Source organism: Sphingobium sp. SCG-1, from assembly GCF_002953135.1.
In the GTDB taxonomy this organism is placed as follows: domain Bacteria; phylum Pseudomonadota; class Alphaproteobacteria; order Sphingomonadales; family Sphingomonadaceae; genus Sphingobium.
In genome coordinates, this window is record NZ_CP026372.1 from 3,568,181 (window position 1) to 3,683,523 (window position 115,343).

At 62.1% G+C, this 115,343-nt stretch carries 103 protein-coding genes, 2 tRNA genes and 1 riboswitch (2 of these 106 running past the window's edge); of the genes, 57 read left to right on the forward strand and 48 right to left on the reverse strand.

The window, feature by feature from the left end; all coding sequences use genetic code 11:
• Together C1T17_RS16570 and C1T17_RS16575 are read right to left on the reverse strand one after the other, a co-directional pair.
• Positions 1–61: the beginning of a hypothetical protein gene (locus C1T17_RS16570; protein ID WP_104954390.1), read on the reverse strand. The gene continues 245 nt to the left of window position 1, outside the view; only the first 61 of its 306 coding nucleotides appear in the window; it begins with the start codon at positions 59–61; its stop codon lies beyond the left edge, outside the window.
• Positions 62–173: 112 nt separating this feature from the next.
• Positions 174–584: a hypothetical protein gene (locus C1T17_RS16575; protein WP_189338387.1), complete on the reverse strand. Its 411-nt coding sequence runs from the start codon at positions 582–584 to the stop codon at positions 174–176.
• Between the two features lie 246 nt (positions 585–830).
• Between C1T17_RS16575 and C1T17_RS16580 the strand changes: the two genes are divergently transcribed.
• The 12 genes from C1T17_RS16580 to C1T17_RS16635 all read left to right on the forward strand — a co-directional run bounded on the left by C1T17_RS16580 (position 831) and on the right by C1T17_RS16635 (position 30,226).
• A complete protein-coding gene (locus C1T17_RS16580; protein WP_317617058.1) occupies positions 831–3,977 on the forward strand; it encodes a CHAT domain-containing protein in 3,147 nt (1,048 codons plus the stop codon).
• A 6-nt stretch (positions 3,978–3,983) separates the two neighbouring features.
• Positions 3,984–5,987, forward strand: coding sequence for an adenylate/guanylate cyclase domain-containing protein (locus tag C1T17_RS16585; protein ID WP_189338388.1), 2,004 nt, complete (start codon positions 3,984–3,986; stop codon positions 5,985–5,987).
• Positions 5,974–6,735 carry a hypothetical protein gene (locus C1T17_RS16590; RefSeq protein WP_223262655.1) on the forward strand — a complete coding sequence of 254 codons (762 nt, stop codon included), beginning with the start codon at positions 5,974–5,976 and terminating at the stop codon, positions 6,733–6,735. The genes C1T17_RS16585 and C1T17_RS16590 overlap by 14 nt, the downstream gene beginning before the upstream one ends.
• 302 nt (positions 6,736–7,037) lie before the next feature.
• Entirely contained in the window at positions 7,038–8,792 is a 1,755-nt protein-coding gene (locus C1T17_RS16595; RefSeq protein ID WP_223262656.1) for a ShlB/FhaC/HecB family hemolysin secretion/activation protein, read from the forward strand.
• A complete protein-coding gene (locus tag C1T17_RS16600) occupies positions 8,792–15,685 on the forward strand; it encodes a hypothetical protein (protein WP_145959025.1) in 6,894 nt (2,297 codons plus the stop codon). The genes C1T17_RS16595 and C1T17_RS16600 overlap by 1 nt, the downstream gene beginning before the upstream one ends.
• A gap of 20 nt (positions 15,686–15,705) precedes the next feature.
• Positions 15,706–17,349 (forward strand): acetolactate synthase large subunit, encoded by a 1,644-nt coding sequence (locus C1T17_RS16605; protein ID WP_104955309.1) that lies wholly within the window; start codon positions 15,706–15,708, stop codon positions 17,347–17,349.
• Positions 17,350–17,393: 44 nt separating this feature from the next.
• Positions 17,394–18,827, forward strand: coding sequence for an aldehyde dehydrogenase family protein (locus C1T17_RS16610; protein WP_104954392.1), 1,434 nt, complete (start codon positions 17,394–17,396; stop codon positions 18,825–18,827).
• A 126-nt stretch (positions 18,828–18,953) separates the two neighbouring features.
• Positions 18,954–20,387: a cytochrome c family protein gene (locus C1T17_RS16615; RefSeq protein ID WP_223262657.1), complete on the forward strand. Its 1,434-nt coding sequence runs from the start codon at positions 18,954–18,956 to the stop codon at positions 20,385–20,387.
• Position 20,388: 1 nt separating this feature from the next.
• Positions 20,389–22,353 carry a heme-binding protein gene (locus C1T17_RS16620; protein WP_104954393.1) on the forward strand — a complete coding sequence of 655 codons (1,965 nt, stop codon included), beginning with the start codon at positions 20,389–20,391 and terminating at the stop codon, positions 22,351–22,353.
• A gap of 9 nt (positions 22,354–22,362) precedes the next feature.
• Positions 22,363–24,216, forward strand: a complete 1,854-nt coding sequence (locus C1T17_RS16625; protein WP_411269196.1) for a hypothetical protein — start codon at positions 22,363–22,365, stop codon at positions 24,214–24,216.
• Positions 24,216–28,253 carry an LVIVD repeat-containing protein gene (locus tag C1T17_RS16630; protein WP_104954395.1) on the forward strand — a complete coding sequence of 1,346 codons (4,038 nt, stop codon included), beginning with the start codon at positions 24,216–24,218 and terminating at the stop codon, positions 28,251–28,253. Before C1T17_RS16625 ends, C1T17_RS16630 begins: the two co-directional genes overlap by 1 nt.
• Positions 28,254–28,354: 101 nt before the next feature.
• A complete protein-coding gene (locus C1T17_RS16635) occupies positions 28,355–30,226 on the forward strand; it encodes a CHASE3 domain-containing protein (RefSeq protein ID WP_104954396.1) in 1,872 nt (623 codons plus the stop codon).
• Between the two features lie 157 nt (positions 30,227–30,383).
• On the opposite strand, the gene pnp is transcribed toward C1T17_RS16635, so the two are convergent.
• The 11 genes from pnp to rimP form a co-directional block, all read right to left on the reverse strand.
• The gene (gene pnp / locus C1T17_RS16640; protein WP_104954397.1) at positions 30,384–32,693 is read right to left on the reverse strand and encodes a polyribonucleotide nucleotidyltransferase; all 2,310 of its coding nucleotides are present in this window, start codon (positions 32,691–32,693) and stop codon (positions 30,384–30,386) included.
• Between the two features lie 215 nt (positions 32,694–32,908).
• On the reverse strand, positions 32,909–33,178 hold the full coding sequence (rpsO, locus tag C1T17_RS16645; protein ID WP_104954398.1) for a 30S ribosomal protein S15: 270 nt from the start codon (positions 33,176–33,178) through the stop codon (positions 32,909–32,911).
• The gene (gene truB / locus C1T17_RS16650; protein ID WP_104955311.1) at positions 33,175–34,086 is read right to left on the reverse strand and encodes a tRNA pseudouridine(55) synthase TruB; all 912 of its coding nucleotides are present in this window, start codon (positions 34,084–34,086) and stop codon (positions 33,175–33,177) included. Before truB ends, rpsO begins: the two co-directional genes overlap by 4 nt.
• 2 nt (positions 34,087–34,088) lie before the next feature.
• Positions 34,089–34,631: a GNAT family N-acetyltransferase gene (locus C1T17_RS16655; protein WP_189338389.1), complete on the reverse strand. Its 543-nt coding sequence runs from the start codon at positions 34,629–34,631 to the stop codon at positions 34,089–34,091.
• 3 nt (positions 34,632–34,634) lie between these two features.
• Entirely contained in the window at positions 34,635–35,216 is a 582-nt protein-coding gene (locus C1T17_RS16660; RefSeq protein ID WP_104954399.1) for a thymidine kinase, read from the reverse strand.
• A 4-nt stretch (positions 35,217–35,220) separates the two neighbouring features.
• A complete protein-coding gene (locus C1T17_RS16665) occupies positions 35,221–36,111 on the reverse strand; it encodes an alpha/beta hydrolase family protein (RefSeq protein ID WP_104954400.1) in 891 nt (296 codons plus the stop codon).
• Positions 36,112–36,184: 73 nt separating this feature from the next.
• Positions 36,185–36,583, reverse strand: coding sequence for a 30S ribosome-binding factor RbfA (gene rbfA, locus C1T17_RS16670; RefSeq protein ID WP_104955313.1), 399 nt, complete (start codon positions 36,581–36,583; stop codon positions 36,185–36,187).
• A 52-nt stretch (positions 36,584–36,635) separates the two neighbouring features.
• Positions 36,636–39,221, reverse strand: coding sequence for a translation initiation factor IF-2 (gene infB, locus C1T17_RS16675; protein ID WP_104954401.1), 2,586 nt, complete (start codon positions 39,219–39,221; stop codon positions 36,636–36,638).
• A 9-nt stretch (positions 39,222–39,230) separates the two neighbouring features.
• The gene (locus C1T17_RS16680) at positions 39,231–39,971 is read right to left on the reverse strand and encodes a DUF448 domain-containing protein (RefSeq protein ID WP_104954402.1); all 741 of its coding nucleotides are present in this window, start codon (positions 39,969–39,971) and stop codon (positions 39,231–39,233) included.
• A gap of 51 nt (positions 39,972–40,022) precedes the next feature.
• The gene (nusA, locus tag C1T17_RS16685; RefSeq protein WP_104954403.1) at positions 40,023–41,630 is read right to left on the reverse strand and encodes a transcription termination factor NusA; all 1,608 of its coding nucleotides are present in this window, start codon (positions 41,628–41,630) and stop codon (positions 40,023–40,025) included.
• Between the two features lie 8 nt (positions 41,631–41,638).
• Positions 41,639–42,163: a ribosome maturation protein RimP gene (gene rimP / locus C1T17_RS16690; RefSeq protein WP_104954404.1), complete on the reverse strand. Its 525-nt coding sequence runs from the start codon at positions 42,161–42,163 to the stop codon at positions 41,639–41,641.
• A gap of 187 nt (positions 42,164–42,350) precedes the next feature.
• On the opposite strand from rimP, the gene C1T17_RS16695 reads away from it, so the two are divergent.
• Complete coding sequence (locus C1T17_RS16695; RefSeq protein ID WP_104954405.1) at positions 42,351–43,487, forward strand: PQQ-dependent sugar dehydrogenase; 1,137 nt, start codon at positions 42,351–42,353, stop codon at positions 43,485–43,487.
• Here the strand turns inward: C1T17_RS16695 and C1T17_RS16700 are convergent.
• The 4 genes from C1T17_RS16700 to C1T17_RS16715 form a co-directional block, all read right to left on the reverse strand.
• Positions 43,484–44,206: an extensin family protein gene (locus tag C1T17_RS16700; RefSeq protein ID WP_223262658.1), complete on the reverse strand. Its 723-nt coding sequence runs from the start codon at positions 44,204–44,206 to the stop codon at positions 43,484–43,486. The two genes, C1T17_RS16695 and C1T17_RS16700, sit on opposite strands and share 4 nt — an antisense overlap.
• 2 nt (positions 44,207–44,208) lie before the next feature.
• Positions 44,209–44,982: an NUDIX hydrolase gene (locus C1T17_RS16705; RefSeq protein WP_104955315.1), complete on the reverse strand. Its 774-nt coding sequence runs from the start codon at positions 44,980–44,982 to the stop codon at positions 44,209–44,211.
• A 93-nt stretch (positions 44,983–45,075) separates the two neighbouring features.
• Positions 45,076–45,151 (reverse strand) — tRNA-Ala (locus C1T17_RS16710).
• Between the two features lie 120 nt (positions 45,152–45,271).
• A complete protein-coding gene (locus C1T17_RS16715) occupies positions 45,272–45,610 on the reverse strand; it encodes a TIGR02300 family protein (protein WP_104954406.1) in 339 nt (112 codons plus the stop codon).
• 149 nt (positions 45,611–45,759) lie between these two features.
• Here C1T17_RS16715 and aroA point away from each other — a divergent pair, with 149 nt between their 5' ends.
• The 6 genes from aroA to C1T17_RS16745 all read left to right on the forward strand — a co-directional run bounded on the left by aroA (position 45,760) and on the right by C1T17_RS16745 (position 50,655).
• Positions 45,760–47,112, forward strand: a complete 1,353-nt coding sequence (aroA, locus tag C1T17_RS16720; protein WP_104954407.1) for a 3-phosphoshikimate 1-carboxyvinyltransferase — start codon at positions 45,760–45,762, stop codon at positions 47,110–47,112.
• Positions 47,113–47,117: 5 nt separating this feature from the next.
• A complete protein-coding gene (locus C1T17_RS16725) occupies positions 47,118–47,369 on the forward strand; it encodes a CBU_0592 family membrane protein (RefSeq protein WP_411269244.1) in 252 nt (83 codons plus the stop codon).
• Complete coding sequence (locus tag C1T17_RS16730; RefSeq protein ID WP_104954408.1) at positions 47,366–48,001, forward strand: (d)CMP kinase; 636 nt, start codon at positions 47,366–47,368, stop codon at positions 47,999–48,001. The genes C1T17_RS16725 and C1T17_RS16730 overlap by 4 nt, the downstream gene beginning before the upstream one ends.
• A 173-nt stretch (positions 48,002–48,174) precedes the next feature.
• Complete coding sequence (gene rpsA / locus C1T17_RS16735) at positions 48,175–49,893, forward strand: 30S ribosomal protein S1 (protein WP_104954409.1); 1,719 nt, start codon at positions 48,175–48,177, stop codon at positions 49,891–49,893.
• Between the two features lie 246 nt (positions 49,894–50,139).
• The gene (locus tag C1T17_RS16740; RefSeq protein WP_104954410.1) at positions 50,140–50,421 is read left to right on the forward strand and encodes an integration host factor subunit beta; all 282 of its coding nucleotides are present in this window, start codon (positions 50,140–50,142) and stop codon (positions 50,419–50,421) included.
• Between the two features lie 150 nt (positions 50,422–50,571).
• Positions 50,572–50,655: transfer RNA gene (locus C1T17_RS16745), tRNA-Leu, on the forward strand.
• 9 nt (positions 50,656–50,664) lie between these two features.
• Here C1T17_RS16745 and C1T17_RS16750 read toward each other — a convergent pair.
• Positions 50,665–50,967 (reverse strand): plasmid stabilization protein, encoded by a 303-nt coding sequence (locus C1T17_RS16750; RefSeq protein ID WP_104955317.1) that lies wholly within the window; start codon positions 50,965–50,967, stop codon positions 50,665–50,667.
• A gap of 143 nt (positions 50,968–51,110) precedes the next feature.
• Here C1T17_RS16750 and C1T17_RS16755 point away from each other — a divergent pair, with 143 nt between their 5' ends.
• The 3 genes from C1T17_RS16755 (at position 51,111) to C1T17_RS16765 (ending at position 54,030) form a co-directional block, all read left to right on the forward strand.
• Positions 51,111–52,040, forward strand: a complete 930-nt coding sequence (locus C1T17_RS16755; RefSeq protein ID WP_104954411.1) for a DUF808 domain-containing protein — start codon at positions 51,111–51,113, stop codon at positions 52,038–52,040.
• A gap of 78 nt (positions 52,041–52,118) precedes the next feature.
• Positions 52,119–53,588 carry an ABC transporter substrate-binding protein gene (locus C1T17_RS16760; protein WP_104954412.1) on the forward strand — a complete coding sequence of 490 codons (1,470 nt, stop codon included), beginning with the start codon at positions 52,119–52,121 and terminating at the stop codon, positions 53,586–53,588.
• 19 nt (positions 53,589–53,607) lie between these two features.
• Positions 53,608–54,030 (forward strand): DUF4112 domain-containing protein, encoded by a 423-nt coding sequence (locus C1T17_RS16765; protein ID WP_104955318.1) that lies wholly within the window; start codon positions 53,608–53,610, stop codon positions 54,028–54,030.
• A 19-nt stretch (positions 54,031–54,049) separates the two neighbouring features.
• Here the strand turns inward: C1T17_RS16765 and C1T17_RS16770 are convergent, their stop codons facing one another.
• The 13 genes from C1T17_RS16770 to C1T17_RS16825 all read right to left on the reverse strand — a co-directional run bounded on the left by C1T17_RS16770 (position 54,050) and on the right by C1T17_RS16825 (position 63,861).
• Positions 54,050–54,769, reverse strand: a complete 720-nt coding sequence (locus tag C1T17_RS16770) for a ribonuclease T2 family protein (protein WP_104955319.1) — start codon at positions 54,767–54,769, stop codon at positions 54,050–54,052.
• Positions 54,762–55,607 carry a carboxylating nicotinate-nucleotide diphosphorylase gene (nadC, locus tag C1T17_RS16775; protein WP_104954413.1) on the reverse strand — a complete coding sequence of 282 codons (846 nt, stop codon included), beginning with the start codon at positions 55,605–55,607 and terminating at the stop codon, positions 54,762–54,764. Before nadC ends, C1T17_RS16770 begins: the two co-directional genes overlap by 8 nt.
• Complete coding sequence (gene nadA / locus C1T17_RS16780; protein WP_104954414.1) at positions 55,604–56,599, reverse strand: quinolinate synthase NadA; 996 nt, start codon at positions 56,597–56,599, stop codon at positions 55,604–55,606. The genes nadC and nadA overlap by 4 nt, the downstream gene beginning before the upstream one ends.
• 92 nt (positions 56,600–56,691) lie before the next feature.
• On the reverse strand, positions 56,692–57,573 hold the full coding sequence (locus C1T17_RS16785) for an MBL fold metallo-hydrolase (RefSeq protein WP_104954415.1): 882 nt from the start codon (positions 57,571–57,573) through the stop codon (positions 56,692–56,694).
• Between the two features lie 64 nt (positions 57,574–57,637).
• A complete protein-coding gene (locus tag C1T17_RS16790) occupies positions 57,638–59,173 on the reverse strand; it encodes a M56 family metallopeptidase (RefSeq protein ID WP_104954416.1) in 1,536 nt (511 codons plus the stop codon).
• The gene (locus tag C1T17_RS16795; RefSeq protein WP_104954417.1) at positions 59,170–59,538 is read right to left on the reverse strand and encodes a BlaI/MecI/CopY family transcriptional regulator; all 369 of its coding nucleotides are present in this window, start codon (positions 59,536–59,538) and stop codon (positions 59,170–59,172) included. The genes C1T17_RS16790 and C1T17_RS16795 overlap by 4 nt, the downstream gene beginning before the upstream one ends.
• A gap of 334 nt (positions 59,539–59,872) precedes the next feature.
• Positions 59,873–60,208: a Grx4 family monothiol glutaredoxin gene (gene grxD / locus C1T17_RS16800; RefSeq protein ID WP_104954418.1), complete on the reverse strand. Its 336-nt coding sequence runs from the start codon at positions 60,206–60,208 to the stop codon at positions 59,873–59,875.
• Between the two features lie 36 nt (positions 60,209–60,244).
• A complete protein-coding gene (locus C1T17_RS16805; protein WP_104954419.1) occupies positions 60,245–60,478 on the reverse strand; it encodes a BolA family protein in 234 nt (77 codons plus the stop codon).
• A 10-nt stretch (positions 60,479–60,488) separates the two neighbouring features.
• The gene (locus C1T17_RS16810; RefSeq protein ID WP_104954420.1) at positions 60,489–60,812 is read right to left on the reverse strand and encodes a DUF1476 domain-containing protein; all 324 of its coding nucleotides are present in this window, start codon (positions 60,810–60,812) and stop codon (positions 60,489–60,491) included.
• Between the two features lie 72 nt (positions 60,813–60,884).
• Positions 60,885–61,493: a 3-isopropylmalate dehydratase small subunit gene (gene leuD / locus C1T17_RS16815; protein ID WP_104954421.1), complete on the reverse strand. Its 609-nt coding sequence runs from the start codon at positions 61,491–61,493 to the stop codon at positions 60,885–60,887.
• Positions 61,493–61,624: a hypothetical protein gene (locus tag C1T17_RS21935; protein ID WP_262982710.1), complete on the reverse strand. Its 132-nt coding sequence runs from the start codon at positions 61,622–61,624 to the stop codon at positions 61,493–61,495. The genes leuD and C1T17_RS21935 overlap by 1 nt, the downstream gene beginning before the upstream one ends.
• Before the next feature lie 27 nt (positions 61,625–61,651).
• A complete protein-coding gene (gene leuC, locus C1T17_RS16820; RefSeq protein WP_104954422.1) occupies positions 61,652–63,100 on the reverse strand; it encodes a 3-isopropylmalate dehydratase large subunit in 1,449 nt (482 codons plus the stop codon).
• A gap of 74 nt (positions 63,101–63,174) precedes the next feature.
• Positions 63,175–63,861, reverse strand: a complete 687-nt coding sequence (locus C1T17_RS16825; RefSeq protein ID WP_104954423.1) for a glutathione S-transferase family protein — start codon at positions 63,859–63,861, stop codon at positions 63,175–63,177.
• A gap of 563 nt (positions 63,862–64,424) precedes the next feature.
• Between C1T17_RS16825 and C1T17_RS16830 the strand changes: the two genes are divergently transcribed.
• Complete coding sequence (locus C1T17_RS16830; protein WP_411269245.1) at positions 64,425–64,817, forward strand: hypothetical protein; 393 nt, start codon at positions 64,425–64,427, stop codon at positions 64,815–64,817.
• On the opposite strand, the gene C1T17_RS16835 is transcribed toward C1T17_RS16830, so the two are convergent.
• The 4 genes from C1T17_RS16835 to crtY form a co-directional block, all read right to left on the reverse strand.
• Positions 64,699–65,559 (reverse strand): phytoene/squalene synthase family protein, encoded by an 861-nt coding sequence (locus tag C1T17_RS16835; RefSeq protein ID WP_411269246.1) that lies wholly within the window; start codon positions 65,557–65,559, stop codon positions 64,699–64,701. The two genes, C1T17_RS16830 and C1T17_RS16835, sit on opposite strands and share 119 nt — an antisense overlap.
• 68 nt (positions 65,560–65,627) lie before the next feature.
• Positions 65,628–66,209, reverse strand: a complete 582-nt coding sequence (locus C1T17_RS16840) for a TIGR00730 family Rossman fold protein (RefSeq protein ID WP_104954425.1) — start codon at positions 66,207–66,209, stop codon at positions 65,628–65,630.
• Positions 66,210–66,238: 29 nt separating this feature from the next.
• Positions 66,239–67,723, reverse strand: coding sequence for a phytoene desaturase (locus C1T17_RS16845; protein ID WP_104955320.1), 1,485 nt, complete (start codon positions 67,721–67,723; stop codon positions 66,239–66,241).
• A 2-nt stretch (positions 67,724–67,725) separates the two neighbouring features.
• Entirely contained in the window at positions 67,726–68,889 is a 1,164-nt protein-coding gene (gene crtY, locus C1T17_RS16850; protein ID WP_104955321.1) for a lycopene beta-cyclase CrtY, read from the reverse strand.
• Positions 68,890–69,144: 255 nt separating this feature from the next.
• Here crtY and dmeF point away from each other — a divergent pair, with 255 nt between their 5' ends.
• From dmeF to C1T17_RS16890, 8 genes are all read left to right on the forward strand, one after another.
• Complete coding sequence (dmeF, locus tag C1T17_RS16855) at positions 69,145–70,107, forward strand: CDF family Co(II)/Ni(II) efflux transporter DmeF (protein WP_104954426.1); 963 nt, start codon at positions 69,145–69,147, stop codon at positions 70,105–70,107.
• Positions 70,108–70,268: 161 nt separating this feature from the next.
• Entirely contained in the window at positions 70,269–71,288 is a 1,020-nt protein-coding gene (locus C1T17_RS16860; protein ID WP_189338390.1) for a PAS domain S-box protein, read from the forward strand.
• Positions 71,289–71,344: 56 nt separating this feature from the next.
• Complete coding sequence (locus tag C1T17_RS16865) at positions 71,345–72,073, forward strand: sterol desaturase family protein (RefSeq protein WP_411269197.1); 729 nt, start codon at positions 71,345–71,347, stop codon at positions 72,071–72,073.
• Complete coding sequence (locus tag C1T17_RS16870; protein ID WP_104954428.1) at positions 72,070–72,522, forward strand: DUF2141 domain-containing protein; 453 nt, start codon at positions 72,070–72,072, stop codon at positions 72,520–72,522. Before C1T17_RS16865 ends, C1T17_RS16870 begins: the two co-directional genes overlap by 4 nt.
• A 109-nt stretch (positions 72,523–72,631) precedes the next feature.
• The gene (locus C1T17_RS16875) at positions 72,632–73,483 is read left to right on the forward strand and encodes a MipA/OmpV family protein (RefSeq protein WP_104954429.1); all 852 of its coding nucleotides are present in this window, start codon (positions 72,632–72,634) and stop codon (positions 73,481–73,483) included.
• A 215-nt stretch (positions 73,484–73,698) separates the two neighbouring features.
• Entirely contained in the window at positions 73,699–73,938 is a 240-nt protein-coding gene (locus C1T17_RS16880; RefSeq protein WP_104954430.1) for a hypothetical protein, read from the forward strand.
• 52 nt (positions 73,939–73,990) lie between these two features.
• Positions 73,991–74,098, forward strand: a riboswitch (TPP riboswitch).
• Positions 74,099–74,139: 41 nt separating this feature from the next.
• Complete coding sequence (gene thiC / locus C1T17_RS16885) at positions 74,140–76,020, forward strand: phosphomethylpyrimidine synthase ThiC (protein ID WP_104955323.1); 1,881 nt, start codon at positions 74,140–74,142, stop codon at positions 76,018–76,020.
• Between the two features lie 22 nt (positions 76,021–76,042).
• On the forward strand, positions 76,043–77,020 hold the full coding sequence (locus C1T17_RS16890; RefSeq protein WP_189338391.1) for a DUF4062 domain-containing protein: 978 nt from the start codon (positions 76,043–76,045) through the stop codon (positions 77,018–77,020).
• 4 nt (positions 77,021–77,024) lie between these two features.
• Here C1T17_RS16890 and C1T17_RS16895 read toward each other — a convergent pair whose 3' ends face one another.
• Both C1T17_RS16895 and C1T17_RS16900 read right to left on the reverse strand, forming a co-directional pair.
• Complete coding sequence (locus C1T17_RS16895) at positions 77,025–77,312, reverse strand: type II toxin-antitoxin system RelE/ParE family toxin (RefSeq protein ID WP_104954432.1); 288 nt, start codon at positions 77,310–77,312, stop codon at positions 77,025–77,027.
• Positions 77,309–77,551 (reverse strand): type II toxin-antitoxin system ParD family antitoxin, encoded by a 243-nt coding sequence (locus C1T17_RS16900; protein ID WP_104954433.1) that lies wholly within the window; start codon positions 77,549–77,551, stop codon positions 77,309–77,311. The genes C1T17_RS16895 and C1T17_RS16900 overlap by 4 nt, the downstream gene beginning before the upstream one ends.
• A 121-nt stretch (positions 77,552–77,672) precedes the next feature.
• Between C1T17_RS16900 and C1T17_RS16905 the strand changes: the two genes are divergently transcribed.
• The 6 genes from C1T17_RS16905 (at position 77,673) to ruvB (ending at position 81,706) form a co-directional block, all read left to right on the forward strand.
• Positions 77,673–78,425, forward strand: coding sequence for a hypothetical protein (locus C1T17_RS16905; RefSeq protein WP_145959027.1), 753 nt, complete (start codon positions 77,673–77,675; stop codon positions 78,423–78,425).
• A 97-nt stretch (positions 78,426–78,522) separates the two neighbouring features.
• Positions 78,523–78,699, forward strand: a complete 177-nt coding sequence (locus tag C1T17_RS16910; protein WP_223262659.1) for a hypothetical protein — start codon at positions 78,523–78,525, stop codon at positions 78,697–78,699.
• A gap of 95 nt (positions 78,700–78,794) precedes the next feature.
• Complete coding sequence (locus C1T17_RS16915) at positions 78,795–79,538, forward strand: YebC/PmpR family DNA-binding transcriptional regulator (RefSeq protein ID WP_104954436.1); 744 nt, start codon at positions 78,795–78,797, stop codon at positions 79,536–79,538.
• Positions 79,535–80,023: a crossover junction endodeoxyribonuclease RuvC gene (gene ruvC, locus C1T17_RS16920; RefSeq protein WP_104954437.1), complete on the forward strand. Its 489-nt coding sequence runs from the start codon at positions 79,535–79,537 to the stop codon at positions 80,021–80,023. The genes C1T17_RS16915 and ruvC overlap by 4 nt, the downstream gene beginning before the upstream one ends.
• A 47-nt stretch (positions 80,024–80,070) precedes the next feature.
• Positions 80,071–80,676: a Holliday junction branch migration protein RuvA gene (gene ruvA / locus C1T17_RS16925; protein WP_104954438.1), complete on the forward strand. Its 606-nt coding sequence runs from the start codon at positions 80,071–80,073 to the stop codon at positions 80,674–80,676.
• A 7-nt stretch (positions 80,677–80,683) separates the two neighbouring features.
• Entirely contained in the window at positions 80,684–81,706 is a 1,023-nt protein-coding gene (gene ruvB / locus C1T17_RS16930; protein ID WP_104954439.1) for a Holliday junction branch migration DNA helicase RuvB, read from the forward strand.
• A gap of 12 nt (positions 81,707–81,718) precedes the next feature.
• On the opposite strand, the gene C1T17_RS16935 is transcribed toward ruvB, so the two are convergent.
• Together C1T17_RS16935 and C1T17_RS16940 are read right to left on the reverse strand one after the other, a co-directional pair.
• Complete coding sequence (locus tag C1T17_RS16935; RefSeq protein WP_104954440.1) at positions 81,719–81,934, reverse strand: hypothetical protein; 216 nt, start codon at positions 81,932–81,934, stop codon at positions 81,719–81,721.
• 62 nt (positions 81,935–81,996) lie between these two features.
• Positions 81,997–82,374 (reverse strand): PRC-barrel domain-containing protein, encoded by a 378-nt coding sequence (locus C1T17_RS16940; RefSeq protein WP_223262660.1) that lies wholly within the window; start codon positions 82,372–82,374, stop codon positions 81,997–81,999.
• A gap of 197 nt (positions 82,375–82,571) precedes the next feature.
• On the opposite strand from C1T17_RS16940, the gene C1T17_RS16945 reads away from it, so the two are divergent.
• From C1T17_RS16945 to C1T17_RS16975, 7 genes are all read left to right on the forward strand, one after another.
• Entirely contained in the window at positions 82,572–83,063 is a 492-nt protein-coding gene (locus C1T17_RS16945; protein WP_104954441.1) for a YbgC/FadM family acyl-CoA thioesterase, read from the forward strand.
• Complete coding sequence (gene tolQ / locus C1T17_RS16950) at positions 83,060–83,761, forward strand: protein TolQ (RefSeq protein ID WP_104954442.1); 702 nt, start codon at positions 83,060–83,062, stop codon at positions 83,759–83,761. The genes C1T17_RS16945 and tolQ overlap by 4 nt, the downstream gene beginning before the upstream one ends.
• Entirely contained in the window at positions 83,761–84,231 is a 471-nt protein-coding gene (locus C1T17_RS16955) for an ExbD/TolR family protein (protein ID WP_104954443.1), read from the forward strand. Before tolQ ends, C1T17_RS16955 begins: the two co-directional genes overlap by 1 nt.
• Before the next feature lie 13 nt (positions 84,232–84,244).
• Positions 84,245–85,213, forward strand: a complete 969-nt coding sequence (locus tag C1T17_RS16960) for a cell envelope biogenesis protein TolA (protein ID WP_104954444.1) — start codon at positions 84,245–84,247, stop codon at positions 85,211–85,213.
• Positions 85,210–86,553 (forward strand): Tol-Pal system beta propeller repeat protein TolB, encoded by a 1,344-nt coding sequence (gene tolB / locus C1T17_RS16965; protein WP_104954445.1) that lies wholly within the window; start codon positions 85,210–85,212, stop codon positions 86,551–86,553. Before C1T17_RS16960 ends, tolB begins: the two co-directional genes overlap by 4 nt.
• 126 nt (positions 86,554–86,679) lie before the next feature.
• A complete protein-coding gene (gene pal / locus C1T17_RS16970) occupies positions 86,680–87,192 on the forward strand; it encodes a peptidoglycan-associated lipoprotein Pal (protein WP_223262661.1) in 513 nt (170 codons plus the stop codon).
• Between the two features lie 229 nt (positions 87,193–87,421).
• Entirely contained in the window at positions 87,422–88,075 is a 654-nt protein-coding gene (locus C1T17_RS16975; RefSeq protein WP_104954446.1) for a hypothetical protein, read from the forward strand.
• Positions 88,076–88,139: 64 nt separating this feature from the next.
• On the opposite strand, the gene C1T17_RS16980 is transcribed toward C1T17_RS16975, so the two are convergent.
• Complete coding sequence (locus tag C1T17_RS16980) at positions 88,140–88,442, reverse strand: hypothetical protein (RefSeq protein WP_104954447.1); 303 nt, start codon at positions 88,440–88,442, stop codon at positions 88,140–88,142.
• 28 nt (positions 88,443–88,470) lie between these two features.
• Entirely contained in the window at positions 88,471–91,389 is a 2,919-nt protein-coding gene (locus C1T17_RS16985) for a M16 family metallopeptidase (RefSeq protein WP_104954448.1), read from the reverse strand.
• 251 nt (positions 91,390–91,640) lie between these two features.
• Here C1T17_RS16985 and C1T17_RS16995 point away from each other — a divergent pair, with 251 nt between their 5' ends.
• Positions 91,641–93,299, forward strand: a complete 1,659-nt coding sequence (locus tag C1T17_RS16995; protein ID WP_104954450.1) for a M28 family metallopeptidase — start codon at positions 91,641–91,643, stop codon at positions 93,297–93,299.
• A gap of 154 nt (positions 93,300–93,453) precedes the next feature.
• A complete protein-coding gene (clpB, locus tag C1T17_RS17000; protein WP_104954451.1) occupies positions 93,454–96,033 on the forward strand; it encodes an ATP-dependent chaperone ClpB in 2,580 nt (859 codons plus the stop codon).
• Positions 96,034–96,089: 56 nt separating this feature from the next.
• On the opposite strand, the gene C1T17_RS17005 is transcribed toward clpB, so the two are convergent.
• On the reverse strand, positions 96,090–99,014 hold the full coding sequence (locus tag C1T17_RS17005; RefSeq protein WP_104954452.1) for a TonB-dependent receptor domain-containing protein: 2,925 nt from the start codon (positions 99,012–99,014) through the stop codon (positions 96,090–96,092).
• A gap of 336 nt (positions 99,015–99,350) precedes the next feature.
• Here C1T17_RS17005 and C1T17_RS17010 point away from each other — a divergent pair, with 336 nt between their 5' ends.
• The gene (locus C1T17_RS17010) at positions 99,351–99,905 is read left to right on the forward strand and encodes a hypothetical protein (protein WP_223262662.1); all 555 of its coding nucleotides are present in this window, start codon (positions 99,351–99,353) and stop codon (positions 99,903–99,905) included.
• An 8-nt stretch (positions 99,906–99,913) separates the two neighbouring features.
• On the opposite strand, the gene C1T17_RS17015 is transcribed toward C1T17_RS17010, so the two are convergent.
• From C1T17_RS17015 to xseA, 3 genes are read right to left on the reverse strand one after another with little or no spacing between them, the layout of a single operon-like run.
• Entirely contained in the window at positions 99,914–100,825 is a 912-nt protein-coding gene (locus C1T17_RS17015; RefSeq protein WP_223262663.1) for a M23 family metallopeptidase, read from the reverse strand.
• Positions 100,822–101,046 (reverse strand): DUF2093 domain-containing protein, encoded by a 225-nt coding sequence (locus tag C1T17_RS17020; protein ID WP_104954453.1) that lies wholly within the window; start codon positions 101,044–101,046, stop codon positions 100,822–100,824. The genes C1T17_RS17015 and C1T17_RS17020 overlap by 4 nt, the downstream gene beginning before the upstream one ends.
• A 15-nt stretch (positions 101,047–101,061) precedes the next feature.
• Positions 101,062–102,567 carry an exodeoxyribonuclease VII large subunit gene (xseA, locus tag C1T17_RS17025; protein WP_104955328.1) on the reverse strand — a complete coding sequence of 502 codons (1,506 nt, stop codon included), beginning with the start codon at positions 102,565–102,567 and terminating at the stop codon, positions 101,062–101,064.
• A 7-nt stretch (positions 102,568–102,574) separates the two neighbouring features.
• Here xseA and purD point away from each other — a divergent pair, with 7 nt between their 5' ends.
• Both purD and C1T17_RS17035 read left to right on the forward strand, forming a co-directional pair.
• A complete protein-coding gene (gene purD / locus C1T17_RS17030) occupies positions 102,575–103,855 on the forward strand; it encodes a phosphoribosylamine--glycine ligase (RefSeq protein ID WP_104954454.1) in 1,281 nt (426 codons plus the stop codon).
• Between the two features lie 46 nt (positions 103,856–103,901).
• Positions 103,902–104,441: a hypothetical protein gene (locus C1T17_RS17035; protein WP_104954455.1), complete on the forward strand. Its 540-nt coding sequence runs from the start codon at positions 103,902–103,904 to the stop codon at positions 104,439–104,441.
• Here C1T17_RS17035 and C1T17_RS17040 read toward each other — a convergent pair whose 3' ends face one another.
• Entirely contained in the window at positions 104,442–105,557 is a 1,116-nt protein-coding gene (locus C1T17_RS17040) for a serine hydrolase domain-containing protein (RefSeq protein WP_223262664.1), read from the reverse strand.
• Between the two features lie 38 nt (positions 105,558–105,595).
• Between C1T17_RS17040 and C1T17_RS17045 the strand changes: the two genes are divergently transcribed.
• A complete protein-coding gene (locus tag C1T17_RS17045) occupies positions 105,596–105,907 on the forward strand; it encodes a hypothetical protein (protein ID WP_104954457.1) in 312 nt (103 codons plus the stop codon).
• Between the two features lie 121 nt (positions 105,908–106,028).
• On the opposite strand, the gene mnmA is transcribed toward C1T17_RS17045, so the two are convergent.
• The gene (mnmA, locus tag C1T17_RS17050; RefSeq protein ID WP_104954458.1) at positions 106,029–107,138 is read right to left on the reverse strand and encodes a tRNA 2-thiouridine(34) synthase MnmA; all 1,110 of its coding nucleotides are present in this window, start codon (positions 107,136–107,138) and stop codon (positions 106,029–106,031) included.
• 126 nt (positions 107,139–107,264) lie between these two features.
• Here mnmA and C1T17_RS17055 point away from each other — a divergent pair, with 126 nt between their 5' ends.
• The 7 genes from C1T17_RS17055 to C1T17_RS17085 all read left to right on the forward strand — a co-directional run bounded on the left by C1T17_RS17055 (position 107,265) and on the right by C1T17_RS17085 (position 115,093).
• Positions 107,265–107,573 carry a hypothetical protein gene (locus C1T17_RS17055; protein WP_189338392.1) on the forward strand — a complete coding sequence of 103 codons (309 nt, stop codon included), beginning with the start codon at positions 107,265–107,267 and terminating at the stop codon, positions 107,571–107,573.
• Positions 107,574–107,695: 122 nt separating this feature from the next.
• Positions 107,696–107,995 (forward strand): DUF1153 domain-containing protein, encoded by a 300-nt coding sequence (locus C1T17_RS17060; protein WP_104954459.1) that lies wholly within the window; start codon positions 107,696–107,698, stop codon positions 107,993–107,995.
• Between the two features lie 186 nt (positions 107,996–108,181).
• A complete protein-coding gene (locus tag C1T17_RS17065) occupies positions 108,182–108,439 on the forward strand; it encodes a GlsB/YeaQ/YmgE family stress response membrane protein (RefSeq protein WP_104954460.1) in 258 nt (85 codons plus the stop codon).
• Positions 108,440–108,777: 338 nt separating this feature from the next.
• Complete coding sequence (locus C1T17_RS17070) at positions 108,778–109,962, forward strand: efflux RND transporter periplasmic adaptor subunit (protein ID WP_104954461.1); 1,185 nt, start codon at positions 108,778–108,780, stop codon at positions 109,960–109,962.
• A 71-nt stretch (positions 109,963–110,033) separates the two neighbouring features.
• Positions 110,034–113,246, forward strand: a complete 3,213-nt coding sequence (locus C1T17_RS17075; RefSeq protein WP_104954462.1) for an efflux RND transporter permease subunit — start codon at positions 110,034–110,036, stop codon at positions 113,244–113,246.
• Positions 113,247–113,297: 51 nt separating this feature from the next.
• Positions 113,298–114,560 carry a DUF445 domain-containing protein gene (locus C1T17_RS17080; RefSeq protein WP_104954463.1) on the forward strand — a complete coding sequence of 421 codons (1,263 nt, stop codon included), beginning with the start codon at positions 113,298–113,300 and terminating at the stop codon, positions 114,558–114,560.
• Positions 114,561–114,649: 89 nt separating this feature from the next.
• Positions 114,650–115,093 (forward strand): response regulator, encoded by a 444-nt coding sequence (locus C1T17_RS17085; RefSeq protein ID WP_104954464.1) that lies wholly within the window; start codon positions 114,650–114,652, stop codon positions 115,091–115,093.
• On the opposite strand, the gene C1T17_RS17090 is transcribed toward C1T17_RS17085, so the two are convergent.
• Positions 115,038–115,343, reverse strand: partial view of a PAS domain-containing protein gene (locus C1T17_RS17090; protein ID WP_104954465.1) — the 3' portion only. Its footprint extends 1,218 nt past the window's final position; 306 of the gene's 1,524 nt are visible here — the last part of the coding sequence; its start codon lies off the right edge, out of view; the stop codon is at positions 115,038–115,040. The two genes, C1T17_RS17085 and C1T17_RS17090, sit on opposite strands and share 56 nt — an antisense overlap.

Here is a 115,343-nt window from a genome sequence, read left to right on the forward strand (position 1 = left end):
ATGTCGCCTGCACACATTTCTGCAGGGCAATGGCTTCGAATAATGTCCGGTTCGTATCCATACGCCCAATGTGTTCGCCGAACGATGGAAGTCCAGCCCTTTTTGTGCGCCGCAAGGTAAATGCGTCAGTATGGCGCACATTTTTAAGGCAGACTCACGACATCAAGGCCTAATCAGCCCCCGCTGGCCGGCTTAACCTTACGGTAAGGCACGAAATCCCCCAGACTCACCGAACCGCGTTCCATCCGTGCAGTCGTGTCATAGAGCCGCACGATATCCACATTGCACAACTGCGAGATGGAAGTGCGCGTCACAAGCGCCGCGCTGGAATCAAGGAAGTTCGCGCCGGACGGCCGGTTTACATATAAGGTGTTGTTCGTGGTTTCATAGATGATCGCAGTGCGATCGATGATGCGGCTGGAGCGGATGTCCCGCAGATTGATGCAGTTGACGGGCTTGCCCGCAACCCGTCCTTCCAGTGCCTTGGCCAGCTTCTGCTCGCCGCTTTCGCTGGGTTTCGCCTGAGCGGGAACACCTGCCGCCAACAGTGCCGAAGTCAGCATGAGAGTAGGGATGATACGCATGTCTACGCCTTTCCGAACGGACGGATATGATGCGACTATATAGGTGGCGCGTCATGAATACACCATGACCGGAACTTGTTCTCGCCGCCGCATCTCGTCTCCTGTGTACCTTCGGGGTAAAACCTTACGTGTTTCACCTTGCAGCGGGCGGCAAAGCAACGCTATTACCGCGCCAATTAATAAAAGACGGCGTCGCTTCACGGGCCTTTCGCAGATCATGTCTGGCGGAAGTTAGGGAGATTTGCGGTGCGGGGGTTTCGATATTCTTTGGCGGCGGGGGCCGCACTGACGCTGGCCCTGCCCGCAGGGCTAAGCGCGCAGGCGAGTGGGCCGGCGGGCCGGCCCAGCCTGATGGATAGCTTCCGTATCGGCAGCGGTGGTGGCGGTGCCTTGTGCCAGGCGCAAAGCCGGAGCAGCGATCCCACCGGCAACGGCATGTTCGATCGCGCCTGGACCGTCGCGTGCCGCGACTCGGCGCAGCCAGTGGGGCGGCTCTATGCGTTGCGGCTGGCCGCTGGCGATAGCGACGCGGCGTTGCTCGACAGGTTGGCAAAGTCGCGCGGTGCAGAGCTGTCATGCGGCGATGAAGGCGGCGCGACGCTTCCCGACATCGGGCCGGTGCTGGTGCGCAATTGCCGGATCGCGGGAAACGGCGCGGCGTATAGCATTACGCGCGTGACCAAGGGCAAGACGACCTACGTCGCGCAGGGCTTCACGAGCTACGCCAGCGCCCTGGATCTCGCGCTCCGCACGATCGTTGCCGACCGGATCGTCGACGGCAAGGTGGAGATAGCGACGCTCGGCAGTGAGGATGTCGCCGCTTTTGCGCGATTGCAGGCCGCCAGCCTCGACCCGCAGACTGTGCTCGCAGAAGGGTATCGCCGCAACAATTCCGGCAATTATGCGGAAGCCGCCGAGTTCTTCGACAGCCTGGAGGACCGGCTGGCCAATACGCCGGACGCGGCGAAGTTGAGTGCGCCGGAGCGGGCGGCGCGTGCACATGAGTATATCATCAACCGCGCGCTGCAATTGTCCAACATGGGCGAATTTACACAAGCCGACGCCCTCTTCGCGCAGGCACACCGCATCCCCACGGGCGACCGCCTGCAATTGAGCCTGCGCCGAAATTTCGAGGCTATGCACCGGCTCAACCAGCGTAATTACGCCGGCGCGCTGGTGCTGCTCGATCAGCCGTTGTCACCGCTTGCCGGACAAGTAGTGGACGATGCGAACGGCGTATCGCTTAGCCCGGAAGTATCGGCAGAAATCAACAGCGGCATCCCGACAAGCCAGGCACTCGGCACGGCGCAGTCGGCGAAGCTGACGCCGCAGGAACGCGGAGCGATCATCGACGCGCAGACTCAGCAGTTGCGCGGCACATTGCAGCGGCTGACGGGCAAGCCGGAACTGGCGCGCGTGACGCTGAATGAGGCGCTCACCGATGCGATGGCGATTCGCGACGGCCGAGTGACGTCGATCACCCGACTGCGTGCGCAATTGCTGGCGGAGATCGCGCTTACCTACGAAGCGGAAGGGAATTTCGGTCAGGCCGAGGCGCTGCTCAATCAGGCGGTAACGCTGCTTGCGGCGCAATATCCCGAGACAGTGGCGCTGAACGGCGCGCGAGCGAGGCTAGGCGCGTTTCTCGTGCGGCGCGGGCGGACGGATAACGCGATTACGTTGTACCGGCGGATCATTGCGTCGACGACAGAGAACCGCAACGCGCTGACAGGGCTTTCCAATCAGTTGCAGCCTTGGTTCGCCTTGCTGGCGCAGCAGATACCGACGCGGCCCGAATTGACCGCCGACCTGTTCCTCGCAACGCAGACCCTGGTGCGGCCGGGCGCGGCCGACACGTTGGAAGTTCTGACGCGCGAATTGTCGGCGGGCACGGGCGATGCGGCACGGCTGTTCCGGCAGTCGGTGTCGCTCTCGCGCGATGTGGAGCGGGCGCGGATCACGCTCGCGCAGTTGTCGCCCGGCAAGCCCGGCGACGCGGCGACCGCTGCACAGATCGAGGCACAGAAGCGCGACATCGCCGCGTTGGGCGAGCAGCAGGCAACGACGCTGGCGGCGCTGGCCGCCTATCCGCAATATCGCGCCGTGGCGAAAGACGTGCTTACGCTTGGCGACATGCAGGCGGCGCTGAAGCCCGGCGAAGCCTATGTGAAGATGGCGCAATTGGGCGACGCGCTCTACGCAGTCTGGATCGATGGGCAGGGCGCGACCGGCTATCGGTCGGCCATCGGTGCGGCAGCGTTGCAGGAGAAGGTTGCGGCGATCCGCGAGACGATCTCCACGACCGTCAATGGCGTGCAGGCGACCTACCCCCTCGACGTGACGCTGGCGCGGAGCCTGTATCTCGATTTGTTCGGCCCGGTGCAGGATCGGCTGGCATCGGCTAAGCATCTTATCTTCGAGCCAGACGGGGCGATGCTGCAATTGCCGGTCAATCTGCTGATCGCCAGCCAGCCCGGCGTTGATGCATATGAGAAGCACGTCGCGGCGAAGCCCGACAGCGAATTCGATTTCCGGGGAATCGACTGGCTGGGACGGACGCACAGCATCAGCACGGCGCTGTCGGCGAGAGCCTTCCGCGATGCGCGCAATGCGCCTGCGTCGGCGGCCGCCCGCGATTATATCGGCTTTGGCGAGAACGCGCCCGTGTCCGCCTTGCGCAAGGCGGCGCTGACACGCGGCACGACCGGTGAGCAGGGCATCAACTGCAACTGGCCCGCCGCCGAGTGGAACCGACCGATCCCCGCCACCGAGTTGCGCGAAGCCGCGAAGCGGATCGGGTTGCAGGGGTCGGAAGTGCTGACAGGCCCGGCATTCACCGACGACGCAATCATGGCGCAGGGCAATCTCAACGACTTCCGCATCCTGCATTTCGCAACGCACGGGCTGGTAACGGCCCCGCGTGCGCAATGCCCTGCCCGCCCTGCCCTGCTGACCAGCTTCGGCAATAGCGCGAAGTCGGACGGCCTGCTACAATTCGGCGAAATCTTCGACTTGAAACTCGACGCCGACGTAGTGATCCTATCGGCCTGCGACACGGCGGGCAAGGCGAGCCGCGAAGCCACGCAGTCGGCGGGCCTGAGCGGCGGCGGCGGTGCGCTCGACGGGCTGGTGCGCGCCTTCATCGGTGCGGGCGGACGATCGGTCATCGCGAGCCACTGGCCCGCGCCGGAAGAGTTCAAGGCGACGGAGCGGCTGATAAATGGCCTCTTCTCCGCACCGCGCGGAATGGGCATGGCGGAGGCGCTGCGTACCGCCGAAGTGGCTTTGATGGATGATGCCGACACCTCCCATCCCTTCTATTGGTCGGGTTTTGCGATCATCGGCGATGGCGCGCGTCCGCTGGCCGCGCCTGCGGCTATGGCGCAACGCTGAGACGCCGTGGCAGAAGCCTCCAAAGGTGCCAGATCGTGGCTGCGCCGGGTGGCGCGGATCGTCAAGGATGCGGGCCAGTGGCGGCTAATCTCTACTGCGGTCGTGCTGCTGGCGGCGTTACTGTGCGCGCGGTTTAGCTGGGATTATGTGCCAGTTGTCGGTGATGCGGAACGGGCGCTCTACGATCAGCGCGTCTCGCTGTTCGCGCCGCGTGTCGATCAAGACCCTCGCATCGTGCTGGTCGTTTATAATGACGAGACGCTGATCGCGACGAAAAAGCGCTCGCCGCTCGACCGCGCGACTTTGGCACGGGCGCTGCGCACGCTCGACGCGCTGGGGCCGAAATCGATCGGCATCGATATCCTGATCGACCAGCCGCAGGACGAAGACCCCGAACTCGTTGCCGCGATGCGCGCGATGAAGACGCCGACCTGGCTGGGTTATGCCGGTACCGACAGCAATGCCGAGCAGATCATCTACGATCAGCAACAGTTTCTCGACGGCTTCGTGAAGCGAGTACGCACCAATGCCATGCGGCCCGCGAGCATCCGGCTGGAAGCGGACCCGGACAATGTGATGCGAAGCTGGCCCGCGCAACTCGCTTCCCTGCCGCCGATACTGGTGCAGGCGATGGCCCCTTCCTCCGCCTTTGCACGCTATGCCGGCAGTATCCGCTATCGCCTGCCCGCCAACCCCGACCGGCCCGTTTTTGCGTCCTTTCCCATCGACCTGTTCACCGACCCTGCCGTAGGCGCGGCGTTCGCCGATCAGATCCGGGGGCGGCACGTGATGATCGGCGGCGATATCGTCGATAATGACCAGTTCGAAACGCCGATCCGCAACGCCACCAACCGATCGATGATCGGGCTGGAAGTCCACGCGACGATGCTGGCGCAGTCGCTAGACGGAGCGGCACTACCGCGGGTTCCTGGATGGCTGCTGTGGATCATCGCTTTGTTGGCGATATTGGCGGCGGTTTTCACCAGCCTCGCCGAATTGCGGTGGTTTGCCCTTGCGCCTTATCTGGTTGCCCAAGCGGTGCTGTTCGGCGGCCTGCCCTTCTGGTTCCAGCATGGCGGATGGGATACGCAGGGCGTGCCTGCCATCGGATGGGTGGTAGGCTGGGTGCTGGCCTTTGCCGCCGTCGGATCGGCGGCGCGCGCAGTGGGGTCCGAACAGCGCCGGTTCGCCCAATCGGCGTTAGGTAAATATTTGCCCCGCGACATCGCCAATCAGATACTGGCGGAACCGGAGAAGCTGGCGCTCCACGGTGAAAAGCGCTCGATCTTCGTGGTGTTCACCGATCTGGAGGGCTTCACCAAGCTCTCTCACGCAATCGCGCCGGAGATGGTGGCGCAGCTTCTCAACCGCTATCTCGACAGTCTGTCGGACGTGGTGCTGGCGCATGGCGGGACGATCGACAAGTTCGTCGGTGACGCCGTGGTGGCATTCTGGGGCGCGCCGATATCGCGACCCGACGATGGCACCAACGCCGCCAAGGCTGCCTACGCCATGTGGCAGGCAGGGGAAGCCTTCCGCACCAACGTACCCGAAGGCGTGCCGCCGATTGGCAAGACTCGCGTCGGCCTTCATTACGGCGAGGCGATTGTCGGCAACTTCGGCGGCGAGGGACGTATCCAGTATACCGCGCTGGGCGACAGCATGAACACCGCCGCACGGCTGGAGGCGGCGAACAAGTCGCTGCAAGCGAGCGTCATGGCGAGCCGCGAGGCGATGGAGCGATCCGGCCTCGACTGGTGGCGACCGATGGGTCGGATCGTCCTGCGCGGCCGGGCGACGCCCGTGGAGATATTCGAACCCGTCCCCGATTTTCCGGCCAGTGATCGCGATCACTTAACCAAAATCCTGAGTCGGCTAGAGGAAGATCACGAGGCGGCTCGGGCCGATCTGGTGGCGCTGATGATGCGCCATCCGGAGGACACCGCGCTGGCGCATCTGTTATTTCGTATCGAACAATCCGGGAATGGAGACGCATATGTTCTGGGGTAAGACTGGGTCACTGGGGATCGCCATGATACTCGCACTGGGTGCGGCTGCCGCTCCCGCCGGGGCCGAAACCATCGTCGTGCGCGCATCGGGACCTTCGGCGAAGGGCTATCCTCCGGGTAAGAAGCTGGCCGACAGCGGCATGGTGTCGCTGAAGGCGGGCGATGTGGTCACGCTGCTCGACGGACGCGGCACGCGGACCCTGCGCGGACCGGGCACCTTCGGCCTGACAGCCAATGCCTCGTCCGGCACGGACAGCCGCAACACGCTTGCCTCGCTGCTGGAAACCAAGCGCGTGCGCCGCGCCAGAACCGGAGCGGTACGCGGCGGGATCGCCGAGGATGCACCCCCGCCGCGCAGCCCAAACCTCTGGTACGTCGACATCAGTCAGCCCTCGACCGCATGCGTGCCCGATCCCGCCAACGTGCAGCTATGGCGGCCCGACATCGGCAGCGGGATTACGCTGACCATCGCCCCCGCCAAGGGTGGCGCGAGCGCGCCGGTCAGCTTTGCTGCTGGGGAAGCCGTCGCAGCCTGGCCTGCCGCTCTGCCGGTGTCAGAAGGCGCGACGTACCGCCTGAACTGGTCGGGACTCGCAAAGCCAGTGGAAATCGGCTTTGCGGTCATGGGTAGTGCCGCAGGGGGGCTTGAAACCATGGCGTCCACGCTGATCGCCAAGAAATGCGACGCGCAACTCTCGCTTCTCACCGAAACAGTAGCGCTGCCTGACCCCACTCCAGACGCGCCATGACTAGCGGCAAGTATCTAGGTATTCGTCGCATGGGATGCTTGTCAGCATAACGGCGGACTGTTAGGTCATCGCGCTCAGGAGCGCCGCCGATAGAGCGGCGCCGAGTCCCTTCACGGTCGCATAAATGAAAAGGCTGGAGCGGTGTGTCGATCGCTCGGCTTCGCGTGTGCAGAAGGCATCCGGACGGCGACAGGGGGTCGCCGGGGAGCCTCGGGGGTGTGATCGTAATGGGGCCAAGAATACGTGCAGAGCGATCCGGTTCATGCCTGCTGGCATTGATCGCGGCATCTGCGCTGTCTCCTTTGAATATCGTTCCGGGCGTTGCGATGGCGCAGACCACGCCACCGCCGGGAACCGCCAGCGGCGCGCCAACGCGTGAGGAGATCGAACGGGGCACGCTGCCGACGACACAGACGCCGGGGCCATCGCGCCTGACAATCGAGGGCGGCGTGGAGCGCGCGCCCTGCCCGCTTGCCGATCCGCAATACGCCAAGGTGACGGTGAACTTCACGGATGTTCGGTTCGATAACCTGTCCGCCGTCGACCCCGCCACCCTGCGTGATAGCTGGGCGGAATTCGCCGGTCGTGACGTGCCCATCGCCACCGTGTGTGAAGTGCGTGATCGCGCCGCGACGGCACTGCGCGCTAGGGGCTATCTCGCCGCCGTGCAGGTGCCGCCACAACGGATCGAGAAAGGCGGCACCGTCGTTCTCGACGTATTGATGGCCAAGCTCGTCGGCGTCGAAGTCCGCGGTGATGCGGGAAACGGCGAAAAGATGATCGCGGCGCACATGAACGCGCTGACCAGCCAGCCGGTGTTCAACGTCCATGAAGCGGAGCGGCATCTGCTGCTGGCGCGCGACATGCCGGGCTATGACGTGCGGCTGGCGCTGAAGCCTTCCGGCTCCGGCGTACCGGGCGAAGTCGTGGGGCAGGTGCAGGTAACGCGGCGGCAGGTGCAGGTCGACGTCAACATCCAGAACATGGGATCGAAGAGTGTCGGGCGATTCGGCGCGCTGGCCCGATTGCAGCTCAATGACATCACCGGCCTAGCCGACAGCACGGTGTTCAGCATCTTCTCGACGGCGCAGACCAGCGAGCAGACGGTGCTTCAGGTCGGGCACAGCATGGGACTTGGCAGTGACGGGCTGCGGCTGTCGGGCGACTTTACTTATGCCTGGACCAAGCCTGACATCGTCAATCGCACGCTCGAATCCGAAACGCTGATCGCCAGCCTGTCCTTGAGCTATCCGCTGGTGCGGCGGCAGTCGCGCAATCTGCTCGGTTCCCTGGGGCTGGACGTAGTAAACCAGGACGTCGAGTTCGCGGGCACGCCGCTCAATCGCGATCGGCTGCGGGTCATCTATGCGCGGATCGACGCCGACGCTATCGACGCGGCGAGCCTGACAAGCACCATCGGCTATTCCTCGGCGGAACCGAAATGGCGGATCGGCGGATCGCTGGAAGTCCGGCAGGGTGTGGACGCACTCGGCGCGAGCAAGCCGTGCGGAGCGCTGGGCGTCGACTGCCGCGCCCCGCGTGTCCCGCTCGGCCGGGTGGAAGCGGACCCCAGTGGCTTCGCGGTCCGCGTCAGCGGATATGGCGAATATCGCCCGATGCCGAAGATCGCGTTCACTTTGTCGCCCCGCGTCCAATATTCGCCCAACGCGCTGCTGTCTTACGAGGAAATGAGCGCAGGCAATTACACGGTCGGTCGCGGCTATGATCCCGGTGCGCTGATCGGCGACAGCGGCGTCGGCTTCGCGTCCGAAGTGCGCGTCGGCAGCGCCATGCCCCGTAGCGTCAGGGATCTGGCGTTACAGCCGTTCGCCTTCTTCGACGCAGCGTGGATCTGGAACAAGGACAGGGCCTTCGACGGCATCGATCCGCAGCGGCTCTACTCGGCGGGCGGCGGTGTGCGCGGCGCGTTCGGCAACCGGGCGCGCTTCGATCTTACCGTCGCCGTCCCGCTCAAGAAAACGACGTTCGAGACGGAGCGCAGCGACGTGCGCGTGCTGATGTCCGTCACCGCCCTGCTTCTGCCCTGGAGGCGATAATGCGCAAACTACCCCAACGCCTTCTCTGCACCTGCGCCATGGCCGTGGTCATGGGTACGGTTGCCGCCATATTGCCTTTGCAGGCACAGATTGGGGGCGGGTTCCAGGGCAATGTCACCTCTTCGGTAGGACTGACGGGCGGCGGCGGCCCCAGCGTTTTCCGAAGCGGCACGACCGACACGATCTCCGTCTTCGACCGGGAAACCATCATTGACTGGCAACCCTTCGACAACGGCAACAACACGGGGCCAATCGGCTTCCTGCCGGAAGCCAACAGCGTCACGTTCCAGACGGGCGTCTCGTCCACTCTCACCGACTACACCGTCCTCAACCGCATCAATTCGAGCAACCCGAACCGCATCGTCGACTTGAGCGGCCAGATCACGAGCCAGATCAACGGCACGCCCGGCGGCGCGGTGTGGTTCTACAGCCCCGGCGGCTTTGTGGTGGGATCAACGGCCGTCTTCAACGTCGGCAGCCTGATGATGACGAGCAATCAGGTCGACGTGACCGGCGGCTTGTTCGGGACCGGGAACACGATCCGGTTCCGTGGCGCGCCTGGCAGTCTGTCAAGAGTGACAATCAATTCCGGCGCGCAGATCAACGGCACTGCGGCCAATAGCTATGTCGCGCTGGTCGCACCACGCGTGGTTCAGGGCGGCACTGTCACCGTCAATGGCTCGACGGCGTATGTTGGGGCAGAGCAAGCCGATATCCGCATCAACAACGGCTTGTTCGATATAGATATCACGGCAGGCACGACCGACAGCCAGGGTGTAAACCATACCGGCACGACTACCGGCCCAGCCCCCCTCACCTTCTCCGACCGCCAGAACATCTACATGGTGGCGGTGCCGAAGAACAATGCGCTCACCATGCTACTGTCAGGCACAATCGGCTATCAAAGCGCGGTCGGCGTTACGCAGGACAGCAGCGCCGTGGTCCTGTCGGCGGGCTACAGCATCCAAAATAATGCCGTCAGCGGCAACGTCGATCTCCTGCCCCCGACAACCGCTACTGGCGCAGCGAGCATTACACTTGGCTCCGGCAATATCCGCTCGGCGCTATCGCTGAACGCACTTGACGACGCCACGATCGCGCCGACCGCCACGCTGCAATTCGACAGGACCAGTTCGATCAACGCGGGCAACAGCATCGCAATGACCGCCGCCGCTGGCGCGAGCATCACGGCGCTGGGCGACCTGAACCTGCGTGCGGGCATCGGTGCGACGGGCGGCAGCGTCACTCTAGCGGCGAACGGCGTCACGGTTACGCCATCACCCGGCGAGATCAGCGTAGTTGGCGCGCTCAACGTGAATACCGAGGGGTCCGGCAACGATGATTTCCTCGACGCGACCGGCGGACCTGTCTCCTTCACTGCAAATGGCGGCACGATCAGCGCCGGCACGCTCGTTGTAGACACGAGCGGCAACGCTGCGATGGATACGACCCGTTCCGGTAATGCGACGGGCGGCAATGTAGGACTGACCGTCTCGAATGGCGGTCAGATGACTTTCGCGACCACGACCATTAACGCGTTGGGAAATTCGATATTCAACGCCCAGACATTGCCGACCGATGGCGGGAATGCGGCAGGCGGCACGATCACCTTCAGCGGCACCGGCGGAGCGCTGAACCTCGGCGAAGTGCGGGCCACAGCCTCAGCGACGGGCGGCTCCGCCACCTCGGGCAAGGCAGGCAATGCCACTAGCGGCAACATCATCGTCAACTTGAGCAGCGGCACGCATAACTGGGCCTTGTTTTACGGCGACGTGAGCGCCACGGCGGGCTTTTCCCGATTGGGACAGGGCACGGCGGGCAGCGTCATTCCGGGAACGACCGGCATCTCCGTGGACGTCACCGGCACAGCGGCGCTCAACATCGCGCAGTCGGTATCGCTCTATGGCATGGCTTATAATTTTGGCGGCAATGATGTTGCAGGCGTCACGCGCGCAGCGCCGATCCGGGTCCAGGCACGGAATGGCGGCGCGATCAGCATTACGCAGGATTTGACCATCCAGTCGGCAGGCATCGCCAGCAACCGTTCGTTCGGTTCGGGCGGGAATGTCAGCAACAACGCATTTGGCGGCACGGCTCTGATCGGTGCGCTCGGCGGCACGTTCACGATGGCGGGCCTCAATGTCTATGCCGGGGCGGAAGGCGGCGGCGGCACCTTCAGCGGTTCGGCCACCGGCGGCAACGTGACGCTGGCTGCCAGTAATTCGAACGGTTTGCGCGGCAATCTGTCGATCACCGACTGTATCAACTTCGCCTGCGCCATCAACGTCAGCGCCATAGGCGGCGGCGGTAGCTCAAGCGGCATCGGCGGGACGATCCTTGCCTATGCCAGCGATGCCGATCTGGCGGTCAACGGCCTGTCGCTTTCCGCCGAAGGTCGCGGCGGCAACTCCTCGCAACTGGCAAGCACCGGAATCGGCGGGTCGATATCGATCGAGAGCCGTCGTGGCGCACTGAACAACGGCACCCTGTCGCTTGGGGATTTCTCCGCCAGCGCGTCGGCGACGCCTCAACTTCAGGGTGAATCGTCGAACCTCAGCAATGGCGACGCCAGCGGCGGCCAGGGCGGCAGCGTAACCCTCGCTCTGGAGGGCGGCACCTTCACCGCAAACGCCATAACCCTTGCGGCCGACGGCACGGGCGCAGACGCCGGCGCAAGCTTCGGCACCGGAACGCCGTTCGTGGCAGGCGAAGGGGCTGGCGGCACTGTCGATGTCCAGCTTGCAGGTGCAAATGCGACGATCGGCACCCTCTTCATAAGCGCCAACGGCACCGGCGGTCAGGCCGAAGGCGTGTCCTTCGACGATACCATCCCGGCTATATCAGGTACGGGGCGCGGCGGGACGGCCCGGTTCACAGCGGCTGCCGGAACCCTGAGCGTCGACACGCTCACAGTCCAGGCCACCGGGACCGGCGGCAGCGCCCGAAACAATTTCCAGGCCGACGCAGCGGACGGCTTTGACGGCGTGGGCGGCACGGCGCAGTTCGTCATGGACACGGGCAGCAGCGCCACCGTCAACGTACGGGGCATAACGACCCCGCAAGGGCTTGTAGGCCTTACCGTTTCGGCAGACGGAGCGGGCGGCGCCGGCGGCACGACCGAGGTCGATGGTAGCGGCCTCTACCGCGCTGGAATGGGCGGCAGCGGGACCGGCGGCACGGCGGACTTCCTGCTCGCGGGTGGCGCGCTCAACACGCCTGTTCTGGTGATTTCGGCCACCGGCACCGGCGGTAACGGCGGACGCAACGGCAGCGATGGTGCGGGCGGCGCGGCGGGCAATGGCTTCGGCGGCGCGGCACAGTTCACATTTGCCAGCGAAGGCCACAATATCACCGGCATCGGCGTCAGCGCAGGTGGCCGGGGCGGCGTTGCAGGAGATGCAAAGGAGATCGTCGGCTACGACCAATTCGACGACCCGATCTATGCATTCGGCATCGGCGCAGGCGGCGCGGGCGGATCGGGCACCGGCGGCCGCGCGAGCATGCGGATTGATGTGGACCCCACCTTCAGCTTTCTTCAGGTGAGCGCGAACAGCATCGGCACCGTTGGCGGCAACGGCGGGACGGGCGGCAATGGCGGCGCGGCCTTCGGAGGCGCGAACGGTATGGGCGCGGAGTTGGCCGTCAATTTCGGCTCGCTGACCGTTTCCAACTTGGAAGTGACTGCCGATGCCTTTTCCGGCGCAGGCGGCAATGGAGCAACGGGCCGCGGCGGCGACGGCGGCATTTCCACTGCTGGCGAAGCGGGCCTCATCATCACCGGCGGCAATACGCAGGTGCAAACAAATTTCGCCCGCGTCAGCAGCTATGCCCTGGGCGGCGATGGCGGCGACAGCGGCACGACGAGCGGCGACGGCCTGACCGGCGGCAGCGGCGGCGCTGCTTTCGGCGGCACGGCGGGCATCCTCGTCGCCGACAACGCACAATATACCCTGGGCCAGAGCACGATCGTCGCGTCTGGCGGGCTTGGCGGCACTGGCCGGATCGGCACACCCAGCACTATTGCCGGGAATGGCGGCGACGGCGGCAATGGCGGCAGTGCCACGGGCGGCACTGCGCAGTTCGTCGTCCAGAATGCAACCGTGATCGATGGGGCTGACGGCACCGTCGAGATCTTCGCTGGGGCGCTTGCAGGCGTCAGCGGCGGTGGCGCCTCGGATGGCGGACTTGTCGGGCTGGGCGGCGACGCTGTCGGCGGGCTGGCGCAGTTCCAGAGCGAGGGCGGTGCCATTACCCTGAACACCATGTCCCTCGACGCATCAGCCTCCGGCTCAAGGAATGCGCAGGGTGGCACCGCAAGCGCCGATTTCTTCGGCTTCGTCGGAACCGCCCTTCCCGCGTCCGGCTCTGCGACTTTCGCATCGCTGAACCTCAATGCCGATGCCTATGCCAGCGCCCTTACCGGTGGACCTGTCGGCTTGGGTGGCATCGGCGGGAATGCGGTAGGCGGGACTGCGGCGGCAACCGTGGATGGCGCAGGCACAGTGACACGCTTCGACGCGTTCAGTGCAACTGCTAGAGCTTTTGGCGGCGGCGCGAGGCTCGGCCTGAATGCAGGCACAGCGGGTGCGAACGGCGGCACGGCAACAGGCGGCCGTGCACGGTTCGTCGCGACGGGCAACAGTCAAACGACGCTGGGATCATCCTTCAGCCTCCTTGCCGACGCCACGGGAGGAGACGGCGGCGCCGGAATTGCAGGCGCTACTGGCGGAGCAGGCGGCAATGGTGGCGCGGCAATAGCAGGTGACGCCCGCTTCACGATCGAAGCGGCCCAAGTGCGCACGAACGGCGGCAGCAGCTATACGCTATCGGCACTCGGCACCGGCGGCGCAGGAGGCATTGGCGGCGACGGCACCGGTTCGGCCGGCGGTGTCGGTGGGACCGGTGGCGACGGCACAGGTGGGCTTGCCCGGTTCGAGGCTACCGACGGCGACTTTGATCTGCCCGCCATATCGATCCTGGCGAACGGTACGGGTGGCCTCGGCGGTGCAGGCGGCAATGGCCCCGCCACGCCCTCGTTCCCACCCGCGCCATCCGCTGCTGGTCTCAGCGGCAGCGGCATAGGCGGTATCGCGCAGCTATCGAACGGCGGCACAGGAAGCTTTGCTCAGGGCGCGCAACGCACGCTGGCCGAGGTGACGATGCAGGCGAACGGCATATTCCCCAGCGGATCGACCTCCGGATTTGGGCCAACAGCCGGACGCGTCGACATTACCGACACGTCCACAGCCGCTGGCGGCGGGCTAGTCGTCAACGGCGCACTTACGGCGGAGACATTTGGCGACGCATCATGCAATTGCTCCGGCATCTTCGTCAGCAGCGATGCCAATCCGATCAGCGTCGGCGCAGCCACCCTGACCAGCAGCGCGCCTATCTCCTTCTCCTTCAGCGGGGGTGGATCGTTCCGGTCTCTAGGATCGCTTGACGTCACCAGTGACAGCATGATCACCGTTGCCCACAGCAATCCGCTTGCGGCCGACAGCCTGTTCGGCGATACCGTAACGCTGCACGCGAATGGCGATGTACGGGTTGGCGCAGGATCGCTCATCAGATCAGCGGGCGCCATGGAAATCATCAGCCAGGCTGGCGCAGTGGATGTGGCGCAACTGGCATCCGGCGGCAATATTGCCGTTAGCGCCAATACGGATGCCAGCTTTGGCAACGCGGTGACGGCGGCGGGCGCGTTGCAGATCACCGCTCAGGGCACGGCGCGATTTGCCGGGCAAACAACGGCGTCGACGATCAACGTCACATCGGGCGATATCGTGATCGGCAACGGCGCGCGGCTGGGCCAGCAGGGCACGACCGGCAGCATCACGCTCTCCGCCTCCTTCGGGCAGGGCCGCAACTATATCGGCGGCGGCGATCAGGCGGGCGCGTACAGCCTGTCCGGCGACGAGATGACATGGATGTTCGCACAGAACATCGCGATCCTTCCGCAGGCGCAATCCACCATCGGCAGCTTTACGCTAACATCGGGCACCAACGGCAATCTGGGGCCGAATGGTGTGCTGACAATCGACTCGCGAGGCCGGATGGAAGTTGTGGGCGCGCTACGTCTGACGGGGCTTGGCACGGCTGGTGGGCTGACGCTGCGAGCAGGGAACGGCATGGACGTGTTCACCGATACCGCATCCATCGACCTGCGTGGCAACGGAACGGCGTTGGGCGGCGTGTTGATCATGGAAGCACCCAGCATCGCCGTCGCGACACGATCGGCGGTCGATGGCATCACCGGGGTCAATGTCCCGCTGGACACCCGCGATGCCCGGCTGGCGCAGAACGACGGCAATGTGAATGACGATGGGTTCCTGCGCGCGGGTGCGATCCGCCTTGCAGCGTCAGGCATCTACATCCAGAATAGCGGCGTAGGCACAGCCTATGCCGATCGCCGGGGATTTACCGCCAACAGCCTGTCCATAACGGGCGGTGGACCGAACACGGAGATCGTCATCAACGGACGGTTCTTGAATAGCGCTGGTGCATTCGTGACGGGTGTGAACGCCATTGCGCTCGTGTCGATTAACGGCGTCGCGGGCGGTCAAATTGGTAGCTTCGCGGCCCTCTCTACAGCCAACGGGTGTCTGATCGCAAATGTGGCGAACTGCGCGGTCGTAACGCCGCCCAGACCGGAGATCCCGCCGGTCCTAGCAGACAATCGCGACGCCATCGACCGCGTGCTGAACCCCGAAGATCCGTCCGTGGCGTTGCGGCAGATCTTCCCCGTCGCCATCGTGGAGCTTCGCGATTTCGTGGCGGAAGGCTTCCCGCCGCTGATCGATGAGCCCGTAACAGGCGCGGGCAATGAGGATCTATGGGACAGCGATTGCAGCGTTAGCGGCGATCAAGGGTGCAGCGCACCACCCGCACAATGACGAACACGAAGGGATACTCCATGACGAAGGCTTCGGACCTGTTCATTCAATGCCTTGAGGAAGAGGGCTGCGAATATATCTTCGGTGTTCCCGGCGAGGAAAATCTCGACATGCTCGACAGTTTGAGCCGATCGAAGATCAAGCTGATCCTGACGCGGCACGAACAGGGCGCGGGCTTCATGGCCGCAACTTATGGGCGGCATACCGGCAAGACCGGCGTGTGCATGGCGACCCTGGGGCCGGGCGCGACCAACCTCGTAACCGCTGCGGCTTACGCGCAATTGGGCGGCATGCCGATCCTGATGGTGACGGGCCAGAAGCCGATCAAGAAGAGCAAGCAGGGCCGCTTTCAGATACTCGACGTCGTGTCGATGATGGGTCCGATCACCAAATATACGCACCAGCTGGCCAGTGCCGATAATATACCGAGCCGCGTCCGCGAAGCGTTTCGTCTGGCCGAAGAAGAAAAGCCCGGCGCGACTCATCTGGAATTTCCGGAAGACGTGGCGGACGAGCACACCGATTCCGCGCCGATCAAACCCAGCTTGGCGCGTCGCCCCTCCGCCGATCCAAAAGCCGTTCGTGCCGCCGTTCAGATGCTGGAAAAAGCCAAGTCGCCGATCCTCGTCATCGGCGCAGGTGCAAACCGAAAGATGACGGGGCGGATGCTGCTGCAGTTCGTCGAGAAGACCGGCATACCCTTCCTCACCACGCAGCTCGGCAAGGGCGTGATCGACGAGACACACCCGAAGTTCCTAGGCTGCGCGGCGCTCTCAGCGGGCGATTTCGTGCACCGGGCCGTTGGCGCGGCGGACCTCATCGTCAACATCGGCCATGATGTCATTGAAAAGCCGCCCTTCTTCATGAAGAATGACGGCGGCTGCCCGGTCATCCATGTCTCGACTCGCTCTGCCGAAGTCGATCCCGTCTACTTCCCGCAAGTCGAAGTGATCGGCGACATCGCCAATGCCATCTGGCAGATGAAGGAAGACATCGTGCCCAAGGGCTGGGCGTGCGAGAAGATGCTGGACTATCGCAAGGCGGAAGTCGCGCACACGGCCAGCCTCGACAGCGATGATCGCTTCCCGATCTTCCCGCCCTATCTGGTGCGCAAGGTGCGTGAGGCGATGCCGAACGATGGCATCATCTGCCTCGACAATGGCGTCTACAAGATCTGGTTCGCGCGCAATTATCCCGCGCGTCAGCAGAACACCGTGCTGCTCGATAACGCGCTGGCGACGATGGGCGCGGGGCTGCCCTCCGCCATGGCAAGCGCGATGGTCTATCCGGACCGGAAGGTGATGGCGATCTGTGGCGATGGCGGCTTCATGATGAACAGTCAGGAGATGGAAACGGCGGTTCGTCTGGGCCTCAACATTACCGTCCTGATCCTGAACGATGGCAGCTATGGCATGATCCGCTGGAAGCAGGCGAATATGGGCTTTGAGGATTTCGGCCTTACCTATGGCAATCCGGACTTCGTGAAATATGCCGAAGCCTATGGTGCAACTGGCCACCGGGTGGAAAGCGCCGCGCATCTTGCCGAGGTTCTGAAGCACACGCTCGACACGCCGGGGGTCCATCTTGTCGATTGCCCGGTTGATTATGCGGATAACGACCAGATATTGAACAAGGACATCAAGGAAATGAGCGCGGCGCTCTGAATGCCGCTACTGGCCCTGCTCGCCGGAGGGGCCAAGGAGACATAATGACCAAGCTCAAGGACGTTTATCCGCTGTACCTCAACAACAAGGCGCAGCAGCCCAACACCGACCTGGAAGTAACGGACAAGTTCAGCGGCGAAGTCGCGTTCCGCGTCGCGCAGGCGGACAAGGCGACGATCGAGGAAGGCATTGCCGGGGCCGTCCGTGCGGCGGAACCGATGGCGCGGATGGCGGCCTACGAGCGGCAGGACGTGCTGCAACATTGCGTCGACCGCTTCAAGGAACGCAAGGAGGAACTCGCCTATGCGCTGTGCGTCGAGGCGGGCAAGCCGATCAAGGACAGCGAAGGCGAAGTCGGGCGGCTGATCGACACCTTCCGCATCGCCGCCGAGGAAAGCGTGCGGATGACGGGCGAAGTCCAGCCGCTGGACATCTCGCCGCGTGCCAAAGGCTATCAGGGCATATGGAAGCGCGTGCCGATCGGTCCCTGTTCTTTCATTTCCCCCTTCAACTTTCCCCTCAATTTGGCCGCGCACAAGATCGCGCCCGCCATCGCCGTGGGCTGTCCCTTCGTGATGAAGCCCGCCAGCCGCACGCCGTTGGGCGCGATCATCATGGGCGAGGTGCTGGCGGAGACGAACCTGCCCGGAGGCGCATTCTCGATCCTGCCCGCCCATCGCGAAGGCGCGGACCTGTTCACTGAGGACGAGCGGCTGAAGTTGCTGTCCTTCACCGGGTCGCCGGGCGTAGGATGGGATCTGAAGGCCAAGGCGGGCAAGAAGAAAGTCATCCTCGAACTCGGCGGCAACGCGGCCGTCATCATCGACCATGACGCCGATCTGGAAGACGCACTAGCTCGCGTGATTTTCGGCGCCTTCTACCAATCCGGGCAAAGCTGCATCGGCGTGCAGCGGATCATCATCCACGAATCGATCTACGACCGGTTCCGTGACATGCTCGTCGCGAAGACGAAGACGCTCGTCTCGGGCGATCCCAAGGACCGCAATGTGTTCATCGGCCCGATGATATCCGAAAGCGAAGCGCGCCGTCTGGACGGCTGGATTCAGGAAGCGGTACAGGGCGGCGCGAAACTGCTCTGCGGCGGCAAGCGCGAAGGCGCGATGCTCGAAGCAACGCTGCTGGAGGACGTCGATCGTTCGTCGAACGTCTATCATGAGGAAGCCTTTGGCCCCGTGGCGCTGCTCAGCAGGTTCAGCGATTTCGACGCGGCGCTCGATGAAGTGAACGACAGCAAATTCGGGCTGCAAGCGGGCATCTTCACGCGCGACCTGTTCAAGATGTTCGATGCGTGGGACCGCCTGGACGTGGGCGGCGTCGTCATCAACGACGTGCCGAGCTATCGGGTGGACAACATGCCTTATGGCGGCGTCAAGGACTCAGGGCTTGGCCGCGAAGGCATCAAGTTTGCCATGGAAGACATGACCGAGATAAGAAACCTCGTCATCCGCCGCACCTGAAGCCGTTTTCGGATTGAAAGAATGGCCCGGTCGAGGCTAGGGGTGAATACATAATAAAATAAGCGGTCGCTCGCTGATTTCGGGGACGTGTCGGGTCAATGCTCGGCGCGAAATGGGGGCGTGCAAATGACGTTGGGGGGCAGAAGTGTCCGCATATACGCCATGGCGGCGGGCATGTTGCTCGCCGCTGTTGCGCTTGCCGTGCTCCTGCTGGGTGGATTGCCTGGCGGGATAATGACCTCCGCCGATGCCGCACCCGCGCCAGTAACCGCCGCTTCGGTTTCCACGTCCTCGGCGCCGGGCGGGTTCGTCGGCGTCGCCTCCTGCGCGGGCACGACTTGCCACGGGCGGATGGAAGCCGACGGCAAAGTCGTGCGGCAGGACGAGCTGATGCGTTGGCAGGAGCCATCCACCCAAGGTGGTGCGCACAGCCGGGCCTATGCCATCTTGTCCGGCACACGCGGCAAGCAGATCGCAGCGACGCTCGGCATCGGTGATCCGGCGCAGGCTGGCGAATGCCTCGGTTGCCATGCGACACCGGCGCGTGGTGAGCGCGGTCCACGCTTCCATACGCAGGACGGTGTCGGCTGCGAGGCGTGCCATGGCCCAGCGTCCGGCTGGATCGCATCGCATTATGCCGTGGGCGCAAACCACGCCAGCAACGTCGCCAAGGGTATGATCCCGCTGGATCGCCCTGCGGCGCGAGCGGCGGTGTGCCTCGATTGTCATTTCGGCAGCGACCGGCCAGGACAGTTCGTGACGCACCGGATCATGGCGGCGGGCCATCCGCGCATCGCCTTCGAACTCGACCTGTTTTCGACCTTGCAGGCGCATCACAACGAAGACGCCGACTATGTTCAGCGCAAGGGAAAGCCCGACAGCGTGCGCATGTGGGCCGTGGGTCAGGCGCTGGCGCTGGAACGCTCGCTCTCCCTCTACGCAGGGGCGCGCGGGACCGAAGGCGTGTTCCCGGAATTCTACTTCCTCGACTGCCACAGCTGCCATCGCCGCATCTACGATCAGGATACGCGGGTGAAGACATGGGAGGGCAATCCCGGACGGCCGATCCCGGCGGGCATGCCACCCTATAATGACGAAAATCTGATCATGCTGTCCGCGGCGGCGCAAGTGGCGGCTCCGGGCCTGGCTGCGCGTTTCGACGCCGACAGCCGCGCCTTTCATGCCTCCATGGGCCGGGACCGTCCGAGCAGCGTGGCGGCAGCGCGCAAACTTGCGGCAAGCGCGGCAGCGTTGGCAGCGGACTTTTCGAGCGACCGGCTAGGCGGCGACATGGGTTTTGCGATCGTCAACAGGATCGCCAGCACCAGCTTAGCGCCCCGCTTCACCGACTATGAAGGGTCGGTGCAGGCGGTGATGGGCGTGGATACGCTGCTCAACGCATTGGTGAAATCCGGACGCGTCACCGTAGGCGCGGCGGCGGGCATTCGCGGCGACATCAACCGCGCCTATGCCGCCGTGCGGGAACCGAACAGCTATCGCCCTGCCGATTTCCGGGCCGCGCTTGGAAGCGCTTTGCGCAGCATCGGGGCTTTGCGCTGACATGAAACGCCTGTCCGCTTTCCTCGCCGGGGCTTCGCTGATCCTGTCATCCTGCGGCGGCGGCGGGAGCAGTTCGCCGACGCCGAGCCCCACGCCCTCCCCCGCGCCGACACCCACACCGGCGGGCCTCTATCCCGTGCCCGCGCAGGAATCCCTGAGCATAGCTGACGTGGAAACTATCGTTGCGCGGTCGGCAGCGGAAGCGCGGGCGCGCAACCTGCCTGCGGTGATCGCTGTGACGGACCGGGTCGGCAACGTGCTGGCGATCTTCAACATGACCGGCGCGCGGGCTACCACGACGACCGCCGCAGCCCCCAATGGCGACAATATCGACGCGCAGAACCTGACCGTCCCGGCAGCGGCAGGCGCCATCGCCAAAGCGATTACTGGCGCCTATCTCTCCAGCGGCGGCAATGCCTTCTCCACACGCACGGCGAGCCAGATCGTCCAGCAGCACTTCCCGCCCGCACCGACGACCGTGGGGCTGGAGAGCGGTCCGCTTTACGGCGTGCAGTTCAGCCAACTGCCCTGCTCTGATCTGGCCGCCCGCTTTGCCGCATCCGGCGCCGGCGCGCTGATCGGGCCGAAGCGTTCGCCGCTTGGCCTTGCCGCCGATCCGGGCGGCTTCCCGCTTTACAAAAACGGCGTCGTCGTCGGCGGCATCGGGGTGATGGCCGATGGCGTTTACGGGTCAGATCCGAACATTCTGGACGATGACAACGACCCCGAAGAGTATATCGCGCTCGCCGGAACAGTCGGCTTTGAAGCTCCAGAAACAATCCGCGCGAACCGCATTTCGGTGGACGGAACCTTGCTCCGCTACTCGGAAGCGACGTACGATCGGCTGATCGCCACCGGGACGGCAAGTTATGCCGCGACCAACCCGGCGCTCGGCGCACTGGTTACCGTGCGTGGCTATTATGGCGATCCGGCTCCGGCGATCCTGGCGGGCACCGCATACGGCAGCGAGACTTCCGGCATCCGCCCGTCGCGCACGGCGGAGTTCTCCAACCGCGACGCCTTCATCCTGACCGATGGGTCGGGGAACAACCGCTTCCCGATCCGCGCCGCCACCGATGCAGGCGATGTCGCGCAGCCGCTTACCACCGCCGAAGTCACCGCGCTGCTCGAAGAAGCCTTCGCCGTGATGAGCCGGGCCCGCGCCCAAATCCGCCAGCCGCTCGACAGCCGCGCTCAGGTCTCGATCTCCGTGGTCGACACACGCGGGCAGGCGTTGGGCGTCGTCCGTTCGCCCGATGCGCCGATCTTCGGCACTGACGTTTCCTTGCAGAAAGCGCGTACCGCCGCGTTCTTTTCTGGCGCACGCGCTGGCGAAGAGTTGTTGCTGAACCCCAGCGCGGACGTGCGCGCCTTCGTCGTCAAAGCACGGACCTTCTTCAATGACCAGACCGCGCTGACCGGAAAATATGCCTTTACCGACCGCGCAAACGGCCTGATCTCCCGCCCCTATTTCCCTGACGGCGAAGTGGGCCGCCCTAACGGCCCGTTCTCGCGCCCGATCGCGCAGTTCAATCCCTTCTCGACCGGCCTGCAATCCGCGCTGATCCTAGGCGACCTCGCCGCGCATCTTGGCTTCGTCACCAGCGCAACCGCTACCGATACGCCGCAGCGGTGCACTGCCCTCCCCGCGCCCGCGCCGAACCAGAACCGGCTCCAGAACGGCATTCAGATCTTCCCCGGATCGGTGCCGATCTATCGCGGCAATGTACTGGTCGGCGGCATCGGCGTGTCGGGCGACGGCATCGATCAGGACGACATGATAAGCTTCCTGGGCCTCAACAATGCGGGCAAGCGCGTCGGCGGCATCGGCAATGCCCCGATCGCGATCCGCGCCGATCAGATCGTCGTGCAACTGGACAATGCCAGCGTCCGCCTACGCTATGTCGGCTGCCCCTTCGCACCGTTCCTCGACACCGCTGCCCAAGATGTGTGCGGCGGGCTGTAGCGAGTGGCGATGGTGTCCCTCCTCCCGCTGATGGCGATGCTGGGCGCGCAGCCGCCGGGCGAGCCTGTGCCTCCGCCGCCGCCCGACAATTGGCAGGAGGTCATCGACGCACCGGAACATCAATCGGAAGCCGATGCCGATGAACAACTGATTGATGGCCGCCGCCGTCCGGGCTTCCAGCAGGAGCTGCCCGACAAGGTAACGCAGGACAATGCGGGCGCCCTCCGCGCGCCGCCGCCCGAGGCATTTCCGACCGATCAAGTGCCAATCCCCGACCGCTGGCGGCTTATCGAATCGCTGGGACTGGTGAAGGAGCGCTGGTTCGATCCCTATCACCAGAACACGCTGAAGGGCGACCGGCCCATCGATCGCGAGAAAGTGAAGTGGCTGCCGATCAAGGGCGAGGACTGGTTCTTCGTCGCCAGCGCCGTCAGCGACACGGTGCTGGAACCGCGCACCTTCCCCATCCCCGTCGGCGTGCAGACCACCGAACGGCCCGGCAGCCTCGACGTGTTCGGCAAAGATGCGAGCTTCGTCTTCTCACAAACCTTCATCGCAAGCGCATCGCTGGTGAAGGGCTCCACGGCCTTCAAGCCGCCCGAGATCGAATATCGCGTGGCGCTGGCCTTCAACGTCAATCATGTGAATGTGCCTGAGCGGCGAGTCCTCTTCGTGCAGCCATCGAAACCCAGCCGCCGCACCGACCATTTCCTGGGCGTGCAGGAACTGTTCGTCGATTATCACCTCGCGAACACATCCGATCGCTATGATTTCCGCTCGCTGCGCGTCGGCATCCAGCCGATGCAGTCGGACTTTCGCGGTTTCCTGTTCAACGACCAACAGCTTGGCATCCGCCTGTTCGGCAATCGCGACAATAACCGCTTCCAGTTCAATCTCGCTGCCTTCTGGCGGTTGGAGAAGGACACGAACAGCGGCCTCAACAGCGTCGTGCAGCGCCCGCGCGACGATTTCGTCTTCCTTGCCAATGTCTATCGGCAGGACTTCCTGATCCCCAGCTTCACCAGCCAGATCACCGCCGTCTACAACATGAACCGGGAGAAAAATGACGTCGAGATCGACGACAACGGCTTCCCGGTCCGCCCTGCCCTGCTCGGCGATCTGCGCGGGCGGGAATATGATGTCGTATATCTGGGCTACAACGCGGACGGGCGGATTGGGCGCATCAACCTGACCGCATCGCTCTACGGCGCATTAGGCGAGGACCGGAACAGCTTCTTCACGGGCAAGAAGGCGGAAATCCGCGCGTTCTTTGCCGCTGCCGAGGCGAGCTACGACATCGACTGGATGCGCTTCCGCCTCTCTGGACTTTATGCCAGCGGCGATGGCGATCCGTATGACGACACCGAAAACGGCTTCGACGCGATCTTCGAAAACCCGGTCTTTGCCGGCGCGGACACCAGCTACTGGATCAGGCAGACCATCCCCTTTGCGGGCGGCGGGCGCGTCATCAGCATCAACGGGCGCAACGGCATCCTCAATTCGCTGCGATCGTCGAAGGAGCAAGGGCAGTCGAACTTCAATAATCCCGGCACCATGCTGGTGGGTACGGGCGCGGACTTCGATGTGACGCCGGAAATCCGGCTCTCGACCAACGCCAATCATCTCTGGTTTGAAAACACCGCGACGCTGCAAGCGCTGCGGGTCGAGGGCAGCATTCCGAAATCGATTGGCTGGGACTTGTCCACCGCCGCGATCTGGCGGCCAAAGGCGACGCAAAACATCGTGCTCCGTCTGTCTGCCGCGGCCTTGCTGCCCGGCAAGGGCTTCAGGGACCTTTTCGATAACCGCGACAGCCACCGGAATTATTATTCGGTGCTCGCCAATCTGATTGTCAGCTATTGATGCGCGGCTTGCTTCCCCTCCTCTCTCGGATGAAAGCATGGGCGCTGCTCCTGCTCGCCGCGCTGCTGATACCCGTCGCCATCGTTCAGGCGAGCGACGACGAGAAGCCGGTAAAGCGCAATTATGTCGTCGCGCCCGCCGCACCGATGAGCCAAACCGCCGAGCAAGTCGCGGCGAAATCCGACGGTTGTTATAGCTGCCACACCAAGACCGACGAGCCTTCGATGCACGCGACGCCCGCAGTGATGCTGGGCTGCACCGACTGCCATGGCGGCAATGCCAGCGTGCGCGGCAACCCCGCATTGGGCTTCGAAGCCCCTGAATATGCCGCCGCGCGCGACAAGGCGCATGTGCTGCCGACCTATCCCGAAAGCTGGCATTACCCGTCGTCGGCAAACCCCAAGCGGACCTATACACTGCTGAACAAGGAAGCGCCGGAGTTCGTGCGCTTCGTCAACCCGTCCGATTACCGCGTGGCACGCGAGGCGTGCGGCTCCTGCCATCTTGCCACCATCGAGGCCGCAGAGCGGTCGATCATGGCATCCGGTGCAATGTTGTGGGGCGGCGCCGCCTACAATAATGGGCTGGTGCCGTTCAAGAACTACATCTTTGGCGAAGCATATACGCGCGACGGCAAGCCCGCAAAGATCGTGACACCCGGCAATCCTCCCGGCCAGTTGACCGAGGCCGAGAAGAAGCGTGGCGCGCTTGCGGAATTATACCCGCTGCCCACGTGGCAGGTTATTCCGCCGGGCGACGTGTTCCGCGTGTTCGAACGCGGCGGCCGCAATATCCAGACGCAATTCGCCGAGATCGGCCTGCCCAATCCCACTGGCTCCATCCAGCGGCTGGAGGAGCCCGGCCGTCCCGACCTCAAGCAGTCAAGCCGCGGCCCCGGCACGGGCCTGCGCGTTGCGATCCCCGCGCTCAACATCCACAAGACGCGCCTCAACGACCCCTTCATGTGGTTCATGGGCACCAACGACCAGCCGGGCGACTATCGCCATTCGGGCTGCTCGGGCTGCCATGTCGTCTATGCCAACGACCGCGAGCCGCGCCACAGCCTGATCTACGCGCAATATGGCCGCGATGGGGAGAGCGCGACCATCGATCCAACGATCGCCGCCAAGGTGGAACATGCGGAAGTCGGCCATGGCGGCCTCAAAGGCCCGCATGGAGAAACAGTCGCCCCCGGTCATGACGCCACCACGCCAGAGCACCCCATCGCCGCCGCCAAGGAAAGCGGGCATCCGATCCGCCACGCCTTCACGCGCGCAATTCCGACCGCGCAGTGCATGAACTGCCACATGCATCAGCCGAATATCTTCCTGAACAGCTATCTCGGCTACACCATGTGGGACTATGAGTCCGACGCGCCATTGATGTGGCCTAAGAAGCAGAAGTACCCGACTGCTGCCGAGGTACATGAGGTGCTGGAGCGCAATCCGGAAGCGGCCGCCCCTAAGGGCAACTGGTCGGACGTGGATTTCCTGCGCAACGTCCATGACTTGAACGAAAAGGCGAAGGACACCCAGTTCGCCGACTATCACGGTCACGGCTGGAACTTCCGTGGCATCTTCAAGCGCGATCGCGAAGGCAATCTGCTCGACAAGGACGGCAAGATCGTCGCCAATGACGATCCGGAAAAGTGGCGCAAGAAGGGCGAGGACAAATTCGTCCAGCCAGGCACCAATCCCGGCAAGACCGTGCACATGATGGATATCCATGCCGAAAAGGGCCTGCAATGCGCCGACTGCCATTTCGGGCAGGACAGCCACGGCAATGGCTATATTTACGGCGAAGTTGCCAACGCCATCGAGATCGGCTGCAAGGACTGCCATGGCACGGCCGACGCCTGGCCGACTCTGCTCACCTCCGGCCCCGCCGCGCCACCGAACGGAACTAACCTCGCGCTGTTGCGGAACCCGGACGGCAAGCGGCGCTTCGAGTGGTTCTTCGATGCCAGCGGACGGCGCAAGCTGATCCAGCGGTCGATCGTCGATCCGAATCTCGAATGGGAAGTCAGCCTCGTCAAGAACTCGGTCGACCCGGCCAACCCGCACTTCAACGCCCGGGCGGCACGCGCCAAGTTGATGAGCAAAAGCGGGGCGGAGGACGGCAGCTTCGGCTTCGGGCCGGGCATCGCGAAGGCGGATCGCGCGCATGGTGACGACCAGATGGCGTGCTTCACATGCCATTTGAGTTGGACGACAAGTTGCGGCGGTTGCCACTTACCCATCGAGGCGAACTGGAAGACCAAGAGCCATCATTTCGACGGCGAGGAAACGCGCAACTTCGCGACATACAACCCACAGGTGGCGCGCGACGATATGTTCCAACTTGGCCGCCATATGACGACCAAAGGCAACGAGATCACGCCGGTGCGTTCGACAAGTGCGCTGGTGCTGTCCTCGACCAATCTTAATCGCGAGCGGATTTATATCCAGCAGCCGCCGATCTCCGGCATCGGCTTCTCCTCACAAGCCTTCGCGCCGCATTTCCCACATACCGTCCGCACGACCGAGACCAAGACCTGCTCGGATTGCCACCTGTCGGCGAAGGACGACAATAACGCGATCATGTCTCAGTTGATGTTGCTAGGCACCAATTTCGTCAATTTCGTCGGGCTGAATGCCTGGACCGGCCTTGAGGGCGGGTTCGAGGCCGTCCGCGTCACCGAATGGGACGAACCGCAGGCCGTTATCGGCAGCTACCTGCAACAATATGCCTACCCCGATTATTGGCGGATGCACGTTGAGGACAATAAGCGCGAACTGAAGGACTGGGTGCGCGGCAAGGCATTCGATGCCAACGCTTCGGGCGAGACGCATCCGCTGGAGGAATTCAAGAACATCGTCCAGGGCACCACCGATCGCGTCGGATGCCTGCAACTGCGCGGCGAATATATGTTCGTGGCGGAGGGCAAGGGCGGCTTCCACGTCTATGACGTCGCCTCGATCGCCAACAAGGGCTTCTCCGAACGGATCGTCAGCGCGCCCTTCTCGAAGCTGGGGCAGAACACGCGCGTAAAGACGACGAACGCGACCTGCATGGCAATCGCCACCAACCAGCCGATCAATCCGCTGCGCAACACGCCGGAACTGCGGAAGATCAATCAGGAGCAGGCATTCCTGCCGATCTATTCCTACGCCGCCGTCACGGACAGCGTTGAGGGCCTTATCATGGTCAACATCGAGACGATGGCCGATGGTGAGTTCCGCAACAACTTCCTCAAACGGGCCGTGACCTGGAACCCGGATAACGTACTGAAAGGCGCACGCCACATCATTTTGGCGGGCCAGGTCGCCTACATCACAGCTGATGTCGGTTTGGTGGTCGTCGATCTTTCCGATCCACTGAAGCCACGCCTCGCCGCCGTCCGTCCGCTGAAGGATGCACGCGCGAGCGCGATCCAGTTCCGTTATCTCTGGGTGACGGATGCCGACGGCCTGAAACTGTTCGATGTGACACAGCTTCTGAATCCGGTTGCAATTCCCTCTGGCACCGTGCCGCTCGCCGACGCGCGGCACGTCTATCTGGCGCGGACATACGCCTATGTCGCGGGCAAGGCCGAGGGTCTGGTGATCGTCAACATCACCAATCCGACGCGGCCGCTTGTCTATGCCAAGGAGACGTTTGGCGGAACGATGAACGACGTCGAGGATGTCATCGTCGGCACCACCAACGCGTCGCTCTTCGCCTACGTCGCCGATGGCCGGAATGGGTTGAAGGTCGTGCAGTTGACCAGCCCCGCCAGCCAGCCCAATTTCTATGGCTTCTCGCCAGCGCCAAAGCCCGAGATGATCGCATGGGCAAGGACGCCCTCTCCCGCTCTTGCCCTGTCCAAGGGGCTTGATCGCGATCGTGCCGTTGACGAAACCGGCGGACAGATCGCGGTGTTCGGTCGCTTGGGGTCGCGGCCCTTCACGCGAAGCGAAATGGAGCGGCTGTTCCTCTCGTCGAAGGGCATTCCGTACAAGGTCAGCGATGAAGCCGACATGCGCGACTGGCGTCCGCCCCTTAAGGCGCCTCGCTAAAACTATCGCTAAGACGTTAGTATATAGATGCAATTTGGAATCAGTGAGTTATACCTAGGTATTACCGCGACAATGTCGTCGTAGTACCCGGGGGGACAAGAATGCTCACAGTGCGCAATGACAAATCCATTCGCGCGCTCGTCGCAGGCTTTGTCTTTCTCGCATTAGCTATCGGTGGGAGCATCTGGCTTTCGGCACGGCAACAGCAATCCCTGCAACTCATCAAACATACTTTGGAAGTGCAGAATCGCTTGGCGAACGTGCTCTCGCGGCTTCAGGACGCGGAGACAGGGCAACGCGGATTTCTGCTGACTGGCCGCGAAAACTTTCTGGAGCCTTACGTCGCGGCAGGGCAGCATTTGCCTTCCGAGTTCGCCAATTTGACTGCTCTGCTCACCGACAATCCGAAGCAGACCAGGACATTGCAGACCCTCATGGCCATCTCGTCGGAGAGGCAAAAGTATCTGCGTTCAGCAATCGCCAGGTTCCGACAGGGTGCCCCAGCGAACCTGGAGGAACTGCAACGCGGGAAAGCGACCATGGATCGCGCCCGTAAGATCATCGCCAATATGCTGCAAGCAGAGCAACATGTGCTTGAACAGAGGCAAGCGACGGCGAAAATTCAGCGCATAGGAATCAGTCTGGCGCTCGCCCTGAGCGGCCTCACCGTCATGATACTCGGTATGTTCGCCGTACGCCACGCCCGCGTCCGGATCGCGCAGGTGATCGCCAATGGTGAGGCGCTGGCGCGCAGTAACATGCAATTGCGCAATGAGGCAGTGAGTCGGGCGGCGGCCGAAGCGCAGTTGCGTCAAATCCAGAAAATGGAGGCAGTGGGGCAGCTTACGGGCGGCATTGCGCATGACTTCAACAATATGCTGGCCGTCATCGTCGGCTCGCTCGATATGGCGCAGCGTCGCCTGCACAGCGGCATCGATGCGCGCCTCATCCAGAATATCGACAACGCGATGGAAGGCGCACAGCGCGCCACGCAGCTTACATCGCACCTGCTCGCCTTTTCCCGGCAGCAGCCGCTGGAACCGCGCGCGCTGGATGCCAACCGGCTGGTGCGCGACATGTCCGAGTTGCTCCGCCGGACGATCGGCGACGACATGCGGATCGAGACCGTATTCGCCGGTGGACTTTGGGCCAGCATCGTCGATCCGCACCAACTCGAGAACGCGATACTGAACCTGTGCGTCAATGCCCGCGACGCGATGCCCGGCGGCGGCAAGCTTACGATAGAGACCAGCAACGCCCATCTGGACGATACCTATGCCGCTGCGCATGAGGAAGTGCGCGCGGGACAATATGTGATGATATCGGTCAGCGACACCGGCACGGGCATGCCCCCCGAAGTCATAGACCGCGCCTTCGAGCCATTCTTCACGACCAAGGGCGTGGGCAAGGGTACAGGTCTGGGCCTCAGTCAGGTGTTCGGCTTCATCAAGCAGTCCAATGGCCATATGAAGATCTATTCGGAGCCGGGCCAGGGAACCACGGTCAAGCTGTATCTCCCGCGCTTCTTCGGATCGACCGACGAGTTGCAGGACAAGGCGGAAGTGACAGAGCGGTCCGATCTTCCCGCCGCCATGGATGGGGAGATTGTGCTGGTGGTGGAGGACGAAGAACGCGTCCGGCATGTCTCCGTCGATGGGCTGCGCGATCTGGGCTATACAGTCGTACAGGCGTCGGACGCGGCGCAGGCGCTCCAGTTGCTCTCGACCGAGCAGCGCGTCGACCTGCTGTTCACGGATGTTGTCATGCCGGACATGAATGGCCGCAAGCTTGTGGATCAGGCTTTGGTGGGCCGCCCCGATCTCAAGGTGCTCTACACGACCGGCTACACGCGCAATGCCATCGTCCACAACGGGATGCTGGATGCGGGGGTCGCTTTGTTGTCCAAGCCCTTCACGCTGACACAACTGGCGCGCAAGGTGCGACAGGTTCTTGACGCTGAAGTAGAGGCATGATTCTCATGTAATCGACGTCGGCGACAGTCACTGCTGCCCAAGGAACATGCGTCAATTTCATCATCTTCTTAGCATCGCCGACATACGCAAAAGGGGCCGCCCGGCATAACCGGGCGACCCCTTTTGCTTTAAGCTTCGGCTTTAGGAGCCTGAGCGATCAGTCCTGCGTCAGGAAGTCAGGCAGGCCACCGGCATCGCCGTCATCCTTGGACTTGTCGCCGCCTTCGCTGCGGGGACCACGATCGCCACCACCGCGACCGCCACGGTCACGACGGTTGCGGTCGCCGCCCTCACGGCGCGGGCCACGATCACCGCGGTCGCCACGATCGCCGCGCGGCTCGCGGGGTTCACGTGCCGGGCGGGTGTCTTCCAGCTCGGCGCCGGTTTCCTGATCGACGACGCGCATGGACAGGCGAACCTTGCCACGCGGATCGATTTCGAGAACCTTGACCTTTACTTCCTGACCTTCCTTGAGGACGTCAGCGACCTTCTCCACCCGGTCGTTCCGGATTTCGGAAACATGGACGAGACCGTCCTTGCCGCCCATGAAGTTCACGAACGCGCCGAAATCAACGAGGTTGACGACCTTGCCGTCATAGACCTTGCCGACTTCCGCTTCCTGCGTGATGCCAAGGATCCACTTACGCGCCGCTTCGATCTGGTTGATGTCGGAGGAGCTGATCTTGATAAGACCCTCGTCGTCGATATCAACCTTCGCGCCGGTCTCCGCAACGATTTCACGGATGACCTTGCCGCCGGTGCCGATAACTTCGCGGATCTTCGACTTGTCGATCTGCAGCGTCTCGATGCGGGGAGCATGCGCCGAAAGCTCGGTGCGGGTACTGTCGAGTGCCTTGGCCATCTCGCCCAGGATGTGCGCGCGGCCTTCCTTGGCCTGTTCCAGAGCCTTGCGCATGATCTCCTCGGTAATGCCGGCGATCTTGATGTCCATCTGCATCGTGGTGATGCCTTCGGACGTGCCGGCAACCTTGAAGTCCATGTCACCCAGATGATCTTCGTCACCCAGGATGTCGGACAGGACGGCGAAGTCCTTGCCTTCCAGGATCAGACCCATCGCGATGCCCGACACCGGACGCTTCAGCGGAACGCCCGCGTCCATCATCGAGAGCGAACCGCCGCACACCGTAGCCATCGACGAGGAGCCATTGGATTCGGTGATGTCGGAAAGAACGCGGATCGTGTAGGGGAACTCGTCCTTGCTCGGCAGCACGGGGTGCAGCGCACGCCATGCGAGCTTACCATGACCCACTTCACGACGACCGGGTGCGCCGAAGCGGCCGACTTCACCAACCGAGTAGGGCGGGAAGTTATAGTGCAGCATGAAGTTTTCGTAGGACAGGCCAGTCAGGCCGTCGATCATCTGCTCGGCGTCCTTGGTGCCCAGCGTGGTGGTGCAGATCGACTGCGTCTCGCCACGCGTGAACAGCGCCGAACCATGGGTACGGGGCAGGAAGCCGACGATGGCTTCGATAGGACGAATCTGCGTGGTGGAACGACCGTCGATACGCGTGCCATCCTTCAGGATCGCGCCGCGAACGATTTCCGCTTCCAGCTTCTTGACCAGCTTCTGTGCGGCCATCTGATCCTGCGGCGCGGCGTCGGAGAAACCTTCCTTCGCCTTGGCGCGGGCTTCGTTCAGCGCGTTGGAGCGCGCCGACTTGTCGGTCAGCTTGTAGGCTGCGGCAATGTCCTTGCCGATCAGCTTCTTCAGCTTGTCCTTGGCAGCGGAAAGGTCAGCCTGAGCAGCCATTTCCCAAGGGTCCTTGGCGGCCTTCTCGGCGAGCTTGATGATCGCGCCGATAACCTTGCGGCACGCATCATGCGCGAACGAAACGGCGCCGAGCATGACGTCCTCGGAAAGCTCCTTGGCTTCCGATTCCACCATCATGACGGCATCGTTCGTCGCTGCAACAACCAGGTCGAGTTCACCGGCCTTCACATCGTCCATCGACGGGTTCAGGCTGTATTCGCCATCCTTGTAACCGACGCGCGCCGCGCCAATCGGACCCATGAAGGGCACGCCCGATATGGTGAGCGCCGCCGAAGCCGCGATCATCGCGACGATATCGGGCTCGCTTTCGCCATCGAACGAGAGCACTTGGCAGATCACGTTGATTTCGTTGTAGAAACCTTCCGGGAACAGCGGACGCAACGGACGGTCGATCAGGCGGCTGGTCAGCGTTTCCTTCTCGGTCGCGCCGCGCTCACGCTTGAAGAAGCCCCCGGGAATGCGGCCGGCTGCGGAGAATTTTTCCTGATAGTGAACGGTGAGCGGGAAGAAGTCTTGGCCCTCTTTCACCGACTTGGCGGCGGTCACGGCGCACAGCACCACGGTTTCGCCATAGGTTGCCAGCACAGCGCCATCAGCCTGACGCGCAATACGGCCCGTTTCGAGCGTGAGGGTCTTGCCGCCCAGCTCGATTTCTACTTTCTTTACGTCGAACATATTTTATTTCCTTCGCCCGCGATGCCCTATTGCATGGCGGGGCCTTTGGTGGGTCCAAACGACCCATGGGTGGAGAGCCTTGGCTCTCCTTAGCCGTCCCTAACGGAACGGTGCGGGGGACGTTCCCCCGGTTTCACACCGCCGCACCGAATTGCGCAACGACATGTCTCAGAATCAGAAACGGCCCCGCGCAGGGGCCGCTCCTTCGTTTCGGCTTACTTGCGCAGGCCGAGCTTTGCGATCAGGTCGGTATAACGCGCCTGATCTTTCTTCTTCAGATAATCCAGCAGGCTGCGACGCTTGTTGACCAGCATCAGCAAGCCACGACGGCTGTGATTATCCTTGTGATGAGACTTGAAATGTTCGGTCAGGTTGGTGATCCGTTCCGTCAGGATCGAAACCTGGACTTCAGGAGAACCCGTATCGCCTTCGGCGCGAGCATGTTCCTTGATAAGCGCTTCCTTGCGCTCGGCAGTGATCGTCATCTGTCTTCTTCCTTCGACATCAGGTTAAAGCCACGCACCACCCTGATCTCACGATCGTCGGCCTCGACCAATGCGACGGGTATGTCACCCAATATCGCCAGATGGAGTCCGGGGGTTGCGGCTGTCCCGATCAGCGTTCGGCCTTGTTGAAGGGCAGCAGCCTGATCGGCGGTAACAGCGAAAGCCGGGATGTCGTCCAGCCCTGCTGTCAACGGCAGCATATGCTGCGCGATGGAGCGCTCCCTAGCAGCATCGGTCAGATTGTCCAGCGAAATCGCGGTGGCGAGGGTGAACGGGCCGGCTTTGGTCCGGCGGAGCATCGTGACATGACCGACCGTGCCGAGCGCCAACGCGATGTCGCGGGCGAGGGAGCGGATGTAGGTGCCCTTCGAAACGTGGGCGGTGAGAGTGATCGAATCCAGCGGCCCCTCCCCCGTTGGGAGGGTAACGAGTGAATGGATGGTCACGCTCCGCGTCTTCATCTCCACCGCCTCGCCCGCACGCGCCAAATCGTACGCCCGCTTGCCATCGATCAGGATCGCGGAATACGCAGGCGGGATTTGTTCGATGGGGCCGGTGAATTGCGGGAGGACGGCCTCCACCTCGGCAAAAGTGGGGCGAACTTCGCTCTCCGCAACAACCACGCCCTCCATATCAAGTGTATCGGTCTGTACGCCAAAGCCAATGGTGAACTCATATATCTTCGACGCGTCGAGCATCCGTCCAGCCAGCTTCGTGGCCTCGCCCAGCGCAATCGGCAACACGCCCTCTGCCAGCGGATCGAGCGTGCCACCATGGCCGACCTTGGTCTTGGGCTCGCCCGCCTGCCGCAGCGCGCGCTTCACCGCCGACACCGCTTGCGTCGAACCAAGACCCCGCGGCTTGTCGAGGATCAGCCAGCCGTGCAGCATCAGCCCTGCCATTCCTCGCGCAGGATCGACAGCACGACCGTATCGCGGAAATGCCCGGTCCACGTCCGACGCTGCCGCCGCATGAGACCCTCGCGAACTGCGCCGAGTTTCTCGACCGCGCGGAGCGAGCGGGTGTTGCGGGCGTCGATGCGGAACTCGATGCGCTGCACGCCGCTCGCGAATGCCCGCCCAAGCAGCAGCGGCTTGATCCGGCCATTGAGACCCGTGCCCCGTGCGGCGGGCGTCATATAGGTGCCGCCGATTTCCGCGACGCCGCTGGCTGCGTCGATGTTGAGGTAACCCGATATCCCCGCCAGCGCACCGTCCACCCGGATGGCAAATGGTTGCCGCGCGGGGTTGTTCAGGATCGCGCTGAATTCGCGATCGAAATCTTCGCCCGACAAGTGGATTGGATAGATTTCCCACACCGCGTCATCGTCCGGACAGATGGCGCGCAAATCTTCACGGTCGCTTTCAACAAGCTGCGTCAAGGCGATGTCGCCCGCCACGATCGGCGCAAGCAAGGCGTCCATGTCGATCATCCGTCAGCCTTCCCGCAGCCGCGCCATGAAATGTCGGCGGCACAGCGCGATATAGCTGTCATTGCCGCCGATCTGCGTCTGCGCACCGTCGCGTACGGCCCTGCCCGCACTGTCTACCCTCAGGTTCATTGTCGCCTTGCGCCCGCATTCGCACACGGCCTTGATCTCGCTCAAGGAGTCCGCAATTCCGAGCAGCAGCGCGCTTCCCGCGAATAATGCCCCGCGAAAATCAGTGCGCAGGCCATAGCATAGCACCGGAATGTCGCTCTCGTCGCATATGCGCGCGAGTTGCAGAACTTGGGCAGGCGTCAGAAACTGCGCCTCGTCGACCAGCACACAGGCAATCGGTTCGTGCGCATGTTGCTTCAGGATCGCGGTGTGGAGGTCGGTCTCGCGCGCGAAGACATGCGCCTCCTCCTTCAGGCCGATGCGCGACGTGATGTGCCCGGCATCATAGCGGTCGTCTATCGCGGCGGTCCACAGCATCGTCGCCATGCCCCGCTCGCGGTAATTGAAGCTGGACTGAAGCAGCGTCGTCGATTTCCCCGCATTCATCGAGGAATAGTAGAAATAAAGCTTAGCCATGACGTCAGGGAATGGACGGCGAGATGCTGTCGAGCCAGCGGACGAGCACATCAGCCAGGGCGATGCGATGGTCGGAGAAGCTATGGTCAGTCGGCATCACCTGCACTTGCGCGGCGGGCCAGACCGATTGCGCAGCCCCGCCGATCCTGCGCGCCGTCGCCCCTATCCCGCGCTCCGCACCGACTATGCTGAACGGGCGTTGGCCAAAGGCGATCACGCGCGCACTGAGGTCGAAGCGGGCGGCGTTGGCGGTCATCTCCTGCGACAGCGCATCGACACTCGTGCCCGCAAGTGGCGGCAGATCGCCCGTCGCCTCCGCCAGCCATGCGGCCTGCCCTTCCTTCGTGGCAAGCGATGCGGCCGTCTCTGAGATATCCCAGGGATCGATCAGAAAGAGGCCCGCAATCGCTGGATCATCCGCCGCCGCATCGGCCGCCATGAAACCGCCCATGCTATGCCCGGCGACCGCGATCGCTTTTGGATCGATGCGGTATTTCGCCTGCGTGGCGGGATCGTGAAGGAAAGTAAGCGCCGTATGCGCATCCTGCGCAGCGTTGGTCAGCGAGAAGCGACCGGGGCTGCCCCAGCTACCGCGATAATGCAGCGTCAGCACATTCCACCCGTCCCGCCGCGCCGCCTGCGCGAGATCGAGATTCTGTTCGTTGCCCGGAAAGCCGTGCAGCAAGAGCAGCGTCGGATGCGGCCCGCGTCCCGATGCGGTGTACATCACTGCGTTCATCGCGCCGTCGCCGGCGGGCAGCACAAAGGCGCTCATATCGGCGGGAATGCTCTTGTCCACCACCGGATCGGAAATGACGGCGCGGTGCACCGTCTCCTTCGCCTGCGCAGCCGATAGGGTCAGCAGAACCGCCGCCAATGCCGTCATCTTACGCATGGAATCTCCGCCCGCTGACCGTTGCCGCATCTTTGAACCGGGCATCGAAGAAGCGCAACAGAGCGCAGCAGTCTTATTCCGCCTCGTCATCCGTCAAATCCTGCGCGACCTTCGGATCGCGCAGCAGCTTGTCGATATGGCTGCCCTCATCGAAGCTCTCATCGGCCAGGAATTTGATCTTCGCGGCATATTTAAGCTTCGTCCGGCTCGCCACTTCGCGCTGAAGATAAGCGGTATTCGTGCGCAGGGCTTTGAGCACCGCCTCCTCATCCTTGCCCAGCAGCGGCTTGATGAAGGCGGTAGCGTGACGCAGGTCGGGGGACATGCGCACTTCCGTGACGCTGACGACATGCTTCGCCAGCACATCGTCATGCACATCCCCCCGCGCAAGGATTTCCGAGAGGATATGGCGCACTTGCTCGCCCACGCGAAGCACGCGGACGGAGGGGCCTTCAGTTGGGGTCACAGCCATATACATGTCCACCTCATCCCGACATCAGCCGGGATGAGGCATTTCCTTGCCGTCATAATGTGCGTGCGCGTTCCTCGACCTCGAAGGTTTCGAGGTAATCGCCTGCCTTGAGGTCAGTGAAGTTCTGCGTGAATGTCACGCCGCACTCCAGACCGGCGCGCACTTCGGACACATCGTCCTTGAAGCGACGGAGCGACGCGATTTCGCCCTGATAGGTGATGACGTCGTCGCGCGTGATGCGTGCCTTGAGCGACTTGCGAATGACGCCATCGACCACCAGCAGACCGGCGGCCTTGCCGTGCTTGCCTGCGGAGAAGACATCGCGAATTTCCGCACGACCGACGATCGTTTCGATACGCTCCGGCGCCAACTGCCCCGCCATTTCGTTCTTCACTTCCTCGATGAGGTCGTAAATCACGTCATAATAGCGCAGCGACACCTTGTCCCGCTCGGCCAGAACGCGCGCCTTGGCGTTGGGACGCACGTTGAAGCCGATCAGCGGTGCACGCGAAGCGGCGGCCAGCGTAACGTCGCTTTCCGTGATCGCACCCACGCCGCTTTGCAGCACGCGGACCTTGATCTCGTCCGTCGAAGCACGATTCAGCGAATTGACGATCGCTTCGACCGAACCCTGCACGTCGCCCTTTACCACCACCGGATATTCGATGACGGTCGTGTTCAATGCAGAGAACATATGTTCGAAGCTGGTCGGCGCCGAGGTCGTCCGCTTGCGCGTCTTCTGTTCGGCACGATACGCCGCGACTTCGCGGGCACGCGCTTCATTTTCGACGACGGAAAGCTGATCGCCTGCCATCGGGACACCCGAAAGCCCGAGAATTTCGACCGGACTGGACGGCCCCGCAACCTTCACGTTCTGGCCCTTGTCATTGACAAGCGCACGAACCTTGCCGCTTTCCGCACCGACGACGAACGTGTCGCCGACCTTGAGCGTACCCTTGCGCACGAGCACCGTCGCAACCGGACCACGGCCCTTGTCCAGCTTCGCCTCGATCACATTGCCTTCGGCAGCACGATCGGGGTTGGCGGTCAGTTCGAGCAATTCGGCCTGCAACAGGATCTTCTCGATGAGTTCGTCGAGACCCGTCTTCTTGGTCGCGGAGACGAGAACGTCCTGAACGTCGCCGCCCATATCCTCGACCACCACGTCCTCGCTCAGCAGGCGCTCGCGCACCTTCTGCGGATTGGCTTCAGGCTTGTCGACCTTGTTGATCGCAACGATCATCGGCACGCCAGCCGCCTTGGTGTGGTTGATGGCTTCGACCGTCTGCGGCATCAGGCCATCGTCCGCCGCCACCACCAGGATGACGATGTCGGTGACGTTCGCCCCACGGGCACGCATTTCGCTGAACGCTTCGTGACCCGGCGTGTCGAGGAAGGTGATGAGATCGCCGCCCTTGGTCTTCACCTGATAGGCGCCGATATGCTGGGTGATACCGCCGCTTTCGCCGGCGACCACATCGGTGCCGCGCAGGGCGTCGAGCAGCGACGTCTTGCCGTGATCGACGTGGCCCATGATAGTCACGACCGGTGGACGCGTTTGCAGTGTTTCGGGTGCATCGGTATCGCCCTCGATACCGATTTCGACGTCGGATTCGGAAACGCGCTGGATGCGGTGGCCGAATTCTTCCACCAGCAGTTCGGCGGTATCCTGGTCGATCACTTCATTGATCGTGACAGGCGTACCCATCTTGAACAGCGCCTTCACCAGATCCGCGCCCTTTTCGGCCATACGGTTGGCGAGTTCCTGAATCGTGATGCTCTCTGGCACGACAACGTCGCGGCTCTGCTTCTCACGCGGCTGCTGGCGGCCACCGCCATGGGCGCGACGTTCCTTTTCACGGGCACGCTTCAGCGCAGCAAGGCTGCGGGCGCGGGCGCTATCGTCTTCCGCCAGAGCCTTGGTGACCGTCAATTTACCGGATTGGCGGCGATCATCGACGCCGCGCTTCGTCTTGTCGACCTTGGCTGGCTCGGGACGCTTGATCGGAGACACGGGCGTAAAGCGACGCGGCGGCGGAACAGTCGTCGCAGTAGCGGCAGGCGCTTCCGGTTCGGCAGCAGCCGGGGCTGGCGCTTGAGCCGTTTCGGTCGGAGCAGCCACTGCTTCCGGCGCAACGGGAGCAGCCGCAGCAGGCGCTTCCGGAGCAGCGGCGGCAGGCGCCGGTTCACTCGGAGCGGGCGCAGCAGCGGGCTGTTCGGCGCGGCGCTTCTCTTCCTCGATGGCGGCGAGGCGCGCGGCTTCGGCGCGACGGCGCGCGTCTTCCTGCGCCTGCATACGCGCTTCCTCGGCTTCACGCAGCAGCTTGGCCTGCAATTCCTGACGCGACATCAGGCTGTTGGCTGGGTTCTGACGCGGCGGCGGTGGCGGGGCTGCGGGCGCTGGGGCCGGGCGCGGCGCCTGCGCGACCGGAGCGGGCGCAGCCACGACTTCGGGTTCGGGCGTCGGCGCAGCGGCCTCGCCCGGTTTGCCAATGAGGCGGCGGCGCTTCACTTCGACCACGACCGTATTCTTGCGGCCATGGCTGAAGCTCTGCTGCACCTGGCCGGACTCGACCGTCCGCTTGATACCAAGCGGCTTACGGCCCAAAGTCGGCTTGTCTTCCTTGCTGTCACTCATTGACTAAACTTAACCCTTCACTTGCGTCATCTGGGCGCGCGAACCATCCGGTTCGCAGGCCAATTCCTGATTCTGATCGGCCGGAACGCCCAACGCGGCGGCGACTCCGTCCTCCTGGGGCGGGGCAGCGCGCGAAGGCGCCGCATTAGCGCATCCGAGATAGATTTGCCAGCGGCCAAGGGCGCTTTGCAGACGCGCGGCGGCCTTCTGGTTCGTTACGGCGATATGGACGACGTTCTCACGCCCCATGGCCTTAGATAATGCGTCGCGGCCCACAGGCAAGACAATGCCTGCCATATCAGTGCCTTCCGCCTCTTGGCCCACCCGCAAAGCCTGATCCAGCTTGCGGCTGCCATCGGGTCGCGCATCGGCGGCATGATAGAGTTGCACGACATTGCCGCGCCGCGCCGCATCCTCGATCTTCGCAGAGCCAGTAAGCAGCATGGACGCCTTTGCCTCCAGCCCCAGCCGGTCGAGCAATGCGTCGCGCAAAGCCGCGTCGATGCGCTCTGCCAAGTCGTCCGGAATCACGATGTCGCTGGTCTTGAAGGCGCGGATCAGCGCACCTTTCAGCTTGCTGGTGGCAAGCGCCTTTTCCAGCACGGGACGTGCCACGCCGATCCAGGCCCCACGGCCCGGAGCCTTGGCGCGCGGATCGACCGCGACCTGCCCGTCCGGCCCGAGCGCGAGACGCACGAGACCTTCCGGATCAGCCCGGTCACCCGACAGGATGCACCGTCGTTCGGTCATTGCGGCCTCCCCAAAAAGCGGGAAGGCCGGTCCGCCTCAAACCCTAGCGTGTCATTGGGGAGTTTCCGCAACAGCGTCCTCCCCAACATCCGTGGCTTCGTCTTCGAACCAGTGCGCGCGCGCGGCCATGATGGTTTCGTTGCCCTGCTCTTCGCTCAGGCCATATTCGGCGAGGATACCACCCTTGTCCTCGGTCGTTTCCTTGGCGCGGCGGCGCGTGTCCACGCGCTTCTTGGCGACCAGTTCGTCAGTGGCGAGATCGGCGAGATCGTCCAGCGTCTTGATGCCCGCCTTACCCAGCGTGACAAGCATCGCTTCCGTAAGGTGCGGCATGTCGGCCAGTGCATCCTCGACGCCCAGAGCGCGACGCTCTTCACGCGCAGCAGCTTCACGACGCTCAAGCGCTTCGGTGGCGCGGCTCTGCAGTTCTTCGGCCAGATCTTCGTCGAAGCCTTCGATGCCGGCGAGTTCTTCGATCGAGATATAGGCGACTTCTTCCAGTTCGCCGAAGCCTTCCGCGACCAGAAGCTGCGACAGCGTCTCGTCCACGTCCAGTTCGTTCTGGAACAGTTCGGAGCGCGTCACGAATTCCTTCTGGCGCTTCTCGCTGGCGTCCGCTTCGGTCATGATGTCGATGGCCGACCCGGTAAGCTGCGACGCAAGCCGGACGTTCTGGCCGCGGCGACCGATGGCGAGCGACAACTGATCGTCGGGCACGACGACTTCGATGCGGCTTTCATCCTCGTCGATGACGACGCGGCTGACGGTCGCAGGCTGCAATGCGTTGACCACGAAAGTCGCTGTATCTTCCGACCAGGGAATGATGTCGATCTTCTCGCCCTGCATTTCCTGCACGACGGCCTGCACGCGGCTGCCCTTCATGCCGACGCACGCGCCGACCGGATCGATGCTCGAATCGCGGCTGATGACGCCGATCTTGGCGCGGCTGCCCGGATCGCGTGCAGCGGCCTTGATCTCGATGATGCCGTCGTAGATTTCGGGCACTTCCTGCGCGAACAGCTTCTTCATGAAATCGGGATGTGCGCGGCTCAGGAAAATTTGTGGCCCACGGTTTTCGCGGCGGACGTTCAGGATGATCGAGCGGATGCGATCGCCGACGCGGACGACTTCACGCGGGATCTGCTGGTCGCGGCGGATGACGCCTTCTGCGCGGCCCAGGTTCACGACGACATGGCCGAACTCGACTGACTTCACGACGCCGGTGATGATTTCACCCACGCGATCCTTGAACTCTTCATGCTGGCGCTCACGCTCTGCGTCGCGGACCTTCTGGAAGATAACCTGCTTGGCGGACTGCGCGTCGATACGGCCAAGATCGATGGCGGGCAGCGGATCGACAATGAAGTCGCCTACGGCGGCACCGGGCTGCAACTTCTGCCCAGCCTTCAGATCGACTTGCTTGAAATAATCCTCGACGGTCTCGACCACTTCGACGACGCGCCACAGACGAAGATCACCGGTATCCTGATCCAGCTTCGCGCGGATGTCGTTCTCGGCACCGTAACGCGCGCGGGCGGCGCGCTGGATCGCGTCCTCCATCGCTTCGATCACGATGGCCTTGTCGATCATCTTTTCCGATGCCACCGAATTGGCGATGGCGATCAACTCGGCCCTGTTGGCGGAAATGGCGTTTGCCATGTGGGGACTTATCCTTCCGTTTCGATTTCGTCCGCTCCGTCCGAAGACAGCGGCATTGTAGCAGATATGAGTGCGTCAGTCAGCACCAGCTTTGCGCTGGTGATATTGGAGAAAGGCACCTCGACCCTGCCGACCTTTGCATCGACCAGGTGAATGACATCGCCTTCATGACCTTTCAGGATACCCTTCAAGGTCTTACGGCCTTCCACGGCTTCTTCGACGGTTATGCGGGTCTCATGCCCCTTCCAGTCGTCGAAATCATGCAGGCGCGTCAGCGGACGGTCGATGCCGGGCGAGCTGACTTCTAGGCGATAGGCGTCCTCGATCGGATCGGTCTCGTCGAGCAGATCGGACAGGCGGCGAGAGATCGCGGCGCAATCCTCGATCACAAGCTGGCGCGTATCGCGGCGCTCGGCCATGATCTGGAGCGTGCGTTCATCGCCCGCGCCGAACAGCTTCACGCGCACGAGGTCGAAGCCCAGGGCCTTCACCTCCGGCTCGATCAACTGTGTCAGTGCAGCAATGTCCGCCATTCAAACCCTTCAGAATATATACAGGCGCTTGTTGCCGCCGGCCCCGTGGGAGCCGACCCTTGCATGTATGACGATGTAAGGAAGCAATCGCGATATAGGCAGGCATCGACCACAAGGCAACCTTATTTGCACAGGATCATTTGCGTAGTAGCTTCATCACCAAGATCGTGCCTTGAGAGGATTTTGCATGCGCTATTCGCCGCTCGCTATCGCCCTTCCGCTCGTGCTTATCGCCTGCTCGGGGAGCGGTCCGGCCAACGGCCAGCCGGCCGCCGACGCCGGGAAGCCTTTCAAAACGTCGACTATCGCGGACCTCGACGCACCGTGGGCGATGACGTTCCTTCCGGACGGGCGAATGCTGGTGACGGAAAAAGCCGGAACGCTGCTCCTCTTCGATCCCAAGAACGGCACGAAGATTCCCGTCAGCGGCGTTCCTGCGGTGGACAGCGCCGGTCAGGGTGCATTGATGGACGTGGTCCTGCATCCCCAGTTCGCGACCAACAAGCAGGTCTACATCAGTTTTTCCGAGGCTGGTCCGGGTGGCAAGGGCGTGGCGCTAATTACCGGCACCTTTGCGCAAGCCAGCGATGGGACCGCGACGCTTTCGAACGTAAAGAAGATTTTCCAGGCGACGCCCTATGTCGAAGGCAATGGCCATTATTCCGGGCGCATCGCCTTCTCCCCTGATGGCAAATATCTGTTCTTCACCAATGGTGAGCGGCAGAAATTCACGCCCGCACAAGACCCAAAGGCTACGTTGGGTAAGGTGTTGCGCCTGAACCTCGATGGCACCCCTGCCGCAGGCAACCCGCTGGCCGCGAAGGGCTTCCATCCGGCTGTCTGGTCCTACGGCCACCGCAATCTCTTGGGAATCGCATTTGATGATAAAGGGCAGCTTTGGGAACAGGAAATGGGTCCCAAGGGCGGGGACGAAGTGAACCTGATTAAGCCGGGTCTGAATTATGGCTACCCCTTGGCTTCGAACGGTAGCCACTATGACGGCCGCGATATTCCCGACCATAAGCCGGGCGATGGCTTCGAGGCCCCGAAGGTAAGCTGGAATCCGGTGATCTCGCCCGCCGGCCTCGCCTTCTACAATGCCGATCTGTTTCCGGCCTGGAAGGGATCGCTGTTCATTGGCGGCCTGTCCAGCAAGGCGCTCGTCCGCGTAAAGATCGACGGCAGCAATGCGAGCAAGGCCGACCAGTGGGACATGGGCGCCCGCATCCGCGACGTCGAGCAAGGCCCGGATGGCGCACTGTGGGTACTGGAGGACGAAGATGACGGTTCGCAGGGTCGCCTGCTGAAACTGACGCCCGCCTAGCGACAGGCCCGCCAGCCCATCGCGCCCCGCTCCGCCTGATCGAGGTGAAGATGGTCGGCATGGGCGGCGTTATAGTCGGGGGATAATACGGTCGAGAAAAGCCCGCAGGCGCCATCGCGAACTTCGTGAAGGAACTGTGCGTCCTTGCCCTGCCCCTTCCAGTCCCGGAGCACCCGCACGCGCCTGCCATCCGCCAGCACGAAGCCGGATATGTCGATCGCGTCGGCAGTCGCGTGTTCGCTAAAGTCACCACGTGACCGCCCGTACATTCGACGGCAACTGAAGCTGCCAAAATGTTCGATCCGCTTCACTTGAGAGCGGAACAGGCGCTGCGCGGCGGGTTGCACGACATTCCATTCCCACAGCTTGAGCGCCGCCACGACAGGGCATGACGGCGCCGACGAAGGCGACAGCGCAACCGCGCCTGCCACTGCCTTCAACCGCACCGTATCGTTATGCACGCACTGCCCGCTGCCTTGCGGGCCGAGCGCCGTATAGGCGATCCCGGCACGGTCCAGTAAAGCGCGACATTGTTCCGGTTGCTGCGTCAATGCCGCTAGCTTCCGCCCCGTGAACAGGCCCGGCGGCTGCGCAAGGTCGAGCGGCGTCCAAGGCAAGTCCTGTGGACGCCCGCGCATCAACGCATAGGCGGCCAACACGGCGACTCCGATGAAGAGCAACCAGACCAGCCGCCGCAACCATCGGTAGACGTGTCGCACCGTTAGGTCCGAAAGGCCGTCTCCAGCCGCTCGAAGCAGACCGGATAGCCGAGGTGGTCAGGAATGCAGAGATATCTGTCCTCCGCCCGCTCTTCGATCCAAGGCACGATCTTCTCCACCGCGAACGCACACGCATGCCGCTCTAATGCATCTATCGTTGAAAACTGCGCGAGTCGTTCAAGGTTGCGCCGTGTCGGGAAAATCACACGGCCCTGCCCGGCGTCGCATCGGCCAAGGACACCCGCCGCACTGTCCCAGAACAGGCTGAGATTCTCTGTCTCGTCCGCCACCGGCTCCGGCCCTTCCGAATCATAGCGCGCAAGATAGAATCGCGTGTCGAATACGCGGCGGACCCTTTCGCCCGCATTCGGATGCCATCGGGCAAAGGGAATGAGCGCATCGATATTGAGCGTAAGGCCATTTCCCGCGACCAGAGTGGAAAACGGAATGCCTCGGCTCAGATCGCGCCGAAGTTCGGCCAGCACCGCATCGTCGCTTGTGCCCAGGCCCGGCGCTATGCCGCTTTCCTCCAATGTCTCGCGTATCGCCCCGATGCGGGAAGCAGCCTCATCAACGGGCAGATCGGTGCCAAGCCTTTCGGCCAGAGCTACATCGTCGGCATCCGTTGCACCGCCCGGAAATACCAATGCGCCCGGAGCGAACGCCATCGTCGCGGCCCGCTCCATCATCAAAAGCTGCGGCGGACCGGAAAGACTTTCGCGCAACACGATCAATGTGGACGCAGGACGCGAGGCGAGGTTTGCAGGTTGGACCATGCCCTGCTTTAGGTATGCGGGGCCGCCAGTGGAAGTACCCATTTCGTGCCCACGAACAGGTCGCGCTGCAACAAGAAGGTTCATATGAAGCTTTGGTGGAGCCTAGCGGGATCGAACCGCTGACCTCCTGCATGCCATGCAGGCGCTCTCCCAGCTGAGCTAAGGCCCCATTCCATAGATGCGCCGCCTTGGGTCGCGGCCGCATTTCGCCATGGCAAATCGCGTTTCCAACGCAGATTCGCTTGCGAGGCGCTGCCTTTAGGCGAGCAGCGCCTCGCTTTGCAAGAGCTTAATTGTCGTCGCCGTCGTCGTCGCCAGCCGCTTCAAGGCCAAGATCGTCGTCCCCGCCAAGGTCGACGTCATTGTCCGGCGAGTCGTCGTCCTCATCAATGTCCAGATCGACGTCCAGATCGTCATCCACAGCCTCGACAGCGCCGTCGGCGGTTTCGACAACCTTCTTGGGCACGACTTCCTCATAGGGAAGCGGCTGCTTGGACTTCAGGACAGGCTCTGGATCCCACGGATTGTTGCAGTTGATGCAGACAACCGGATTATCCTTGCCAAGATCGTAGAAGCGCGTCGCGCATTTCGGGCAAGTCCGTTTCGTGCCCCATTCAGGCTTCACCATGTGCCGCCGTCCATCCTTGATAAAATTAAATAGGTAAAAGCGCGCGACAGCAGGGCTGCGCGCGAAGCGACGGGGGCATTGCCATAGCAGGACCGCGCTGTCAAAAGCCGGGGCGCTTTTTTTGACCCTTTGATGACGTTCGGACTCACATGCCCCATGAACCGGGCGCGCACAGCAGCGCGCCAACCCCCAAAACCTTCACCGCCGCACCCGCGCTGACGGGCACGGTCACGGTGCCGGGCGACAAGAGCATATCCCACCGCGCCCTGATGCTGTCGGCACTGGCCGTGGGGGAAAGCCGAGTCGAGGGGCTACTGGAGGGGGAGGATGTACTGGCCACGGCGGCGGCGATGCGAGCGATGGGCGCGGACATCGTGCGCGACGACGATGGCGTATGGCACATCCATGGCGTCGGCGTCGGGGGTTTGCTCCAGCCGGAAGTCGCGCTCGACATGGGCAACAGCGGCACGTCCACGCGGCTGCTGATGGGGCTGCTCGCCAGCCACGATCTGACGGCAACCTTCATCGGCGACGCATCCCTGAGCAAACGGCCGATGGGGCGCGTGATCGACCCGCTGTCCACTATGGGCGCGGAGTTCACATCCGCTCCGGGCGGTCGGCTGCCGCTGACGCTACGGGGCATCTGCCCGGCGGTGCCGATCGAGTATCGCCTGCCCGTTGCCTCAGCGCAGGTGAAGTCGGCGGTTCTACTGGCCGGACTGAATACGCCAGGCATCACCCGCGTGGTCGAACCCATAGCCACACGCGATCACAGCGAGAGGATGCTGCGCGGCTTCGGCGCTGAACTGACGGTGGAAATCGACAGCGACGGCGCCCGCGTCATCAGCCTCGTCGGCGAGGCGGAATTGCAGCCGCAGCATATCGTGGTGCCGGGCGATCCATCGTCCGCAGCTTTCCCGATGGTCGCAGCGCTGCTGGTGCCGGGATCGCGCGTCACGATCCGCAACGTCGGACTTAATCCGACACGTGCGGGACTGATCGATCTGCTGCGCGAAATGGGCGGATCGATCGAGATTGCGAACCCCCGAGAGGTTGGCGGCGAGCCTGTCGGCGATCTGGTCGTGTCGGCATCAACGCTGACGGGCGTGGAACCCGATCCCGACCGCGCGCCCAGTATGATCGACGAATATCCGATTGCGTTCGTCGCCGCAGCGCTGGCGCAGGGGCACAGCGTCTTCCGTGGTCTTGAGGAACTGCGCGTCAAGGAATCGGATCGCCTGACCACCATGGCAACGGGCTTGCGGCTGATCGGCGCGCAAGTGGAGGAACTGGAAGACGGCCTCATCATCGACGGCACGGGTGGCGAACCGCTGGCGGGCGGCGGGCCGGTCGCAACGTTACTCGATCACCGGATCGCGATGAGCTTCGCTGTCGCCGGACTCGTATCGCGTGACGGCGTGACGGTGGATGACATGCGCCCCGTCGCCACGAGCTTTCCGGGCTTCCTGGACCTGCTCCGCACGATGGGCGCGACCGTGTGACGGACATTCTTTCACCAGTCGCCGCCAATATCGTCGGCCTGATCGGCAGCGGACTGATGGTCATCGCATACGCTTATTCCAACATGGCGGCGAAGATCAATTTCCTGTTCTTCAACCTGCTCAACCTGGTCGGATCGTTGATGCTGATCGCATCGCTTACAGTGCATTTCAACATCGCGTCGATGGCGCTGGAGATCGTCTGGGCCATCATCGCGATCCTCGGCCTCGCCAAGGTGCTGCGAGGCGGAAAGTCGTGATTATCGCCGTCGATGGCCCCGCTGCGTCGGGAAAGGGCAGCATCGCGCGGGCGCTTGCCGCGCATTATGGACTGCCGCATCTCGATACGGGTCTTCTTTATCGCGCCGTTGGCCTCAGTGTCGCGCGTGCGGGTGGCAATGCCGATGACCCGCATGATGCCGTCGCGGCATGCGACTTCCCTGAGTCACTGCTCATGGACACGGAATTGCGCAACGAGGCCAGCGGCGCCTTGGCCTCCCGCGTGTCTATCCACCCTCAGGTGCGCGCAGCACTGATCCAGCGCCAGCGCGACTTCGCCATGCAACCGGGCGGTGCGGTGCTTGACGGACGCGACATCGGCACCGTCATCGCGCCGGGCGCCAGCGCAAAGCTGTTCGTCATCGCCAGCCCCGAAGTCCGCGCGGACCGCCGCCTGAACGAAATGCACCGCAACGGCATGGAGGCAGACCGCGACGCCATCATCGCCGACATCCGCGCGCGCGACGATCGCGACATGAACCGCGACCATGCGCCATTGAAGCAGGCCGAGGGTGCAGACTTGCTAGATACCAGTAACTTGACTATAGACGCGGCCGTCCGACAGGCGATTTCGCTGGTGGACGCACAACTGGACCGTCGCTCCAAGGAGTGACGCGCGCGGCGCAGGGGCATCCCCCAGCGCCTTTTTCGCTTTCTCCCGATGTGTGTCCGCGCTGCTTAGCCGCGTGCCGGATGCTTGCATAAACACCCGGTTTTGCAGGCGTTTTGGCCAAAGACCGCCGGAGACAACCGGCCGGCCAGCAACGTACGAAGAAGGACTACCACATGGCCTCTACGGCATTTCCGTCGCGCGACGATTTCGCAGCGATGCTCAATGATTCTCTCGGTGGCGAAGACGGCGGCTTTGAAGGCCGCGTCGTCAAGGGCACCGTTACCGCCATCGAAAACGACCTCGCCGTCATCGACGTGGGCCTCAAGAGCGAAGGCCGCGTGCCTTTGCGTGAGTTCGCGATGCCCGGCCAGAAGGCTGACATCAAGGTTGGCGACGAAGTCGAAGTCTATGTCGACCGCGTCGAAAACGCCCATGGCGACGCCATGCTCTCTCGCGACCGCGCCCGCCGCGAAGCCGCATGGGACAAGCTGGAAGCTGAATTCACCGAGAACACCCGCGTCGAAGGCGTCATCTTCGGTCGCGTCAAGGGCGGCTTCACTGTCGACCTCGACGGCGCCGTAGCGTTCCTTCCCGGTTCGCAGGTCGATATTCGCCCCGTGCGCGACGTCACTCCGCTGATGGACATTCCGCAGCCTTTCCAGATCCTGAAGATGGATCGTCGCCGCGGCAACATCGTCGTCTCGCGCCGCGCCATCTTGGAAGAGACTCGCGCCGAACAGCGCACCGGCCTCATCCAGACGCTGGCCGAAGGTCAGATCATCGAAGGCGTGGTCAAGAACATCACCGATTACGGTGCGTTCGTTGATCTCGGCGGCATTGACGGCCTGCTGCACGTCACCGACCTCAGCTACAAGCGCATCAACCACCCCAGCGAAATGATAAACATCGGCGATACCGTCCGCGTGCAGATCATCCGCATCAACCGCGACACGCAGCGCATCTCGCTCGGCATGAAGCAGCTTGAGAGCGATCCTTGGGAAGGCGCAATGGCCAAGTATCCGATCGGCGCCAAGCTGTCGGGCCGCGTGACCAACATCACCGAATATGGTGCGTTCGTCGAACTGGAGCCAGGCATCGAAGGCCTTGTCCATGTCAGCGAAATGAGCTGGACAAAGAAGAACGTCCACCCTGGCAAGATCGTTTCGACCAGCCAGGAAGTCGAAGTTCTCGTCCTCGAAGTCGACAGCGAAAAGCGTCGCATTTCGCTTGGCCTCAAGCAGGCGCAGAGCAATCCATGGGATGCCTTTGCAGACAAGCACCCGGTCGGCTCCGTCGTCGAAGGCGAAGTCAAGAACGCGACCGAATTCGGTCTGTTCATCGGCCTGGATGGCGACGTCGACGGCATGGTCCACATGTCCGACATCGCATGGGGCATCTCGGGCGAAGACGCACTGGCGCTCCATCGCAAGGGCGAAGCCGTGTCGGCGATCGTTCTCGACATCGACGTCGAGAAGGAGCGCATCTCGCTTGGCATGAAGCAGCTTGAGAAGGGCGCACCTGCCGTCGGCAGCGCTGGCACTTCTTCTTCGGGTGCGGGCCTCAACAAGAATGCGATCGTCACCGTTACCGTTCTGGAAGTACGCGACGGTGGTCTGGAAGTGCAGACTGGCGAAGACGGCGCGACCGGCTTCATCAAGCGCAGCGACCTTGGCCGCGACCGCGACGAGCAGCGCCCCGAGCGTTACCAGCCCGGTCAGAAGTTCGATGCGATGGTCATCGGCTTCGACCGTGCGAAGAAACCCAACTTCTCCGTCAAGGCGATGCAGATCGCCGAAGAGAAGCAGGCCGTCGCACAATATGGTTCGTCGGACAGTGGTGCATCGCTGGGCGACATCCTGGGCGAAGCGCTCAAGGCGAAGAACGAAGGTTGATCAATGCTTTGCAGGTTGCCGCTACGGCAACCTGCCTTGCCTGAAAAACGTTAGAACGGCGCGACGCGATGTTGCGCCGTTTTTTTTGTGTCCATCATGACAGCTATTGCAACATACTGCCCGAATTTGGCACAGGTGCTTGATTCTGCACGAGACTCTCTCACCCTCCTTCCATTGTCAGCGCCTTAGCTTTTGATTAAGGCTAAACCCGTGGCATGTGGGGTGCCACATTGGTGGGGATACGGGATGATCCGTTCGGAATTGATTCAGAAGCTCGCTGACGAAAACCAGGAACTTACGCTGCAGGAGGTTGAGCGGATCGTAGATCTGTTCTTCCGCGAGATCACCGAGCGCCTCGCCGCTGGCGGACGCGTCGAATTGCGCGGCTTTGGCGCCTTCACGACGCGAGAGCGAGATGCGCGCACCGGTCGTAATCCACGGACAGGAGAAACGGTCCCTGTGACCGCCAAGCGCGTACCTTACTTCAAGCCTGGCAAGGAAATGCGCGAGCGCCTCAACACAAAATAACGCGCCAAGCAGAACACGCCTGGGGAGCAGGTTCTGGTTTGCGGCGCATTATTTTTCTGCAGATCGAGCGGTAGTTGGCGTTTTCAATCCGTTGAATTGCCGATAAGGCACGAGCGCAACCGTTGCAGCGCGACGGTTATCATCGCGCGTGCGGACGTGGCGAAACCGGTAGACGCGGCAGACTTAAAATCTGCTTTCTATGAAGTGCGGGTTCGAGTCCCGCCGTCCGCACCAGCATCGGCGTCAGGCCTGTTTGCGCCGCCTCGTCTCCCATCCCTTTTTGGCTGCTGCCGACCGGTCCGATGCAGATCGCTTGGCCGAAGCAACGCCGCCGCGATTGCCGCCGCGCTTTGAGGAGACGTGTGTGTCGGGCTTTCCACGTCCGGAACCTGACTTGTTGCCGCCGCCCGACTCCTTGTTGACGGTGGCCCATGCCCGGCGTTCGGCTTCGTCTTTGGGCACGCCGCGATCCTCATAGCCTTCCTCGATATGCGCGGCCTTTCGCTTCTGTTTGTCGGTATAGCTGCTCTTGTCGCCTTGGGGCATGATGCATCCTTTCGCCGTTCGCGTGCCGCTCGCCTCCATTCAACGCGGGAGAGCGGTCCGGTTTCCACGGCAGGACGGCCTTGCATTGCAGGCACAGTCCGGGCATCGGCAATTCAGGCTCACCAACGGGAACCCAACACATCATGCCATCGGGATTGATCGCGCTGCTCGACGATGTGGCGGGCATAGCGAAACTCGCCGCTTCGTCGCTGGACGATGTTACCGCCGCTGCCGGTAAGGCGGGGGCAAAGGCGGCGGGCGTCGTCATAGACGATGCCGCCGTGACGCCCCGCTATGTCGTGGGCCTGACACCCGACCGGGAGCTGCCGATCATATGGAAGATCGCGCTTGGTTCCTTGCGCAACAAGCTGCTGTTTCTCCTTCCTGCCGCCTTGGCGATCAGCGCGCTGGCGCCATGGGCGCTGACGCCGCTGCTGATGGTGGGCGGCGCATATCTCTGCTTCGAAGCGTCGGAGAAGCTGTTCGAGGCGATGCATGGCGGTTCCGAGCATCCGATTGAAGAAATTGCGGAGGAGACCGATCCCAAGGCTCTGGAGGATCGTCAGGTCTCCGGCGCGATCCGCACCGATTTCATCCTGTCGGGCGAAATTATGGCGATCGCGTTGGCGACGGTTGCGGACGTGCCCTTGTGGGAGCAGGCGATTGTCCTTGCGGCAGTGTCGCTGTTCATCACGGCGGGCGTCTATGGCGTCGTCGCGCTGATCGTGAAGATGGACGACATCGGCCTGCACATGGCGACAAAGCCGTCCGCCGCATCGCAAACCGTCGGCAGGCTGCTGGTCAACACCATGCCGGTGCTGATGCGCGCACTCTCGGTTATCGGCACGGCGGCGATGCTGTGGGTCGGCGGCGGCATCCTTGTTCATGGCCTAGAGAGCTTCGGCCTCCACACCATTCCTGAGACGCTGCATCATGTCGCCGTCGCGGCTGGGGAAGCCACCGGGCCGCTGCACGCCGTCACCGAATGGGCGGTTACGGCACTGGGTTCCGGCATAGCGGGACTGATCGTCGGCGGCATCATCGTCGCGGTACTGCATAAGTTCAAACATTAGGGCGACGCGGCTTGGCGCAGGCCGCGGCAGAGGATAGACCGTCCTACCGGCAATCGCCCTTCTGGAGCCAATTCGCTTATGCCCCGCCTGTTCCTCTCCATGGGTGCCGCGCTCGCTGCGGCGGCGATGGCGGGCCTGACGGCATGTTCGGAAAAGCAGCAGGGACCGGTCGTCGTCAGCGTCATCGGTACGCCCCAGCAACTCGCCCAGCCGCTCCGCGACGTTCTCAGCCCCGCGTCCAAGCTCATCCTTGAGTCGACGGCGCAAGGGCTGGTGGCCTTCGATGCGCAGGGCGACGTGCTTCCTGCGCTGGCGCAGCGCTGGATCGTGCAGGATGACGGGCGCAGCTATATCTTCCGCCTGCGCCGCATTCGTTGGCCCAATGGCGCGCCGATCAAGGCAGACGACGTCGCCTTCCTCCTGAAGAACCGCATTGCCGCCAATCTGGCGCTGGACATCACCGGCGACCTGGCGGCGATTGAGGATGTCACGGCGATGACGGGCGAAGTTCTGGAAATCCGCCTGTCCACGCCGCGTCCCTATCTGTTGCAGATGCTGGCCCAGCCGCAGATGGCCATCACCCGGCGCGATGGCGGCACCGGACCCTATCGCAAGGAGAAGCGGCCGGAGGCTTGGTTCCTGCGGCCCATCGTGGAGGACGATGGCAGCGAGGACACGCCGATCCCCCCCTGGGAGAATCGCGTAGTTCGCGCCGAGCGTGCGTCGATGGCGATCGTGCGGTTCCGCGCGGGTCTTGCCGCTCTCGTGCTCGGCGGGCGCTACAGCGATTTGCCCCTGCTGAAGCTGGCAGACCTTGACAATCGCGTAGTGCGTATCGATCCCGCGCAAGGGCTGTTCGGGCTGGCAGTCGTCGCCAGCGATCCGTTCCTCAATGACGACGGCGTGCGCAGCGCGATCAACATGGCGATCGATCGCGATCAGCTTCCCGCGGCCTTCGCGCTCGGCGGATGGGCCGCGACTGACCGCCTCCTGACGCAGCAACTCGATCTGCCGCGCGCTCCGATACCACCGGCATGGGCCGATGCGACAATCGACGACCGCCGCGCCGCCGCGCGCAATGCCATCGCGCAGTGGAGCAGCGCCAATGGTGCGGTGCCGGTACTTCGGATCGCCCTGCCCAAGGGATCGGGATCGAAATTGCTGTACACGCTGATCGCCGCCGATCTCAGCCGCATAGGCGTGCCCAGCCGGCAAGTCGATCTGAATGCCGACGCCGACCTGCGCCTGGTCGATGAAGTCGCCGCCTATGACAGCGCATTATGGTATCTCGGCCGCGTCGGTTGCGCACGGAAAGTGCATTGCGACCCCGTGTCGCAGGAGCGCTTGCAGGAAGCGGGCCTGGCGACGACCACTGCTGACATGCAGGCGCGCCTTGCCGAAGCGGAGCAACTTACGGTGGCGCATAATGGCTATATCGCGCTGGGTGCGCCGGTCCGCTGGTCGCTGGTTGCGCGCAGGCTGACGGGCTTTGCTCCCTCTGCCCGCGCACGTCACCCATTGAACCAGTTGTTCCGCACCACCAATTAGAGTGAAAGGAGTGAAGGCTTTGGCGATTTCGCAGGACCAGTTCGATCGCATCGCGCGCGATCTACCCGGCTTTGGTAGCGATCCCGCGTCGGTGCGCCGCCGGATCGAGGCGATGGAGAAGATGCTGGAGGGCATGTTCGTTCTCCCCGGCACAAATCGCCGCGTAGGGCTGGACAGCATTGTAGGCTTCATCCCGGTCGTCGGCGACATCGCGACAGCGGCAATGGGCGCCTGGATGGTGTGGGAGGCGCGCAACCTTGGCATGTCGAAGTGGCAATTGACGCGCATGGCAGCGAATGTCGGCTTCGACACGGTGCTGGGCGCTGTGCCTCTGGTGGGCGACGTGTTCGACTTTTTCTACAAGTCCAATACCAAGAACCTGAAGCTGATCCGAAGGCATTTGGACAAGCATCACCCGAGCACGGTGACGATCACGCAGTAGCGCCCGCCGCTTTCGTCAGTTATCGAGCGCGGATACGCAGGGTCTCGGCGGGCTTCAATCCGCCCTGATGCGCCGGGCACCGGGCATAGCGAAGCCTCTTGTCCAGACACAGCCACACTTCGTCCAGCCAGCCATCGCGCGTCGCCGTGACGCGCATCATATCGGCGCGCAGACCCCGATTGGCTTGCGCGAAGGCAGTGGCAAACGCGCCAGCCGTCATCGTGCCCCGCTGCGCAAGCGCCGCCATGTCGGGAAATTGCAGCTTGCCGTACATCGTCTGCGATTTTTCGAAATAGCTGCGCGGGCTGATCGGCTGCCCGTTGGACCGCATACACGTGCCGTGCTTCGCCCATTCATGCTGGATCAACTGCGCCGACGGCGTGACGCACAGGTTCTGCGCAATTGTCGCACGCGGCAGGATCGACGTCGCGCGGCAATATTGCGGCCAGTCCTTACCTTCGCCATCGGGCCACAGGCCATGCAGCGTGAAGCCGAATCGCGCCGTAGGGTTCGCACACTGGAATGCGTCACGCGTCACGGTCTTCCCGCTGCAATATTGCGGCGACCACGTGATCGCCAGCGTGTAGCCGCCAATCGGCAGCACGCGCTTTGGCTGGCTCTCGGACGGAAGATCGGGGTGCGGGCGGGGAATGTCACGCGGAATGCTGCACTGTTCCGCCTGCGCCAGCGCAACGCCGGGAGTCAGCATCAGCGCGGCGGTCAACAGTGTCTTATACATGCGCGAAATCCAGTCCGACATCCGCGGCAGGCGCAGATTGGGTCAGCCGCCCGACGCTCACATAGGTCACGCCCGTCTTGGCGATGGCATTGATCGTGTCCAGCCGCACGCCGCCCGACGCTTCGGTGGGCACCCGTCCGCCGACGAGCGTCACTGCGCCTCGCAGCGTAGCCGGGTCCATATTGTCGAGCAGCAAATGCGTCGCGCCTGCCTCCAGCGCAGGTTCGATCTGGTCGACGCGGTCGACTTCCACGATGATGTTGGCAATGCCCGCCGCCACCGCCCGCCGCGCGGCTTCGCCCACCGATCCGGCCACCGCAACGTGGTTGTCCTTTATCATCGCCGCGTCCCACAGCCCCATGCGGTGATTGGTCGCGCCACCCATCCGCGTCGCATATTTCTCCAGCCGCCGAAGCCCCGGAACGGTCTTGCGCGTATCGAGCAACGTCGCGCCTGTCCCCATGATCGCGTCGACATAGGTGCTCGTCATGGTCGCGATGCCCGTCAAATGCTGCACCGTATTCAGCGCCGATCGCTCCGCCGTCAGCATCGCCCGCGCCTTGCCCTTCAGCCGCATCAGGTCGGTGCCCGCCGCCACCTGCTGCCCGTCCTCGACCAGCATCTCGATCTCCACATCAGGATCAAGCGCGCGGAAGAACGCCGCCGCTACGGGCAAGCCCGCGACCGTCACGGCATCGCGACTATCCATCACGCCGGAGAACATCGCATCGGCCGGGATCACGGCAGCGGACGTGATGTCACCGCCCTCGCCCAAATCCTCCGCCAGTGTGGACGCCACGAACGCATCCAGATCGAAGCCCGCCAGAACGAATGTCATCGCGCGCCTAGATCCCCCTGCCCCACGGTGCCGCTCGCCATTTCCAGCATCCGGTCGAGCGACTTGCGCGCCTGCAAGCGCAGCGTCTCGTCCATCTCGATCCGCGGCTGCAAATCGCGCAGTGCGACGTACAGCTTCTCCATCGTATTGAGCGCCATGTAGGGGCAGATGTTGCAGTTGCAGTTGCCGTCAGCACCGGGCGCACCGATGAAGGTCTTCTCCGGCACCGCACGCTCCATCTGGTGAATGATGTGCGGCTCGGTCGCGACGATCAGCGTATCGCCCGGCATCGACTTGGCGAACTCCAATATGCCGCTGGTCGACCCGATATAATCGGCATGGTCGACGATCGCCGGCGGACATTCGGGATGCGCGGCAATCGGCGCGCCGGGATATTGCGCCTGCAACTTCAGCAACTCAGTTTCGCTGAACGCCTCATGCACGATGCACACACCCGGCCACAGCAACATCTCACGCCTCAGCTTGCGCGCCAGATAGCCGCCAAGATGCTTGTCCGGGCCGAAGATGATCTTCTGCTCCTTGGGGATCTGGCTCAGGATTTTCTCGGCGGAGCTGCTAGTGACGATGATGTCGGACAGTGCCTTCACTTCGGCCGAGCAATTAATGTAGCTTAAGGCGATGTGATCGGGATGCGCCTCACGAAACGCCTTGAACTGCGCAGGCGGGCAACTGTCCTCCAGTGAACAGCCTGCGTCCATGTCCGGCAGGATCACGATCTTCTCCGGCGAGAGAATCTTGGCCGTCTCCGCCATAAAGCGCACACCGCAGAACGCGATGACCTCGGCGTCCGTCTCCGCCGCCTTGCGCGACAATTCCAGCGAATCGCCAACGAAATCGGACAAATCCTGAATTTCCGGCTTCTGGTAATAATGGCCCAGGATCACCGCGTTGCGCTCCTTGCGCAGCCGGTCGATCTCCGCGCGAAGGTCCAGCCCCTTCAGGCTCCCGCCAATTCCACCTCTGGCATCCATGTGCTTGGTCTTTCCATTTGGCCACGTGCTTCGCGGCCCGCTTTATTAGGGATCAACACGCCCGCATAGTAAAACCGCGCGTGGCTGTTCGATCACGCGGCAATAGCTTCCCACTGCCCGTCCTGCTCACGCGCAAGTCCCCGCGCCTGCAAGTCGAGCAGATGCGCCAACACCGATCGCCCGGCCGCCGAATAGAGCCGCGGATCGACACCTTTGTACATCTCGCTCACCATGTCGGGGATCGCCGAAGCGCCGCCCGCTTGGAGGAAGCGGATGATCTGCCCCTCGCGGTGCCTGCGGTGCCCCATCATCGACCGGGCGAGCCGCTGTGGCTTGTCGACCGGATCACCATGCGCGGGATAATAGATCACGTCCTCGCGATCGATCAGCCGCTGCATCGACTGCATATATGCCGCCATATCGCCATCGGGCGGCGACACGACCGTAGTCGACCAGCCCATGATGTGATCGCCGGTAAACAGCGCCTGCTCCTCCACTAGCGCGAAGCATAGGTGGTTGGACGTATGCCCTGGCGTCGCCACTGCCTCCAGCGTCCAGTCTTTGCCTCTCACCGTGTCGCCATCGGCCAGCACATGATCGGGGGCATAGTCCGGATCGAACGCCGCATCGGCACGCGGCCCATCATCGTCCAGCGTCAGCGGTGCGCAGCCGATGATCGGCGCGCCAGTTGCCTGCGCTAGCACCTTGGCGGCAGGGCTATGATCGCGATGCGTGTGGGTGCACAGGATCGCCGTTACGGGCCGCCCCGCTATCGCCGACTGTAACGCCGCGATGTGATCGGGCTCGGCGGGGCCGGGATCGATCACCGCCACTTCCTCCCGCCCCACGATGTAGCTTTGCGTGCCGGTGTAGGTGAAGGGCGAGGGATTGGGGGCCAGCACCCGCGCCACCAACGGCGAGAGCGACATGGCGACACCGGTGGGCAAGGTGGTCAAATCGAAGGGAGCATCCATGGCTCCCATGTGCCACTTCGCGCGCCTAATTCAAGGACTCTCGTGTTCGACGCGCAACGCTGCTTCAGTCGACCTCCGCCTGCGCGCGCGCCATCTCGCGCCGCATTTCCGCGCGGGCACGCACCAACTCAGCGCGCGCCTCCGCCATTTCCGCTCTGGCTTCTGCCTGCGCCTGTGCCCGGTCCTGCGCAGCCTCCCTGCGCGCTTCCGCTGCCGCAAGCTGCGCTTCTGCCATCCCGGCCCGCGCGTCCGCCATCGCCTGACGCCGAATCGCGGCAGTGCAGACGGCGATCCGCACATGCCGCTTGCCGCTGGCGTCCACATATTCGTGGGAGCTTCCCGGCTGGCCCGCGCAGTTGGTGTCCACGCGGATGTCCGGCACCATCCTCGCGATTTCCGCTCGCGAAGGGACAGCGTGATAATGGTCGTTCACGACAGGAGCACGCGGCGCGGCTGGCGCGGGAGGAGGCAGCGGCGCAGCAGGCTCGAATGGCGCCGACGGTGCGGTGGGCGCCGTCGGCGTTACGGCCACCACCGGAGTCGTGGGGGTCGTCGGAGTCTCAGGGGTCTCTGGCGTCACAGGAGCCGCAACATCGCGCACCTCCTCCGGCATGAACGCGGCAAGCTTCGTCAGCTTTGCCTCACTGAGGCGACTGGACACGCTCGCCATTTCGCGCGCCGCTCCGCTACCCGAAGCGGTGAGCGCCAGTCCGGCAACGGTCACGACGGCTATCGCGGCCATGCTCCAGCTAATGTGATGCAAGGACGCTGTGTGATTAGAAAGCATTTTCAACCTCCCCTTCAGGGTATCGACACTGTTGAGATGACATATGTTGAAGCGGTTCCCCGCCGAAAGTGGCGTCGCAGTTGCCGCCTTCAGAATAGCGCGCCCATAGGTCTGCGCCTGATCCGCGCCATGCCGGGCGAGCACCTGCGCATCGCAGGCAAGCTCCTGATCGGCGCGAAATGCGCGGTAGGCGATCCACGCGATTGGATTGCACCAATGCAGCGTCAGCAGCATCAGGGCCGCTAAGTTGGCGATGAGGTCGCCGCGACGGTGGTGCGTCAGTTCATGCGCCAGCGCCAGCGCTTGCTCCTCCCGCGAATAGCGATCTGCGAAGTCGATCGGCACCACTACCCGCCGATGCAGAATGCCGAATGCCAGCGGCCCGGTCACATGGACACTTTCCAGCACGGCGACATTCCCGTCCCGGCCGATCTCGGCGCCGTCGGACAGGATCAGTCGCCGGAAGCGCGCATAGGCAATGGCCTGCACCAGCAGGAACAGCACCGCGCCACTCATCCAGATTACCAGCCCTGCCTCGACCCACGGAAATTGTGCGGCAGGCACCTGGACGGCTTCGCGGACATGGCTGATGGAAACTAGGTGACTGTCCAAGGGCAGCATCGCGACCGGACTGGCGGCGCTGGGCAGCGGGGGCAGTAGCAAGCGCAACACCGGCAGCGCCCAAAGCGCATAGGCCGCCCGCGCGCCGAGATATTGCGCGACCGGGCGACGCAGCAGCATCACCAGCGCGATCAGCAGGGCGGAGGCCAGCAATGCCTCCACCAGCCAGCGCGTGAAATCGGGGCCGCTCATGATTTCAGCGCCTTCAGCAGCGCTTCAAGCTCGGCGATATCCTGCGATGAAAGTTGATCCTGCTCGGCCAGGTGCGCGACCAGCGGCGCGGCGCGACCGCCGAACAGGCGATCCACTAACCGCCGCGATTCTCCAGTGACATAATCATCGCGCTCGACCAGCGGGCGATAGAGAAACCGGCGGCCATCCTGTTCAGCCGCTACGATGTCCTTGGCGAGCAGGCGGGAGAGCAAAGTCTTGACGGTCTGGATGCTCCATCCGCGCGCGTCACGCACACGATCCGCAACATCGGCGGCAGTCAGCGGCGCGGTTTCCCACAGCGCTTCCATAACGGCATGTTCTGCGTCGCTGATCTTCTCGGTCATGCAGCCACCCTTTCACCGACTCTGCGACCACAAACGTCGTCGTTACGACTACATATGTAAACGATCGGCTGAACGCAAGATGAATGTCGGATGGCTTTACAATATAGCCGTTTACCATCAGACTGTTAACCATCGAAAGCCGCTGAAAACTACCTAAGCACTCGACTGGCACAGGCTGTGCGATACTGAAAGCATATGTGTCTTCCCTGACATGGGGGATGCGTGCGGATTGGTCTCCGCCCTCGCATCCCCCGATATATCCGTCATACAAACGACAAAGGGCCGCAGCGCCCTCGCGCCACGACCCACGATCGTAGTCGAAGAAAGGTGCGGTCTAGCTTGCGGCTTTGGCGACGCCCTGCTCGTCCATCAACTGCTGCAATTCACCTGCCTCGAACATCTCCATCATGATGTCGCTGCCGCCGACGAATTCGCCCTTCACATAAAGCTGCGGAATGGTCGGCCAGTCGGAAAATTCCTTGATGCCCTGCCGCACTTCCTGGTCCTGAAGCACGTCGACGCTGTCGTAATCGACGCCCAGATGTTCGAGGATGGCAATCGCGCGGCTGGAAAAGCCGCATTGCGGGAACAGCGGCGTGCCCTTCATGAACAGCACCACGTCGTTGCTCTTCACGATGCCCGCAAGGCGCTCTTGGGTGGCTTCAGTCATAACTCGGGGTTCCATATATGTCAGCGAATGTGGCAGCTAATTGGGGACGGCGGTCGTCAGTTGCAAGGCGTGGAGCACGCCGCCCATCTTCCCGCCCAGCGCCGCATAGACGGCCTGATGCTGCTTCACACGGCTGACACCCCGAAAGCTTTCGGACACGACCCGCGCGGAATAATGGTCGCCATCCCCGGCCAGATCGGTAATCTCGACCTGCGCATCGGGAATCGCGCTGCGGATCATCGCGGAGATGTCGTCTGCGGCCATGGGCATCGGGCTGGTCCTATTTCACTTCGATAAGCTGGCGGCGGGCGATGACGGCCTGTTCTTCCATGGCGGCGCGCACCGTCGGCTCGTCCGTATCGACCCCTGCCGAGGTCAGATCGCCGACCAGCTTGCGGATCACGTCCTCGTCGCCCGCTTCCTCGAACTCCGCCTGTACCGTCGCCTTGGCATAGGCGTCCGTCTCTTCTGGCGTCAGGCCCATCTTCGCTGCTGCCCATTCTCCGAGCAGGCGATTGCGTCGGGCAATAATGCGAAAGAGCATTTCCTGATCGTGCGCGAACATATTTTCAAAAGCGCGTTCGCGGTCGTCGAAGGTCGTCATGGACGAAGAGCCTCACTGGCAAAGGACAGGTACATCCTCCAGATAGGGCGCGTTGGGGATTTAGGCAACGACCTAAGCCGCGACCGGAACGATCCCCCCTGGAACGATCCAAGGCTCCGCACCTGTCCGGCGTGCTTCGTAGGATGCGATCGCATCGCCTCGCGCCATCGTCAGCCCCACTTCGTCAAGGCCGCCCATCAGGCAGTGCTTGCGGAACGGATCGATTTCGAAATGCAGCCGGTCCTGAAACGGCGTGGTAACCGTCTGATGCTCCAGATCGATGTGGATTGGATCGGTCTTGGCGACTTCCATCAGCCGGTCGATCGATTCCTGCGGCAGTACCACCGTCAATATGCCGTTCTTGAATGCGTTGCTGGAAAAGATATCGGAGAAGCTGGGCGCGATCACAGCCTTCACGCCCATGTCGTTCAATGCCCAGGCGGCATGTTCGCGGCTGGACCCGCATCCGAAATTGTCGCCCGCGATCAGGATCGGGCTTCCCACATAGGCTGGATCATCGAACACATTGTCCCGATCGGAGCGCAACGCCTCGAAAGCGCCCTTGCCAAGACCCGCGCGGCTTATCGTCTTCAGCCACTTGGCCGCGATAATCATGTCGGTGTCGACATTCTTTACACCGAACGGATAGGCGCGTCCGTCGACTGTGTTGACTGGCTTCATCAGCGACCGTCCTTCACCGGTTCTTTAAGCGTGCGGCTTTCCGAAGCAGTCTCTTCCGCCCGACCGATGCTGGCCGCCATCACGGCGCTGGCCAACGCGCCAAGCGCCAGCAGCCAAAATGCCTTTTTCACTGATCCGCCCCTAACTTGCGTTAACCATCAATGGCTTGTGGTCAGTTCGCGCACATCCGTCAACCGTCCTGTGACTGCCGCCGCCGCCGCCATAGCCGGCGAAACCAGATGCGTGCGCGCGCCCGGACCCTGCCGCCCCATGAAGTTGCGGTTGGAGGTCGATGCGCAGCTTTCGCCCGCAGGCACCTTGTCCGGGTTCATGCCGAGGCATGCCGAGCATCCCGGCTCCCGCCATTCGAAGCCCGCCGCGAGGAAAATCCGGTCCAGCCCTTCAGCCTCGGCCTGCCGCTTGACCAGGCCCGATCCCGGAACCACCAGCGCCTGCTTGATGCCGCTCGCGATATGCCGTCCGTCCAGCACCGCCGCCGCAGCGCGCAGATCCTCGATCCGGCTATTGGTGCAGCTCCCGATGAAGATATGTTGCACGCTCACGTCCTGCATCCGCTGTCCGCTGGTGAGGCCCATATAATCCAGCGCCGCACGCGCCGCCGCACGCTTGGACGCATCCTCGAAGCTGTCGGGATCGGGCACGGTTCCGGTAATCGGCACCACGTCTTCCGGGCTGGTGCCCCAGGTCACATTAGGAACGATCTCCGCTGCATCGAGGTACACGCTCTTATCGAACGTCGCGCCTTCGTCCGTGCGCAGCGTCCGCCAATAGGCGACGGCGGCATCCCAGTCCGCACCCTTCGGCGCCATCGGGCGGCCCTCGATATAGGCGAAGGTCGCCTCGTCCGGCGCGAACAGCCCCGCGCGCGCGCCGCCCTCGATCGACATGTTGGAGACAGTCAGCCGCCCCTCGACACTCATCGCGTCGAACGTGGAGCCGCGATATTCGATCACATAGCCCGTCCCGCCCGCCGTACCGATCTTGCCGATGATCGCCAGGATCACGTCCTTCGGCGTCACGCCATGGCCCAGCGTCCCCTCGACGCGCACTTCCATCGACTTCGACTTTTTCAGCAACAGCGTCTGCGTCGCCAGCACATGCTCGACTTCGCTGGTGCCGATCCCGAACGCCAGCGCCCCCAGCGCGCCATGCGCCGCCGTGTGGCTGTCCCCGCATACCAACGTCATGCCGGGCAGCGTAAAGCCCTGCTCCGGCCCAATGACATGCACGATGCCCTGTTCGGGATCGGTCGCGCCGATGTAGCGGATGCCGAATTCCGGCGCATTGCGCTCCAGCGCCGCAAGCTGCTGCGCACTCTCCACGTCGGCGATAGGGATGCGCTTCCCCGCCGCATCGACACGCGCCGTGGTCGGCAAATTGTGATCGGGCACGGCCAGCGTCAGATCGGGGCGGCGCACCTTGCGCCCGGCAAGCCGCAGTGCCTCAAAGGCCTGCGGGCTAGTCACTTCATGGACGAGGTGCCGATCGATATAGATGAGGCAGGTGCCGTCATCCTGACGCTCGACGACATGCGCGTCCCAGATCTTGTCGTATAAAGTGCGAGCGGAAGTTTCAGGCTGTGTCATGGCCGCCCCTTAACGCTATCTTTGCGATTGTTAAAGAGCGAGGCCGTTTAAGCGAAACAAAATGTCAGGGCAGATCACCCTGTTCGATAATCGGCCGTGATCGTCCCGCAGGCTGCAAGCTCTGCCTCATGTCCCGCCTCGCGCCAGCTTTCCGCCAGCGCTTCGGCTTCCCATTGCTGCATGGCCGGATGCGCGATGACGTGATCTGCCCAAGCCTGCCCGACCGTTCCGACATCCAGCCCATAGGTCCGAACGCGGAACGCCACAGGCGCAAAGAACGCGTCCGCTATAGAAAAGGCCGATCCACCGAGCCACGGCCCGCCAAAACGCGACACCCCTTCCGCCCATAGCTCCGCAATCCGGGCGACATCCTTCCTGAGCGCCGCCGACATCGGCTTGGGCGAAACCCGGACGCCCACATTCATCGTGCAATCATTACGTAGCGCCGAAAAGCCGCTGTGCATCTCGCTCACCGCCGATTGGGCCCATGCGCGCGCGGCCTCGTCCGCAGGCCAGACACCCTCATGCCGATCCGCCAGATACAGTGCGATGCCGAGCGAGTCCCACACCGTCCGGTCGCCATCGATAAGGCATGGCACCGTTCCCGTCGGCGAAAAGGCCCGGAACGCCTCATAATTGCTGTCCGTCGTGAACGGCTCGACTCGATCGGTAAAAGGAATATCCAGCGCCTTCATCAGCAGCCAGGGCCGCAGTGACCAGCTCGAGTAATTACGGTTGGCGGTAATCAGCGTGTAAGTCATGTGACGTCCCCTTCCCGCGCCGGTTAGCGAGAAGCCGGGTTGCTACCAAATAAAATTGCGCAACCATTCACAAGCCATGCTTATGACGTGTGCGTAGAAATACTTAAGCGCTGAATCTAACACTATTTTGTATCATCTTTCCTTGGGCAGGCTTATCATCCTCTTACCGCCGGCACGACGATCGGGCTCCCGGCGGCTGGGGTGTCTCGTGCCCCGCTCGCTGAGGGGGGATCCTCATGCCGAAAAACGGAATCGACCGCGTCGCGGCCGAACAGGAACAATTTCTTCATCTCAGGGCGAACTTGAAGGAGTTGCTCGCCCGATCGCGATGGCTACGCGCGCAAAGCGCCGAGTTGATAGCGAAGAGTTCAATGCTGCGGACGCCGCCCCGCTAGGGCAGCCTGCCCCACCATGGAATTGCTCTTGGAACGATAGTGGGCCGCGTGGCTTCTATTCGGGAACAGAGGAGATTTGCCGTGGAAGATCAACGCATTTGGGATTTCGAAAAGAGCCTGTGGGTGGGTGACGCCGAACATTATCATGAACTGATCGACGACGAGTGCGTGATGGTGCTGCCGGAGAAACCCTTCGTACTGACCGGCGCACAGGCCATCGAAGCCGTATCCCACACGCCGCGCTGGTCCGAAGTGGCGTTCGACCAGCAGCAGGTGATGCGCCCGCAGGAAGGGCTGATCGTCATCGCCTATCACGCCAGCGCCAGCCGTGAAGGCGCGGCGCCCTACAAAACGCATTGCACCACGACGATGCGGCGTCTCTCTCATGAAGAATGCGCGTCGTCCAGCATCAGCAGACGCCGGAGCTTGTCACCAAGGCCAGTTAGCGCGGCCGCGTCCAGAGGCCCTGACGGGGTACATCGCGCGGCCATTTCGCCGCGCGGCCCCGCGCCTGCGTGGCCGATTTGGCGACCCAGCCGATCTTGGCCGCCTTCGTCGTAATCACCCGGTCCTTCAGTGCCCGCGATCCGCGCGCCACGACTTCGCGGGCGATGTCGCCATAGATTCCTGCGGCAGACAGCACCGCCCACGCACTGCGGTAATCGAGCGAGCCGGTCCCATGCCGCGCGCTCGCCTCATACCCCGCCGCCATCTGCGCCAGTCGTTGTTGCAGCACGGCCAGACCTTCCGGCTTCGCCATTAGCGCATCAGGCGCGATCCCCTGCTCCGCCAGCCAGTCGCGCGGCAGATAACAGCGCCCCGCCTCCGCATCCTCCGCCACGTCGCGCGCGATATTCGCCAGTTGAAACGCCAGCCCCAGGTCGCACGCGCGATCCAGCGTCGCCTCATCCTGGGGATCGACGCCCATGACGACCGCCATCATCAGCCCCACGGCACCCGCGACGTGATAGCAATATTGCAGCAAGTCGTCCTGCGTCTGCGGCCGCCAGTCCGCCGCGTCCAGCGCGAACCCCTCAATCAAGTCATGCGCGAAGCAATGCGGTATCCGGCACTCCGCCGCGACCACGCCCAGCCCGTCGAACGCCGGGTCGCCTGTCGTTTCCCCGCGCAAAGCCTTGGCTGTCAGCCGCCGGATCGTCGCCAGCCGTTTCTGCGCATCCTCGACCGTCGCCATAGTGCCGCCATGGTCCTGCCCATCGGCCAAATCGTCGCACTCGCGGCACCACGCATAAAGCAGCCACGCTCGCTCGCGCGTCAGCGGCGCGAACAGCTTTGAGGCCATCGCAAACGACTTCGACCCTCGCGCTATGCTGGCAGCGGCATGGGCGACCAGCGCCGCCCTGTCGACGCTCACAAATCCTTCGCCTTCATGCGGAATATCGTCTCATGCGGTTGATAGGCGGCCATTGCATCCAGCAGCCCTTCGATCGTATCGCCATGCACTATGATCCCGGCATGGGCGGGGCGGATGAAGCCCACTTCTATCATATGCCGATTGAACGCAATCAGATGGTCGTAAAAGCCCGCCGCATTCAGCAACCCCACCGGCTTTTCATGATAGCCCAATTGCGCCCAGCTTACTGCTTCCCACAATTCGTCCATTGTGCCGACGCCACCGGGGATTGTCACGAAGCCATCAGACAATTGCGTGAACAGCGCCTTGCGCTCGTGCATATTCGCGACGACGCGCAATTCGGTGCAGCCGCGATGTGCGACCTCCGCCCCGACCAGTGCCTCAGGGATCACGCCGATCACTTCGCCGCCAGCCTCCAGCGCTGCGTCCGCCACCGCGCCCATAAGGCCCAGCCGCCCGCCGCCGTACACGACGCCGATCCCCCGCGCCGCCAAAGTACGACCCACTTCGCGCGCAGTCTCGATATATACAGGATCGGCAGGCGTGGCAGAGCCGCAATAGACAGCAAGGCGTTTCATGGTCATGCGCCCCCATATGCGTATTGCGGTTAGATTCGCAAATCATCCAGCATCAGCGCCGCCGTCGCTTTGGCGCTCCCTACCACGCCCGGAATTCCCGCACCCGGATGCGTACCCGCACCCACCAGATACAGGTTCGGAATCACATCGTCGCGATTATGCGCCCGGAACCACGCGCTCTGCGTCAATAAGGGCTCCAGGCTGAACGCGCTACCCATATGCGCATTGAGATCGCGCCCGAAATCGTCCGGTGCATAATGGAACTGCGTGACGATCCGGCTGCGAATATCCGGGATCAGCCGCTTCTCGATCTCGCCCAAGATGCGATCCGCATAAACCGGCCCCATCTGCTCCCAGTCGATCGGCAGCTTGCCCATGTGGGGCACAGGCGAGAGCGCATAGAAGCTGGAGCAGCCCTCCGGCGCCATCGACGGATCGGTGACGGTCGGATGATGGAGGTACAGCGAGAAGTCCTGCGACAGCACGCCATGCTGATAGATATCGGTCAGCAGCCCCTCGTAACGCGGGCCGAACAGGATCATGTGGTGCGGGATGCCCGGCCACGTCCCCTTGATCCCGAAATGCACCACGAACAGCGACGGCGACCACTTCTTGCGCGTCAACTTCTCCGCCTGCTTTGCCCCGCGCGGATGATTGCTCAGCAAACTGCGGTAGCTGTGCATCAGGTCGGCATTGCTTGCCACCGCGTCCGCCTCGCCGCGCCAGCCGCTCGCCGTGCGGACCGCCGTCGCGCGATCGCCGACCGTCTCGATCTCGACCACCGGATCGCCCAGCCGCATCGTGCCGCCCAGCCGCTCGAAATGCGTCACCATGCCCGCGACCAGCCGATTGGTGCCGCCCTTCGCGAACCAGACTCCGCCGTCCTTCTCCAGCTTGTGGATCAGCGCATAGATCGCGCTGGTGTTCATCGGATTGCCACCGACCAGCAACGTGTGGAACGACAAAGCCTCGCGCAGTTTCTCGCTCTTCACGAAACTCGACACCATCGAATAGACCGACCGCCAAGCCTGATATTTCGCCAGCGCCGGCGCGGCCTTTATCATCGACGCGAAATCCAGGAACGCGACCGATCCCAGCTTTTCATAGCCTTCCTTGAACACGCCCGCGCTGTAATCGAGGAACCGCTCGTATCCGGCAATGTCTTCCGGATCGAGCTTGGCGATTTCCTTGCGCAGCGACACTTCGTCATTCGAATAATCGAAGTTGGTCCCGTCGGGCCAGTTCAGCCGATAAAAGGGCGACACCGGCATCAGCGTCACGTCCTGCGCCATGTCGTGCCCCGACAGCCGCCACAATTCCTGTAGGCAATTCGGATCGGTAATGACCGTCGGCCCGGCGTCGAACGTAAATCCGTCCTTCTCCCAATAATAGGCCCGCCCGCCCGGACGATCGCGCCCTTCCACCAGCACCGTCTCGATCCCCGCCGACTGCAATCGGATGGCGAGCGCAAGGCCGCCGAATCCGGCGCCGACGACGATAGCTTTCTTGTTCATCATCATCCTCGGGTCAGCAGTGTCTTGAGAGCACTGCTTATGGGGACCGGCGGACGCCCGCACAAGATGCGCGCCTTGTCACACGCCGTCGATCGGCCCGCATAGAAGCGTTGGATCAGCGCGGGCGAGAGCCGGTAGAATCGCTCGAATATCCGGTAGCGGGCCGCAGGTTCGGCCGCGCGGAACAGCATCTTCCCCAGCATCCGGTAATAGCCGCCGCTCGCCCAATGCGCGTTCGCCCAGCGGCGGTTTTCGATGGCGAGGCTCGCCCCGTCGAGCGGCCACTTGTCCGCGATGTGCAGCGCGAACGCTACGGCATCGGGCAGCGAGTATCCCGTCATCGGATGAAACAGCCCGCCGCGCACCCCTGCCCGCGCGACGGGATCGGTGTTTGGCCAGAACGCATCGAACGCGCCGCCATGCACCACCGGCAGCACGCCGGTCTCCTCATGCACGACCTGTTCGACGCGCCAGCCCTGCGTCTTTGCATAGTCCGCAATGCGCGACCGGATCGCGTCGACCGGCAAATCCGAGCCATTGCTGTAATAGGTATCCTCGACAAATATTTCATCTGCGCTCACCGGCAGCAGATAAACGAAGCGATAGCCGTCAATCTGCTCGACGCTCGCATCCATGATGACGGGACGCGCGAGACCGTGCGGCGCGGACAGGCGCAAAGTCTGTCCCACGAACTTCTGCCACCCACATTGCAGTACCGACAGGTCGCCCCCGCCCCGAGCATCAATCACTGACGCAGCCGCAATCTCCCGCCCATCCGCAAGTTTCACTGCGCCCGGCGACAACGCGACAGCCTCCCCCTGCACGACCCGGTCGCCCAGCACATCGCGCAAATGTGCGTCGAACTTCGCTGAGGTGATGCTGTTATACGGAGTATGAAGTGTACGGTTGAAACTGGGGAAGCGCACATCGTGCCCGCCTTCCCAGCGATACGCGACCACCGGATCGACCAGCCAGCGATCCGCTTGCCTCACGTCCCCGTCGAAGAACGACCAGACATGATTGCCGCCCATGCTCGCCTCGCGCTCCACCAGCAGGAGGCGCGCGTCGGGATGCGCCTTCAGCACCGCGAGCGCTATCAACCCGCCCGCCAGTCCCCCGCCGACAATGGCAAGGTCGCAAGACAGGCTGTTGGACGGGGAAGGCATCATCCTGCCCTAGCCGCAGAGTGCGGGCGGGGAAAGGGAGCAACGACTGCGCTCCCCTTTCCTGCTCTACCACTTCCCGCGCAATGCGCCGTCCCCCCTCCCGTTCGCCCTGAGCCTGTCGAAGCCAGCCTGAGCGAAGACGAAGGCACTTCACTGCGTTCAGTGGAACCCTTCGACAAGCTCAGGGCGAACGGATCTTGGGAATTGCAATGTCGCGCAATTGACCCCCTCGCCCCGCACGTTACGACCATCCTCATGGCCGACACCGAAGACGAACATTATTTCGACCACATCTACCTCGCGTCGGGTCACGACAGGAACGCGAAGAAGACGCTGTGGGTCGTCTGGTTGACCGCCGTCACGATGGTGGTGGAGATCGCGGCCGGGTACGTCACCGGATCGATGGCGCTACTGGCCGATGGCTTCCACATGGCCACGCACGCAGGCGCGCTCGGCGTCGCGGCACTCGCCTATCGCTATGCCCGCATCCACGCCCGCAATCCGCGCTTTACCTTCGGCACCGGAAAGGTCGGAGACCTCGCCGGGTTCGCCTCCGCCCTGTTCCTCGCGCTCGTTTCGATCGGGATCGCGGTCGAATCGGGGTTGCGGCTGTTTGAACCGATCCACGTCAACTTCGGCGAAGCGACGCTGATCGCCTGCTTCGGCCTTGCCATCAACATCCTGAGCGCCTTCATGCTGGCCGAAGATCACAGCCATCACGGGCATAGCCACGGGAACGGGCACGCGCATGGCGACACCCCCGATCACGACCACGACCACGACCACGACCACCACGTCCAGACCGGCAACCATCGCGACAACAACCTGCGCGCGGCCTATATCCACGTCCTTGCCGACGCACTGACTTCCGTCCTCGCCATTGCCGCTTTACTTGCGGGCCGCTATCTCGGCTGGGTGTGGCTCGATCCGGTGATCGGCATCATGGGCGCCATCGTCATCGCGCGCTGGGCATGGGGCCTGATGCGTGACACCGCCGCGATCCTGCTCGACACCGCGGAGCCGCAACTCACGGCCCGCATTCGCACCCTCGTTGAGGCGCAGGGCGCGACCATTGCCGACCTCCACGTCTGGCGCATCGGTCCCCATGCCCATGCCGCGATCATCAGTCTCGCCAGTACCGCCGACAGCACTGCCATCCGCACGAAAACCCTTGCGCTACCGGGCATGGAGCATGTGACGGTGGAGTGCCTCGCCTGAGAACACAGGCCATTTTTGCGGCAAACCGTTTAACAGGGTTTCCGCTTTGTTAACCGAATTTGGTCTACTTCGTGGCCTAACACCCGGCGAAGATATCGACGCATCACCGTATCGATCGGCCGGGAGCTACAGGATGAGATGTGGGCAAGCGGATGGCTGGCATGGACAGCGACAGTATGGCGAGCGCGTGGGAGGCTATCGGCCTGTCACATGCGATCATCGAGTTCGATATCGACGGCAATATCCTTTGGGCTAACGGCACTTTCCTTTCGCTGATGGGCTACAGCATGTCCGAACTCGTCGGACGGCATCACCGCATCCTCTGCGAGCCGACGCATGTCGCGTCATCGGTATATGCCGAGTTCTGGGCAAAGCTCGCGTCCAACAAATTCGACTCCGGCGAATATAAAAGGCTGGCGCGCGACGGACGGGAAGTCTGGCTGCAGGCGACATACAACCCGGTTCTCGGTCCCAACGGGAAGCCGGTGAAGGTCGTCAAACTTGCCACGGACATCACGGAAGCCAAGGCCCGGACTGCCGAAGCCACGGGCAAACTTACCGCAATCGACCGATCGCAAGCGGTGATCGAATTCGACCTTCAAGGAAATATCCTGTCCGTAAACGACAATTTCCTCCGCATTTTCGGCTACAGCGCCGCAGAGTTGGTGGGCCGCCATCATCGGGTGTTGTGTGACCCCGCCTTTGCCCAGTCGCTGGAATATCGCGATTTCTGGAAGCGGCTTGGCAGCGGCAGTTTCAATGCGGGCCGCTATTGCCGTCGCGACCGCAACGGGAACAGCGTCTGGATTCAGGCGACTTACAACCCGATCCTGAATGCCGACGGCCTGCCCTGGAAGATATTGAAGATCGCCAGCGATGTCAGCCATCAGGTAATGCTGGAGGGCCAGGTCCACGATCGGCTGGAGGAAGGTATCCGCCTTCAACAGGCGCTGGAGGACCGCCGCGCAGATCTCGAACGAAAGATCGCGCAGATTTCCGAAATCGTCGGCTCGATCGGCCAGATCGCGCAGCAAACGAACATGCTGGCGCTCAATGCAGCCATCGAAGCAGCGCGTGCGGGCGAAGTAGGCCGCGGCTTCGCCATCGTTGCGAGCGAAGTGAAGAAACTGGCCATCGATACCCGCGAAGCGACTGACCGCGCCGCCGCAATGATGCGATAGCGCACGTCGCACTCCCCGCGTGACGCATCACGCCGGTTGCTTTATACTGCACCGCAATGTCGATCGCCGTCCCCATCCTGCTATCCGCTCTCGCGATGAGCGCCATCGTCGCGCTTCGCTATCTGCTGGCGAGCGGCGGTTTCGCACTTGCCACCCGCGCGCGGCACCGGGGGCTGTATGCGGGGCTGGACCTGCAAATCAGGCGGGAGATCGGCTGGTCGCTGGCATCCGCGCTGATCTACGGCTTCCCCGCAGGCATCGTCGCCTGGGGATGGCAGGCGCATGGCTGGACTCGAATCTATACCGACGTACAAGCCTTCCCGCTCTGGTACGTGCCCCTCTCGATCCTCGCCTACCTCTTTGCGCACGACACATGGTTCTACTGGACGCACCGCTGGATGCACCGCCCGAACCTGTTCCGCGTCGCGCACGCCGTCCATCATGCCAGCCGCCCGCCTACCGCATGGGCGGCGATGAGCTTTCACCCCTGGGAAGCCCTGACCGGCGCGATCGTCATTCCGGCCCTCGTTTTTCTCATTCCCATTCATGTTGCGGCATTGGGCGCGGTGCTAACGATCATGACCATAATGGGCGTCAGCAATCATATGGGATGGGAGATGTTCCCGCGCTGGCTGGTTCGCGGACCGGCGGGCGACTGGCTCATCACCGCCACGCATCATCAGCGGCATCACGACCAGTATAATTGCAACTACGGGCTGTATTTCCGGATTTGGGACCGGCTATGTGGCACCGACAGGGGCTTGGGGAAGTTCGCAAACACATGAAAAACATCCGGAAAATCGCTGCGCTGGCGGCGCTCTGGACCGCCGCCAGCGCAGCCGCGCCTGTCGACCTTGTGCAGACCCTTTCGGTCGATGTCAGCGCCCTGCGCTCGGCAAAGGGCAACCTCATCATCTGCGTCACGCGCCTGCCCGACCATTTCCCCGATTGCACCGGCGATCCGGATCGCCGCCACTATACCGTCAATGCAGCGCAGACACAGGCGAAGGGCATGACGATTACTGATCTGCCGCCCGGCACATACGCCATTGCGCTGATTCATGACGAGAACGGCAATCATAAGCTCGACACCTTCGCCGGTATTCCGCGCGAGGGAGTGGCGTTCAGCCGCAATCCTCCCATCCGTTTCGGCGCACCGACCTTCAACTCGGCACGCTTTTCGGTTGCGGGCGCGCCCGTCGAGCAGGATTTGAAGATGAAATATTTTCTGTAGCTTTACGGCAACGGTCTGACGTTTTCTGCACTGCGGCATGGAACCGCAGGAACCGTAACCCCTGCGAAACATTTCAGGAGCCATACACCAAGCAGGGAATTCCCACTCAATGACCGTTTCGCGCTTTTCGGCTGTCGTCGCCGCCACGCTTCTCGCCACCTCCGCCACCACTGCTTTCGCCCAGGATGCTGATGCCGATCACAGCCGCCTGACCATCGGCGTAGGCGCGGCCATGGTGCCAAGCTATGAAGGCTCGGACGATTATGTCGTCACCCCCGCAGCGGCGGTGAACGGCAAGGTACATGATTTCGCCTTCTGGTCACGCGGCACCGCACTTTATGTCGACGCCATTCCGAACACCAATCCCAATGGCTGGGACTTTCAGCTTGGCCCCTATGCCAGCGTCAATCTGGACCGCACCGGCCGGATCAAGGATCGTCGCGTCAAGGCGCTGGGCGAACTGGACACCGCCATCGAACTCGGCGGCTTTGCGGGCATCGGCAAGACTGGCGTCATCACCAGCGCTTATGACACGCTGAACTTCACCGTTGCCTATGGCAAGGACGTGGCGGACGCGCATGACAGCTATGTTATCACGCCGACGCTGCAATATTTTACGCCGCTGTCCACGAAGGCGTTCGTCACCACCGGCGTATCGGCGGAATATGTCGGCAAGGGCTATGGCCGTTATTATTTCGACATCACGCCTGCTGCCAGCGCCAGCACTGGCGGCCTCCTTCCGGCCTATAGCCGCGCAGGGCAGGATTCGGGCTTCAAGAATCTGACATTCAACCTCGGCACGGGTTATTCGCTGTCGGGCGACCTGCGCCGGGGTTGGACTGTATTCGCGCTTGGCGCCTACACGAAAATGCTGGGCGACTATAAACGCTCCCCCGTTGTCAGCATTGCGGGCGATAGCGATCAGTGGGTTGCCGCAGTGGGGATAGGATACACCTTCTAAGCTGTTGAGCGGGAGTGCGGGGCACGCCGAGCGTGGCCCTCATTCTCGCTTGAATCTGCCGCCGGATCGCAGTCAGTAACCGGACAACAAAAAGCGTGTATCCTTATCAGCGCGTTGCCTTAATAATACCTGATAGTCCTTATTGTAACTCCCTTAGCATGATACCGTTACCACACTAGAACGACTCGAGTCGTCTGGGTTTGAGGGGGCGGGGCATGAGCGATCTTGCGGCTTTCTATCAGGCTAGAATCGCGCACTGCCGGAAAATGGCGGATGCCGCTGAGAACGAACGTGTCAGAGATATCCATGAGGAACTCATCGCCTTCTACCGGGGGCGGCTGGCCGCTATGACATTCGCGGCGCAAAATGCGATGAATTCGAAAAGTGGCCTGTCGTCCGCACCTCCTTTTTCCTTTCCTGGTTTCGATACCAAGCCTCCCAGAAAGGCGGACTAACCTCCTACACGCCTTTCGTGCTGGACCTGAGTGCCGATGCCCATTATCGTCGCGCCATTCCCCGGGGAGCCATCAAGGCTGAGAGGTGCGGTGCAAATCCGTGCGACCCGCTGAACCTGATCCAGTTGACACTGGCGTAGGGAGGGCACGGCGTTTCCGGTCATGGAACCCCCTCTCCCCCGCCAACAGGAGAGCATGACGATGGCTGATATCCCCGCAAAAACCGAAATCGGCGTCACCACCGGCCCCATTCGTGGCAGCAAGAAGATCCACGTCGTCGCGCCCAGCGTGCAGGCCGGGGAAATCCGCGTCGCCATGCGCGAAATCCACCTGGAGCCCGGCTGCGGCGAACCGCCACTCCGCGTCTACGACACCTCCGGCGCGTATAGCGATCCCAAGGCGCTGATCGACATCCGCGCGGGCCTCACCCAACTCCGCCGCGACTGGATCGTCGGCCGCGGCGATGTCGAGGAGTATGACGCCCGCGCCCTCAAGCCCGAAGACAACGGCCAGCTCGGCCCCGACCGCTCCGGCGGCGTCGCCCCCTTCCCCCACGTCGTCCAGCGCCCCCTCCGCGCCAAGGCGGGCATGAACGTCAGCCAGATGCACTACGCCCGCAAAGGCATCATCACGCCCGAGATGGAATATGTCGCCGTCCGCGAAAATATGGGCCGCGCGGCCGCCAAGGAAAAGCTGATCCGCGACGGGCAGGATTGGGGCGCGTCCATCCCCGATTACGTCACCCCCGAATTCGTCCGCGATGAAGTCGCCCGTGGCCGCGCGATCATCCCCAACAACATCAACCATCCCGAATCCGAGCCGATGGCCATTGGCCGCAACTTCCTGGTGAAGATCAACGCCAATATCGGCAACAGCGCGGTCGCCTCCGACGTCGCCAACGAAGTCGACAAGATGGTCTGGTCGATCCGCTGGGGCGCGGACACCGTCATGGACCTCTCCACCGGCCGCAACATTCACGACACGCGCGAATGGATCATCCGCAACTCGCCCGTCCCCATCGGCACCGTCCCCATCTATCAGGCGCTGGAGAAGGTCGGCGGCGTCGCCGAAGACCTGACGTGGGAAATCTTCCGCGATACCCTGATCGAGCAGGCCGAGCAGGGCGTCGATTACTTCACGATCCACGCGGGCGTGCGCCTCGCCTACATCCCGATGACTGCCAAGCGCGTCACCGGCATCGTCTCGCGCGGCGGATCGATCATGGCGAAATGGTGCCTGTCCCACCACAAGGAAAGCTTCCTCTACGAGCATTTCGACGACATCACCGAAATCTGCAAAGCATACGACATAGCCTATTCGCTGGGCGACGGTCTGCGCCCCGGCTCCATCGCGGACGCCAATGACGAGGCGCAGTTCAGCGAGCTCTACACGCTCGGCGAACTCACCAAGCGCGCCTGGGAACAGGACGTTCAGGTGATGATCGAAGGCCCCGGCCACGTGCCGATGCACAAGATCAAGGAGAATATGGACAAGCAGCTGCAGGCCTGCGGCGAAGCCCCGTTCTACACATTGGGGCCGCTAACCACCGATATCGCGCCGGGATATGACCATATCACAAGCGGCATCGGCGCGGCGATGATCGGCTGGTACGGTACGGCCATGCTCTGCTACGTCACGCCCAAGGAGCATCTGGGCCTGCCCGACCGCGACGACGTAAAGGTCGGCGTGGTGACCTACAAGCTCGCCGCCCACGCGGCCGATCTCGCCAAGGGCCACCCCGCATCCAAGATGCGCGACGACGCCCTGTCCCGCGCGCGTTTCGAATTCCGCTGGCGCGACCAGTTCAACCTGTCGCTGGACCCCGACACCGCCGAGCAATATCACGACCAAACCCTGCCCGCAGAAGGCGCAAAAACCGCCCATTTCTGCAGCATGTGCGGCCCCAAATTCTGCTCGATGAAAATCACCCAGGAAGTCCGCGACTTCGCCGCCAAGCAAAACCAGGAAGCGGATGCGTTTATAGCGGCGAGCGGCGATGGCGCGGACGCCGAGGCGGGGATGGCCGAGATGAGCGAAGTGTTTAAGGAAAAGGGCGGGGAGATTTATCTGCCGGCGGAGTGAAGATTTAAGAGGGGGGACTTACTTGGCTAGACCACGTATATTTGTCAGTAGCACTTATTTTGATTTGAAAAGTGTCCGTGCGGACCTTGAACACTTTATACGTGAGCGCGGCTTTGACCCTGTTCTTCATGAACGAGGAGCAGTGCCTTATGGTAGTAGCGAAGCGTTAGAGAGATACTGCTACAAAGAAATCGAGACTTGCGACATCCTTATCTCGATCGTTGGAGGGCGATATGGCAGCCAGTCCGATGACACAAATTACTCTGTTTCTCAGATGGAATTGCGTGTTGCTTTAGAACAAAACAAACAAGTTTATATATTTGTCGAGCGTGAAGTTTATCACGAATACAGAACATTTGAACGCAATAAAGATGCGAAAATAAAGTGGGCATCGGTGGACAACCCTAGGATTTATGAGTTTCTAGGAGAAATTTATGCTTTAAAGAATAACAATCCTGTGCAACCCTTTGAGACTTCTTTTGATATAATTGAGATTCTCAAAGAACAGTGGGCCGGGTTATTTCAGAGACTTCTAACTCAGCAATCATTGGGAGTTCAAGCAAGCATTTTCCAAGACCTGAAGCAGTCACTTGAGACTGTTCGCTCTTTGGTAGATGTAGTCTCGTCACACGCTGATCGCCGCGATGATGTTGTTGCCGACCTAATTTTAATTAGCCATCCTCTATTCTCGAGCATCCGAAAATTAATGAATATTCCGTATCGATTTATTTTTGAGGATAAGCAGGAGTTTTCAGCATGGATTAAAAATAGAGGCTACACTGAAGATCTATTCGATGGTGATGATGGACTGACTTGGTTCCGAAGCAATAAGTCTAATGGATCCACGGAAACAATAAAATTAAGTAGTGATTTATTCGATGAAAACCAACGTCTTAAGCCATTCTCCAGACAGGAATGGTCCGACGAGCTCGTAACTTTCGAAGTTCATAAAGCCAAAAAGGCCGTAACTTTCGATTTGGATGATGACGTGCCGTTCTAAATAGTCAAAAATGCCGCGCTGGGTCCATTGCCTTATGCAGCACACGAGCAACGGAAATCTTATCGACGTCCAACCGATAGTAAATGCGGTGTTCGCCCGCCGACAGGCTGCGCAATCCCTCCGCCAGATCGAACCGCGCTAAACCTAATTTCGGATGATCGACGAGCTGATTCAGCGCCGCACCGATCGTGAGAAGATAAGCTTCAGCAACATCCTCACCAAATTCGGCGATGCTGTAATCCAGTATATCTTCAAGATCGCGCCGGGCTTTGGTCCTGATGCGCAGCTTCACGCGCGGCGGCGCCTTGCACGGCTGTCGGCTATGATGCTCTCTATCGTCGCATCCGTTTCCGGCGACGCCAGCCCCTCCTCGATCATCGCGCGAAGGTTCCGCAACTTCTCCTCCGCCTCCTGATCGCGCCGCATCAGATCGCGCACATAGTCGCTGGTGCTGCTGTAACGGCCCTCGGCCACACGCGTTTCCGCCCAGTTTTTCAGGCCGTCGGGAAGGGATACATTCATCTGTGCCATGCGCGCACCTATACAATTTCGCGCTAACTTTGGCAACGCGCCTACGTCACTTTCCTAGGCCACCCCACCGAAGTCCAATCCCCCTGTCCTACAACTAACCAAATGGGCTACATTACCGCCCATGACGAAACCTACTCGCCCCGCAAAGAAGTCCCGGCCGGACATCCCCTACAACCCTGTGCCGCTGCGCGAGCGGCATGATGGTTGGACAGCCGATCGCCAGACAGACTTCATCGATGCGCTGGCGGCAACAGGGTGCGTCACGGATGCGGCGCGTGCGGTGGGCTTGTCCGTCCGCAGCGCCTATCGACTGCGCGCAAATCCCGGGGCGGGGAGCTTTCGGCTGGCCTGGGACAATGCGCTTGAATATGCGATTCTGCGATTGGAGGATGCGGTGACGTCCCGCGCGATAAAGGGCGTGCCGATCCCGCATTATTATCAGGGCAAGAAAGTGGGTGAGCATCGCCGCTATGATGAGCGGCTGGCCCAGTTCCTGCTGCGCGTGCGTCGGCCCGCATTCTATGGCCGCCCCGCCGAAGAGGTCGACTTTGCCATTCCCAGTGACCTCTATGCCGTCGCGCTGGAGCGAGCGATTTCGCGGCTCCAGCCGGGCGTAGCGGCACGCCATGCCCACCGCCCGCACCCAAGCTGGCTACAGGGCGTGACGCCCGATGCGATGGAACCGCCGCCGCCTCCCCCGAACATGTCCCAAGCGGAAATGACGGCATACTATAGGAAAGACCTGGAAAAATTCCTGGCTGCGGAGCGTGAGAAAGAGCGCATCCTTAAAGCGAAGGCGGAGGAACGCGACGGTCTTCAAGGTTCGGATTGGCTCGACCCCAATTTGCCTGAAGGAGAGGCAAGCGGGGGGTGACGTAGCGTGACTTTCGTGACCTTCCGGCATTTTTCCGGGCGCGCGCGGCGGCTCTGCCGACACCGGACATTAACTCTCCTGCGCTAAGATGGCCGCCATGTTCGGTCCCCGTTACGCCCGCCTGTTCAAAAGCCGCTGGGCCGCGCTCCTTTGGGCCGCGGGTATCCTCTTCACCGCATGGTCCTTCGCCAGCGAGCAGCCCGGCGCGGATGGCGATGCCAACGCGCAAGCCGCCAGCGACACGCAGGTCGCGGCGCTGGTGAACGCCTTCTAACGCGCAGGTCGCTCCGCCGCACACCCCTGTTGCCAGCCGCAGCGCCCGCCGCTAGACAGCCCGCTTCAATTCTCAGTATATGTCAGGAGCAGGCCGTGGCCGGCCATAGTAAATTCAAGAACATCATGCACCGCAAGGGCGCGCAGGATAAGAAGCGCTCCGCCACATTCTCTAAGCTCTCGCGCGAAATCACCGTCGCGGCGAAGATGGGCATGCCGGATCCGGACATGAACCCGCGCCTCCGCCTCGCGGTCAACGCGGCCAAGGCGCAGTCGATGCCCAAGGACAATATCCAGCGCGCGATCGACAAGGCCACGCAGGCGGGCGGCGAGGATTACGAGGAAATCCGCTATGAGGGTTACGGCCCCGGCGGCGTCGCGATCATCGTGGAAGCGCTGACCGACAATCGCAACCGCACCGCGACCAACGTGCGCACGGCGTTCAGCAAGAACGGCGGCAATCTGGGCGCGAGCGGCGCAGTGTCGCATGGCTTCGACCGGATGGGCCTCATCACCTATCCCGCCGGTGCTGGCGATGCCGACAGCATCTTCGAAGCGGCCCTGGAAGCAGGCGCGGAGGATGTAGCCTCGAACGAGGACGAGCACGAGATCTGGACCGCGATGGACGCGCTGCACGAAGTCGCCAAGGCGCTGGAGACCAAGCTGGGAGAGGCTGATAGCGCCAAGCTCGCATGGAAGCCGCAGACCACCGTCGAAGTGGACGAGAACAACGCCGCCTCGCTCCTGAAGCTGGTCGATGCGCTGGAAGACGATGACGACGTGCAGACCGTCTGGGGCAATTACGAAGTGTCCGAAGACGTGCTGGAGAAGCTCGGCTGATCCTGCTCGGGCTTGACCCCGGCCTTAGCACGACCGGCTGGGGGCTGATCGCGGTGGACGGCAATCGCCTCAGCCACATCGCCAATGGGCAGATCAAGACGGACACGAAGGCCGCACTCGCCGCGCGATTGCTGGCGCTGGACGCGGCGCTGACAGACCTGATCTTGCAACATCGGCCTAGCGCCGCGGCAGTGGAGGAAGTGTTCGTCAACGCCAATCCGCAATCGACGCTGAAACTGGGGCAGGCGCGCGGCATCTGCCTGCTGAACGCAGCGAAATCGGGGATCGAGGTCGGCGAATATGCAGCGAGGCTGGTCAAGAAATCGGTCGTCGGGGTCGGCAATGCCAGCAAGGATCAGGTGCACGCGATGATCGCCCGCCTCCTCCCCGGCGCCGTCATCGCAGGGCCGGATGCGGCGGACGCACTGGCGGTCGCGATCACCCATGCCCATCACAATGCGACGGCTCGCCGGATCGGGCGCTAACACTTCCCAATTGCACCGCCGCGCGAAATGACGCTAAAGAACATAACATGATCGCGAAACTATCAGGCCGCCTCGACAGCACCGGCATCGACCATGCGGTCATCGACGTGGGAGGCGTTGGCTATCTGGTCGGTGCGTCCTCGCGCACCCTATCGGCGCTCGGGGTCGTTGGGGAAGCCGTGACCATCCACACCGAGATGCTGGTCAGCGAAGACGCGATCCGCCTGATGGGCTTTGCGAGCGCAGAGGAGCGTGATTGGTTCCGCCTGCTGACCGGCGTGCAGGGCGTGGGCGCACGCGTGGCGCTGGCGATCCTCTCCGCGCTGGAACCCGCCGAAGTCCACCGCGCCATCGCGATGGGCGACAAGGCAATGGTCGCGCGCGCGAACGGCGTGGGGCCGAAACTCGCCATGCGCATCGTCAACGAGTTGAAGGACAAGATCGGCGTGGCGCCTGCGGGCGCTGCAATGGCGGCGGGAATGGTTGCGCTGCCGACCGGAAGCCACGGCACAGACGCCGTATCGGCGCTGCAGAACCTGGGCTTCAGGCCGGGTGAGGCCAGCGCGGCAGTCGCGGCGGCCGAAGCGGACCTCGGCGACGGCGCATCGCTGGATGCGCTGGTGCGGCTGGCGCTGCGGAAAGCGGCGAAGTGAGCGGTAGATGACCGACACCGACCGAATCATCACCCCCGCCCGCCGTGCGGAAGATGTCGACGCCGCACTCCGGCCCAAGACGCTCGACGAGTTCGTCGGTCAAAAGGCGGCGCGGGAGAACCTGCGCATCTTCATTCAGGCCGCGCGGCAGCGGGGCGAAGCGCTCGACCATGTGCTGTTCTTCGGACCGCCGGGTCTGGGCAAGACCACGCTGGCGCAGATCGTCGCCAAGGAAATGGGCGTCGGCTTTCGCGCCACCTCCGGCCCCGTCATCGCCAAGTCGGGCGATCTGGCCGCGCTGCTGACGAACCTCGACGAGGGCGACGTACTGTTCGTGGACGAAATCCACCGCCTCGCGCCGGCCGTCGAGGAAATCCTCTACCCCGCGATGGAGGATCGCGCGCTCGACCTGATGATCGGCGAAGGACCATCGGCCCGCTCCGTCAGGATCGACTTGCCCCGCTTCACGCTGGTGGGCGCGACGACGCGGCAGGGGCTGCTGACAACACCACTCCGCGACCGCTTCGGCATCCCGGTGCGACTGCAATTCTACACTGTGCAGGAGCTCGAACTGGTGGTGCGCCGCGCCGCCGGGCTGTTGGGGCTCACGCTCACCGACGACGGTTCCACCGAAATTGCACGCCGCTCACGAGGCACTCCGCGCATATCCGGACGGCTGCTGCGGCGCGTGCGCGATTTCGCCAATGTCGCGGGCCATGAGGTGGTGGACGCAAAGATCGCGGACGCCGCGCTGTTGCGGCTGGACGTCGATCATCTCGGCCTAGACCAAATGGACCGGCGCTACCTGATGATGATCGCAGATATATACCGCGGCGGGCCGGTCGGCGTGGAAACGCTTGCCGCCGGTCTGTCCGAACCGCGCGATACGATCGAGGAAGTGATCGAGCCCTATCTCATCCAGCTCGGACTGATAGCCCGTACCGCACGCGGTCGGTGCCTGAACGCCGGCGGATGGAAGCATCTCGGCCTCAATCCGCCGGAGGGCGCACAGGAGGGGCTATTCGACTAAAGCCAGCCCGCCTCACGCGAATATGTCGCGGTCCTTGTTCTCTTGGATCGGCTGCGGAACGGGTAGTTGGCTATGGTCCATCTCCGCAGATTCCCACCCATCCGGCTTCGTGGCCCGCAGAAACGGCGCGAACCAGGCCTCGGCGATCTTGTAGGGCATCGCCCATAAGGCAAACAGAGGATTGGCGGCCGCCAAGCGGTCCATGGCTGTCGTTCCGGTGAAGTCCATAGTCTCAATCCTTCAGACGCAAAAAAGGGCGAGGCGCTGACCGCACCTCGACATGCAAAATATCAGTAGCCCAGACCGTAATAACCAAAGACCGTCGAACCATAGGCTTTGTCATAGGCAGGTTCTTGCCCGCTTTCGTAGGAAGGAGCGCCCTGCAGCCGCTCCTTGTCCATATCCACGACATAGCCCTTCAGGTCTGTGTCGTAGGTCAGCACATCCCACGGCAAGGGATGATATCTCTCACCCACGCCAAGGAATCCGCCGAAACTCATCACGGCATAGCTCACCTTGCCGCTTCGCTTGCCAACCATGAAGTGATGCACGCTGCCCAGCTTCTCGCCATCGGGATTATAGACGCTGGTGCCCTCGACCCTGTCCGACGCAATCAAGTTATGCGCCTCGTCTCTTTCAAGAACTCCGCTATCCATGTCATATGCCATGATACGTCTCCTTTTTGAGGGGGTTCGCTATCAACCGGGCTAACCTGCGATAGTTCCCGTCTTTCCGCGCCAATGGCTACAGCTGAAAGCGTATCGGCAGCATAACCGACCAAACGCCCCGTCGCGCCGACCAGTTGCTGGCAGCTCCGCTATTTTACGCCTTTGCCCCTCAAGCCGATCATGGTTAAACGGCGCGCATGAGCCTTGCGCCCCTAGCCCTTCCCGATCCGCCAGCGGACATGCGTCCAGCGGCCGGACAATTCGTCAGAGGCGTCCATTATTTCCCAGTGCGCGTTTACTTCGAGGACACCGATCTTTCAGGTGTCGTCTATCATGCCAACTATTTACGCTACATGGAGCGCGCGCGTTCCGATATGCTGCGTTTGGCCGGGATCGACCAACGCGAACATCATGAAGGTGGGGACGGCGTCTATGCCGTGGCCGATGTCGCCATAGCCTATCGCCGCCCCGCTCGGCTGGACGACGACCTCCTTATCCGCAGCCACGTCACCGCAATTGGCGCGGCAACCTGTTCCATTCATCAGACGGTCATGCGAGACGGGGAAATAGTGACCGACGGGGACGTAACCGCCGCATATCTAACGCCACAGGGCCGCCCGCAACGGCAGCCAAAGCCCTGGATCGACATTTTCAAGCGCCTTGCCCAAGGGGAAGATCCTTCTTCATGACCATGCCCGCCCTGACCCTCGCCACAGACGCCGCGACCATTTCGCCGCTCGCGCTGTTCCTTCAGGCCGATATCGTAGTGAAGGCCGTGATGCTCGGCCTGTTGCTCGCCAGCATCTGGACATGGGCGATCATCATTGGCTTTGGCTTTACCCTTCGCCGCACGCGCAAGGCGTCGGCGACCTTCGAGAGCGACTTCTGGCAAACTGAGGACATCGACCGCTTCTACGAGACACGCGCGAAGGCTGACCTGCCGAGCGCAAAGGTAATGGCGGCCGGCGTGTCCGAATGGCGGCGGTCGACAGCTTCCAAGACAATCGACCGGGAAGGTACGCGCGATCGCCTGTCCACCGCAATGAGCAGCGCGTCGGCGGCGGAGGTGGACCGGCTGTCCGACCGGCTGAACATCCTCGCCACGATCGGTAGCGTCGCGCCATTCGTCGGCCTGTTCGGCACCGTGTGGGGCATCATGCGCGCATTCACGTCAATCGCGGCGGAGCAGAACAGCAGCCTTGCGGTGGTCGCGCCGGGCATCGCGGAGGCACTGTTCGCGACTGCCATCGGCCTGTTCGCTGCCATCCCCGCCGTTATCGCCTACAACCGCTTCAGCCACGCCATCAACCGCCTTGAAGCGGGCATGCACCGCTTCGCTGACGCCTTTTACGCGACGCTCAGCCGCGAACTGGAAAGCCAGCGCTAATGTCAATGAGCGGACCACCTTCCACACGCCGCGGCGGGCGCCGCGCGCCGATGGCTGACATCAACGTCACACCGCTGGTCGACGTGATGCTGGTGCTGCTCATCATCTTCATGGTGACCGCGCCGCTGCTGGTGACAGGCGTTCCGGTGAACCTGCCCGATAGTAAGGCCAAGGGGCTGGATCAGGATCAGAAGCCTACCCTTGTGTCGCTCGACCGAAATGGCGGGCTATTCGTGGATGACACCGAGATCAGCATGGGTGACTTGCCGGGGCGGCTGGCCGAAATCCGCGCCGCCAATGCGGGCATGGAGCCGCCGCAGATCTTCCTGCGTGCTGACACGGCGCTCGATTACGGCCGGGTGATGGACGTGATGGGCGAGTTGAGCGCCGCGGGCCTCAACAAAGTCGCGCTCGTCAGCACCAGCGCCAGCGAAGGCGCGCCCGCCACTCGTTCCACTACCCAGCTCTAAGCCCATACTCACGATGGAACGCACGGAGAAAATCGGATTTGGGATCGCGACGGCGGCGCATGTGCTACTGTTCGGTATCCTCTCGACCGGGTTCCTGTCGACACCCAATCCGATGAAACTCAATTCACCGCCGATGGACGTGAGCCTGGTGGATGAAGTCGCGCTGCAATCTGCCGCACCGCAAATCTCACGCCAACCGCCGCCTCCCAGCGTCGCACCCGAAGTGGGAGAAACCGCCGAGCCTGCGCCCGCCGAACCCGTGCCCAGCCCGCCGGAACCCACGCCACCTGAGCCGACACCGCCGCCGCCGCGCCCGGTTCCGAGGCCTACCCCTAAACCCGCACCGACTACGCGCCCGGCGGAAAAAGCCAAGCCTAAGCCGGCCGCGCCCAAGCCCACGCCGGAAAAGGCTAAACCCGCAAAGCCCACGCCGCCCGTTGAGCGCGCCAAGCCAGCGCCTGCGAAGGCAAAACCTGCTGCCGCCAAGCCCGTTCCGGCAAAGGCAACTGCCAAGAAGCCCACTGCCGCCAAACCCGCAGCGGCAACCGGCAAGGGCAAGACCGATAGGCCGAAAGGATCTCAACTCGGCCCCGACTTCCTGAAGGGCATTCAGGGAGAAGCGCCGCGTAGCCCTGCCCCGGCTGCGCCCGCCGCAAACGTCATTGGCGCGAAGCAGAAGGCAGCGCTCGATTCCGAAATCCGGCGGCAGTTGAAACCGCATTGGAAGGCTCCGACCGGCGCGGACGCCGAGCAGTTGCGCACGATCGTTGCGGTCGAGTTGACGCCGAACGGGGCCATCTCCGGTTCACCCGAAGTCGTGGATACGACAGGCATCACTGCAAGCAATCGCGCGCAGGTGAAGCTGCATCAGGAACTCGCGGTGAAGGCCATCCGGCTGGCGGCACCGTTCAAATTGCCGCCGGACCTGTATGACGGCTGGAAATCCCTCCGCATCGCATTCGACAAGAGGCTATCGCAATGACCCCTAGCAAGACATTCGCGCTCAAGCGGTTCGCCGCAACTGCCGCCCTCGCCATCGGCCTCCTCGCCGCACCCGTACACGCACAGTTGAGCGTCGACGTAACGGACGAAAGCGCGTCCAACCTCAAGATCGCCGTGCCGACGCTGCCGACGCAACAGTCGGTCCAGACCCCCGCTGGAACCACCGAGGAACTTGGCCGCAAGGTCGCCGAAGTCATCGCTGCAGACTTGCGTGGATCAGGTCTGTTCGAGCCATCCGGCCCCAGCGGCCTTCCCGGCGTTACAGTCCCGGAAGTGACCTTCCCTACTTATGACAAGTGGGGTAGCTTCGAGGCTCTCGTGCAGGGCTTCGTCCGCTCGACTGGTGGTAACGCGGACATCACGGTCGGCTGCTACCTCTATGACGTCGCGTTGAAATCAGAACTGACGCGGCAAGGCTATGTGGTCGCGCCGGGCGATTGGCGCCGTGCCGCACATAAATGCGCCGACGCCATCTATGCGCGGTTGTCGGGAGAAAGCCCGTTCTTCGACAGCCGCATCGCCTACATCGCCGAGAGCGGCCCCAAGGACAAACGCGTCAAGCGGCTGGCGATCATGGACAGCGATGGCGCGAACCACCGCTTCATCACCAACGGGCAGAGCATTGCGCTGACCCCCCGCTTCTCGCCCGATTACAAGTCGATCGTCTATGTGAGCTACCTCAACAATCGCGTCCGCATCTTCGTATACGACATAGGCACAGGCAAGCAGCGCCTTGTCACCGAAAGCAGCAACGCGACCTTCGCACCGCGCTGGTCGCCTGATGGCCGCAACATCCTCTTCTCGATGGCAGTGGGCGGCAACACGGACATTTATCGCGTATCCTCAAGCGGTGGCTCGCCGCAGCGCCTTACTACATCTCCTGCTATCGACGTTGGCGGCAGCTACTCACCCGACGGAAGCAAAATCGTGTTCGAGAGTGACCGCTCGGGCGGGCAACAGCTCTACGTCATGAATGCGGACGGTTCCGGCCAGCAGCGGATCAGCCATGGTGGCGGGCGCTACGCAACGCCGGAATGGTCGCCGCGCGGCGATCTCATCGCCTTCACGAAGATCAGCGGCGACTTCAAGGTCGCGGTGATGACGCCCACCGGCGGCAACGAGCGCATCCTGACCAACGGCTGGCAGGACGAACAGCCAAGCTGGTCGCCCAACGGTCGTGTCCTGCAATTCTTCCGCACCAGCGCAGGACGGACGGGCGCGAGTCAAGTCTGGCAAGTTGACCTCACCGGCGTGAATGAGCGTCGCATTCCGACCCCGCTGAACGGCTCCGATCCGGCGTGGGGACCATTGCTTCCATGATCGCGCCAAGGAACCGTTTTCGCCGGAAGTCGTTGACGAGGTGAAACATAGTCGTACTGTAATCGTAACGATTTATCCACGAGCGTAAGCAGGCCGGTACTTTTCCATCCCCCAAAGGAGAACATCATGAACGCACTGTCCAAAAGCCTGCTGATGGCCACCGCTGTCGTATCGCTCGCAGCTTGTTCCAAGAAGGCGCCGCAGGAACTTCCGCCCGCGCCGGTTGATAACAGCACCCCCGCTGATACTGGTGCAGGCACCGGTGGTCCTGTTAAGGGCAGCCAGGAAGACTTCATCGCGAGCGTCGCTGCCGACCGCATCCTGTTCGGTACGGACGAGTTCGAAATAGACTCTCAGGATCAGAGCATCCTGCAGAGCCAGGCACAGTGGTTGCAGGCGAACCCCAATGTCCGCGTCACGATCGAAGGCCATGCCGACGAGCGCGGCACCCGCGATTACAATCTAGCCTTGGGTGAAAAGCGCGCCAATTCAGCCAAGAATTATCTGGCATCCCTTGGCATTGCGCCCACCCGGATCACAACGATCAGTTACGGTAAGGAGCGCCCCGCCGCGACAGGTTCCGACGAAAGCGCATGGGCACAGAACCGTCGTGCCGTCACGGTGACCGTGCAATATTGATGCACTTCTAAAACTGCAAAGAGCCCGCTGGCCGCGAAATCCAGCGGGCTTTTCTTTGGCCGCTGCACGACGGAGCCTCGCTGGCTCATTAGCTATGCTCTTCATTCAATTTGATTTTTGCGACGAGCCGTGAAGATGGCTATCAGGATTTTAACCCTCTCGCCTTAAGCCGGATCAGGTGCAGCGCCGTAGGTGCTGACCAGCCCCATCGCTAATCCGTGAGAACTCCATGCGCCCTCCCCTCCTGCTTCTTGGTACGCTATTCATCGCCACTACGGCGACGCCCGCCCTTGCAAAGGACGAAGCCCGTGTGACCGTCGCCGTCACCGGCGGCTCCCTGGGCGTCGGCCCCGAAGTCGCCTACCGCGCGACGAAAAAGATCGGTCTGCGCGGCAACGCCACCTTCCTCTCCTTCAGCCAAAGCTTCGGTTCAAACGACCTGGATTATGACGGTAAGGTCAAACTGCGTTCGGGCGGCGTGATGGTCGACATCTATCCGTTCGACGGCGGCTTCCGCATCTCGGCAGGCGGGCGCAGCAACGGCAACAAGGGTCGGGTCGTCGCCACTCCCAACGGCCCAGTCACCATCAACGGCACGATCTACACGCCGGCTCAGGTCGGCACGCTAAGCGGAAAGGCTGGCCCCAAGAATTTCGCGCCTATGCTGACGGTCGGCTATGGCGGCGGCATCCGCCCTGGCCTTGCCTTCGGCGTCGACGCAGGCGCGATGTTCCAGGGAACCGTCCGCCTGCATGATTTCACCGCGAGCAACGCGATGATCCGGCCGCAAGATATCGAAGCGGAACGCCGCGATCTTCAGGACGACATCGACGGGTATAAAGTCTATCCCGTCCTGCAATTCTCGCTTGGTTATCGCTTCTGATCTAAACAAGAAAAGCCCGCCAGTCTTTGGACCGGCGGGCCTCTAAAATGACTTGAGGGAGCGTTCAGGCCCGTCGCTTGCCCGTCATCGCTGCCGAGCCGAAAGCGCCAAGCTGAACCGTGGCGGTCAGCGTGTCGCCCTCTACAATACCTTCGGCCTCCAGCGTCATCGGCATCGGCACCACCATATCCATCTTCCACGTCAGCCGGTTGCCGTCGACCTTGCCGTCCTTCACGTCCAGCGAACCAAGCGGTCCCGCGTTTGTACCGTGGAACGTGTCACCATTGCTGATGACGGTAAAGACGCTCGTTTGGTCACCCATCGGGGTCTTGGTTACGCAATCATAGGCGCCATCAACTGTTGCCATGTCATATCTCCTGCAATGTCATTGTCGCTTATTTGGCGGCTATGGCGGCGCTGTCAACGACCGTGATGGGAATGCCAAGCTTTTGAAGCTGCGGCATAACCACAGCCTTATCCCCTACTACGACCCAAGTGATCTTGTTCGGATCGATCATCTTGCGCGCCGTAGCGTCAAGCTGTGGCACAGTCAGCGCCTTGTAGCGATCTGCCAGGGTTTCGGCATAATCGAACGGCCGCATGAAAAGCACATCGCGTTGCATCTCACCCAACACATCCGCCGATGTCTCGAAGCTCCCTGCCAGTTCACGCGTACTGCCGTTGACCGTCCGCTGCAATTCCGCGGCAGTGACCCCCTTCGTCGTCAGGAAGTCGGTCATCTGCGCCTTGAGCGCCGCAATCGAAGGTCCAGTCTGATCCGCCTGCACCGGCGCTACGATGATATACGGCAACTGGTTCTCGAAGCGGTTGACGGTGGAGAACACGCCATAGGACCAGCCCTTCGTCTCACGCAGATCCATGTTGATGCGGCTGAGGAAACTGCCACCCAGCACATCGTTTGCCGACAGGAATGTCACTAGGTCGTCCGTGCCCTTCGCGTTCAGCAACGCACCACCGTAAATAACCGACTGCGGCGATTGCGGGCGATCCACCAGCACGATCCGCGATTGCGCGGGCGGCACCGGTACTTCGAAATTCTTCTTGCCCGGCAAGTCCCGCGTCATCCGCCATGTGCCAAAGCGCGCCTCCAGCATGGGCTTCAAGTCGCCGAGCGTCGTGTCACCCACCGCGAAGATTTCCGCATTGTCGCCGCGAATCCATTTGTTGTGGAAGCTCGCCAGGTCGTTCGGGGTCAGCGCCTTCACCACGGCCGGATCGCCCGTGCCGCTGGAAGGTACGCCATAGGGATGGTCCTTGCCATACAGAAGCGGCGGAAGTGTCCGGCTCGCCAGCGCCTGCGGCTGCGTCAATTCCTGCGCGATCCGCGAGAGTTGCTGCGCACGGACGCGCTCCAGTTCCTTAACGTCGAAGGCCGGGTTCTTGATGACGTCAGCCAGCAAATCGAGCGAAGGTGCAAGATTGGGCGTCAGCGCATAGAGCGAGACGCTGGTGCGATCCATGCTCGCGCCTACCGAGATTGCCGCGCCCAGCCGCTCCTGCTCCTCGGCGATCTGGATGCTGTTGCGAGTCCGGGTGCCTTCCTTCAGCATCGCAAGCGTCACTGCCTGCGTGCCCAGCATGTCATGCGGATCGGCAGCATTGCCTGCGTCGAATACGACCGAGAGCCGTAACGTCGGCACGGTTTCGCGCCGCGCGAAATGCACCTTGATCCCGTTAGATAGCGTCGTAGTTTCCACCGTCGGGAAGTCGAGGTTCGGGATCGACCCAACTTCAGGCAACTTACTGCGATCGACAGCGGTACGCGGCGCGGTTGTCGCGGGCACGTCCACCTTCACATTACCTGCGCCACCGTCGGCGGGCATCCGGTAATAGGCTGGCGTGCTGACGATGCCGGAACGTACCGAAGCCTTGCCGCCAGCGTTCTGATAGGCCGCCCGGTCACCCGGCTCGACCGTCAACGCGAAGACGGGACGCGTCAGCCACTTCTGCATCGCCGCCGTCACCTGCGCGGGCGTGGCTTCGGCCATTTCCTTCAACTGCTTGGCATAGAAGGACGGATCGTTGGAATATAGAGCGCCTTCGGCAAGCGTCACGGCTTTCCCCGAGAAACCACCCACAGACTCAAGGCCACCGATGGTGCCCGAGATATTGGATGTAGCGACCCGCGCGACTTCATCCGCCGTCGGCCCCTTGGCGATATAGTCCTTCAACAAGGCATCAAGCTGCTCGCCCGCCATCTTCGCGTCCACGCCCGGCTTCACGTCCATCGTGACTTCGAAGAAGGAGAGTTGCGCAAATTCCTGCAACTGCGCCGTGACGCCCACAGCAATCTGCTGCTTGCGCACTAATTCATTGTCGAGCCGCGAACTGGCAAGGCCGCCCAGCACGCTTGCGCCGATCTCCAGCGGCGTCTGGGCCGGATCGTTGAGACCCGGCACCGCCCACCAGCGATAAAGGCGCGTAGTCGCGACCCGATCCTTCATCACCTCGTCCTTGCGCGCCGCGAGTGAAGGGATGGGCACATCCAGTGGCTGCACCTTCTTGCCCGCCGGAATGTCGCCGAAATATTTCTCGACCAGCGGCTTTGCGCTCGCCACATCGATGTCGCCAGCCAGCACCAGCACGGCATTATTGGGGCCATAATGATCGGTGAACCAGCCTTTCACATCGGCAAGGCTGGCGGCATCCAGGTCCGCCATCGAACCGATCGTCGAATGGGCGTAGGGATGACCCGCAGGCAACAACCCTTCCAACTGCGCATATTCGACTAAGCCGTAGGGCTGGTTATCACCCTGCCGCTTCTCGTTCTGCACAACGCCGCGCTGATTATCGAGCTTCTCCTGCGTCACCGCGCCGAGCAAATGCCCCATGCGGTCGCTCTCCAGGAACAGCGCTACTTCCAGAGCCGACTTCGGCACCGTCTCAAAATAATTGGTGCGGTCGAACCATGTCGTTCCGTTGAAGTCGGTCGCGCCGACTTGTTGCAGCGGCTCGAAGAAATCACCGGGCGCATTTTCCGATCCGTTGAACATCAGATGCTCGAACAGATGCGCAAAGCCGGTCTTGCCCTTCGGCTCGTTCTTGGAACCGACGCCATACCAGATCGACGTCGCAACGATCGGTGCCTTGCGATCGGTGTGGACAATGACGCGCAGACCGTTCTTCAGCGTAAACTGCTCATAGGGGATCTTGACGGCAGCGACGAGGTCTTCGACCGGCGCTGGCTTTGCCGCAGCAGGGTTCTGCGCGAACGCAGGGACGTAGGAAGCAGCCAGCGCAAGTGGCGATGCGGCGAGCGCCAGCGCGAGACGGGGAGCGAAAGTGCGAGGCATGGGGTTCCTTCAACGAAGCGAAGCTGACGGCTGATACCCGTCATGATGCCGCGCAGAATAGCGAGCCGTTTTATCGGTGCAATACGGTTTCCGCTGGACAGTCACTTTAGGGGCGATACTTTTGGCTCAATTGGCTCAATTGGCTCAATTGGCTCAATTGGCTCAATTGGCTCAATTGGCTCAATTGGCTCAATTGGCTCAATTGGCTCAATTGGCGCTTTGCCTAAAGACCTTCCGGAGAGATTTTCCCCATGACACGTTCCATCTGCGCAGCCTTCATGCTCGCACTTCTTTCGACTTCGGCCTTGGCACAAAGCGGTAAGGACGAGCCAGCGTTCACGCCAGAAGGCGTCCGCGCGCACGTCGCGTTCCTTGCCGACGACATGCTGGAGGGGCGAGACACCGGCAGCCGGGGCCAGGAGATCGCCGCGCGCTACGTCGCTACTCGGTTCGACGCCCTGGGACTAAAACCGGCGGGCGAAAACGGAAGCTGGTATCAGACCGTCACTTTTCAGCAGACCGACCGCGGCGCCACGCCGGGCACAGTGACGATCAGCGGCGCAGGCGCAGAGAAAAGCTGGAAGCATGCGACCGAGGTGCTGATCGGCACCAACGCGAATGAGCCAAAGCTCGACATATCCGCGCCGTTGGTTTTCGTCGGCTATGGCATCGAAAGCGCGCCGCTAGGTATCGATGATTATGCCGGGCTGGACGTGAAGGGCAAGATCGTCGTCACCCTGCGCGGCTTCCCCAAGGGCATGCCGAGCGAGGAAGGCGCGCATGTCGGTGCAACCAAGGCGGAAGCCGCACAGCGCCATGGCGCGATCGGCATCATCAGCGTGGGCACCCTGCAGTCGATGAAGGCGCGGCCGTGGGAACGGATGCTGCAAACCGCCGACGCGTCGAGCTTCACCTGGGTCGGCAAAGATGGCAAGGCATTCGATGAAGCGCCCGGCATCCGCGCCTCCGCGTCGCTCAACGGTCCGGCTGCGGACGCGGTGTTCGCAGGCGCGGCCAAGTCGCTCGCCACGATCCGCAAGGAAGCGGACAAGGCTGGCAGTCGGCCTAAGGGCTTTGCGCTTAAGACTGGCATTCGCATCCAGAACGAGAGTACGAGCAAGCGGATCACCAGCTCCAATGTCGCGGCAATCCTGCCGGGGTCCGACCCCAAGCTTGCCAGCGAATATGTCGTACTGTCCGCGCATCTCGACCATATCGGCATCAGCAAGGCGAAGGCTGGCGAGCCGACGGGCACGGATCACATCAACAATGGCGCGCTCGATAATGCGGCGGGCATCGCAACGATGCTGGAAGTGGCGCGCGCCGCCGCCAGCGTTCCAACGAAGCCGCGCCGTTCGATCATCTTCCTCGCCTCCACGGCGGAAGAGCGCGGACTGCTGGGCGCGGATTACTTCGCGCGTCACCCGAGCGTTCCGGGTGACAGGATCGTCGGCAATGTCGATCTGGACATGCCGCTGCTGCTTTATCCCTTTACGGACGTGATCGCGTTCGGGGCGGATCACTCGACGCTCGGTCCCATAGTCGCCAAGGCCGTCGCACCGATGAACCTCAAGCTCGCGCCCGACCCGATGCCGCAGGAGAGCATTTTCGTGCGCTCCGACCATTATATGTTCGTGAAGCAAGGCGTCCCCGCCGTGTTCCTGGCGACCGGCTATGCCAATGGCGGGGCAAAGGCGTGGGAGACGTTCCTATCGGGCAATTACCACCATCCCGGCGACGACATGAACCAGAAGATCGACTGGGAAGCGGGCGCTCGCTTTGCCGAAGCAAATTACCGGATTACGAGGGCCATGGCGGACGGAGACGTAGCGCCGATGTGGTATGAGAAAGACTTCTTCGGTGATGTCTTCGCACCGGGGGCGAAGAAGGCCGCGAAATCTGGGCAATAGGAAGGGACACCGCCTTCCATGGGGCTGAGCGAAGTCGAAGGGTAAATGGGATTTGCGGTGCAGCGCGGACTAAGCAGGTTTTCAGCCCCGCCCCCTTGTGTGTCTTTTCAGCAACACCATATCCCACCCAAGACTAGGGTTTTAGGGTAAGCATATGAACCTCGAAAAATTCACCGACCGCGCCAAGGGCTTTCTCCAATCGGCGCAGACCGTCGCGATCCGGATGAACCATCAGCGGATCAGCCCGGAGCATCTCTTGAAGGCGCTGCTGGAAGACGAGCAGGGCATGGCGTCCGGATTGATCCGGGCCGCTGGCGGCGATCCGGCCACCGCAATGCGCGAAACGGATGCGGCGCTGGCGAAAGTGCCTGCGGTGTCGGGCAGTGGTGCGCAGCAGACGCCAGGCCTGGACAACGACTCCGTCCGCGTGCTGGATCAGGCGGAGCAAGTCGCGCAAAAAGCAGGCGATAGTTATGTGACGGTCGAGCGGCTGTTATTAGCTCTCGCCCTGTCGACCACCACGACCGCAGGGAAGGCATTGGCGGCGGCAGGCGTGAAGGCGGAGGCTCTGAACGGCGCGATCAACAGCCTGCGCGGCGGGCGAACCGCCGACACGGCGTCCGCAGAAGATCGCTACGACGCGCTCAAGAAATTCGCACGCGACTTGACGCAGGCAGCCCGTGACGGAAAGCTCGATCCCGTCATCGGCCGCGACGAGGAAATCCGCCGAACCGTGCAGATCCTCGCCCGCCGCACCAAAAACAATCCCGTGTTGATCGGCGAGCCCGGCGTCGGCAAGACCGCCATCGCGGAGGGCCTTGCCCTGCGCATCGCCAATGGCGACGTGCCCGACACGCTGAAAGACCGCACGCTGATGGCCCTCGACATGGGGTCGCTGATCGCAGGTGCCAAATATCGCGGCGAATTCGAGGAGCGGCTGAAGGGCGTGCTAGACGAAGTGAAGGGCGCGGAAGGCCAGATCGTCCTGTTCATAGACGAGATGCATACGCTGATCGGCGCGGGCAAGGGCGAAGGCGCGATGGACGCCTCCAACCTTTTGAAGCCTGCCCTTGCGCGCGGTGAACTACATTGCATCGGCGCAACCACGCTGGACGAATATCGCAAGCATGTGGAGAAAGACCCGGCGCTGCAACGGCGCTTTCAGCCGGTGTTCGTGGGCGAACCGACGGTCGAGGATACGGTATCGATCCTGCGCGGCCTGAAAGAAAAATACGAACTGCACCATGGCGTGCGGATCACCGACAGTGCTCTGGTGTCCGCCGCGACGCTCTCGCATCGTTATATCACGGACCGCTTTCTGCCCGACAAGGCCATCGACCTGATGGACGAAGCCGCGTCGCGGCTGCGCATGGAGGTGGAGAGCAAGCCTGAAGAGATCGAGAATCTCGACCGCCGCATCATCCAGTTGAAGATCGAGCGTGAGGCTCTGAAGAAAGAAACGGATCGCGCGTCCCAGGAGCGGTTGACCGCGCTGGAGGAAGACCTCGCCAATTTGGAGCAGCAATCGTCCGAACTGACGCAGCGCTGGCAGGCAGAAAAGGACAAGATTGCGGGCGAATCGAAGATCAAGGAGCAGCTAGAAGGCGCGCGTCTGGAATTGGAGCAGGCGCAGCGCGCGGGCGATCTCGCGAAAATGAGCGAACTGTCATACGGCACAATCCCGCAACTGGAGAAGCAGCTTGCCGCCGCCGCGACCGCGTCGGAAGGCGCGATGCTGCGCGAGGAAGTGACGGCGGAGGACATCGCCGGTGTCGTGGCCCGCTGGACCGGCATTCCCGTCGAGCGAATGATGGAGGGGGAGCGCGAGAAGCTGCTGGCCATGGAAACCGAGATTGGCAAGCGCGTCATCGGACAGGCGGACGCGGTAAAAGCCGTCTCCACCGCCGTCCGCCGCAGCCGCGCGGGGTTACAGGATCCGAACCGGCCTTTGGGCTCATTCCTGTTCCTCGGCCCTACGGGTGTCGGCAAGACCGAACTAACCAAGGCGCTGGCCGAATTCCTGTTCGACGACAGCAGCGCCATGGTGCGCATCGACATGAGCGAATTCATGGAGAAGCATTCGGTCGCACGGCTGATCGGTGCGCCTCCGGGCTATGTCGGCTATGAGGAAGGCGGCGTGCTGACCGAAGCGATCCGGCGACGGCCCTATCAGGTGATCCTGTTCGATGAAGTCGAAAAGGCGCATGGCGACGTGTTCAACATCCTGCTGCAAGTGCTGGATGACGGCCGCCTGACCGATGGGCAGGGCCGCACGGTGGACTTCACGAACAGCATCATTGTGCTGACATCAAACCTGGGCAGCCAATACCTGTCCAACATGACCGACGGGCAGAAGGTCGAGGATGTCGAGCCGCAAGTGATGGAGATTGTGCGCGGCCATTTTCGGCCCGAGTTCCTTAACCGGCTGGACGAGATCATCCTGTTCCACCGCCTCGCGGCAGAACACATGGGTCCCATCGTCGATATTCAGGTCGGCCGCGTACAGAAGTTGCTAAAAGACCGTAAGGTGACGCTGAACCTGACGGACGGCGCACGCGCATGGCTGGGTCGTGTGGGTTACGATCCGGTCTATGGCGCGCGTCCCTTGAAGCGCTCGGTGCAACGATATCTGCAAGATCCCCTGGCAGACCTGATCCTGCGCGGCGATGTGCATGACGGCGCAACGGTGCAGGTCGATGAGGGCGATGGAGCGCTGGTGTTGGAGGTTCAATAAAAGTTCGGCCATGCGGACGTATGTCCGCATGGCCGGTAACTAACAGAGTAACGCTATTAAAAGCGCAGGCCCGCCGTCACAGCAAAGCGGCGACCTAATGCGTCATATGTCGACGGATAGGTGTTACCGTTATTGTAGCTGGTGGAACCAATTGTCGCTCCGACGATCGGTGGTTTCTTATCAAAGACGTTCATCACAGATGCCGTAATGGTTATGACATCGGTCGGTGCAAAACGCGCAGTCAGGTCAAAATAGTCCATCGCTTTTATCCGACGATATTCATCAAGCGGAGCGACAGTGCCATCCGCATCAACCAATACTGGATCAGCATCATGAGCAAGATCGTCCGCCAGTTGCAACGGTTCGTATTTTTGGCTGCTCAGGTGACGCCAAAGCACGGAAATATCAAACTTCTCGAATGACAAGGTGGAACGGAAATTCCACTGGAATTCGGGCTGTATCGACGCGCAATTAACGCTGTAATAACCGACGCAATCGCGATTGACCGACGACGGCGTAGCCTTGAACTTGGATCGGCTTGTCCAGTTGCCGGAGAAATTAAGGCCCAAATTCGCAAAGCCGATGTCACGATCGTAATTAACCGTCAGATCGATGCCATCCGTCATCAATTCACCAAGGTTCGACAACGGCAGACCAATTCCGGGTGTCGAAGCGGCATCGCCACTCAAGGCACCCGTATTAGGGTTGCGCTGAATCGCAAGGCATGCAGGACTTTGAGCGCTGGCTGCTGTGATGTTGTTGAAGCATGCACCGATAACGTCGCCAACAGTCGGCGTGGTGATCGCATTCACAACCTTGATGTTATAGTAATCGACCGAGATATTTAGCCCACGTGCAAACACCGGCTCGAATACGCCGCCAATGGTATACGTCGTCGCCTTTTCGACGTCCAAATCGAGATTGCCGCCTGTCGAAACGTTGGGCTGGCCCGCGGACGGTTGTGGAATACTGCCGATCGACGGGGCGCCCTGCGCAAGACATATTGCACCAAGATTCGCGTTAAGCGTAGGTGCAGTACCAGCACAAGGATCATTCGCCAGGTTGTCGAGCCCTACGACCAACGGCTGATACAACTCGCTGATGTTGGGAGCACGGACAGCTTTTTGATAGTTCCCACGGAAACGGAGGCTGCTTATCGGAGCCCAGCTTCCGCCCGTCTTCCAAGTGAAGTTGCTGCCGGTCGTGGAGTAATCAGACTGACGAACACCGCCTTCAAAGGTCAAGCTTTGAATGAATGGGCGATTTTCAATCAGCGGGGCGACGATTTCCGCAAAAAATTCGTGGACATCATATGCGCCTGTGCTGTCGGGCGTCGCAGCGCCATTTCCCAAGACTTCGCTCGGAGTCTGGCTCGCCAAATCCGACGACGTAGACGCCTTATATTTCCGGTACTCACCCGCGATAGCAATATTGATGGGTCGCGATGCAAGCGGGCTCACAAGTCCGAAGTCACCGGAAATCTGTCCGTGAACTTGGCCCAGTGACGTCTTCACGCTGGAAGACACTGAAACATCCAAGAACCGGATCATGTCTGGCGTAATAGATCCATTATTACCGAAAAGATTGAGTGGCACGCAACCACCGGTAGGATCAACGCAGGTACTCGCGTCGACGGCCTGCAGCGCCTGCTTAACCCGCGAGTTCAAGCCGTTGCCGCTCTGGCGCTGGATGTTTTCGGACTCGCCATAGGAACCGTACACATCCCAAGCCAAATTGCTGATGAGGCCGCCGGTTGCGCCCATACGATAGTTGAACATCGTGGTCGTGTATTCGGAAAGGCGCGGCCCTGCCTCTACGAAGCGACGGCCGATAGAGGCTCCGAACGTGCGGTAAGCGGGGTTATTCGGATCAGTAATCGTAGCTGCCGCGGCACATTCTGCAGCACTGATGCCCCCCGCGTCACAGAATTGCGTACGCAAGGCATCTGTCAGGAACGGATTGCTGACCGGAATGTCATAATCGTTGAAGAACGTGCCGGATGACGCAGAAACTGTCGATACCTTGTTCTTCGAAAATAAGCCCTGAGCATAGACTTCCACCGCATCTGAAACTTCATAATGCGCTGCGCCGTACATATTGTATCTTTGGAACGGCGTCTGGTACAAGTTAACCGGATTATAGTTGTACGGTGCGAAGTAATCTTCATCGACAAGCCCCGTCGCCGGGTTAATCTGACCTACTACTGGAGCAAAGAAATAGGATGGAACAGTGGTGGCCGAACCACCTTGCGCTCCGGAAGTCTGGTCGATGGCGAAACGCGAGAAGCTGCGATCGCCTTGATAAACTGGCTTTGCTTTTTGGTAACCGATGCTGAACACCGCATTACCGCGACCGTCGTCAAAGTTGGCGCCAATCGTCAGGTCCGCTCGCAAGGTATACCCATCACCCTGCTCAGTAATCTGATTGCTGACCGTTGCATTCACACCAGCAAAGTCGCGCTTTGTAATGAAGTTGACCACGCCGGACACTGCGTCGGCACCATACGTCGTCGTGGCGCCGCCTGTAAGGACGTCGGTACGCTCTATAAGAGCAAGAGGAATGTTGTTAAGATCGACCGCGCCTGTCAAATCCGCAGGGACAATTCGCGTCCCATCCAAGAGCACAAGGTTTCGGTTAGATCCAAGACCGCGCAGATTGACAAAAGAGGCGCCCGTTTGGCCGTTGTTGACGGCACTACCTTGGTCCGCCACGATCCCAGGAATGCTGCGCAGAAATTCTTCTGCCACGTTGGACTGACGCAATTCCACTTCTTTGGACGTCACGCCGATCACGGGACTTGATCGTATGAGATTGGGATCACGGATCAATGATCCCGTAACGACGATGGCATCACCCGTATCGGCAGCATCAGAAGCCTGCGGTACGTCTTGCGCAAAAGCGACGGTCGCCATCAGTGATGCGCCGAGGATCGCCGGTGCGGCGCTAGTACGCAAAAGTGCTCTCTTAGAAAATGTATTCACTATCCAGTCCCTTGCTCTGGAGTTCCGACAGATTTTAACCTGCCTTTTTAATTGCTTACGTGCGAAAGACGAAGAAGCCCGACAGCAGAGCCTTTCGCACGGGCTGCTTAACCTTCTGCGCGGGCGTTCAACCTCTGTAAAGATACGGACCTGGATTGCCCGCGTTTTGGCTATTCTTGTAGTAAATTTGCAACACCTTTGATCCTGATGACACGGCCATTTGCATCATCTCATGGCGTCCGCCTAAAGTGTATCCTTGGGTGCGTATCGCTACCTTACTGGCGCGCGCAAAAAGTGAGAGAGTATGGCATGGAATGCCTTGTGAGGAACAAATATATGACAACACGGAAAGTCCGCGCTGGCATCGTTGGCGCAGGGATATTGCTGACAGGTTGGGCGACCTCCGGCTTACACGCCACTGCTCAGACGCAGCCCCGCGCGGAGGTATTTACCAAAGTGCTCGACTGCCGCGGTCTTTCCGACAGCATCGCACGTCTTGAGTGTTACGACCAACAGGTCAGTGCAATGGCTACCGCAGCCCAGCGGGACGAAGTGGTGGTGCTGGACAAGGAGGAACTGAAAAAAACTCGTAGGTCACTCTTCGGGTTCTCGCTCCCAAGACTTCCGTTCCTGAACGACGGAGGCGACAACCGTGGTCCGCAAGCCGCGGAATTCGCGAAAATCGAAACAACCATTAAGTCCGCCACAAATCTCGGCTACGGCAAATGGCAGTTTATGCTTGAAGACGGTGCGCAGTGGCAAACCACCGAACCCATCGCTAATCGTCTTCCCAAGGCAGGTCTGCCCATCGTCATCAAACGCGCCTCATTGGGCAGCTTCATGGGTAGCGTGAACGGCTGGACATCGGTCCGCATGAAACGCGTCGGGTAGATGTCACCTCACGGAGTAGGCATCGGCCCCGCGATCAGCATCGGATCGATCCGAGCGTCGTTCCATTTCATTGCCCAGTGAAGGTGCGGGCCAGTTGCGCGGCCCGTGCTGCCTACTGCGCCTATGATCTGACCACGTGTCACCTGTGCGCCTTGCGCTACATCAATCCGCGAGAGATGCAGGAAAGCGCTGTTCAATCCAGCGCCGTGGTCGATCATCAGGAGATCGCCTTCGAGCGTGAAGGGCTTTTCCGCCGCCAGTACGACGATGCCGTCGGCGGGTGCGCGGACCGGCGTGCCTGTAATTCCTGCGATGTCGACACCACCGTGGTAGGCGGCCGGTTCGCCACGATAGATGCGCTGCGCGCCAAACAGTCCGGAAATTCGTCCGGTTAGCGGCCATATTAAGCGCTGCCGCCAGCCACGGCTGTCACTGTGCGCCGCGCGAGCGGTAGCGATACGTTGCAACTCGGGTCGACGCAGCAGGAGGAACGCCTCAGTATCTTTGGTCGGGCGCATTGGCGCGTCGATCCGCTCGATCCGCCATTCGCGTCGCGCCACGATCAGCGTCCGCGTAATGGAGCGACCATCGCGCACGGTCGCTTTCAACGTAGCGAGCAGCGGAGCATCACGGTCGAAAGCAATGAGGAAGCGGCCTTCCGCATCGACGGAGACGCTCTGTCCGTTGAAGGAAAGTGCCACCGTGTCGGCAGGCGCAGTGCCGATCGCCAAGCCGCCCTGCATGATCGCGCCCTCCAGTGCAAAGTTTGCGGGCAGCGGCTCCTGCGTGATGCGTACTTCTGACGCGACAGTTGGAGGCCAGGGTGCAGATGCAACGGCTGTGCTATCTTTTACTGGCGCAACGCAGCCTGACGCTGCCCCGACAATCGCCAGCATTACGCCAGCACGGGCCAGCTTCATGCAATGACCCCGCGGGCCCTGCGATCCGCCAACTCCGCCTGCACCGAATATTCTGCGCTGGCATAAGGTTCCTGCCGCGCAATATTCCAGTAGCGTAGATCCTCCAGCGGGATCCGCTTACCCGACACCGCGCACAGCACATGATCGCCGGGGCTCAGCACCCGGTAGCTATAGGACATATAGTGCAGCCGGGCGGGCTGGTCGCGCTTGGACATCAACATCGTCTTACGTTCCGGTCAGGAGGAGAACAGATCCTGTTGCGTCGTTTCGCCGGCGCGCTTTTTCGGGCGGGCGGGTCGGGGCGCGGCAGGAGAGCTAGCCAATATATCCTGCTGCCGCGCTGGCTCAACCCCGGCGATGGTTGCGTCGATGGTGTCCTGAGGGCCGAAGGTAAGCGTGACGCGGCCAAGACGCTGCGCCTCGGCGGCACTGATCACGACATGGCCGCCCGAGGTGACAAGCGCGAAGCCGGGGCGTGGGGGTCGGCGTGGATCGAGCGACAGGGCTAGACGCGTTAGCCCATCCAGCGCCGTGGTCGCCATCGCAAGACGCCGGGTCAGAAGTTCAGGCACAAGCCGGACAGTTTCCACCCGATGCCGATCGCGCGCGATCCGCTGAAGCAGCAAGGCGGGACGCAAGGCACCCGCAGCGCCTGCCAGTTCGGCGCGGGCGTCGGTAACGCGGTGGCGCAGGCCCCGCCCCAACCGCTCGCCCATATCATCGGCGCGCTGGCGCTGCGTTGCCAGCAGCGCATCGGGCGCGGGGAGCAGGCGGACCTGCGTCTCCAACCGCTCGCGTGCTTGCGTGGCGTTGCGGCGGACGGCACGACCTGCGCGCAGACCCTGCTCGGTAAGCATCGCCATCAGGTCGGCGCGGACGGGTACGGCGATTTCCGCTGCCGCCGTGGGGGTCGGCGCGCGCACGTCGGCGGCGAAGTCGCAAAGGGTCGTGTCGGTCTCATGCCCCACGGCGCTGATGATCGGGATCGAGCAACCCGCGACCGCCCGGACGACAACTTCCTCGTTGAAGGACCACAGATCCTCGATCGATCCGCCGCCGCGCGCGACGATCACCAGATCGGGACGTGGCACCGGGCCGTCGAGGGGCATGGCGTCGAAGCCGCGCACGGCATTGGCAATCTGTGCGGCGGCCCCCTCCCCCTGCACCAGCACCGGCCAGACGAGGACATGCGTGGGGCAGCGATCCTCCAGCCTGTGCAAAATGTCGCGGATGACAGCGCCGGTGGGGGATGTGACTACGCCGATCACTTTGGGCAGGAATGGCAGCGGCTTCTTACGCTCCGCCGCAAACAATCCTTCGGCGGCGAGTTTCTGTTTTAGGCGTTCGAGCAACTGCATGAGCGCGCCTTCGCCCGCCAGTTCCATCTTCTCGATGACGATCTGATATTTCGAACGGCCGGGATAGGTGGTGAGCTTCCCCGTGGCGACGACTTCGATGCCATCGGCGGGGGCAAAGGCAAGCCGCCCTGCCCCGCCCTTCCACATTACGCCATCGATCACGGCGCTGTCGTCCTTCAGGCACAGATAGACGTGACCCGACGCCGCCTTTTTATAGCCGGAAATCTCCCCGCGCAGCTTTACATGGCCAAAGCGATCCTCGACCGTGCGCTTCAATCGCGACGCCAATTCGCTCACCGATAGCGGCGGCGCGTTGTCGCCCGGCGTATCCTCCGCTAACAGGCGGCCCGACGGATCATAGGCAGACTCAAATTCCGGGGACATAGTGGCGATGAACATCCTCTTGCTTGGCAGCGGCGGGCGCGAACATGCGCTGGCGTGGAAGCTGGCGCAATCACCGGCGTGCGACACGCTGTTCGCTGCGCCCGGCAATCCCGGCATAGCGCAACATAGCGTACTGGTCGACCTTGCCGCGACAGATCATGCGGCAGTTTTGGCATTTTGCGCGGACCAGCGCATCGGCCTTGTGGTGATCGGGCCGGAAGCGCCCCTGGTCGATGGGCTAGCGGATAGTCTTCGCGAAGCAGGCGTGCCGGTGTTCGGGCCGTCGCGGCTGGCAGCACAGCTGGAGGGATCGAAGGGCTTTACCAAGGATCTGTGTCGCCGGGCAAGTATTCCCACCGCCGGGTATGTGCGCGTTACCAGCAAGGCCGAGGGTATCGGCGCTCTTGCGCCCTTCGGCTTGCCCGTAGTCATTAAGGCAGACGGTCTCGCGGCGGGCAAGGGAGTCATCATCGCGATGACCCGTGCCGAAGCTGAAGCAGCGCTCGAAGATATGTTCTCCGGCAGCTTCGGCGATGCCGGGGCGGAGGTGGTGATCGAAGAATTCATGACGGGCGAGGAAGCCAGCTTCTTTGCGCTGACGGACGGCACCTCTATCCTGCCCTTCGGATCGGCACAGGATCACAAGCGCGTGGGCGATGGGGACACCGGCCCAAACACCGGCGGCATGGGCGCATATAGTCCCGCGCCCGTTCTTACCCCTGCGCTGGAGGCGCGGGTGATCGGGGAGATAATCAAGCCGACTGTCGCGACGATGGCGGCGGAGGGGATGCCTTATAGCGGCGTGCTCTACGCTGGCCTGATGCTGACCCCGACAGGGCCAAAGCTCATCGAATATAATGCGCGCTTTGGCGACCCGGAATGTCAGGTGCTGATGATGCGGTTGCAGGACGATCTCGTGACGCTGCTGCTCGCCGTAGCTCAGGGCAAGTTGGCACAGCATCCGACCGTCACCCTCTCCGCTGACTCAGCGCTCACGGTCGTAATGGCCGCCAATGGCTATCCCGGCACCCCAGAAAAAGGCGGCAGTATTACCGGCATCGAAACCGCTGAGGCCGCCGGCGCAAAGGTTTTCCATGCGGGTACGTCGCTCGTGAGCGACACTCTTGTCGCCAGTGGCGGCCGCGTGCTGAATGTGACCGCGACTGGCGCAACGGTGCGAGAGGCGCAAGCTAAGGCTTATGCCGCAGTGGACGCGATTGATTTTGCGACAGGCTTTTGCCGCCGCGACATAGGCTGGCGCGAAATCGAACGCGAAGCCGTGGCATGATCCGAGAACTTGTCCTAGGGTCGATGCGACACAGGAGGCTGAACCCATGAACGACTTCGTGACGACCTACGGCCTGTGGTTGGTAATTGCCCTGCTGGTGCTCATCGTAGTGCTTTATCTGCTGTTCGGCAGGAAAAGTAGTGAGGACGCGGTCGACTCTACTTCTGGAACGTCGTCTACGCCCACGATCACTTCGCCGCCCATCGCCGATCCAACCGCGCCACCGCTACCGACCGTCGATCCGATCCCGGTTAGCGCGCCGCCCCTACCCGAAGCCGTGATAGCAGACGCCGTTGTCCCTACCGTGATGGTTCCCATCACGCCTGCCGCGACGACCCAGCTCGATGGGTCGGACAATCTGCTGAAAATGAAGGGCGTAGGCCCCAAACTCGCTGCCTTGCTGGGAGAACTCGGCGTCACACGTTATGCGCAGATCGCAGAGTGGACCGACACAGATTTAGCCGCCATTGACGCGCGCCTGGGCAACTTCAAGGGCCGGCCAATCCGGGACCATTGGATCGATCAGGCAAAATATCTGGCAGCCGGGGATATCGCCGGATTTGAAGCGAAATACGGGAGACTGTAACTAGCGCGGGAACAGTCCCACCAGCTTGGCGAGCGCAGTCCGCAATGGCTTGCGCTCCGCACTGTCCGAGACGCCCAGCCGCACTACAGTCAGACGCTGAGCCGGTGAAACGAGGATGTACTGTCCGTTGTGTCCGACGCAGGCAAAAAGGCTGCGTGGGGCATCATCGGGAAACAACGGGCTGCGGTCGCTCGGCCGGTTCAGCCACAGGTGGCCGCCATAAGCGGGATTTTGCGAACTCGGCGTCTTCATGAACTGGACCCAGCGCTGTGAAAGGATCTGACGTCCATTAGCGCGGCCCTTGTTGCGGAGGAACTCGCCGAAGCTCGCGTAATCGCGTGCCGTCATGTGCATGATGCTGCCGCCGATCATAGTGCCGCGTGCGTCGAATTCCGGCGTCAGGCTTGCAAGGCCCACCGGTTGTTTCAAACGCCCTTCAATAAACTGCATCATAGCCGCGCGGCGCTTTTCGGGGTCGGTGCTACCGGTCAGCATCCGTGTCAGGATGTCGCTCAGGATAACAGTGGTTGCGGTGCTGTAGTTGAAGTGCGTGCCGGGGTGCTGCGCCATCGGCTTGGCTTCGGCATAGCCCGCCATGTCCGCAACGCCATCGGTGAAAAGCATTCGCGGCGTATCGGCATCAGCAATCGCGCCGCCCGCATCGTCCGCATCCTCGGCATGGGCGAGGCCGGAGGACATTGTGAGCAACTGCCGCAGGGTAATCCCGCTCCTCGGGTCGCCCGCCTGGCTCCATGCGGGCACGGGCGCGGGCGAATCGAGCGCGAGGCGACCATCTGAAACCATCAGGCCCACGAGAACCGCCGTCACTGTCTTTGCCATTGACCAGGAGAGTTGCTTCGTATCCGGTCCAAAACCAGATGCGTAACGCTCGGCAATAATCTTACCGTCATGCACGACGATCAAGGCGCGCGTATCGCCCATGTCCTCCGCATCGAAGATGCCGTCAATGGCGCCGCGTAACGCGCCTTCCGGAACAGCATCGTCGGCGTCGACGGTGTAGAGGCCCGACGATTTCTGCTGCCCGGAGACGACGCTTGCCAATAGCGCGAGCGGGAGCAGCGCGAGGCTTGCGCGGACTGCGGTTTTCGTCTTCATGGCGCGGCTCATAGCATGGCGTCGCGGAAAGGGGAGGCATGTCGAACAGTCGTCGCTGGCGTTTCGTCGCCCTTGTTCTTGCCATAGTGCTGATGGCGGCGCTCGCCTGGAACTGGCGTGTGTGGCAGGCCAAGGCGCAGGTCGGCGCAGGCTATGGGGCGCGGATGACCTGCTCGTGCCGCTATGTCGAGGGCCGCGACATGCAAAGCTGCAAGGGCGACACCGAGCCGGGCATGGAGATCGTGAGCCTCACCGATTCGCCGAGCGACAGATCCGTGACCGCACGCGTGCCACTGATGGCGAATCGGACCGCACGATATCGGGCGGGGTTTGGATGTTTGCTGGAATAAACTGTCGGGATTCGAGCGAAGCGAAGTCGCGGGGGGTATGCCGAGCCGGAGGTGAAGCACACTTCAATTCGTTCAGTACAAGGCTTCGACTTCGCTCAGCCCGAGTGGAATTTAAGCTACGCTAGGCGGCCACGTCCAGCATCGCCGCCTGCGTTTCAGCGATCCAGCCTCCCCCCAGCACGCGCTCGCCATTGTAGAAGACAGCAGCTTGCCCTGGTGCAACCCCCAACTCTGGCGTATCGAAAATCAACTTTCCGTCATCCAGCCGCGCAGGCACGGGCCGCGCCATCGACCGGACCTTGGCCGTCAGCGGCCCGGAAAAATCACGACCCAACCAGTTGATGTCGGTAAGCGATGCCGATGCAACGGCAAGCGCCGCCTTTGGACCCACCACCACGGCCTTGCGCGCCGGATCCAGGCGAACGACATACAGCGGCGCTGCCTGTCCGCCGATCTCCAGCCCTTTACGCTGGCCAACGGTGTAGTGGATCAGTCCGCGATGCTGACCCAGCTCCCGGCCATCGACATGCACTATCGGACCGCCTTCGTCAGCGTCGGGGCGGACGCTCCGTACGATTTTTGCATAGTCGCCATCGGGAACGAAGCAGATGTCCTGACTGTCCGGCTTCATCGCAACCGCAAGCCCCAGTTCCTCTGCAATCGCGCGGACTTGAGGTTTCGGCATGCCACCCAGCGGAAAGCGGAGATAATCAAGTTGCTCCGCAGTGGTTGCGAACAGAAAATAGCTCTGGTCACGTGCAGCATCGACGGCGCGATGGAGTTCCGGCCCGTGCGCGCCCATCACCCGGCGCACATAGTGACCAGTCGCAAGGCAATCCGCGCCCAGGTCGCGGGCAAGTGCAAACAAGTCGGTGAACTTGACGCTCATATTGCATTTCACGCAAGGGATCGGCGTACGGCCCACCATATATTCGTCGGCAAAGTCAGCGATCACAGAATCACGGAATTTGCTTTCATAATCAAATACATAGTGCGCGATGCCTAGGCGATCTGCAACGGCTCGGGCATCACGAATGTCCTGCCCCGCGCAGCAACTTCCCGTCCGCCCGGTTGCCGCGCCATGATCGTAAAGCTGAAGCGTGACCCCAATCGTTTCCGCGCCGGTGCGTGCCGCCAGCGCCGCAACCACGCTGGAATCCACGCCGCCCGACATGGCGACGACGATCCGCCGTGCCGAAAATGGCGGCTCCAGTTGAAAATCACCCTGCATGATGGCTCGCCCATAGCCTGAAAATACACGGCTTTCTACCCTTCTTAACGACGTCTTCAGACCCCCTAACAGGTGATGACCGGCCGATTTACCGGGCCTTATCCTTTCTCCTCTACAACGACTTTCATGGATTTGAGTTTTTCCAGGATGTTGGCCCTTAAGGCTACCGGCGCATTGCCACCGGGGGCTGTATGGACCGCCGATCTTGCCGTTCTGCTCGCCGCTTCGTCGGCGCAACAGGCAGGCAGCCCGACGGCACGCCGCATGGCATCTTTCCTGCGGGGGCAGGAGCGGCAGGACGATAAAATCCATGTCCTCGCCGGGATATTCGGCGCGGACACGAAAATGGGAACGAACGGCGTGATCGACGCCGCTTGTCTCGCGGGCAGCTTCAATCCGCTGGTCGCACAGAATCTGACGGTGGGGAGAGAGTAGTGAAGATGGCGTTTACCGTGGCGCTTTAGCCGATGTTCAGCGCTGTGTTGCACAAGTGACCGCATGTTCCGACCGGTGGAAATCCGGAAGAGCCGGAACCCGGTGCCGTTATTGAGGTGAGAATGTTCGAGAATCAGAAAATACGCCCCGCACAAGTTGTTGGCCCCCTGGGCGAACCGCTGACCCTCGACAGCCTGCCACCGGCCGGCACGACGCGCTGGGTCGTTCGCCGCAAGGCAGAGGTGGTTGCCGCAGTAAACGGTGGCCTGCTGACGGTCGACGAAGCCTGCGCCCGTTATTCGCTGACGCTGGAGGAATTTGCCGGGTGGCAGCGCGCTGTCGATCGATCGGGCATGCCGGGCCTGCGCGTGACACGCATCCAGCACTATAAGTCGCTGTACGAGCGCCAGCAGAAATTCTGATCCCAAGTCCGTGAGAGGATGAAGCCGGCCGCCTGCCCTGCGCAGGCGGCTATTTTTATTCGTATCGCGCCAATACTTTGCCGACCGAAATAATCTTTTGCCCGAAACATGGAACGCCCCGCCCCGTCCGCCGTTTAGCTCCTCAGATTAGCCGGGCTGGGGGATGCTTGGACGGAGGAGAACATCATGAACCTTATTATCTGGCTCGTAATTGGCGGCGTAATCGGTTGGCTGGCCAGCATTGTGATGCGCACGGATGCGCAGCAGGGCATTTTCCTGAACATCATCGTCGGGATCGTCGGCGCGTTTCTGGCAGGTCTGGTCCTCAGTGGCGGCACCATCAACAATAGCGACTTCAGCCTGTCGTCGCTGATCGCGTCATTCATCGGTGCAGTGGTATTGCTCGCTATCGTCAACCTGTTTCGTCGCGGCAGCGTGCGGTAACCGCACGCTCAGGCAAACCTTCTAAAAGGCTCGCCGATCGGCGGGCCTTTTTTTTGGGTCGTCTGCCGAACGAATCTCCTCATGGCACATCGAACTATGAGTGTGATCGTTCCGCAACAGTATCACTTCGATCGCTCACATTTGCCCCGTTATGGGTGCACCTGCGCTTGCAAATGATTGTAAACCGGATCAATCATCCTTGGGGCGCTGCATAGAACAACGATTATGATGATACCGTTTTCTTGCTTGAGAACGGTGCTATATTCAGATAATACAGCTTGCAGGATGCGGAGGCTCAGGTCGCTTGATTTGGCTGCCATGCAGAAGAGTGGACCAGCATGAATTACGAAACACATTTTGCGAGCGATGTCGACATGGAGCGTTTTGATCCCGAGACGCTTCGCGCCCGCAAGCGCCGTCGAATTTTTCTTGCGCTGATCGTAGCTGCAGTGGTCGTTATCGCTGCTACTCTCTTGTTTGGCCGGAACAGCGGTGCTGGGGATACCGGTAGTGCCGGAGCCACGGTCGTGGCGCCCGTCGTCACCGTGCTAAGTCCTGGGCAATCCGCCTTTCAAGGTACAGTGACAGCCACCGGGTCACTTAATGCACGGATCGATATGCCGGTTGGTGTTGTTGGAGAAGGCGGTGAAGTAGTCCGCGTGCTGGTTCAACCCGGCGATTGGGTGAAGGCTGGACAGTCGCTTGCCGTGATCGAGCGCTCGGTTCAATCTGAGCAGGCACGTTCGTTAGCGGCGCAAATAGGCGTTGCACGGGCGGATGCCAAGCTTGCCAAAACGCAGTTGGACCGCGCGCGTCAGCTCGTTGGACGTGGTTTTATTTCACAGGCGGACATCGATCAGCGCGAAGCAACGCTCGCCGCTGCCAATGCGCGTGTCGGCGTAGCCGAAGCACAGCTTGCCGAGCAGCGCGCGCGTAATGGTCGTCTCGACATCCGCGCCCCCGCCTCCGGTTTGGTCCTGACACGCACTGTCGAGCCTGGGCAAGTCGTGGGGGCCAGCAGCGGTGTCCTGTTCCGCATCGCCAAAGATGGTGCGATGGAATTGCGCGCCTTGTTGAGCGAAGCTGATCTCGCCCGCGTCCGAGTCGGCGTGCCGGCTGCGGTAACGCCGGTCGGCGGAAATCAAAGCGTGAAGGGCCATATCTGGCAGGTCGCGCCAGTGGTGGACCCGGTAAGCCGGCAGGGCATCGCCCGCGTCGCCGTTCCCTACACCCCTGTGATCCGTCCGGGTGGCTTTGCAGCCGTCAGCATCGTCACCAGCACGGGGAATGCGCCAATGTTGCCGGAATCCGCGGTGTTGAGTGATCCCTCCGGCAACTATGTCTACATCGTCAATTCAAAGAATATGGTGGAACGCCGCTCCGTTAAAGTCGGACAAGTGTCCAGCAGCGGCGTCGCGATCAGTAGTGGCCTGACCGGGCAGGAAAAGGTGGTTGCATCCGCTGGCGCATTTCTGACGCCGGGGCAGAAGGTGAAGCCCGAATTGCAAAAGGCCGCACGCTGACGGAAATCCTCAGCGGCGCGGTCAAATGACATTATACGAGGGGCTTGCCCCTTGCGAATAGAGGCAGAGAGATGAGCTTCCGCAACATATCGGCCTGGGCCATTCGCAATCCGGTGACGCCGCTCGTGCTGTTCGCAGCGCTTTTGCTGGCAGGCATCGTCAGCTTCATGCGCATGGACGTTAATAACAATCCCGACATCAGCTTTCCAGCCGCACAAGTGATCGTGACGCAACCCGGTGCTGCACCTTCGGAGTTGGAGACGCAGGTAACGCAACGGATTGAAGCCGCGGTCCGTTCGATCAGCGGCGTCGACGAAATCACGTCGATCGCCAGCGAAGGTAGTTCCACCACGTTTGTTCAGTTCACGATCGGCACCCCCGTGGACCGCGCCGTTGCGGATGTGAAGAACGCGGTAGACCAAGTCCGTAGCGATCTGCCTGATGGCATATTGGAGCCGCAGGTCGTGCGCGTCGACATCGATGGCGGACCAATTGCCTATTTCAGCGCCGAGGGTACGGATATGACGCTGGAAGAACTAAGCTGGTACGTCGACAATACCGTGGCGAAACGGCTGCTTGGTATCCAGGGAATGGCCGCCGTCAAGCGAAGCGGCGGCGTTAGCCGTGAAATCCGTGTAATGCTGGACCCAGCCCGCTTGCAGGCGCACGGGATCACTGCGTCGCAAGTCAACCAGCAATTGCGGCAGGTGAACCTGAACGCTGCAGGCGGACGCGCTGAAATCGCGGGCGCTGAGCAGTCCATGCGCGTGTTGGGCAATGCGCAGGATGCTTACACGCTCGGCCAGACCCAGATAGCCATCGCTGATGGCCAGACCGTGAAACTGGCCGACATCGCAGATGTACGCGACATGTACGCCGAGCAGCGTGCCGTGGGGCTGATGAACGGGCGACAAGTGACTAGCTTCAGCCTGGAGAAGGCAAAGGGATCCTCCGACGTGACCGTCTATGATGACGCGATGAAGGAATTGGACAAGCTTGCGAAAGACAATCCCAAAGTCAAGTTCAAGCAGCTTTTCACGACGGTGGATTATACCAAGGAGCAGTATGAGTCCGCCATGGCGGCCATGGTCGAAGGTGCGTTGCTCGCTGTCGTCATTGTGTTCCTTTTCCTGCGCGACTGGCGCGCGACCCTGATTTCCGCGCTTGCCATACCGCTGTCAGCGATCCCCGCCTTCTGGTTCATGGACATGATGGGTTTTACCCTGAATGGGTTGTCGCTGCTCGCCCTCAGCCTAGTGGCCGGCGTACTCGTCGATGATGCGATCGTGGAGATCGAGAACATTGTCCGCCATATGCGAATGGGCAAGTCCGCCTATCAGGCGTCCATTGATGCGGCTGATGAGATTGGCCTTGCCGTACTGGCGACCACGATGGCAATCGTGGCGGTATTCCTGCCCGTCGCCCTGATGCCAGGAATTTCCGGACAGTTCTTCATCCAATTTGGCATGACGGTGGTCGTATCCGTGCTGATGAGTCTCGCCGTCGCGCGTCTCATCACGCCTATGGTTGCAGCCTACTTTTTAAAGGCACACGGCGAAGCGAGCCACGGCGAAGGCTGGATGATGGACCGCTACATTGGAGCGCTGCGCTGGTCACTGGACCAGCGGGCCTCCAACCGCATTCGCAGCGACGAAAAGTGGCAGCGCATGCTCGACAACGCTCACGGCACCGTCACACGCGGCTGGATACGCCTGCGTCGTCGCGTGCGCTCGTCCATCGTGGACCATCGCTTCTGGACGATGGGCATAGGGTTGCTTGCCTTTATAGCGACGGTCATAGCTTTCAGCACCTTGCCCATGGCGTTCCAGCCGACGACCAATACTGACTTCAGCGAGGTCAAGGTGGAAATGGTGCCCGGTAGCACGCTCGAACAAACTCGCGTCGTCGCGCAAAAGGTCTCCGATATGCTTTCCGCCGATAGCACGGTGGTAGAAGCGGCGTTTGCCGATATCGAACCTGCAAAGGCCGACATATTCCTGACGCTCCGGAAGGATCGACCCATCTCCTCAGTAGATTGGGAGCGCAAGGTAGCGCCGAAATTCCGCGATGTGGCAGACGCGCGCGTGAACTTTCAGTCTCAATCCGGCGGCGGCTTCGGGCGCGACATCATCATGATGTTCGGAAGCGATGACCCGGTACTGCTTGAAAAGACAGCCAATCAGTTGGTAAACGAGATGGCGGGACTTAGGGAACTGCGCGATCCCCGCGTGCAGGGCGATATGCAGCGGCCGGAAATCCTCATCAAGCCCCGTATGGATCTTGCCGCCAGCATGGGTGTGACTACACAGGCGCTGAGCCAGACCATCCGCATCGCAACCTTGGGCGACATCGACCAGAACAGCGCGCGCTTCTCGCTGTCCGACCGCCAAATCCCAATACGGGTATCCATCGCCGAGGCGTCGCGAAAGGATCTCAGCACGATAGAGAACCTACCGGTGCCGACTGCGTCGGGGGGATCAGTACCGCTTAAGGTTGTGGCCGACATCGAGTTTGGCGCGGGGCCGACGCAGATTCGCCGCTATAATCAAATCCGCCGCATTGTCGTAGGCGCAGATCTTGCGCCGGGTTTGGTGACGAGCGACGCGATGAGCAAGATCAACGAGTTGCCCACAATGAAGGCGCTGCCGAAGGGCGTGCAGAAGCTAAACGTTGGCGATGCCAAGTGGCAGGCCGAATTACTCGTGAACTTTGTGATAGCGGTGATGTCCGGCGTTCTGCTGGTGTTTGCCGTGCTCGTACTGCTCTACAAGCGCGTGATGCCGCCTTTCGTGAACATGGGTTCGCTGCTGCTTGCGCCGCTGGGTGGTGCGCTTGCCTTGCATTTAACGGGTCAGCCGATCTCCATGCCGGTGTTCATCGGCCTGCTCATGCTGCTTGGCATCGTCGCCAAGAACTCGATCCTGGTCGTCGATTTCGCCTTGGAGGAAATTTATAAGGGTGTGCCGAAATATGAGGCGATCGTAGACGCTGGTCACAAGCGCGCGCAGCCCATCGTAATGACGACCGTTGCGATGGTGGCGGGCATGGTGCCGACGGCATTGTCACTAAGCGGCGATGGCGCATGGCGACAGCCCATGGGGATCACCGTGATCGGCGGCCTGATCCTGTCCACCGCGTTGACGCTCATCATCGTGCCTGCAGCGTTCAGTCTCGCCATTGGAATCGAATCCTGGCTAGCACCGCGCCTCAGCCGAACCCTCACCTACCGTCCCGGCGACAAAGGTCCGGCCTCGGATGATGGCGTGGCCCAGCCCGCCGAATAGTTCATTGGACTTGTTACCTGAACGAAACAGCGTGTAGATCGTTTCGTGCACATGAGATTGTTCCGCTTCGACCCTGCGCCGGTTCCGCCAAGTGGCGCGCAGCGAATGCGGCTGATTGCAACGGGTATGCTGATCGTGATGGCGGCGCTGTTCGCGGTCGCACGCAGCTTTGCCCATGTTCATCCGGCCATCGGCTATGTACAGGCATTTTCGGAAGCCGCGATGGTGGGCGGACTGGCGGACTGGTTTGCGGTCACGGCGCTGTTCCGGCATCCGCTAGGCCTCCCCATCCCGCATACCGCGATCATCCCGCGCAACAAGGATCGCATTGGCGATACGCTGGCCGCGTTCCTGCGCGATAATTTTCTTACGTCGGCAGTTGTAGCGCGCCGGATGCGCCGCGTCGATGTCGCGTCTGCGGCGGGTCGTTTCCTTAGCCAGCCCGCAGGAGGCGACGGACGCTTGCGGCAAGGCGCATCGCGCATTGCGGCGGACCTGCTGGAAGCGCTGGATCAGGAGCGGCTCGGCGGGATGGCGAAGAGCGCGATCGTGCAGCGATTGCGTGCGCTCAATGTCGGTCCATTAGCGGGCCAGGCACTGGAAGCGGCAATGCGCGACGGACGGCACCGCGCAGTTCTCGACAGCATCATCCTGTGGGCGGGGCGGACGCTGGAAGGCAACGACCATCTGATCCGGGAAATGGTGCATGCACGCGCCGGGAAATTGCTGCGTCTGACTGGGCTGGATGCAAACATTGCGGATGCCATCATCAGCGGTCTGCAAAAACTTCTGCACGAAATGGGGGAAGACCCCGATCATCCCCTACGCGAGAAAGCAGAAGAAGCGTTTCAGAAGCTCGCCTCCGATCTGCAATTCGATCCCGACATGCAGGCGCGCGTGGCTGCTATTCGGGATGAAATCGTCGAAAATCCAGCCATGCAAAGCTGGATCAATGGATTGTGGGAGCAAGGGCGTGCGGGATTGCTGCGCGCGGCGCGCGATCCCTCAGGCGCGATGGCAGGACGGTTTGGCCAGGCTCTGCGGCAATTGGGTAGCACCTTGCAGGAGGACATTCGCCTGCGCACTGCGCTGAACCGCTTCGCCCGCCGCTCCGCCGTCGCTGCAACGGCGGCTTACGGCGACAATATCGTCAAGCTGGTCAGCGAGACAGTGCGCGGCTGGGATGCCGGCACCGTGACAGAGCGTCTTGAGAATGCAGTTGGTCGCGATCTACAATATATTCGTATCAATGGTACGCTGGTGGGTGGTCTGGTCGGGCTGGCTTTGCATGCAATAGACGCATTTTTAAAATGACCAACGTGGCGTCGCCAGTTCAAGGGAAATTGCGCGATGGAACCAAAAGGTCGACAACGCATTGGACGGCTGCAACTCGGTGAGGTGAGATGACGAAGCGTGTTTTGATTGTTGAGGATGAGATTTTCGTTGCCCTTGAAATCGAAGACATCGTCACGTCCGCCAGCCTTACTGTAAGCGCAATAGCTGCTGATAGCGCTGCGGCCCTCCGGGCTGCGCCTGAATCTGACATTGCTCTGGTGGACCTGAACCTTCGGGACGGCGCGACTGGTCCCGGAATCGGGCAGGTTCTGGCCGAACGCTATGGCATCAAAGTCATCTATGTAACGGCAAATCCCAGCCAGATTGGGTCCGCCTCCGCTGCCGCGCTTGGAGTCATAACAAAGCCGTTCCGAAGCAGTACGATCAAGGCGGCGTTAGCGCTGGCCTCGCAAGACAATGACAATGAAGAGCTGGATTACGCGGCGATTGCCGGATTTACGCCTTTTTTGCCGCGTCTCGGCTCATTGCGCGGGTCGGAATATTCAGAATGACGTTGAGGCCATCCGACCGCCAATCTCGTTCGATCGTTCCGCCTAGCTGACGCTCTACACTAAGAGAAATCAACCGCGACCCGAAGCCGGTTTGTACAGGCGCGGCAACAGGTGGGCCGCCCTCTTCGCGCCAATGCATGACACACATGTCGTCCTGGCTGCTCGTTTCTACGACAACCCGCCCACGAAGATCGGATAGCGCGCCATATTTCGCGGCGTTAGTGGCGAGTTCATGGAACAACAACGCCAG

Coding starts and splice junctions, on each gene's coding strand:
- C1T17_RS16960 (WP_104954444.1), top strand. CDS start 84,245: ATGGAACGCACGGAGAAAATCGGATTTGGGATCGCGACGGCGGCGCAT.
- C1T17_RS17010 (WP_223262662.1), top strand. CDS start 99,351: ATGACAACACGGAAAGTCCGCGCTGGCATCGTTGGCGCAGGGATATTG.
- crtY (WP_104955321.1), bottom strand. CDS start 68,889: ATGCCTTCCCCGTCCAACAGCCTGTCTTGCGACCTTGCCATTGTCGGC.
- C1T17_RS16695 (WP_104954405.1), top strand. CDS start 42,351: ATGCGCTATTCGCCGCTCGCTATCGCCCTTCCGCTCGTGCTTATCGCC.
- C1T17_RS16680 (WP_104954402.1), bottom strand. CDS start 39,971: ATGACCGAACGACGGTGCATCCTGTCGGGTGACCGGGCTGATCCGGAA.
- C1T17_RS16655 (WP_189338389.1), bottom strand. CDS start 34,631: ATGATCGACATGGACGCCTTGCTTGCGCCGATCGTGGCGGGCGACATC.
- C1T17_RS16635 (WP_104954396.1), top strand. CDS start 28,355: ATGCTCACAGTGCGCAATGACAAATCCATTCGCGCGCTCGTCGCAGGC.
- grxD (WP_104954418.1), bottom strand. CDS start 60,208: ATGACTGAAGCCACCCAAGAGCGCCTTGCGGGCATCGTGAAGAGCAAC.
- C1T17_RS16900 (WP_104954433.1), bottom strand. CDS start 77,551: ATGGCACAGATGAATGTATCCCTTCCCGACGGCCTGAAAAACTGGGCG.
- C1T17_RS16610 (WP_104954392.1), top strand. CDS start 17,394: ATGACCAAGCTCAAGGACGTTTATCCGCTGTACCTCAACAACAAGGCG.
- C1T17_RS16935 (WP_104954440.1), bottom strand. CDS start 81,934: ATGGACTTCACCGGAACGACAGCCATGGACCGCTTGGCGGCCGCCAAT.
- C1T17_RS16805 (WP_104954419.1), bottom strand. CDS start 60,478: ATGCCCATGGCCGCAGACGACATCTCCGCGATGATCCGCAGCGCGATT.
- nadC (WP_104954413.1), bottom strand. CDS start 55,607: ATGACATTCGTTCTGGCGGGCTTCGATCTGGATGCGTTCGTGGCGTCC.
- C1T17_RS16795 (WP_104954417.1), bottom strand. CDS start 59,538: ATGACCGAGAAGATCAGCGACGCAGAACATGCCGTTATGGAAGCGCTG.
- C1T17_RS16870 (WP_104954428.1), top strand. CDS start 72,070: ATGAAAAACATCCGGAAAATCGCTGCGCTGGCGGCGCTCTGGACCGCC.
- C1T17_RS16865 (WP_411269197.1), top strand. CDS start 71,345: ATGTCGATCGCCGTCCCCATCCTGCTATCCGCTCTCGCGATGAGCGCC.
- leuC (WP_104954422.1), bottom strand. CDS start 63,100: ATGACACAGCCTGAAACTTCCGCTCGCACTTTATACGACAAGATCTGG.
- C1T17_RS16575 (WP_189338387.1), bottom strand. CDS start 584: ATGCGTATCATCCCTACTCTCATGCTGACTTCGGCACTGTTGGCGGCA.
- C1T17_RS16785 (WP_104954415.1), bottom strand. CDS start 57,573: ATGGATGCTCCCTTCGATTTGACCACCTTGCCCACCGGTGTCGCCATG.
- C1T17_RS16955 (WP_104954443.1), top strand. CDS start 83,761: ATGTCAATGAGCGGACCACCTTCCACACGCCGCGGCGGGCGCCGCGCG.
- C1T17_RS17055 (WP_189338392.1), top strand. CDS start 107,265: ATGGATTTGAGTTTTTCCAGGATGTTGGCCCTTAAGGCTACCGGCGCA.
- C1T17_RS16660 (WP_104954399.1), bottom strand. CDS start 35,216: ATGGCTAAGCTTTATTTCTACTATTCCTCGATGAATGCGGGGAAATCG.
- C1T17_RS17080 (WP_104954463.1), top strand. CDS start 113,298: ATGAGATTGTTCCGCTTCGACCCTGCGCCGGTTCCGCCAAGTGGCGCG.
- C1T17_RS16845 (WP_104955320.1), bottom strand. CDS start 67,723: ATGAACAAGAAAGCTATCGTCGTCGGCGCCGGATTCGGCGGCCTTGCG.
- C1T17_RS16875 (WP_104954429.1), top strand. CDS start 72,632: ATGACCGTTTCGCGCTTTTCGGCTGTCGTCGCCGCCACGCTTCTCGCC.
- C1T17_RS16860 (WP_189338390.1), top strand. CDS start 70,269: ATGGACAGCGACAGTATGGCGAGCGCGTGGGAGGCTATCGGCCTGTCA.
- C1T17_RS16975 (WP_104954446.1), top strand. CDS start 87,422: ATGCGCCCTCCCCTCCTGCTTCTTGGTACGCTATTCATCGCCACTACG.
- ruvA (WP_104954438.1), top strand. CDS start 80,071: ATGATCGCGAAACTATCAGGCCGCCTCGACAGCACCGGCATCGACCAT.
- C1T17_RS16620 (WP_104954393.1), top strand. CDS start 20,389: ATGAAACGCCTGTCCGCTTTCCTCGCCGGGGCTTCGCTGATCCTGTCA.
- nadA (WP_104954414.1), bottom strand. CDS start 56,599: ATGGATGCCAGAGGTGGAATTGGCGGGAGCCTGAAGGGGCTGGACCTT.
- clpB (WP_104954451.1), top strand. CDS start 93,454: ATGAACCTCGAAAAATTCACCGACCGCGCCAAGGGCTTTCTCCAATCG.
- C1T17_RS16630 (WP_104954395.1), top strand. CDS start 24,216: ATGCGCGGCTTGCTTCCCCTCCTCTCTCGGATGAAAGCATGGGCGCTG.
- C1T17_RS16615 (WP_223262657.1), top strand. CDS start 18,954: ATGACGTTGGGGGGCAGAAGTGTCCGCATATACGCCATGGCGGCGGGC.
- C1T17_RS16755 (WP_104954411.1), top strand. CDS start 51,111: ATGCCATCGGGATTGATCGCGCTGCTCGACGATGTGGCGGGCATAGCG.
- C1T17_RS16810 (WP_104954420.1), bottom strand. CDS start 60,812: ATGACGACCTTCGACGACCGCGAACGCGCTTTTGAAAATATGTTCGCG.
- purD (WP_104954454.1), top strand. CDS start 102,575: ATGAACATCCTCTTGCTTGGCAGCGGCGGGCGCGAACATGCGCTGGCG.
- C1T17_RS16715 (WP_104954406.1), bottom strand. CDS start 45,610: ATGGTGAAGCCTGAATGGGGCACGAAACGGACTTGCCCGAAATGCGCG.
- C1T17_RS16905 (WP_145959027.1), top strand. CDS start 77,673: ATGACGAAACCTACTCGCCCCGCAAAGAAGTCCCGGCCGGACATCCCC.
- C1T17_RS16605 (WP_104955309.1), top strand. CDS start 15,706: ATGACGAAGGCTTCGGACCTGTTCATTCAATGCCTTGAGGAAGAGGGC.
- aroA (WP_104954407.1), top strand. CDS start 45,760: ATGCCCCATGAACCGGGCGCGCACAGCAGCGCGCCAACCCCCAAAACC.
- C1T17_RS17075 (WP_104954462.1), top strand. CDS start 110,034: ATGAGCTTCCGCAACATATCGGCCTGGGCCATTCGCAATCCGGTGACG.
- C1T17_RS16910 (WP_223262659.1), top strand. CDS start 78,523: ATGTTCGGTCCCCGTTACGCCCGCCTGTTCAAAAGCCGCTGGGCCGCG.
- xseA (WP_104955328.1), bottom strand. CDS start 102,567: ATGTCCCCGGAATTTGAGTCTGCCTATGATCCGTCGGGCCGCCTGTTA.
- C1T17_RS16625 (WP_411269196.1), top strand. CDS start 22,363: ATGGTGTCCCTCCTCCCGCTGATGGCGATGCTGGGCGCGCAGCCGCCG.
- tolB (WP_104954445.1), top strand. CDS start 85,210: ATGACCCCTAGCAAGACATTCGCGCTCAAGCGGTTCGCCGCAACTGCC.
- C1T17_RS16750 (WP_104955317.1), bottom strand. CDS start 50,967: ATGCCCCAAGGCGACAAGAGCAGCTATACCGACAAACAGAAGCGAAAG.
- infB (WP_104954401.1), bottom strand. CDS start 39,221: ATGAGTGACAGCAAGGAAGACAAGCCGACTTTGGGCCGTAAGCCGCTT.
- mnmA (WP_104954458.1), bottom strand. CDS start 107,138: ATGCAGGGTGATTTTCAACTGGAGCCGCCATTTTCGGCACGGCGGATC.
- C1T17_RS16835 (WP_411269246.1), bottom strand. CDS start 65,559: ATGGCCTCAAAGCTGTTCGCGCCGCTGACGCGCGAGCGAGCGTGGCTG.
- C1T17_RS17065 (WP_104954460.1), top strand. CDS start 108,182: ATGAACCTTATTATCTGGCTCGTAATTGGCGGCGTAATCGGTTGGCTG.
- pnp (WP_104954397.1), bottom strand. CDS start 32,693: ATGTTCGACGTAAAGAAAGTAGAAATCGAGCTGGGCGGCAAGACCCTC.
- ruvB (WP_104954439.1), top strand. CDS start 80,684: ATGACCGACACCGACCGAATCATCACCCCCGCCCGCCGTGCGGAAGAT.
- rpsA (WP_104954409.1), top strand. CDS start 48,175: ATGGCCTCTACGGCATTTCCGTCGCGCGACGATTTCGCAGCGATGCTC.
- C1T17_RS17040 (WP_223262664.1), bottom strand. CDS start 105,557: ATGAAGACGAAAACCGCAGTCCGCGCAAGCCTCGCGCTGCTCCCGCTC.
- rbfA (WP_104955313.1), bottom strand. CDS start 36,583: ATGGCTGTGACCCCAACTGAAGGCCCCTCCGTCCGCGTGCTTCGCGTG.
- C1T17_RS16985 (WP_104954448.1), bottom strand. CDS start 91,389: ATGCCTCGCACTTTCGCTCCCCGTCTCGCGCTGGCGCTCGCCGCATCG.
- leuD (WP_104954421.1), bottom strand. CDS start 61,493: ATGAAGCCAGTCAACACAGTCGACGGACGCGCCTATCCGTTCGGTGTA.
- C1T17_RS16825 (WP_104954423.1), bottom strand. CDS start 63,861: ATGACTTACACGCTGATTACCGCCAACCGTAATTACTCGAGCTGGTCA.
- C1T17_RS16740 (WP_104954410.1), top strand. CDS start 50,140: ATGATCCGTTCGGAATTGATTCAGAAGCTCGCTGACGAAAACCAGGAA.
- pal (WP_223262661.1), top strand. CDS start 86,680: ATGAACGCACTGTCCAAAAGCCTGCTGATGGCCACCGCTGTCGTATCG.
- C1T17_RS16770 (WP_104955319.1), bottom strand. CDS start 54,769: ATGTATAAGACACTGTTGACCGCCGCGCTGATGCTGACTCCCGGCGTT.
- C1T17_RS17070 (WP_104954461.1), top strand. CDS start 108,778: ATGAATTACGAAACACATTTTGCGAGCGATGTCGACATGGAGCGTTTT.
- C1T17_RS16590 (WP_223262655.1), top strand. CDS start 5,974: ATGTTCTGGGGTAAGACTGGGTCACTGGGGATCGCCATGATACTCGCA.
- C1T17_RS17085 (WP_104954464.1), top strand. CDS start 114,650: ATGACGAAGCGTGTTTTGATTGTTGAGGATGAGATTTTCGTTGCCCTT.
- C1T17_RS16705 (WP_104955315.1), bottom strand. CDS start 44,982: ATGGTCCAACCTGCAAACCTCGCCTCGCGTCCTGCGTCCACATTGATC.
- nusA (WP_104954403.1), bottom strand. CDS start 41,630: ATGGCAAACGCCATTTCCGCCAACAGGGCCGAGTTGATCGCCATCGCC.
- C1T17_RS16880 (WP_104954430.1), top strand. CDS start 73,699: ATGAGCGATCTTGCGGCTTTCTATCAGGCTAGAATCGCGCACTGCCGG.
- tolQ (WP_104954442.1), top strand. CDS start 83,060: ATGACCATGCCCGCCCTGACCCTCGCCACAGACGCCGCGACCATTTCG.
- C1T17_RS16840 (WP_104954425.1), bottom strand. CDS start 66,209: ATGAAACGCCTTGCTGTCTATTGCGGCTCTGCCACGCCTGCCGATCCT.
- rpsO (WP_104954398.1), bottom strand. CDS start 33,178: ATGACGATCACTGCCGAGCGCAAGGAAGCGCTTATCAAGGAACATGCT.
- C1T17_RS16995 (WP_104954450.1), top strand. CDS start 91,641: ATGACACGTTCCATCTGCGCAGCCTTCATGCTCGCACTTCTTTCGACT.
- C1T17_RS16945 (WP_104954441.1), top strand. CDS start 82,572: ATGAGCCTTGCGCCCCTAGCCCTTCCCGATCCGCCAGCGGACATGCGT.
- C1T17_RS16760 (WP_104954412.1), top strand. CDS start 52,119: ATGCCCCGCCTGTTCCTCTCCATGGGTGCCGCGCTCGCTGCGGCGGCG.
- rimP (WP_104954404.1), bottom strand. CDS start 42,163: ATGGCGGACATTGCTGCACTGACACAGTTGATCGAGCCGGAGGTGAAG.
- C1T17_RS16790 (WP_104954416.1), bottom strand. CDS start 59,173: ATGAGCGGCCCCGATTTCACGCGCTGGCTGGTGGAGGCATTGCTGGCC.
- C1T17_RS17035 (WP_104954455.1), top strand. CDS start 103,902: ATGAACGACTTCGTGACGACCTACGGCCTGTGGTTGGTAATTGCCCTG.
- dmeF (WP_104954426.1), top strand. CDS start 69,145: ATGGCCGACACCGAAGACGAACATTATTTCGACCACATCTACCTCGCG.
- C1T17_RS17060 (WP_104954459.1), top strand. CDS start 107,696: ATGTTCGAGAATCAGAAAATACGCCCCGCACAAGTTGTTGGCCCCCTG.
- C1T17_RS16980 (WP_104954447.1), bottom strand. CDS start 88,442: ATGGCAACAGTTGATGGCGCCTATGATTGCGTAACCAAGACCCCGATG.
- C1T17_RS16665 (WP_104954400.1), bottom strand. CDS start 36,111: ATGCGTAAGATGACGGCATTGGCGGCGGTTCTGCTGACCCTATCGGCT.
- C1T17_RS17045 (WP_104954457.1), top strand. CDS start 105,596: ATGTCGAACAGTCGTCGCTGGCGTTTCGTCGCCCTTGTTCTTGCCATA.
- C1T17_RS17020 (WP_104954453.1), bottom strand. CDS start 101,046: ATGTTGATGTCCAAGCGCGACCAGCCCGCCCGGCTGCACTATATGTCC.
- C1T17_RS16940 (WP_223262660.1), bottom strand. CDS start 82,374: ATGGCATATGACATGGATAGCGGAGTTCTTGAAAGAGACGAGGCGCAT.
- C1T17_RS17015 (WP_223262663.1), bottom strand. CDS start 100,825: ATGAAGCTGGCCCGTGCTGGCGTAATGCTGGCGATTGTCGGGGCAGCG.
- thiC (WP_104955323.1), top strand. CDS start 74,140: ATGGCTGATATCCCCGCAAAAACCGAAATCGGCGTCACCACCGGCCCC.
- C1T17_RS16600 (WP_145959025.1), top strand. CDS start 8,792: ATGCGCAAACTACCCCAACGCCTTCTCTGCACCTGCGCCATGGCCGTG.